The organism is Blautia sp. HCN-20427 (genome assembly GCF_037890365.1).
Classification (GTDB): Bacteria; Bacillota; Clostridia; order Lachnospirales; family Lachnospiraceae; genus Blautia.
Genome location: NZ_JBBKBX010000002.1, coordinates 115,344 through 196,764 on the forward strand (window position 1 = coordinate 115,344; position 81,421 = coordinate 196,764).

Sequence of the window (81,421 nt, forward strand, 5' to 3'; positions counted from 1 at the left end):
CGGGCGTATGCATTTGGTAAAGGTGCTGGATTTGCCCTATGGAAAGCTGCGGGATAAGGGGACTCCGGTAGATAATGTGAGCAATTATGACAGCAGTACGGAGCAGATTGTATTTGTAGGAGCCCAGTCAGCGCTAAAAGAGGCAAAGATTTGTTTTATGACAGCGCAGGGGATGATAAAACTGGTAGACGGAACTGAGTTTGATGTAACCAAGAGAACCATTGCCGCTACGAAGCTGGGGGAAGGGGATAAAGTAATTCTGGTGCAGAATGCCGGACCTATGGAGTATGTGGTACTGCAGACAAAGAATGGATATTTCCTGAAATTTTTAAAAGAGGAAATTCCGGAGAAAAAGAGAAATGCTCTGGGGGTCAGAGCCATCCGTATGGATGAGAAAGATGAAGTGGAACATGCCTATATGCTGGAAAGCAGAACAGACTATGAGGTTGTGTACAAAGAAAAAACCATGGTACTGAACAAATTGAAGCTGGCAAAAAGAGACACAAAGGGAACCAAGGTGCGTGTCTGATTCTGCATCCGGGAAAAGAAGAGGTGCGATTTGAAAAGAAAAGGGAACAGATGGGGAATACTGTTTGCGGCGGTTCTGCTGGCACAAAGCATGGCAGGCTGCAGTGCCGGAGCGTGGAAGGAAGCTTTTTCAAAGGAAAAGGAAACAGAGATTACCATAGGACAGCTTTTGAATGAAGACCTTCCGGAAAAGGAACTGGAGGAGTCCCAGACTGCCTTATACTATGGATATCAGTCGCTGCTGGAGGAAGAGCAGAAGATTTACCGTCAGTTTATCAAAGGGCTGGAGGAATTTCAGGAGGAAATTTCCCTGTCGCCGGTTTCTGAGGAACGGCTGTCTGTGATTGTTAATATGGCGATGATTGACCACCCGGAATATTTCTGGACAGACGGAGCTTTTCAGTACTGGGAAGAAGAATGGAGCGACGGTTCTTCCGCGGGCATGAAAATTGCGCCCACTTATCTGGTAAGTAAAAAAGAAGCCCAGGATTTGAAGCGGCAGATAGAGGAAAAGGCGGAAGAATGGCTGGAAACCATTCCCCGGGAAACAGATACTTACGGGAAAATCAAGGCGGTCTATGAGCTTTTGATTCGAAATGTCAGTTATGATGAAAACAGTCCGGACAATCAGAATATCCGCAGTGTGTTTCTGGGCGGAAAAACAGTCTGTATGGGTTATTCCAAAGCGACGCAGTATCTCCTGAATAAAATGGGCATTTTCTGCACGCTGGTTGTGGGAGAGATAGCCGATGAAGAAAATTCCAGTCATGCATGGAATCTGGTGAAAATAGGAGAAAAGTATTACTATGTGGATACGACCTGGGGAAATCCTAACTATGAGGATGAAAGCCAGGCAGAAGTGGAGATTTATTACAGCTATCTGTGCTGCACAGGGGAATTTCTGGGAGAAACTCATATTCCTAACGATGATATTCCGCTTCCTGTATGCGAGGGTGACAGCTATAATTATTACAAAAATGCGGGCTGCTGGTATGACAGCTATGATTACAACCAGATTTATAATGTCCTGTTAAGGGATATGAATGCAGGAGCCCGGAAGACGGAGCTGTATTTCGGCAGTCAGGAAGCCTATGACCAGGCAGCGGAAGCTCTGGTAAATGGAAGTCTGGTTCAGGATGCGGCACAGAATGCCTCTGTACTCCGGCCGGGAGAGGGAATTTCCTGGGACATCTATTCCGGGGGCTCGGACAGGCTGTTGGTACTGGTCTGGAGTATGCCTGCCAAAAAAGAACTTGCAAGTTCCGGTAAATAGTGTTATCCTATTAGAGAACTAGATAATAACGATAGCATAAGAGTGGGCCAAAGGGTCCACTCTTATCATTTGTGCAAAGGATGTAAGTGTGAATGACAAGCCGAAGGAAGGTGAAAACGTGAGTAAGAAAGAAATATATGAACAGAAAGCAGAAGCGCTCATTGAGCCCATTGTGGCTGCTCATGGTTTTGAACTGGTAGACGTGGAATATGTAAAGGAAGGCAGCAGCTTTTATCTGCGGGCATACATTGATAAACCCCAGGGAATTACAGTGGAAGACTGTGAGGTGGTCAGCCGGGCCTTTTCCGAGAAACTGGATGAAGAAGACTTTATTGAGGATACTTATATTATGGAAGTCAGTTCTCCGGGGCTTGGAAGACCTTTGAAAAAAGAGAAGGATTACAAACGAAGCATGGGAAAGGAACTGGAAATCAGAACCTACCGCGCAGTGAACAGGGAAAAGGAATTTTATGGAATCTTGACGGCATATGATGAAAACAGTGTAACCATTGATTGTGAGGGAGAAGAAAAAACCTTCCAGAAATCAGACATTGCACTGATACGTCTTGCTTTTGATTTTTAAAACCATAGAACCATAGAGAGTTTAGGAGGAAATAAAAAAATGAACACAGAGTTATTAGAAGCGCTGAATATTCTGGAAAAAGAAAAATCCATCAGCAAAGACACATTATTGGAGGCGATTGAGCAGTCTTTGCTTCAGGCGTGCAAAAATCATTTTGGAAAGGCAGACAACATCAAGGTCAATATTAACCATGAGACCTGTGATTTCAGTGTGTTTGCTGAAAAAACCGTAGTAGAAGAAGTTATGGACCCTGTGACAGAAATCAGTCTGGCAGATGCAAAGATGATGAATTCCCAGTATGCTCTGGGAGATGTGGTGAATGTGGAAGTAAAATCAAAGGAATTCGGACGTATTGCCACACAGAATGCCAAGAACGTGATTCTGCAGAAAATCCGCGAAGAAGAAAGAAAAGTAATCTTTAACCAGTATTACGGAAAAGAACGTGATATTGTCACTGGTATTGTACAGAGAAGCATGGGAAGAAACTACAGCATTAATCTTGGCAAGGCCGATGCGGTTCTGACAGAAAACGAGCAGGTGAAGACAGAAGTATTCCAGCCTACAGAGAGAATCAAACTGTATATTCTGGAAGTCAAGGACACACCAAAGGGACCGAAGATTCTGGTTTCCAGAACCCATCCGGAACTGGTAAAACGTCTCTTTGAAGCAGAGGTTACGGAAGTGAAGGACGGAACGGTTGAAATTAAGAGCATTGCCAGAGAAGCCGGTTCCCGTACCAAAATCGCCGTATGGAGCAATGACCCGGATGTAGACCCGGTTGGTGCATGCGTTGGTATGAACGGCGCCAGAGTCAATTCTATTGTAGAGGAATTAAGAGGCGAAAAAATTGATATTATCAACTGGAGTGACAACCCCGCTCTGTTGATTGAAAATGCGTTGAGCCCGGCAAAGGTTATCTCTGTTATGGCAGACCCGGAAGAGAAAACAGCTATGGTTATCGTACCGGATTTTCAGCTATCCCTGGCTATTGGCAAAGAAGGACAGAATGCCAGACTGGCAGCCAGACTGACAGGCTTCAAGATTGATATTAAGAGTGAAACACAGGCCAGAGAAGCCGGCGACTTCCAGTATTACGAAAACGGGGAAGAATCTCAGGAGTATGCAGAGGAAGAACCGGCACAGAATTATACAGAAGAGGACTATGCAGAGGAGTCAGAGGACGCTGCAGAAGCATACGCAGATCTGGAAGAAGAAATGGAAGAGTAAGGTGGCGCTATGAGTACAGTACGGAAAATTCCTATGCGCAAATGCGTGGGCTGTGGGGAAATGAAGAGTAAAAAAGAAATGCTCCGTGTTTTAAAGACAACGGAGGATGAAATTATTCTGGACGCTACAGGACGTAAAAACGGAAGAGGAGCGTATTTGTGTTTTGACAAAGGATGTCTGGAGAAAGCCATAAAAAATAAAGGGCTGGAGCGGTCTTTAAAAACAGCCATACCAAAAGAAGTGTATGAAAGCCTGACAAAGGAGTTTGAAAAGCTTGAACAGTTATAGAGAGCTGTCCCTTCTGGGACTTGCGGCAAAGGCCGGAAAGATTGTCAGCGGAGAGTTTGCCACAGAAAATGCAGTAAAGTCAGGAAAGGCTTTTCTGGTGCTTGTGGCAGAGGACGCATCGGACAACACAAGAAAAAAGTTCAAAGATATGTGTACGTATTACGAAGTACCTTTTTATAGGATTGGAACAAAGGAGGAGTTGGGAAGCGCCATAGGAAAAGAATATCGGGCGTCATTAGCGCTGACAGATGAAAATTTTGCTGTGGCAATGGTGAAAAAGCTGGAAAAAACAGGACATTAACACGTAGAAGGAGGGCAATATATGTCAAGGGTTTACGAACTCGCAAAAGAGTTAAACAAAAGCAATAAGGAGATTTTAGATTTTCTGAAATCCAAAAATATAGAGTTAAAAAGCCATATGAGCAATGTGGATGAATCACAGGCCGATATGGTAAGAGCAAATTACAGAAAGGGAAATGTCTCTTCTGCAGGTGGAAATGCTGCTAAGCAGGAAGACGGTGAAAAACCAAAGAAAAAAATCATTCAGGTGTTCCGCCCTCAGAATGCCAGTCATATGCCAGAGCACAGACAGAAACCCCAGCGTCAGGCAAATGACAGTCAGGAACAGAAAAACAATGAAAAACGTCAGAATAACCGGCAGGGAGAAAACAGAGGTACACAGGAATCCATGAGACAGGAGAACAGAAACAACCGTCCAAATAATAATCGCTATAATAATAACAACGGAAACGGAGAAGGCCGTCCGAATAATAACCGTTATAACAGCAATAATAATGGAGAGAATCGTTCCAACAACCGGAATAACGGGGATAACCGCTCCAACAACCGCTACAATGGAAACAACAACGGAGAACGTTCCAACAACCGTTACAATGGAAATAACAATGGAGAGCGTTCTAATGGCCGCTATAACGGAAACAACAACGGAGAGCGTTCCAATGGCCGTTATAACGGAAATAACAACGGAGAGCGCTCCAATGGCCGCTATAACGGAAACAACAACGGAGAACGTTCCAATGGCCGTTATAACGGAAACAACAATGGAGAGCGTTCCAATGGCCGTTTTGGCGGAAATAACAATGGAGAACGTTCCAACAATCGTTTCGGAGGAAGAAACGAAGGCAGAAGAGAGCAGGGCAGCAAGTTTGATGCACCGAAGCTGGAGTTTGTAGAAAAAGACAGCCGCAAGGCCAACAGAGAAAATAAGAAAAAAGACAATAAGAGGGATGATTACCAGAATCAGAGCAAGCGCCCGAATCAGGGAGGCCGCCGTCAGACCCAGAGAATTCCAAAGGCTATGCAGCTGCAGAAACCGGTAACCCATCCGAAGGAAGAAAAGAGAGAGGAAGTAAAGGAAATCACACTTCCAGAAAAAATGACCATTCGTGAACTGGCTGAAAAGATGAAAATGCAGCCGTCTGTCATTGTGAAAAAACTGTTCCTGGAAGGCGTTATGGTTACCGTAAACCATGAAATCGACTTTGAAAAAGCACAGGAAATTGCACTGGATTATGACATTATTGCAGAGCAGGAAGAAAAGGTGGACGTTATCGAAGAACTTCTGAAAGAAGACGAAGAAGACGAAAGCACACTGGTTTCCAGACCGCCTGTTGTCTGTGTTATGGGTCACGTTGACCACGGGAAAACTTCTCTTCTTGACTGTATCCGAAAGACACATGTGACAGACCGGGAAGCCGGAGGTATTACCCAGCACATTGGCGCGTACATGGTAAATGTAGATGGGCAGAAGATTACCTTCCTGGATACACCGGGACATGAGGCGTTTACAGCGATGCGTATGCGCGGCGCCAATGCCACAGACATTGCCATTTTAGTAGTTGCTGCAGACGACGGTGTTATGCCGCAGACGGTAGAAGCTATCAACCATGCAAAAGCAGCAGGAGTAGAAATCATTGTTGCCATCAACAAGATTGATAAACCAAGCGCAAATATTGAAAGAGTAAAACAGGAATTATCCGAATACGAACTGATTCCGGAGGATTGGGGCGGAAGCACCATTTTTGCACCGGTATCCGCACACACAGGAGAAGGCATTGACAATCTTCTGGAAATGATTCTTCTGACTGCAGAGGTTGGGGAATTAAAGGCAAATCCAAACAGAAGAGCCAGAGGTCTGGTTATTGAAGCAGAGCTGGATAAAGGAAAAGGCCCTGTGGCAACCATTCTGGTACAGAAAGGTACCCTTCGTGTGGGAGACTTTATTGCAGCAGGCGCAAGTTCAGGTAAAGTCCGTGCCATGATTGACGATAAGGGAAGAAAGGTAAAAGAAGCAGGTCCTTCCACTCCAGTGGAAATTCTGGGACTCAGCGATGTGCCAAATGCAGGAGAAATCCTGGTGGTGACAGAAAACGACAAGGAAGCCAAAAACTTTGCGGCAACCTTTGTTTCTGAAAATAAAAACCGTCTGCTGGAAGAAACCAAGGCAAAAATGTCTCTGGACGATCTGTTCAGCCAGATTCAGGCAGGCAATTTAAAAGAACTGCCGATTATTGTAAAAGCAGACGTACAGGGTTCTGTAGAAGCCGTAAAACAGAGTCTGGTAAAACTTTCCAACGAAGAGGTTGTGGTAAAAGTTATCCACGGCGGTGTTGGTTCCATTACCGAATCCGACGTAACCCTGGCCAGCGCATCCAATGCCATTATCATTGGTTTTAACGTGCGTCCGGACGCTACGGCCAAATCTGTGGCAGAGCAGGAAGGTGTGGATTTGCGTCTGTACCGCGTTATCTACCAGGCTATTGAGGATGTAGAGGCAGCTATGAAGGGTATGTTAGACCCTGTATTTGAAGAAAAAGTCATCGGACACGCAGAAGTGCGTCAGATATTCAAGGCTTCCGGTGTGGGCAACATCGCAGGTTCTTATGTGCTGGACGGTATTTTCCAGAGAAACTGCAAGGTTCGTATCACCAGAGAGGGCGAGCAGATTTTTGAAGGTGCGCTGGCGTCTCTGAAGCGTTTTAAAGATGATGTGAAGGAAGTCAAAGCAGGCTATGAATGTGGTCTGGTATTTGAAGATTTCAACGATATTAAAGAAGAAGACAAAGTAGAAGCATATATTATGGTGGAAGTTCCGAGATAGGCTGCCAGACAGCAAAGGGCTGGAAACTTTCGCCGGAACAGGAAGTAGAATATGAGAAAAAACAGTATTAAAAATACCCGGGTAAATGCAGAAGTACAGCATGAGCTGGCGAATTTAATCCGGGAAGGAATCAAAGACCCGCGCATCCACCCCATGACCTCTGTGACAGCGGTAGAGGTGGCGCCGGATTTAAAAACCTGCAGAGCCTATATCAGTGTTCTGGGAGACGGAGAAGCGAAGAAAAATACCATTGCAGGCTTAAAGAGCGCAGAAGGTTATATCCGCAGACAGCTTGCAAAACGTATTAATCTTAGAAATACTCCGGAAATCCGTTTTATTCTGGACGAATCCATTGAATATGGAGTTACCATGTCGAAACTCATTGATGAGGTGACCGGACATGCGGGTGAACAGGAGGTTTTGGAAGATGGAGAAGATAACCAGTGAATTAACGGGAATCCGCACAGCAGCCATTGCCGGACATGTACGTCCGGATGGTGACTGCGTGGGGGCCTGCATGGGATTGTATTTATATCTGAAAGAGAATTACCCGGAAATCGAAACCGATATTTATCTGGAGTCCCCAAAGGAAAGTCTGCTGTTTCTGCAGGGAACAGAGGAGATCAAGACTGCTTATACAGAAGAAAAAATCTATGATGTGTTTTTCGTGCTGGATACCAGTGTGAAAAATCGTATGGGCGTGGCTCTGGAGGCATTTGAGGCAGCCAAAAAAACCATTTGCATTGACCATCATATCAGTAATAAAGGGTTTGCAGAAATCAATGTGATTCAGCCGGAGGCCAGTTCTGCTTCTGAGGTTTTGTATACACTTCTGGAAAAGGAAAAAGTGACAAAGCCAGTGGCAGAAGCCCTGTATACAGGCATTGCCAATGACACAGGGGTTTTTCAGTATTCCTGTACTTCGCCTCAAACGATGCGGATTGCCGCGGAATTAATGGAAAAGGGAATTGATTTTTCTAAAATCGTAGATAAATCTTTTTATGAAAAAACTTATATACAGAATCAGATTCTGGGAAGATGCCTGATGGAAAGCCTTCTGGTTTTAGATGGACAGTGTATCATTGGCGTTGTTCGCAGAAAGGATATGGATTTTTATCATGTAGAGCCAAAGGATTTGGACGGCATTGTACAGCAGCTTCGTGTAACCGCAGGTGTTGAAGTGGCCGTGTTCCTGTATGAACAGAAGGTACAGGAATTTAAAGTCAGCCTTCGTTCAAACGGAAAGGTGGACGTCAATGAAGTGGCTTCTTATTTTGGCGGAGGCGGTCATGTTATGGCAGCAGGCTGTACGCTTCAGGGGTCTGCTTATGATGTTATCAATAATCTGCTGCGCTGCATAGAAAAGCGGCTGCCGGAAAGATGTGAGAGCAAATGATAAACGGAATTATCAACGTGTATAAGGAAAAGGGATATACTTCCCATGATGTGGTTGCCAGACTTCGTGGAATTCTGCACCAGAAAAAAATCGGACATACAGGAACACTGGACCCAGACGCAGAGGGAGTGCTTCCCGTTTGTCTGGGAAAAGGAACTAAGCTGTGCGGGCTGCTGACGGATAAGCGTAAAACATATGAAGCGGTTCTGCATTTGGGTCTGGATACCGATACACAGGATATTTCGGGCGTTGTAAAGCGGGAGTGCGAGGTGCGTGTTTCGCAGGAGGAAGTACGGGCTTGCATGGAAAGCTTTGTGGGAGAACAGATGCAGATTCCTCCCATGTATTCCGCGCTGAAGGTCAAGGGAAAGAAGCTGTATGAACTGGCAAGAGAAGGCATTGAAGTGGAACGGCAGCCACGACCCGTCACTTTTTATGAAATTCGTATTCTGTCTATGGAACTGCCTTTTGTCCGATTCTCTGTTACCTGCTCCAAAGGAACTTACATACGGACATTATGTCATGATATAGGGGAAAAACTGGGCTGCATGGGCTGTATGGAAAGTCTGCTGCGTACCAGAGTAGACCGGTTTGACATTCAGGACAGTCTGAAACTGTCTGCGATTGAAGAAAAAAAAATCCAGGGAAAGCTGGAGGAAGCAATTGTTTCAGTGGAAGAAATGTTTGCAGACTATCCTGCTTTTTATGCGGCAGAAACTTTTACAAAAATGCTGAAAAACGGCAATGCCATTCCGGCAGAAAAGCCGGAACATACAGGCAGGGTGCGTATGTATACAGAAACAGGAATCTTTGTGGGACTTTATGAGTGGCAGGAAGTAAAAGGACAGTATAAGCCGGTGACGATTTTTTCTTCCCCTGAAGACTTTCATTCTGCCGGGGCTTTACAGAAAACGACGTGAAGGAGCAGTTATGATTTATACAACAGAAATTCCTCATTTGGAACAGGGAGTACGAAGCGCCGTGACGCTGGGAAAATTTGATGGACTGCACAGAGGGCACCAGAAGCTGATTCACTGCATTAGTGAAAAACGCAGAGAAGACTGCCGGGCTGTGGTCTTTACTTTTGATGTTTCTCCCCGCTCTTATATATTGAAAGTTCCTCCTAAATTTCTGCTTACCTATGAAGAGAGGCGGGAGCTTGCCGAAGAAAGAGGGGTAGATATTCTGGCGGAGTGTCCCTTCACAGAGGAACTGATGCACATGGAGCCGGAACAGTTTGTAAAAGAATATCTGGTAGAGCGGCTGCATGCAGAATATCTGGCTGTAGGTCCGGATTTTCGTTTTGGACACAAGCGGGAGGGAAATCCTCAAATGCTGCAGAAGCTTGGAAAAGAGTACGGATTTACTGTGGAAATTGTGGAAAAGGAAAAAGATGGTTCCAGAGATATCAGCAGTACGTATATCCGGGAAGAACTGGAAAAGGGAAATATGGAAAAAGTCAATGGGCTTTTGGGATATACCTATTTTACCAGAGGCGAGATTGTCCATGGAAGACAGCTTGGAAGAACTATCGGTGTTCCTACCGCCAATCTGATTCCGCCGGAAATCAAGAAGCTTCCACCCAATGGGGTCTATATTACCAAATCTCTGATAAACGGGAAAATTTATGAGGGTATCACCAACGTAGGGTATAAACCTACGGTGCGGGAAAATTTCCTGGGAGTGGAAACCTATCTTTTCTGCTGCAATGAAAATTTGTACGGGCAGGAAGCGGAAGTTCGCTTTTATCAGTATCTGCGCCCGGAAAAGAAATTTGATTCTCTGGAAGATTTGAAAAAGCAGCTCAACCAGGATGTAGAAACAGGTCGAGCGTTTTTTCAAAAATGATATGGACAAGTATGGAAATTTCGCTTATGATAGAAGAAGGATTTTTAAGAAATTTTTTACATAACAGTCCTAAACGAGTGCAGAATGTAGTACAGAGTACAAACCAAAATCATAAAAAGCGTATAATATACAAAAGATAAGCCTGAGGAACGCAAACCTTGGGCTTTTTTCATTTCATAAAAATAAAAAAGGAGTATGTTATGCGGAAAAAGGAAAATAGGGAAAGTATTCAAAAAGGGAAAGACGGTAAAGAAAGCAGAAAAACATATAAAAAAAGTATGCTGGCAGCAGGTTTCCTGGCTGTAGGAATGTTTATGGGAAGTACAGAGGTTTTGGCAATGCCCCAGGAGGGAGAAGAACGGGTGGCATATGCAAAGGTCAATACCTGTCTGAATATCCGTACCGGAGCGGGAACAGAGTATGGAGTGTCTGCACAGCTTCCCAAGGAAGGTTGCTGCAAGGTACTGGAAGATGCGGGAGATTGGTGCCGTATTATATCAGACGGAATTGAAGGATATGTGTTTAAAGACTATCTGATTACGGGAGTTACACAGAAAGAATATCTGGCGCTGACTCAGAAGAAGGAGCCTGTGTATGCATATAGGATTTCACGTCAAGCTACAGACGGTCAGCAGGCAGAGGCTCAGGCAGCAAAAACTTCCGCAGAAATCAGCGGAAAAGGTGAAATGGTTGCTGCATATGCCCTGCAGTTTGTGGGAAATCCCTATGTATGGGGAGGGACAAGTCTTACAAACGGAGCGGACTGTTCCGGGTTTGTCCAGAGCGTATATCAGAATTTTGGGGTTTCTCTTCCCCGAGTGGCGGCGGATCAGGCGCAGGCAGGGACAAAGATTGCGGTAGAGGAGGCCCAGCCGGGAGATTTGATTTTTTATGCAGATGGAGGCAGTATTTATCATGTGGTTTTGTACATTGGAAACGGCCAGGTGGTGCATGCCAGCAGCGCGGCTACGGGAATTAAGGTGTCAAATGTATATTGGGAAAATGCGGTATGGGCGGTAAGGGTACTTTCCGGTTCCTGAAAAAGCAGAAGGAAATATAAAAATGAGTTTGTGCAATATCACTTTTTGCAAACGTAAAATACAGATATATTTTTTGTCGAATTGTGAATGCTTGCGGATGGATTTTTTCAGAACTCCATGGTAGTATTATATACAGAAATATTTTACAAAAGAGAAATCCTTGCATAGGACGACAAGAAAAAATACAAGGAGGCTCTTATTATGACAGATAGTCAGAAATTGGATTTGCTCTTAGAGCAGATGAGTGAATTCAGAAAAGAACTGGGGGGACTGAGGGAAGACGTCAACGAATTGAAGACAGATGTGGCACAGCTTAAAACAGACGTGGCGCAGTTGAAGGAGGATGTCAGCGAATTGAAAGAGAGGGTATCCTCTCTGGAAGGCAGAATGAGCGTCGTAGAAGCAACTTTGAAGGAAACGAGAGTAGAACTGGAAAATTTTACGAACAGAGCCATTTCCATTCTGGCAGAAAATCACCTGTCTTTAATGGAAAAACTGAATCATTCTATAAAAGCGGCAGATACGAACAGCGTTTACGAAGTAAAGGTGGAATATCTTACCGAGAGGGTGAATAAACTGGAACGGGCTTTTGTGCAGGCCGGCTATAAGATTGCATAGAAAAAGCGAAAGTTTTGTCTTTACATTCCTCTGGGTATATGCTATACTCAAAACGTTGAAGACAGCCGTGGTTCAGAAGCAGGAATCTCCAACCGCTCCTTAATCACAGGCGATAAATGAAAAATATGGAGGACAACAAACATGATTTCTAAAGAAAAGAAACAGGCTATTATGGCAGAATACGCAAGAACACCAGGCGATACAGGTTCACCGGAAGTACAGGTAGCTGTACTGACAGCAAGAATTCAGGAACTTACAGAGCACCTGAAAGTGAACCATAAAGACCATCATTCCAGAAGAGGTCTTCTGAAAATGGTAGGTCAGAGACGTGGATTACTTGCATATCTGAAGAAAACTGATATTGAAAGATACCGTGCTTTAATCGAGCGTTTGGGTCTTAGAAAATAATCAGAACCAGAAGACGGGGCGGGAGGATTCCCGCCCTGTTTTTACCGTAAGAAGCGAAATGAAACAGCACAAGAAATTTTGATGCCGAGACCACTGAAAAGTGCATTTACAGACCGGGAAATGTGTTTTTTAGTTGTTTCGGACAGAAATTGCTGTGAGAAATGAAAAGGAGAAAAAATATGTATAAGAGTTTTTCAATGGAACTGGCAGGAAGAACCCTGACCGTAGACATCGGACGTGTTGCAAAACAGGCCAATGGCGCAGCATTTATGCGTTATGGGGATACCACGGTATTATCTACTGCAACCGCGTCTGACAAACCAAGAGAAGGAATTGACTTCTTCCCATTAAGTGTAGAGTATGAAGAAAAAATGTACGCGGTAGGCAAAATTCCGGGAGGATTTAACAAAAGAGAGGGAAAAGCAAGTGAACATGCGATTCTGACTTCCCGTGTTATTGACCGTCCTATGCGTCCTCTGTTTCCAAAGGATTACAGAAATGACGTAACCTTAAATAACATGGTTATGGCTGTGGACACAGAATGCAATCCGGAAGTCGTAGCTATGCTGGGGTCTTCTATTGCGACCTGTATTTCGGACATTCCTTTTGACGGACCATGTGCGGCTACACAGATGGGTATGGTAAACGGGGAACTGGTGGTAAATCCGTCTCTGGCTCAGAAAGAAATCTCTGATTTACAGCTTACGGTTGCGTCTACCAGAGAAAAAGTTATCATGATAGAAGCCGGTGCAAATGAAATTCCGGAAGCAAAAATGATTGAGGCAATTTTCAAAGCCCACGAAGTAAATCAGGAAATCATTGCATTTATTGATAAAATTGTTGCAGAATGCGGAAAAGAAAAACACACTTATGAAAGCTGTGCAGTTCCGGAAGAACTGTTTGCAGCTATAAAAGAGATTGTAACTCCGGAAGAAATGGAAAAAGCAGTCTTTACAGATGAAAAGCAGGTGAGAGAAGAAAACATCCGCGCGATTACAGAAAAACTGGAAGAGGCTTTTGCAGACAACGAAGAATGGCTGGCTGTACTGAGCGAAGCTGTTTACCAGTACCAGAAGAAAACCGTCCGCAAAATGATTTTAAAAGACCACAAACGTCCGGATGGAAGAGCTATTACACAGATTCGTCCTTTGGCAGCAGAAGTGGATTTGATTCCGAGAGTACATGGCTCCGCGATGTTTACCAGAGGCCAGACTCAGATTTGTACCGTTACCACGCTGGCTCCATTGTCAGAAGCACAGAGACTGGATGGCTTAGATGAATTTGAAGTAAGCAAACGCTATATGCACCACTATAATTTCCCGTCCTACTCTGTAGGTGAGACAAAGCCGTCCAGAGGACCGGGACGCCGTGAAATCGGACACGGAGCTTTGGCAGAAAGAGCATTGGTGCCGGTGATTCCAAGCGTAGAAGAATTCCCGTATGCAATCCGTACAGTATCTGAAACTTTTGAATCCAACGGTTCTACTTCTCAGGCAAGTATCTGTGCATCTACCATGTCCTTAATGGCAGCAGGTGTGCCGATTAAGAAACCGGTGGCAGGTATTTCCTGTGGTCTGGTAACAGGGGAAACCGATGACGACTATCTGGTACTGACAGATATTCAGGGACTGGAAGACTTTTTCGGAGATATGGACTTTAAGGTAGCCGGTACGCATGACGGTATCACAGCCATTCAGATGGATATTAAGATTCATGGTCTGACAAGGCAGATTATTGAAGAAGCCATTGCCAGAACAAAAGAGGCCAGAGAATACATTCTGACAGAAGTTATGGAAAAATGTATTGCAGAGCCGAGAAACGCCGTAAGCAAATATGCACCTAAGATTGTGCAGATTCAGATTGACCCGGAAAAAATCGGTGATGTGGTAGGTCAGAGAGGCAAGACTATCAATGCGATTATCGACGAGACAGGTGTGAAAATTGACATTGATGACAGCGGTGCAGTATCTGTATGTGGTACGGACCAGGCTATGATGGATAAAGCTGTAAAATATATCCAGACCATTACCACAGATTTTGAAGAAGGTCAGATTTTCACAGGAAAGGTTATCAGCATTAAAGAATTCGGTGCGTTCCTGGAATTTGCACCAGGCAAAGAGGGTATGGTTCACATTTCCAAAATTGCAAAAGAAAGAATCAACAAGGTAGAAGATGTGCTTTCTCTGGGTGATGTTGTGAAAGTAGTATGCCTTGGAAAAGATAAAATGGGACGTATCAGCTTCAGCATGAAAGATGTTCCGGAAGAGGCATAAAAACTGTGAAAACAGGTGGATACAGAAATGAACAGAAGGGGCGGCACGAAGAGAGTGCGCCCCTTTTTGGACTTCACGGGAAGTATTGCGGCATTCTGTATGGGAGGTGAAAATATGGGCAGAAAACGAATGGGGATTTTTATGCTGCTTCTGTTATTGGGAGCGTCAGGCTGCGGCCAGAAGGAAGAGGCACATCTTTCGGAAGCGGAAGAAGAGAAAACGGCTCAGGAACATCCGGCGGGATGGAAAAAACGTATTGACAGAGAGGGGACAGAAAGCGGAGTAAAAGCAGAGGATAAAGGGGTTTATCTGTGCAAAGACTCTGATAAACAAATGTTAGAAGACACAGAACTCACCTCTCCTTCTGTCTATAGGAAGGACTTCCTGGAGGACAAGGTAGACGGATATAATCCCAACTGGTATAATCTTGCTGTCAATGAAATATATGCCCGCCATGGATATGCTTTTCAGACGGAAAGTATCCGACAGTATTTTGAAGCGCAGCCCTGGTACGAGGCGAGCACAGAGCCGGAGGATTTTCAGGAAAGTAATCTCAATGACTTTGAGAAGGAAAATATACAAAAGCTTTTAAAAGGGAAAGAAACGCACAAAAGAGATGAGATTTCAGCGGAAGGGAATACTTATACGATTACCAGTAACACAACCTACGAGCCTGTTTTCCGAGATTATACTTTTACTTTCCAGGTGCCCCAGGAATGGCTGGCAGAGGGATACAGCATTACAGCCTGTGATACTTCCAGTGATTCCACTTATTGGGTGATTGCAAAGGATTGGAAAAAAGAAGCTGCAATCCTTAACATCATACCCATGGAGCATTTCGAGGGGAATCTTTCGGGACAGGAAATTCTGTGGAAAGACCATGTCTGCATGCTATCTGTAGATGCAGATAGTGCAGATGAGAAATTGACAGCCGGGATTGAGAAAATAAAAGAAACCATCAACAGAGTACAGAGGTGAAGATTCATGCGTTATCACAATATTACAAAAGATGATATGTTAAACGGGGACGGCCTTCGGGTGGTACTGTGGGTGGCAGGCTGCGACCACGGCTGTAAAGGCTGCCAGAACCCGGTGACCTGGGATCCCAACGGCGGCCTGGTTTTTGATGAGGCTGCAAAGCAGGAAATTTTTGAGCAAATGGAGAAGAGCTACATTGCGGGGATTACTTTTTCCGGCGGAGACCCTCTGCATTGGAGAAATGTGGAAGAAGTTACGGCTTTTGCAAAGGAATTGAAAGAAAAATATCCCCAAAAGACCATATGGCTGTATACCGGATTTTTGTGGGAAGAAATACAGGATTTAGAAGTTCTGAACAATCTGGATGTTTTGGTAGACGGAGAGTTTATTGAGGCTCAGAAAGATATTTCCCTGAAATGGAAGGGCAGTGCAAATCAGAGAGTGATTGATGTGCCCCGGACCTTAGAGGCGGGTAAGATTGTATTGCATGCATAGGAGGACAACATGAAGAGAATTGCAAAATTTCATAAAGTAAGCGAAAAACAGTTTGCAGAAGGATGGAGAGATTCTTTTGGCGCGGCGAGCGAAGAAGAGATTCAGAAGATTTATGAGAACATCCGGCTGCCCAAAAGAGCTACAGCGGGAAGCGCTGGCTATGACTTTTTCAGTCCCCTGGACTTTGAACTGAAGCCAGGAGAAACTATAAAAATTCCTACTGGAATCCGGGCTGAAATGGAGTGCGGCTGGGTGCTGAAGATTTATCCCAGAAGCGGTCTGGGCTTTAAGTACCGCCTGCAGTTAAACAACACTGTGGGAATTATTGACAGCGATTATTTCTATTCGGATAATGAAGGCCATATTTTTATTAAAATTACCAATGATTCCAATGAAGAAAAAACGGTGCAGGTAGCGGCAGGAACGGGATTTGCACAGGGGATTTTTCTGGAGTACGGCATTACGGAGGACGATGACACAGAAGCAGTGCGAAACGGCGGCTTTGGCAGCACTACAGGGAAACGCTGAGAAAGCAGAGATAATATGCAGGAGAGGAAAACTCTTGCATATTATTTTTTTTTGTGCTAAAATACTTTGAAATACAAAATAATTGAAAATCATAGCAGTTTTAAAGAAACAATACGCTGCTTGCAGGAGGATAAGATGAAGGTTGAACCGAAAATTCGAGAATTTATCTGTACCACAGCTCACCCAGAGGGCTGCAGGGAGTATGTGAGAAGACAGATTGCTTATGTAAGAAGCCAGGAAAGAAAGAAAGGCAGAAAACAGGAGCCAAAAAAGGTGCTGGTAATAGGCGCTTCCACAGGATACGGTCTGGCCAGCCGGATTACAGCCGGGTTTGGCTGTGGGGCGGCAACCATAGGTATTATGTTTGAAAAGCCGTCAAACGGCAAAAGAACAGCTACACCGGGCTGGTACAATACGGCTGCTTATGAAGAGGAAGCGCAAAAAGCGGGACTTTATGCGAAATCCATTAATGGCGATGCTTTTTCAAAAGCTGTAAAGGAGGAGACGATTGCCCTGATTAAAAGAGACTGGGGAAAAGCAGATATGGTGATTTACAGTCTGGCGGCGCCCAGAAGAACCGATACACAGGGGAAGACTTGGGTATCGGCTCTAAAGACAACAGGGAAGCCTTTTACAGAAAAAAGTATGGATTTGCGGAATCATACCATTGTCACAAAAACGGTAGAACCTGCTGCAGAGGAAGAAGTGGAAGGCACGAAAAAGGTTATGGGGGGAGAGGACTGGCTGGATTGGATAAAGGCTTTAAAAGTAGCAGATGTATTGGAAGACAATGCCCTGACTGTAGCTTATTCCTACATTGGACCAAGGCTCACATATCCCATTTATTATGACGGAACCATTGGACAGGCCAAGCGTCATCTGGAAAAAACGGCCCGTGTGATTCGGGAGGAATTTCCGGACGTAAGGGCGCTTATTTCCGTAAACAAAGCCTTGGTGACTCAGGCAAGCGCAGCGATTCCCATTGTACCGCTGTATTTTGCTGTTCTTTATGGTGTGATGAAGGAAGCACATACCCATGAGGGATGTATCGAACAGATGGTGAGGCTGTTTAGGGAAAAGTTACTGGAGGAAAATCCGCCCACAGATGAGGCGGGCAGAATTCGTATGGATGACTGGGAACTGGAAGAACATATCCAGAGCCGGGTGTGGGAAATATGGGAACAGGTTACCACGGAAAATGTAGAAAACCTTGCCGATATTCAAGGATACTGGGAGGATTTTTATCATATGTTTGGGTTTGGATTTGAGAATGTGGACTATGAAAAAGATGTGGAAATCGAGATTGGCATTCCCAGCATAAATTTTGCTGAATAAAGAGAGAAGAGGCTGTCAATATGCACGAAGTGCGACAGCCTCGGTTTTGTATGAAAAAGATTATTCTTCTGTTTCTGCGGCCAACTCTTCTTCACTTTTCAGGTTTGCAATGAAGTCATGGAAGGCTTCTGCTGCAGCCATATATTCATCTTCTCTTTCAATATTGCTTACAACAGGAGTATTGCCTTCTTCTGCATAACGGAAGAGGTAAGTTTCTCCGTCTGTATTTTTGCCGTCTTTGTTCAGAGGAACAAGGGCAATGTATTCGCCAAAGCCTTCTACCGGAAAGGTTGTCAGCACGGCACATTCCAGGACAGAATCGTCATCCAGGGTCAGTTTGATAGTAGGATTCGGAACCTTCGGAATGCTGCCCTGGCTGCTGCCGCCTGCGCTGGAGCAGTTGGCGGTACAGGATGCACAGTCGCTGGGATTGCAGGAATCCAGATTGGTTGTATAAGTTTCTTCGCTCATAATTAGCCTCCTCGTATGTGATATCTGCTCATATTTTAACAGATGGACCGAGGGAATGCAACCACAGAAAGGATTTGCAATTTTGCCATAGGACAAGTATAATGAAAATGTCTATGTTAAGAAAAGAGGGGAAAGAACGTTGAAAAAAGGTACATCACATCTGCTGAAACGGGCGGAACATTTTAAAACTATTCTCACGGCAGAAGGATTTCTGGTGGGTATCGTTGCCGGACTGGTTGTGCTTTTGTACCGGGTGCTTCTGGAGTACGCGGGCAGGGGAATGAATCTTGTTCTGGAATATGCCCGGAAATATCCCGCTCTTTTAGGAGGCTGGTTTCTGGCACTGTTTGTTCTGGCCTGTATTGTAGGCAAACTGGTGAAGTTTGAACCCATGATTTCCGGCAGCGGTATTCCTCAGGTAGAGGGAGAAATGATGGGAAAACTGGACCAGGTATGGTGGAAGGTACTTCCGGCCAAGTTTCTGGGCGGTTTTCTGTCCCTGTTTTCCGGTCTTTCTCTGGGAAGAGAAGGTCCGTCTATTCAGATTGGAGCCATGGCGGGAAAGGCAGTTTCCAAAGCGTTAAAAAGAGAAAAGACGGAGGAGCGGTACCTGCTGACCTGCGGCGCCAGCGCCGGACTTGCGGCAGCCTTTCACGCTCCGCTTGCAGGGGTTCTGTTTTCTCTGGAAGAAATACATAAAAATTTTTCTGTATCTGTACTGGTATCTGTTATGACAGCTTCCATTACTGCAGACTACATATCCGGCGAATTTCTGGGATTTACTTCTGTGTTTCAGTTTGATATCGGACAGGAAGTGGCACCCCGGTATTACTGGCATATTGTGATTCTGGGAGTCTTGCTGGGCGTTATGGGGGCTTTTTATAATAAGATGACCATATGGGTGCAGGGGCTGTATTTTAAGGCAAAAGGGCTGAATGAAACCACAAGACTTCTGATTCCTTTTTTGCTGGCAGGCGTTCTGGGGCTTTTGCTGCCGGAGGTATTGGGCAGCGGTCATGGACTTATTGATATGGCGGCACGGGGGAATATGGTATTGCAATCCCTTGCAGTGCTGTTTGCAGTAAAATTTTTGTTTTCCCTTATCTGCTTTGGTTCCGGGGCGCCGGGCGGTATTTTCTTTCCGCTTCTGGTACTGGGGGCTTTGCTCGGAGGCATGTACAGCACCTTTGCCGTGAAATATATGGGACTGGAGGCTTCTTATATCAGCAATTTTGTGCTTTTGGCTATGGCCGGGTATTTTACAGCCATTGTAAGAGCGCCGATTACAGGAATTATCCTGATTTTTGAGATGACGGGGCAGGTTAGCCAAATGTTATCCATGTCACTGGTATCTATTGTAGCTTATCTGGTAGCTTCCGGACTGAAATCGGAACCTATTTACGAAAGCCTTCTGGATTCTCTTTTAAGAAGAAGAGGCCAGCAGGTGCCGGAAAAGACAGGAGGCAAAATTCTCCAGGAATTTATTATCTGCCATGGAAGTCCGCTGCATAAGCAGCAGATACAGCAGATTAACTGGGCGGGCGACTGCCTGCTTGTGGCCGTAAAGCGAAACGGTACAGAATTGATTCCCAAAGGAAAAACCATGCTGCAGGCCGGCGATGTTTTGGTGACGTTGACAGATGAAGCCCATGCAGCGCCAGTTTATGATTATATGAAAAAAATGTGTGCAGAAAAGGAATCTTTGCATTCATGAGGCAGAGAAATGAGGTGACGGCATGAACAGCAAAAGGATAGAGACAGAAGAAAAAATACAGGCAGTACCGGGAATCCCATGCCGCCCGGGTATAGAAAGAAAAGGGAGAACTTACGTATTTACGGCAGAGGTATTCCCGGAAAGCAAGGCAGAACTGTTGCTGTATGAGCGAAAAGACGGAGAAAAAATCCTTACTGTATTTCCTTTTCCGGAGGAAAGCAGACAGGGTAATCTGCTTTCACTTCAAGTTACAGGACTGACGGGCACAGAAGTCTGGTATAATTTCCGTATAGACGGAGTTGTGCGGCAAGACCCTTACGCACAGAGCCTCTGTCATATGCCGGACTTTGGAAAAGCGGGAGAAGAAGAACCTTGCTGCAGATATAAAGAAGATAAATTTGTATGGACAGACAGGGAATTTCGGCCAAAAACTCTGTCAGATACTATTTTATATAAGGTACAGGTGCGCAGTTTTACCATGCACAGAAGTTCCAAAGTGAAGAAAAAAGGCACATTCGCAGGTCTGGAGGAAAAGATTCCCTATCTGCAGGAACTGGGAGTTACCAGTGTGCTTTTAATGCCTGCTTATGAGTATCGGGAGCGTATGGGATTACAGACCAGAAGCAAAAAATATTCCTGCGCGCCGAAGCAGGAGAAGGAGGATGTCTGGCGGGTAAACTGTTGGGGCTATACGGGGGAGGCCTGTTACTTTGCTCCAAAGGCGGCATTTTCCGCCACGGCCAGCCCGGTGAAAGAATTTAAACATCTGGTAAATGCCCTTCACAGCGCCAATCTGGAATGCCTCATGGAATTTTATTTTGAAAAGGAGACAGCGCCCTCCACGATACTGGATATTCTGCGCTACTGGAAAACCGAGTACCATGTGGATGGATTTCACCTTATGGGAGAAGACATTCCCCAGGCCTTGTTTATGAAAGACGCGCTTCTGGCGGGAAGCAAACTGTTTTTTCACGATGTGGATGGAGAGACCATTCTGAACCGGGAAAAGCCTTTTTATAAAGGGGCGGCAGAATACAATGAAGGATTTCTCTACTGTATGCGCCGTCTTCTGAAGGGAGAAGAGGGCATGATGGAGGAGTTCATGTTCCGCAGCAAAAGAAATCCCCTTTGCAGCGGCGTCATTAATTATGTGGCAGACCAGGACGGGTTCACCATGATGGATATGGTATCTTATGAGGAGCGGCACAATGAGGCAAACAAAGAAAACAATCAGGACGGTATCGAATACAACTGTACCTGGAACTGCGGAGCGGAAGGCCCTACCAGGAAACAAAGTATTCGGAAGCTGCGGCTGCAGCAGCTGAAAAATGCCTTTGCACTTCTTTTGTCTGCCCAGGGGACGCCGCTGATTTATCAGGGAGATGAATGGGGCAATACCCAGAAGGGAAACAACAATGTCTGGTGTCAGGACAATGAATTGGGCTGGATAGACTGGAGCGGCATACAGCGCAGCGAGCCGATTTTTACCTTTGTGAAAAAAGCCATTGCCATTAGGAAAGAAAACAGCGTTTTTCATATGGACGAAGAGCCAAGAGGTATAGATTACCAGGCGCTTGGGTATCCTGATATTTCTTATCACGGCAATCAGGCCTGGTATGTTCCTAAGGAAAAAAGCCTTCGCTGTCTGGGTGTGATGTACTGCGGAGATTACTGCGGGCAGGAACGGGAGTTTTTGTTTTTGGCGGTAAATTTCCACTGGGTGGCTCATGAAATTGCACTTCCGGGCATACCGGGAGAAATTATCTGGAACATGGTTATGCGGACAGACCAGGAAGAGAACGGAGGGGTCCATAAAGCAGAGGATAAGACCCTGCTGGTTCCTCCCAGGACAATTATGATTTTAAAAGGAAAGCAGGACGAAAAGACATGCGGAGCTGGGAACATTTTAAGACGATTACAAGGCACAAGCTTTTAGTGATGAAATATTGCTTTAAAATAGGACTTTACAAACAGGGGCTTCTTCACGATTTGTCCAAGTATTCCTGGACAGAGTTTTCCGTGGGTTGTAAATATTATCAGGGCAATCGGAGTCCCAACAATGCAGAGCGGGAAGCAACCGGGCTCTCCACCTCCTGGATACACCATTATGGGAGGAACAAGCATCATTTTGAACACTGGGTAGATTATGGCATTGACTGCAATACCGTTATCCGGGGCGTGCCCATGCCGCGGAAATACATTGCAGAAATGGTTATGGACCGCATTAGCGCCTCCCGGAATTATCATCCGGATACGTATACAGACGAGGCGCCTTTGCAGTATTTTCTGGCCAGCAAGGAAAAACTGTGGTTTGTCCATGAGGACACCAACCGGGATTTGGAACAGCTGCTTCGCATGCTGGCGGAAAAAGGCGAAAAGGAAACACTGAAATATATTAAGCATGTATATCTGAAAGGAATGTAAGGATTTATGAATATACAGATATCACAGGTACTGGAACGTATGAAGGAGTATTGGGATACAATTCCACAGCAGTATATGGTGGTGATTTATCTTGCGGGGGCAGTTTTTGCACTTTTGAACTGTTTCATGGGCTATCGGCTTCGCAAAGTCTGGGGCTGTATCCTGGGAATTCTGGCAGGAGCCGGAGGCGGCGGAGCTGCAGGATACTATTTCCTGCAGGACAAAGTGATGGCTCTGGTCTGCGGTGCGGCAGGAGCTTTGATTTTTGGGCTTCTGGCCTGGCTGCTTTATAAGTTCGGCGTTTTTTTCATGTGTACCGGGCTGGTTTACGCTCTGATACTCACCTTCTTTGAGGATGCATCTCTGACCCAGCATATCATTGCACTGGTGGCAGGCGTTTTTGCAGGAACGCTGGCTCTGGGATATGAAAAGCAGATGGTTATCGGAATTACGGCAGTCTGCGGCGGTATTGGAGGGATTCATCTGCTCTTTGCCATGATGGCAAAAAATACAGGCGGGGAGTTGGTGCTGGGCATCATACTGGCTGTTATCGGAGCTGCAGTACAGGCAGCGCCGCTGATGAAAGGAGAGGACTGGGAAGCAAAAGTATTTCACCTTCCTTCCGGCAGCAGGAAGAAGAGAGGCGGACTTCCCACAGGAAGGAAGAAGAAAGTTGTAAAGAAAACGAAAGTAGTTCAGAAAGGTTCCGCAAAGAAAACGGCAAAGGACAAGGCGCTTGAAAAACGGAGAAGTATTTTTACGGATGATGATTATGATGACGGAGATTATGACAGCGATTATCAGCCGCCGGAAGAAGAAGCTACAGACAGAGGTGACAGGGAAGACCTTGACAGAACTCAGGAGTACCAGGTGGGACAGCGGCAGTACGAGCCAAGGGAAAAGCAGCAGATACCTTATATGGGAAGCGGAATCGGTATTGATTTGGATGATTTGAACCGGGAGTTATCTCAGGAAATTAAAAAGATATACAAGGACGACAGCCAGTGAGGGGGTCGTCCTTTTTTTAACATTTTTCAGAGAAGATAAGAGAGGAACGTAAGAAGGGGAAAAGAATTGACAAAAGACAGAAAGAAAGGTATACTGAATACAATAGTTTGAAATACAAAATATTTGAAATAGAAATAAAATAACAGAAAGAAAGGAAAAAACATGGCAGAACAGAGAACAGGAAGAATTACAGGAACAGGAAGCTGTGTTCCGGATTTATGTATCACAAATGAAAGGCTTTCGGAACTGGTGGATACCAGCGATGCATGGATTTACAGCCGTACCGGGATACACAGGCGCAGGATTGCAGTAGATGAAACCGTAGCAGATTTGGCGGCAGAAGCAGCCCAAAAAGCCATGGAAAATGCGAAAATTTTGCCGGAGGAGATTGACCTTCTGCTGGTAGCTACCTGCTCTGGAGAAATGCTCTTTCCGGGAACTGCGTGTCAGGTGCAGGCACGTATCGGAGCTGTCCGTGCGGCAGCCTTTGATATGAATGCGGCATGCTCAGGGTTTCTCTTTGCCCTGGGCACAGCCTGGGCCTATTTAAAAAGCGGGCTTTATGAAAAGATTCTTGTGATTGGGGCAGAGAAGCTGTCCAGGCTGCTGGACTGGGAGGACCGCAGCACCTGTGTGCTCTTTGGAGATGGGGCAGGGGCTGTAGTGTTGGAAGCAGACGGGAAAGGTATTGTGGGAATGGTACAGCATGCAGACGGCAGCAGAGGACAAGTGCTGACCTGCCCGGAAGGCCATAAAGCAGCTGAGAACAGCAGCAGTCTGGAAATGGAAGGGCAGGAGGTCTTTAAATTTGCCGTGAAAAAGGTGCCCCAGTGTATCGAAGAAGTATTGGCACAGAACGGCACGGCAAAAGAAGACATCCGGTATTATATTCTCCATCAGGCGAACAGCCGGATTCTTTCTGGTGCGGCAAAGCGGCTGCAGGAGCCGGAGGAAAAGTTTCCCATGAACATGGAGGAGTATGGAAATACCTCTGCGGCCAGTATTCCTCTTTTGCTGGATGAACTGAACCGGGAGGGAAAACTGCAGAGAGGGGATAAGCTGGTGCTTTCCGGATTTGGAGCAGGGCTTACCTGGGGAGCCCTGTTACTGGAGTGGTAATAGTAAAAGGCCGCTGCACAAAACCGGATGGATTTCGTGCGGCAGCCTTTTTGCAGCTTGCATATGGTTTAGTTCAGGCAGTTTTTCATTTCTTCGTATGTTCCGTGTGCTTCAATGTTTTCTACAATGGCAGCAACTTCTGCTTCAAATCCCGGGATTTCGGTTAAATCCTTGCCCCAGAATTCTGTGTTGGTGCAGACTGCATGTACCAGGTCTTTTGCGCTGTCTTCTTTGTGTGCGTAGTAGAATTCCAGTACGGCCCGGTCATCGGAAATCGTGTAAGTATCCCCGTTTGGACGCTTTGCTACAAGTCCTGCGTCGGTCAGTTCGGTTCCGCGGTAGAAGGAGATGTAGAATGCAAAGGAAGCTGTAATGCATTTCGGCAGCTTGTTAAATTTGCTTACATAACCTTCTAAGGACGGCATAACGCGGGCTCTCCACTTGGAAGTAGAGTTCAGGGAAATGGACATCAGCGCGTGGTCAATGAACGGGTTTTTGAAACGCTCTGTGACAGCAGCAGCGAAGTCCTTGCAGTCTTCCTCAGAAAGAGACAGGGTTGGAATGATTTCATCGTAAATGGTCTTGTTCATGAAGTTTAAGATTGTTTCATCATGCATACAGTCTCTTACAATATCCTGTCCTGCCAGGTAAGCGCCTAAAACCATGGAAGTGTGAGCGCCGTTTAAGATACGGACTTTTCTCTGTTTGTATGGTTTGTGGTCGTCTGTAATCAGTACAGGAAGTCCTGCTTCGGCAAATGGAAGTTCTTTTTTCAGAGATTCCGGCCCTTCGATAACCCAGAAGCCGAAAACCTCTCCGGTGTCGATGATGTTGTCTTCGTAGCCGTTTGCTTCGTTGATGGCAGCAGCTTCATTTCTTGGGAATCCGGTTACAATACGGTCTACTAAAGTAGAGCAGAAGATGTTTTCGGTTTTAATCCAGCGAATGAAATCTTCGCCCAGGTTCCACTGCTGTGCATAGGTGAGCACACATTTTTCCAGCTCTTTTCCGTTGTTGTCAATGAGTTCGCAGGCCAGAATCACAAAGCCTTTTCCGGCTTCTTTTCCGAATTTTTCAAATCTGTGGTATAAGAACTGAGTCAGCTTTGCAGGATAGCTGGCCGGCGGTGTGTCTGTAAACTGGCAGGAGGGGTCATAGGAAATACCTGCTTCTGTGGTGTTGCAGGTGATGTAGCGCAGTTCCGGATTTTCTGCACAGGCCATAACTGCTTCGTAGTCACTGTAAACATTTAAGCAGCGGCTGACACAGGAAATGACGCGCTTGTCATTTACTTTCTGTCCGTTTTCAAAACCTCTTAAATACAAGGTATACAGACCTTCCTGTTCATTGATGACATCAGCCAGGTTAAAACCGCCATGGTTGGCGATTGGCTGTACCAGAACGACCTTGCTGTTAAAACCTGCTTTTTCGTTCATCATGTCAATAAAGTAGTCCACAAAAGCACGAAGAAAGTTGCCTTCTCCGAACTGCAGTACCCGTTCCGGTGCGTCTTTTAACAGGTATCCGTTGTAACCCTGTTCTTCCAGTGTCTGATAGTTTAATTTTTTCATGGTGTTTTCCTCCTGAATTAAAATTTTTATTAAAGAGTGACTCCCTGCTTAAAAATAGCCATATCGTGGAAGCCTGCTTTTTCTGATTTTACTTCTTCTCCGGAAGCAACGGCTGTGACATAATCGAAAAGCTGATTGCTCAGTTCGGCCAGAGAAGTTCCTTCTACCATGGTGCCGCAGTTGAAATCAATCCAGTTATTTTTATGACCGTAGAGGTTGGAATTGCTGGAGATTTTTACAGTAGGTACCGGAGATGCAAAAGGGGTTCCCCTTCCTGTGGTAAAGAGGACAATGTGTGCGCCGGAAGCAGCCAGTGCGGTAGAAGCTACCAAATCATTGCCCGGTGCGCTTAACAGGTTCAAGCCTTTTTCTTTTACCGGCTCCCCGTAGGAAAGGACGCCTCTTACAGGGGCAGAGCCGGATTTCTGGGTACAGCCCATGGACTTGTCCTCTAAAGTAGAGATACCGCCCTTTTTATTCCCCGGAGAGGGATTTTCGTAAATGGTCTGCTTGTGGCTGGTGAAATAGTTCTTAAAGTCATTAATCAGATGTACGGTTTTGTCAAAGAGTTCTTCGTTTTCACAGCGGTTCATGAGAAGCGTTTCTGCGCCGAACATTTCCGGAACCTCTGTGAGAATGGTGGTGCCTCCTTTGGATATCAGCAAGTCGGAGAAAGCGCCCACGACCGGGTTGGCCGTGATACCGGACAGTCCGTCTGAGCCGCCGCACTTCATGCCGATAATCAGTTCGCTGCAGCTAATAGGTTCTCTTTGCGCCTTTCCTGCGTAGGCAGCCAGTTCCTCCATCAACTTTAAGGCTTCGGCGATTTCGTCTTCACATTCCTGAGCCACCAGAAATTTTACCCGGTTTTCATCGTAAGGACCGATGAATTTTTTCAGTTCATCAATGTTGCTGTTTTCACAGCCAAGTCCCAGCACCAGCACACCGCCTGCATTGGGGTGGTTGATAAGGTCTGCCAGAATCTGGCGGGTGTTGTCCTGGTCATCCCCCATCTGGGAACAGCCGTAAGGATGAGGGAAGGCAGCAATGGCCTCAATGCTTCCCTGCACAAGGCTCTGGGCTTTTCTTTCAATGGCAGTAGCCACATTGTTGACACAGCCTACAGTAGGGATAATCCAGAGTTCGTTGCGTACGCCTGCCTTGCCGTCTGCACGGCGGTATCCCTGGAAGAACCGTTCTTCGGTAGGAGTAAGGACTGCGTCCTGTTTCTCATATTTATAAGTAAGCAAATCTCCCAGTCCCGTCTTCATATTGTGCACATGAATCCAGGAGCCGGCTTTTACCGCCTCTTTGGTAATCCCAATAGGATAGCCGTATTTGATAACCGGCTGATTTTCAGACAAATCTTCCAGAGCAAATTTGTGTCCCTGAGGAATATCCTCTGTGAGAATCAGTGTCTGATTTTCAATAGTAACTTCTGTTCCTGCCGCTAACGGACAAAGGGCAACTGCAACCTTGTCGGCAGGATGAATTTTGATATATTTCTGCATTTATATTCCTCCTAAAAATATACAAAGCCAGAAATGTAAGGGCTTACATTTAATGTACTGCCGAATCTCGAAAACGTCAATATGAATCTTATAAAAAAACAAAAAATATTAAAATTGCATAAAAAAACGCGTGTAAAATTGTAAAAAATTACAATGATAAAGGTTTTGCATTTTCTATAAAGGTTCGGTATAATAAAAAACAAGATGTAAGGGCTTACATCAAAATCCCGCAAAAAGCGGGAAAAAGAAAGTAGGAATTGTATGAACATCTATGATATTGCCAGGCTTGCAGATGTTTCTATCGCAACGGTTTCCAGGGTCGTCAATGACAGCCCAAAAGTCAGCGAAAAAACAAAGCAGAAAGTGCGGGCAGTCATGGAGGAACAGAATTACACACCTAATGTATTTGCCCGGGGACTTGGACTGAATTCCATGAAAACAGTGGGCATTGTCTGCCCCGATGTGTCAGATGCCTATATGGCAGAATCGGTGGCTTACTTGGAGAAAAGCTTCCGAAACTATGGGTATGACTGTATTCTTTATTGCAGCGGTTATGAATATGAAAGCAAAGTAAAGTCTGTGCAGATGATACTCCGGAAAAAAATTGACGCGCTGGTACTGGTGGGCTCCCACTATGCAGGAGACGGAGGCGAAGAAGACATACGTTATTTAAGCGAAGCTGCAGAGAAAGCTCCGGTTTTTTTAATTAATGGGTATATCCGCTGCCCGGGTGTGTACTGTGTACTGTCTGAAAATTATCAGATTATGTATGACACTGTCTGCGCACTGACAGAGGCGGGCAGACAGCGGATATTGTTTCTCTATGATTCCCATTCTTACAGTGCTACACAGAAACTTTCAGGATATGAAGACGCACTGAGGGACAATGGTCTTCCCGTTGTGGAGGAACTGAAAATTTTTACGGAAAATAAAATAGCCACGGTCAGGGAAAACTTATTATCAAAAGAGGGACTTTCTTTTGATGCAGTGGTAGCTACGGATGACGGGCTTGCGGTGGGTGCATTGAAATATGCAAACAAAAAGCAGCTTCGGGTGCCGGAAGATGTGAATATCGTTGGGTTCAACAATTCAGAACTTGCCGTGTGCTGCGAGCCGGAATTGACTTCTGTAGACAGCCGCAGCGATGCGCTGTGCAAAACAGCCGCAGATTCGCTCATGCAGCTTCTGGAAGGCAAATCCATACGGCATAAGCGTTCTATCAGATGTCATCTGATAAAACGGGGAACAACAAATTTCTAAAACAGAAACAAAAGGAAGGGACAAGGAAGAATGAAAGGTTTAAAAAGAATTTTAGCAGCAGCTCTTTGTGTTACCGTAATTGCGGGCATGTCCGGCTGTGCTTCTTCCGTGACAGGAGGAAAGAGAATTATCCGTATTTCTCATGCACAGTCTGAAACCCACCCGGAACATCTGGGTCTTTTGAAATTTAAAGAGTATGTAGAAGAAAATCTGGGTGATAAGTATGAAGTACAGATTTTCCCAAATGAACTTCTGGGTTCTGCGCAGAAAGCCATTGAACTGACACAGACAGGCGCCATTGACTTCGTAGTGGCAGGTACTGCAAACCTGGAAACCTTTGCAGATGTATATGAGGTTTTCAGTATGCCATATCTGTTTACTTCAGAGGATGCCTATCATGAAGTTATGAATGATACAGATTATATGAACCAGGTGTATGCTTCTACAGACGAAGCCGGATTCCGCGTACTGACCTGGTACAATGCAGGAACCCGTAACTTCTATGCAACAAAGCCAATCCATACACCGGATGACCTGAAAGGCCTGAAAATCCGTGTACAGCAGTCACCAGCCAGTGTAAATATGGCCAAAGCCTTTGGTGCTGCCGCTTCTCCAATGAGTTTTGGTGAAGTTTATACAGCCATTCAGCAGGGTGTTATTGACGGCGCGGAGAACAACGAACTGGCTCTGACTAACAACAAACACGGAGAAGTTGCCAAATACTTCTCTTACAATAAGCATCAGATGGTGCCGGATATGTTAATCGGAAACCTGAAATTCTTAAACAGCTTAAGCGACGAAGAAAGAGAAGTTTTTGAGGAAGCTGCCAGACTGTCTACAGAAGTAGAACTGGAGGAATGGGATGTACAGGTAGAAGAGGCAAAGAAAATTGCCCAGGACGACATGGGTGTGGAATTTATTGATGTGGACATTCAGCAGTTTAAAGACAAAGTAGCCGGTGTGCAGGACGAGATGCTTAAGGAAAATCCGGACATTCAGGATTTGTATGACCACATTCAGGAAATCAACGCGAAATACACAGATAAGGAGGCAGAGTAATGAACGTATTGCATAAAATCCGTAAAGGAATCGACCTGGTATTAAGCTGGGTCTGTGCAGCTCTGTTTGCACTGATGGTAATTGTGGGAACGTATCAGATTGTAGTTCGCTATTTTTTCAATAGCCCAAGTACTGTGTCAGAGGAACTTCTGACTTACAGCTTTACCTGGATGGCGCTTCTGGCTTCCGCTTACGTATTCGGGAAAAGAGACCATATGCGTATGGGATTTATTGCAGACAAATTAACAGGAACACCGAGAAAAGTGCTGGAAATCATAATTGAGATTCTGGTTATGTTTTTGGCAGGCAGTGTTATGGTGTACGGCGGCTGGAATATTATGGGGCTGACCATGACACAGGTGACTGCTTCTTTAGGGGTTCCTATGGGTGTTATCTATACGGTCGTTCCTCTTTCCGGTATTCTGATTGTCATCTACTCTATACTGAATATTGTAGATTTGGCTGCAGGATATGAAAGAGAACAGAGAGAAGTAAAGGAATAAGAGGGAGGAGAAGTATATGAATACAGCAATTATTTCAGGTCTGATTATTTTGGTCTTGCTGGTTATCATGCTGGTTGCCGGTGTGCCCATCGCCGTTGCGTTGGGAATTTCTTCCGTGTGTGCAATTCTTCCGGTTATGGATACCAGTGTTGCAGTTTTAACAGGAGCCCAGAGAATTTTTTCCGGTATCTCCGTATTCAGTTTGCTGGCCATTCCGTTTTTTATTCTGGCCGGAAACATTATGAACAAGGGCGGTATTGCAGTCCGTCTGATTAATCTTGCAAAACTGGTGACAGGACGTACACCAGGTGCTCTGGCACAGACAAACGTTCTGGCTAACATGTTGTTCGGTGCGATTTCCGGTTCCGGTACAGCGGCTGCTTCTGCTATGGGTTCTATTATCGGACCGATTGAAAAAGATGAGGGGTATGACCCGAACTTTTCCACAGCAGCCAACATTGCAACAGCGCCTACAGGACTTCTGATTCCTCCAAGTAACGTTATGATTACCTTTTCTTTGGTGAGTGGAGGAACTTCGGTGGCAGCCCTTTTCATGGCAGGCTATATTCCCGGTATTCTTTGGGGCCTGGCTTGTATGATTGTTATTTATTTTATTGCCAAGAAGAGAAATTACAGAAGCAAACAGAAGTTTACATTTAAAGAAGCCATGAACATTATTTTTCAGGCACTTCCATGTCTGCTGTTGATTATTATTGTAATCGGTGGTATTATTGCTGGTGTATTTACAGCGACAGAAGGTTCTGTGGTTGCGGTTGTATACAGCTTATTGTTATCCTTGTTTGGATACAAATCCATTAAATTAAAAGATATTCCGGCTCTGTTAAAAGACAGTGCGGAGATGACAGGTATCATTATTTTCCTGATTGGTGTGTCCAGCATTATGTCCTGGGTTATGGCCTTTACCAATATCCCGACTCTGGTTTCCAACGGACTTTTAGCTATCAGTGACAGCAAGATTGTGATTCTTCTGATGATTAATATTATCCTGCTGATTGTAGGTACTTTTATGGATATGACACCGGCGTGTCTGATTTTCACACCGATTTTCCTTCCGGTTTGTACCGCACTGGGCATGAATACCATTCACTTTGGTATTATGCTGATTTTCAACCTGTGTATCGGAACCATTACACCTCCGGTTGGAACAACTTTGTTTGTAGGTGTAAAGGTAGGTAACGTTAAGATTGAAACCGTATTCAAACAGCTTCTGGTATACTTTGCCGCAATCTTTGTGGTACTGATGCTGGTAACTTATATCCCTCAGCTGAGTCTGTGGCTGCCTGGCCTTATGGGATATGTCTAAAATAAATTTATAAGGAGGCTGTTCATATGAAAGCATTTATGGACAAAGATTTTTTACTCAGTACAGAGACAGCACAGGAATTGTATCATAATTTCGCAGCGCAGGTTCCTGTACTGGACTATCACTGCCATATCAATCCTCAGGAAATCGCTGAGGACAGAAAGTTTGAGAACATTACACAGGTATGGCTTGGAGGCGACCATTACAAATGGCGTCAGATGCGTTCCAATGGTGTGGACGAATACTATATCACCGGAGACGCACCGGACAGAGAAAAATTTCAGAAATGGGCGGAAACTTTGGAAAAAGCTATCGGAAATCCGCTGTTTCACTGGAGTCACCTGGAACTGCAGAGATACTTTGGCTACACCGGTGTATTAAACGGAGAAACCGCAGAAGAAGTGTGGAACCTGTGCAATGCCAAATTGCAGGACGATTCCATGAGTGTAAGAAACCTGATTAAACAGTCAAATGTAACATTGCTTTGCACTACAGATGACCCCATTGATGATTTGAAATGGCACAAGGTTATCAAAGAAGATGAAACTTTTGATGTACAGGTGCTGCCTGCATGGAGACCGGACAAGGCTACCAATGTGGAAAAACCGGATTTCGTAGAATACCTTGGCAAACTGTCCCAGGTTTCCGGTGTGGAAATCAAAACGTTTGCAGACTTAAAAGAAGCCATTGCAAAGAGAATGGAATACTTTGACAGCATGGGCTGTTCTATTTCTGACCATGGTCTGGACTATGTCATGTATGCACCGGCCAGTGACGAAGAAGTAGAAAGAATTTTTGCAGACCGTCTGGCAGGAAAAGAAATCACAAAAGAAGATGCAGCAAAATACAAAACTGCATTTATGCTGTTCCTGGCAGGAAAATATGAAGAAATGAACTGGGTAATGCAGTTACACTATGGCTGTAAGAGAGATAACAACAAAGCTATGTACGCAAAACTCGGCCCGGATACGGGATTCGACTGTATCAGCAACTTTGCACCGGGCGAACAGCTTGCAGACTTCTTAAACGCAGTCAATGAAGCAAAAAACCTGCCAAAAACGATTTTATACAGCTTAAATCCGGGAGATGACGAATTAATCGGAACGATTCTGGGCTGCTTCCAGAACAGCGATGCTATCGGAAAAATTCAGCAGGGTTCTGCATGGTGGTTCAACGACAACAAAACAGGTATGATGAAGCAGATGACTTCTTTAGCAAATCTGGGTCTTCTGGGCAACTTCATCGGTATGCTGACTGATTCCAGAAGTTTCCTGTCTTACCCAAGACATGAGTACTTCAGAAGAATTATGTGCGAGCTTATCGGCGGCTGGGTAGAAAACGGAGAATATCCAAAGGATATGAAGAATCTGGAGAAAATTGTCAAAGGAATTTCCTATAATAATGCAGTGCGTTACTTCGGATTTGATTTGGAAACAAAATAAAAGACCTCAAAAGGGAAACTGTTTTGCGGCAGTTTCCCTTTTTTGTCGAAAGGGAAAGCATTTTTTTCTGGTATTTTGGAACAATGTATGCTAATATAAGACGAATATTAAAAAGTAAGGGAGAAAAACTGTGGAAAATCGTAAAATTATCCAAGTGGAAGAGAAAGTACCGCCAAAACTTTTGATTCCATTGAGCATTCAGCATATGTTTGCCATGTTTGGTGCGTCTGTGCTGGTTCCGTTTATTTTTGGCATTAATCCAGCCATTGTATTGTTTATGAATGGTGTGGGAACTCTGCTTTTCATTTTGATTACAAAAGGAAAAGCACCGGCCTACCTGGGCTCCAGCTTTGCTTTTATCGCTCCGGCCAGCATTGTTATCAGCAAGTTTGGTTACGAATATGCCCTGGGCGGTTTCGTGGCTGTGGGATTCTGCGGCTGTATCCTGGCACTGGTTATTTACAAATTCGGTTCGGACTGGATTGATGTGGTATTGCCTCCTGCGGCTATGGGGCCGGTGGTTGCCCTGATTGGTCTGGAGTTGTCCTCTACGGCAGCCAGCAATGCAGGGATGTTGGACGAGAAACTGAAAAGCGGCAATGTCATTGTCTTTCTGGTAACGCTGGGTGTAGCCGTGTTTGGCTCTGTGGTATTTCGGAAATTCCTTTCTGTTATTCCTATCCTCATTGCTATTATTGCCGGTTATGTTGCAGCCATTGCCTGCGGTATCGTAGACTTTACTGCAGTGTCAGAGGCTTCTCTTTTTGCATTGCCGAATTTCAGCACACCGAAGTTTGACATGCAGGCCATTGTCATTATCCTTCCGGTGATTCTGGTTGTAACTTCCGAGCATATCGGACACCAGATTGTAACAGGAAAAATCGTGGGAAGAGATTTGCTGAAAAATCCAGGTCTGCACCGCTCGCTGTTTGCAGATAACTTTTCTACCATGATATCCGGTTTTATCGGCTCTGTGCCCACAACCACCTATGGGGAGAATATCGGTGTTATGGCCATGACCCGTGTGTACAGCGTGTATGTTATCGGCGGAGCAGCCGTGCTTTCCATTATCTGCTCCTTTATCGGAAAGCTGACAGCGCTCATCAATACCATTCCGGGTCCGGTTATCGGAGGAATTTCCTTCCTTCTGTATGGTATGATTGGTACTTCCGGTATTCGTATTCTGGTAGACGGAAGAGTGGATTACGGCCGTTCCAGAAACCTGGCGCTTACCTCTGTAATTTTTGTCACAGGACTTTCCGGAATTACGGTGAGCATCGGAGAAATCGAATTAAGAGGCATGGTACTGGCCTGTATCGTGGGTATGGCACTGAGCCTTATCTTCTATGTACTGGATAAGCTGAAGCTGACCAATGACAGGGAAGAAGCATAAAGGTTTACTATTTATATGGAGGAAACAGAAAAGACACTTCGCGATGAGGTGTCTTTTTTCTGTGATTTTTTTGCTATTTGTCTAATTCACCCAGTTCCTTTGCTGCTGTTTCCAGATTCTCGCGAATGGAGAGAGCCTGAGGACAGACCGTTTCGCATTTGCCGCATTTTTTACACTGGTCGGCTCTTGCGGATTCTTTCATGTCTGTAAAATAAGCATGCTTTGTTTTGGCATCGTTTCCGTACATGGACCATTCGTTCCAGATACGGAAGTTCCCCGGGATATCTACGCCAAAGGGGCAGGGCATGCAGTAGGCACAGCCGGTACAGCCGTTTTTCGTTCTCTGGCGGATGGCAGCCGCCACATCAGCAACCACTTCTTTTTCCTGAAGAGAGAGAGGTGTAAAGTCTGTAAAGGTGTCCAGATTGTCTTTTACCTGCTCCATGGTGGACATACCGCTCAAAACAACCTTTACGTTTGGTTTGCTGGCCACCCAGCGAAGAGCCCAGGATGCAAGGCTGCAAAGAGGATCAAAGTCTGTAAACCGGACAGAAATTTCCTGTGGAAGAGAAGCTAAAGCGCCGCCTTTTACCGGTTCCATAATGACCAGAGGAATTCCCAGCTCTTCTGTCAGTTCATAGCCCCGGTCACCAGCCTGGATTTCTGTGTCAATGTAATTGTACTGAATCTGACAGAAATCCCAGTCTCTGTAGGTGAGAATCTTTTTAAAGGTATCAAAATCGTCATGGAAGGAGAAACCAAGAAAGCGGATTTTCCCCTGCTGTTTCATGTCCTCCAGAAATGGAATCACACCTAAATCCAGCACCTGCTGCCATTTTTCCTTGTCCAGACAGTGAATCAGATAAAAATCCACATAGTCGGTCTGGAGACGTTCTAATTGTTTGTAAAAAATTTTTTTCACGTCTTCCGATGTTTTTATATCCCACATGGGAAGTTTGGTAGCCAGATAAAAGGATTCCCTGGGGTATTTTTTCAAGGTACGTCCCAGAAAGGGTTCGCTTTCCCCGTTGTGATAGGGGTAGGCTGTGTCTATGTAGTTCACTCCGGCTTTTATAGCGGTGTCCAGAAGTTTTTGGGCTTCTTTTTCGTTAATGGTGCCATCTGTATTCTGGGGAAAGCGCATACAGCCAAATCCCAGAAGAGAGGGAGAGACTCCCAGTTTTTCAAATTTGCGATATTCCATATGTTACCTCCTCATGTGTTGTAGGTTATCGTTCTCTTTATTTTATCATTGTATGAGAAAAAAGGACAGATAGAAAAGAAAAATTGTACAGGAAAAAATAAGAAACAGGCAGATATAGGAAAAGGATATACCCGCCTGTTTTTGAAATATTTTTTAATTATTTGCTGCAGTTACAGGTATTGTCTTTGCAGGATGCCTTACAGGGCATATCAAACGCCGGATTAAAGGCATAGAAGTTGTTGGAATCCAGGTCTTCCTGAACGCTTCTTAAAACTTCACCGAAACGCTGAAAATGAACGATTTCTCTGGCGCGGAGGAATTTGATGGGGGCAATGACATCAGGGTCATCAATCAGGCGCAGAATGTTGTCGTAAGTGGTTCGAGCCTTTTGTTCTGCTGCCATATCCTCAAATAAATCCGTGATAGGGTCGCCCTTGGACTGAAATTCACAGGCGTTGAAAGGAATTCCCCCTGCCGCCTGTGGCCAGATACCTACTGTATGGTCCACATAATAGGGGGCAAAACCGGATTTTTCAATTTCTTCCATAGAGAGGTTGCGGGTAAGCTGGTGAACAATGGTGGCTACCATTTCCAAATGCCCCAATTCTTCGGTTCCGATATCCGTCAATGTTCCCATAGCTATCCGGTTGGTCATGGCGAATCGCTGGGACAGATATCGCATGGAGGCGCCCATTTCTCCGTCAGGGCCGCCATATTGGCTGATAATCACCTGCGCTGCTCTGGCATCAGGTTTTTTGATATTGATAGGAAACTGCAGTCGTTTTTCATAATTCCACATCTTTTAACACACTCCTTCCCAAGGCCAGGGCTGCATGACCCAATCCCAGCACTGTCTGCAGTTTTCGCTGTCGCTGTCCAGTGTGAGAGGACCGAAGCGGGCTGCATATTCTTTCAGAAGCTCTTTCCGGAGCGCTGTATTTTCACAAAAATAAGCCATAGCATCGTCGTCGTCCGGGTGGGTATCCAGATAAAGAGTCATGTCGTTCACTGCGAAACTGACCTGGTTAATCATAGAGAAAAGTTCCGCCTGAGAACAGGAACGGGGATTTTTCATCGTCTGACACCTCGCTTTCCGCAAAATGGTTTGCAAAGTTCCGGAAAAATAGTACCCATGGGAAATGCTTTGCATAAATCAAAAACAGTAGAGAACTGCTGGCAGGGAACATAGGCCATAGTAAGAGGCAAATGGTCCGCATGTGTGTAAATTCCTGTATTGTCTACCCGGTCTGAGCAGCCGCAGCCTGAAGAAACCGGAGCGCTTTTCCGGACAGCCTCACGGGGCATAACCCGGCAGGAACGGCAGGCATTATAATGCATTCGATAATTATCCATGATTCAAACCTTTCTGTCTATGTTTTCACAGAACAAAGAGAGAGTTCTGTTACATTCTTATTTTATGGCAATCTGGTAAAAAAGTGAGAAAAAGTATTGACTTTTTGGATAACATCCATTATAGTACAAATATAGATTAAACAAATGTTTAATTGTTAAAGAAATATTGAATGAGAAAGGAGTACTTATCATGAAAAAAACTTATAAAATCGAAGTAGACTGCGCAAACTGTGCAAATCTGATGGAGGAAGCTGCAAAGAAAACAGCCGGTGTTGCAAATGCAACGGTAAACTTCATGGCACTGAAAATGATTGTGGAGTTTGAAGAAGGCCAGGAACCGAAAAAGGTTATGAAAGAAGTTTTAAAGGCATGTAGAAAAGTAGAGCCTGACTGTGAAATTGAGTTTTAAACAAAGATGATAAGGGTGTGGGGATGCTGCGGTAAGTGCATCCCCTTCAAAATTTAAAAAAGATAAGAAATTCCTATACAAAAAAAGTAGATATGGGATATAATAAAGCGAAAGGAGAAAATTATGAGTAAAAAGCAGAAAAAAATGCTGATACGAATTGTGATTACGGCTGTGATGGTTCTTATTCTGCAGTTTATATCTGTGTCGGGTCTGCTGCAGCTGGCTTTGTATCTGGCTGCTTACCTGATAATCGGATATGATATTTTAAGAAAAGCGGGGAAGGGAATTTTAAACCGCCGGGTATTTGATGAGAACTTTCTTATGGCCATTGCCACAGTAGGAGCTTTTGCTCTGGCAATTTATTCCGGAAGCGGAGATTATAACGAAGCCATTGCGGTTATGCTGTTTTACCAGATTGGTGAATTGTTCCAGAGTTATGCAGTAGGCAAAAGCCGGAGAAATATCAGTGCACTTATGGATATCCGGCCGGATTATGCCAACATAGAGCGGGACGGGAAATTGGAAAAAACAGACCCGGACGAGGTGGCTGTAGACAGTATTATTGTGGTGCAGCCGGGAGAAAAAGTACCTCTGGACGGCATTGTTTTAGAGGGAACTTCCAGCTTAAATACCAGCGCTCTGACGGGAGAAAGTCTTCCAAGGGATGTAAAAGCGGGCGACGAGATTATCAGCGGCTGCATTAATATGACGGGCGTGCTGCGAATCAGAACCACAAAGGAATTTGAGGAATCTACAGTTTCTAAAATTCTGGAACTGGTGGAAAACTCCAGTTCACGGAAATCCAAATCCGAGAACTTTATTACCAAATTTGCCAGAGTTTATACGCCGGCTGTCTGCTATGGAGCCCTGGCTCTTGCCGTGCTTCCGCCGCTGATTCAGCTGCTGTTTCTGGGGCAGGAGGCTGCTTGGAGCATGTGGATTTACCGTGCGCTGACTTTCCTGGTTATCAGCTGTCCCTGTGCACTGGTTATCAGTATTCCGCTCAGTTTTTTTGCCGGTATCGGCGGAGCCAGTAAAGCGGGTGTACTGATTAAAGGTTCGAATTACATGGAAACACTGTCTCAGGCGAAATATGTGGTTTTTGATAAAACAGGAACTCTGACCCAGGGAGTCTTTGAGGTCACGGGAATTCATCACAATAAGATGGAAGAGGCCAAGCTTTTAGAATATGCCGCTTTGGCAGAATGTGCGTCTTCTCATCCTATCAGTAAGAGTCTTCAGAAGGCTTATGGAAAAGAAATTGACAGAAGCCGGGTAGAGGACATTCAGGAAATCAGCGGAGAAGGAATCCTGGCAAAAGTAGACAAAAGAGAAGTGGCAGCCGGAAACAGTAAGTTAATGAAACGTCTGGGAATTGCATATCGTGACTGTCACAAAGTGGGAACCATTATTCATATGGCTGTGGACGGGGCTTATGCGGGACACATTGTAATTTCCGATGTTATAAAGCCAAATGCGGAAAAAGCAGTCAAAAGGCTGAAAAAATCAGGCGTGGAAAAAACCGTTATGCTCACCGGAGATGCGAAAGCAGTAGCCGAACAGGTTGCGGAAACACTTGGGATTGATGAAGTTTACAGCGAACTTCTGCCTGCAGGAAAAGTGGAAAAGGTAGAAGAACTGTTGGCGAAGAAAGGGACAAAAGCGAAGCTGGCCTTTGTGGGAGATGGTATCAATGACGCTCCGGTGCTGACACGGGCAGATATCGGAATTGCCATGGGCGCCATGGGCTCTGATGCAGCCATTGAAGCTGCAGACGTGGTATTGATGGATGATGACCCGATGAAGATTTCAAAGGCCATCCGGATTTCCAGAAAATGTCTGGGTATTGTATACCAGAATATTGTGTTTGCCCTGGTGATTAAATTTGCCTGTCTGGGACTGGGGGCCCTGGGAATTGCCAATATGTGGTTTGCCATATTTGCTGACGTAGGCGTTATGGTGATTGCGGTACTGAATGCCATCCGGGCTCTGCGCGTGCAGAATCTTTAGTACAAAAGAGGGAGATTGAAATGAAACTAAGTGAATTACAAATCGGAAGTACGGCCACCATACTTGCCGTAGGAGGAACCGGGGCTTTGCGCCAGCACTTCCTCGATATGGGGCTGATACAGGGAACCGAGGTCACGGTTGTAAAGTATGCGCCTATGGGAGACCCCATAGAACTGCGCATACACGGCTACGAACTGACCATACGTCTGGAAGATGCCGGGAATATTGAGATTAGCAAAGCTCATGAGCCCAAAGCGGCAACGGTGAAAAAGCCGGGACCGGAAAAACATCATCCCGGATACGGAGAAGGGGGAAAATATCACGACAGAAAGCAGGAAAATCCTTTGCCGGAGAGTGAAACCCTGACCTTTGCCCTGGTGGGAAACCAGAACTGCGGAAAAACTACGCTGTTTAATCAGTTGACTGGTGCCAAGCAGCATGTGGGAAATTTTCCGGGTGTGACTGTGGACCGCAAGGACGGCATTATCCGGGGGCATGCCAACACACTGATTACGGATTTGCCGGGAATTTATTCCATGTCACCTTACAGCAGTGAGGAAATAGTTACCCGTGAATTTGTTATCGGAGAAAAGCCAAAAGGCATTATCAATATTGTGGATGCTACCAATATTGAGCGAAATCTCTATCTGACCATGCAGCTTTTGGAATTGGGATTTCCCATGGTTGTGGCATTGAATATGATGGATGAGCTGAGAGAAAACGGCGGTTCTGTCATGGTGAACGAAATGGAGGCAGCCCTTGGCGTGCCGGTGATTCCCATTTCTGCGGCAAAGGGAGAAGGCATTGAAGAATTAATCCGCCATGCCATTCATGTGGCGAAATACCAGGAAAAGCCTTTGAAGATGGATTTTTGCAGCAAAGAAGAAGGGATTCACCGGGGAATTCATGCCGTCATGCACCTGATTGAGGACCATGCCGGACAGGCAGGTATTCCCGTCCGGTTTGCGGCCAGTAAGGTAATGGAGGGAGACGGTAAGCTGTTGGAACAGCTGCATCTTACCGAGCAGGAGAAAAATCTTCTGGAAGATATTGCCAGACAGACGGAAGTAGAAACAGGTATGGATCGCGCGGCTGCTGTGGCGCAAATGCGGTTTAGCTACATTGAGGATGTGTGCAGCGGAACCATCATCAAGCCCAAGGAAAGCAAGGAGCGTATCCGAAGCCGGAAAATGGACCATTTCCTCACCGGAAAATATACAGGAATCCCTGCTTTTATTGGCATTATGGGAATTGTGTTCTGGCTTACTTTTAATGTCATTGGTGCATTTTTGCAGGGCCTTTTGGAAAATGGAATCACAGCCCTGACTGAGCTGGCGGATAAGGCTATGACAGCAGCTCATGTGAACAGTGTGATACATTCCCTTATAATTGACGGTATTTTCAACGGTGTGGGCAGTGTGCTCAGCTTCCTGCCTATTATTGTGACCTTGTTTTTCTTTCTGTCTATTCTGGAGGACAGCGGTTATATGGCAAGGGTGGCCTTTATTATGGATAAACTGCTGCGTAAGCTGGGGCTTTCCGGCAGAAGTATTGTTCCCATGCTCATTGGATTCGGATGTACTGTACCGGGCGTTATGGCCAGCCGGACTCTTCCTTCCGAGAGGGACAGAAAGATGACCATTTTGCTGACACCGTTTATGAGTTGTACGGCAAAACTTCCCATTTATGCTTTTTTCACGGCTGCCTTCTTTCCAAAGTATGAAGCGCTGGTTATGATTTGCCTGTATGTGTTTGGGATTGTTATGGGAATTGTCATGGCGCTGGTATTCAAGAAAACAGCATTTAAGGGAGAAGCTGTGCCCTTTGTTATGGAGCTTCCCAATTACCGTATGCCGGGAGCGAAAAATGTGGGACATCTTCTGTGGGATAAGGCCAAGGATTTCCTGCAGAGGGCCTTTACCGTTATTTTTGTCGCTACCATTGTCATTTGGTTTTTGCAGAATTTCGATACCGGACTGAATATGGTATCAGATTCTCAGGACAGTATTCTGGCACTGGCAGCCGGCTGGCTGGCGCCTTTGTTTGCACCGGTGGGATTTGGAGACTGGAGAGTTGTGACTGCCTTAATTTCCGGTTTCCTGGCAAAAGAAAGCGTGGTTTCCTCGCTTACTGTATTGTTCGGAAGTACCGCCGTTTTACAGAGCAGCCTGAGCATTGCCGGAGCGGCAGCCCTTCTGGTGTTCTGCCTGTTGTACACTCCCTGCGTAGCAGCCATTGCTTCGGTGAAACGCGAGCTGGGCGGCAAATGGGCAACAGCCATGGTACTGGGCCAGTGTGTGATTGCCTGGATAGCAGCCTTTGTGATTTACCAAATTGCGCTGTTGTTTTAGGGATTTTTAGAAAAAGATACTTACATAGAGAAGTGAATACAGGAGAAGCTGCCGCGTGCAAGAACTGCTATGGGACAGCTTCTTCGCTTTTATCCGAACAAATGCTCAATCAGAATTTTAAGACCAATGAGAATCAGAATGACACCTCCGGCAATTTCAGCGTATTTTCCTAATTTTCCGCCTATCCGGTTCCCCAGAAATACAGCAGCGAAGCTGATGACAAAGGTAGTGGCGGCAATAAGACAGACGGCAGGCAGAATGCTTACCTGCAGGAAGGCAAAGCTGATACCTACAGCCAGGGCGTCAATGCTGGTAGCAATGGCAAGGAGCAGCACCTCTTTTCCGGAAATGCTGTCCACGCAGGCTTCGCATTCGGCCCCGGCTTCTTTGGATTCCCGAATCATGTTAAGACCGATAAATCCCAGTAAAAAAAAGGCAATCCAGTGATCCACAGAGGTAATCAGGGCCTCAAAATGGGTGCCCACCCACCAGCCCAATAAGGGCATAAGTCCCTGAAAGAGACCGAAAGCCAGAGCCAGTAAAAAGGCATATTTTTTTACGTTTTTTTTCAGGGAGATTCCCTTGGCAAAGGAGACGGCACAGGCATCCATGGCAAGTCCCACTCCTACAAAAAATACGGCTGTTAAACTCATAATGGTTCCTCCTTTTTTCATTTCAGGTATATGGATAAGGCAGTGCGCCTGCTTCGGGCAAATAAAAAGAGACTTGTCCACACAAAATCTGCGTGGATAAGTCTCGTTATTACCCATAATTGAAAATATGAGATGTATTTCCAACTATCTGCATATAAAAGACCGGGAATAAATCCTCTGGTTTTATATACAGACCGACAAAACACAGCCAGTAAATTTTGCCGGTTACACTGCACCAGATGAAAGGTTCATCAATATGTTGATACAGTGACTTCTGACGAAGCTAACTACTCCCTTATACAACTTTAGTATCATAACGGATAAAAACATAATTGTCAATAGAAACAGCAGGAAGTTTATAATTGTATGCAGGAAATCTCCATCATTTCTTCAATCATTTTATGAAGGGTTTGTGCCTTTCTGGAAAGACTGGCGCGATAGTAAGTTTCCTTGCCGTCTCTTCGGGATTCAATCAGTCCGCTGCTGCGCAGAAGGCGAAGGTGATGAGCTACAGCAGGACTGCTCATTTCCATCATGGCAGAAATATTAATTACACATTCTTCACAATGACATAAAATCCAAAAAATGCGGATACGCGTAGGATCGCTTAACTGTTTGAAAATGGAAGATACAAGTTCAAAATTTTCTGTGGCAGGCATGTGATTTAAAAGCTGCTCTTTTGACTGTCCATGCTGATGTGGTAGTGTCGTGTGTTCCATAGTAAAATCCTCCTTACATTCTGTTATATAGTGTAACATAGATTTCCCGTTTGGAAAACACCCTTGCATAAAGCAGCCTGTTTTTGTTAAAATAAAATCAGGCAATACAAAAAGGTGATGATTTGATATTTATGAAACGCATTTTAAAGAAGACATGGGCAGTACTCAGATATAATTTAGGAAGTCTGCTTTTATTTGAAACCGGGTACAGAATTGCTTCTTTTTTTCTGGTTATGCAGCTGACCCACAGAGCAGTGAATTTTTCTTTGAAAAAACAGGAATTCAGTTATCTGACGGCGGAAAATTTTGTGCGTTTTCTCTCTTCTCCGCTGTCGATTCTGCTTTTGCTGTTTTTACTGCTGCTTATTCTTCTGCTTTTTCTGATTGAAGTTTCCAGTCTGTTGTCCGGTTTCCTCTGTTCTTATCAGAAGCAGAAAATTTATGCCAGTGATATGCTGCTTTTAGGCATTAAGAGAACTTTTGCTTTTTTGAGACACAGCCGGATATCCTGGATTTTTGGGGCGGCTCTTAGCGCACCGTTTTTCAATGCTTATTTTGTGGCCAGAGAAATTTCTTATATTCGGGTGCTGGAATTTACGGCCATTCAGATTTACAAGGCGGTAAAGCCTTCGTTTCTCCTGTATCTGGCTGTGGGCATTTTGCTTTTGATTTCTTTTCTCTGTGTTTTCACTCTGCCCTATGCCGTTCTGGAAAAGGAAAAGAACAGGCGGGCCATGCAAAGAGGCCTGGAACTGCTGCAAACACAGTGGAAAAAGACACTGTCCGGCTTTCTTGTACTCCATGTGCTGATGGCAGTCTTTATTGCGGCAGTCTATCTTGCCGCTATGGCGGTTATGACAGTCTGGGTGTTTCTCGGCGTGACCGGAGGAGAGAAGGTGACCCGGGTACTGATTTACAGCGGAGACGTGAATATGGCGCTGGGGGTCTTTGCAGGGGCTGTGCAGCTTACCGTAAGCCTGGCTTTTGTGTATGTGCTTTACGCCAGGTTTCATGTGCAGTCTAAAGAAGAAGTGGCGCTTTACCGGCTGATGGAGCACTATGCCTGGTTTTCCAAAGTGGGAAGGAGAAAGGCGGCGGCCATACTGACCGCAGTATTTGTACTGTGTGAGGGAGGATATCTGGGACTCTTGGCAGCGGGGCATGATGTTTCTCTGGATACGCTCACTGCGGATATGGGGATTACGGCTCACAGAGGCGGGGCCAGAATGGCCCCGGAAAATACCATAAGCGCCCTGGCTTATGCCATAGATGCAGGCGCAGACTGGGCGGAAATTGATGTGCAGGAGACAAAAGACGGAAAGCTGATACTCCTGCATGACGATTCCCTGAAACGGACGGCAGGGGTCAATAAAAAGGTCTGGGAGATGACACTGGCCCAGATCGAAAAGCTGGACGCAGGCTCCAGTTTTCACCAGAAATTCCGGGGAGAAAAAATCCCGACTCTGGAGGAGGTCTTAAAATTTTGCAAAGGAAGACTGGACTTAAATATAGAGATTAAGTATAATGGTAAAAACAGAGGAATTGTTCATAAGGTTGTCCGCGCAATTCGGGAAAATGGTTTTGAGGATTATTGTGTGGTGACTTCTATGAATTATGGATTCCTGGAGCAGATAAAGGAGACGGCTCCGGAAATCCGTACGGGATACATTATGACAATGACATACGGCAGCACAGCCAACATTACGGCCGCTGATTTTTTCAGCGTGAAGCACACTTATGTGACAGAGTCGTTTGTAAAAGAAGCTCATGGAATGGGGAAAGAGATTCATGCGTGGACAGTGAATTACAGGGGAGATGTCCGGCGCATGATAGATATGGGAGTGGACAATATCATTACAGACGACCCGGTTATGGTGCGGAAGGTGCAGGGCCGGGAAAGCGGCAGTCAGACCGGGTACCGGGAACTGCTGGGCTATGCCCTTGGAATTTAGCGGGAGGAAGTAAATGCCAAAAAAAGAAAAAAAGGGGAAAGTGTTCAAGGCAGAGTATTATGATTTCAATCTGGTGGCAGTCGTTATTCTGCTGATTTGCTTTGGACTGGTTATGCTTTATAGTACCAGCGCTTATACGGCGTTGGTGAAAGATAATAATGACATGGCGTATTTTGCCAAGCAGGCTATTATCAGTGCCTGCAGTATCGTAGGCGCGCTGGCAGTCTCAAAGCTGGATTACCATTTGCTGTACTATGTCAGCGGAATGATTTACTGGGTTTCTATGGGACTGATGGCTTTGGTAAAATTCAGCCCTATGGGAGTCGAGGTAAACGGCGCCAAAAGATGGCTGAATTTCGGTATCGATGCGCTGCAGTTTCAGCCTGCAGAGGTGGCAAAGATTGCGGCCATTACGTTTATTCCCTGTCTGATTATGAAGATGGGAAAAGAGGTGGCTACAAGAAAAGGCTTCTGGAAGCTCATGGCTTACGGAGGCGGCCTGGCGGCGGCAGCGTTGATTTTTACCGATAACCTGAGTACCGCCATCATCATCGGCGCTATTACCGGATTTATGATTTTCATTGCCCACCCCAATCAGAAAATGTTTCTGCGTATCATTCTGGTTCTGGCAGTGCTGCTGCTAGTGGGAAGAATTGTTCTGCAGATGACACTGGGAGATATGCAGCTGGATATGACCAATGTGGACAGCTTCCGTCTGAAGCGTGTGCTGGTATGGCTGAATCCGGAGCAGTATTCTTCTGCCGGAGGTTATCAGATTATGCAGGCCTTGTATGCCATTGGAAGCGGGGGCTTTTTTGGCAAGGGACTGGGGAACAGTGTACAGAAGCTGGGGCCTGTACCAGAGGCGCAGAATGATATGATTTTCTCCATCGTGTGCGAGGAACTGGGTGTATTCGGCGGTCTGGTTATTATTGTGCTGTTTGGCTATCTGTTGTACCGCCTGTTCTTTATTGCCCAGAATGCCAGGGATTTTTACGGTTCTTTGATGGTCAGCGGAATTATGGTGCACATTGCTTTGCAGGTTATTTTAAATATCTGCGTTGTGTTAAACTGGATACCCACCACCGGAATCACCCTTCCTTTTGTCAGTTACGGCGGTACGTCCATTGTGTTTTTGATGGCAGAGATGGGCATTGCCCTCAGCGTTTCCAGACAGATTTATTTTGGAAAATAAAAGGGTTGACAAACAGGGGCAAAGAGGATATACTTTGAACATCAAAATAATAAAGCAAACAATTCCATGGCAATGGAAAAAAATAAGTAATTTAAAGGAGACAGAAAACGATGTTAGAAAAAATGAGAGAAATTATTGCAGAACAGTTAAATTGTGATGGAGACAGCATTACCCCGGAAACTTCCTTTAAAGAAGATTTGGGAGCAGATTCTCTGGATTTATTTGAACTGGTTATGGCGCTGGAAGATGAATATTCCATTGAAATTCCTTCTGAGGAGCTGCAGGAACTGACTACCGTAGGTTCTGTAATCGAATATCTGAAAACAAAAGGTGTAGAAGAATAAAAAAAGAGGCTGCTGCATGAAGTGCAGAAGAAAATCCGGCACTTCATGGAACAGCCCATATTTTTAGGTTAATATTTTGAATAACAAAATATTTTATATACAAAGGAGTGTGCAATGGGAAAGACAGCGTTTCTATTTCCGGGACAAGGCGCCCAGTATGTAGGCATGGGCAGAGATTTTTATGAAAATATGGCGGTGTGCAGACAGGTGATGGACCTGGCCGGACAAATGGCAGGACTGGATGTGAAGAAAATCTGCTTTGAAGAAAAGGAGAAAATTCATATTACCGAATACACCCAGATTGCTATGGTGGCCGTAGAGGCAGCCATTTTGAAAGCTTTGGAAGAAGAGGGGATATTTCCGGAGGCAGCCGGAGGATTGAGCCTGGGAGAATATGGAGCTGTGCTTGCAGCCGGGGTGATGTCTCTGGAGGATGTTTTTTCTCTGGTGCGCAAGCGGGGCATTTATATGCAGGAAGCCGTTCCTTTTGGCGGGGCTATGGCAGCGGTGCTGGGACTTTCCGGGAAGCAGGTGGAAGAAATCTGTGAGGCAGAGCCGGGTATGGTGTCTGTAGCCAATTACAACTGTCCGGGACAGGTGGTGATTACCGGAGCCTCTCAGGCTGTGGAAGAAGCTGCCGAAAAGCTGAAAAAAGCAGGAGCCAGAAGAGTGCTTCCCCTACAGGTATCCGGGCCTTTTCATTCTCCCATGCTTGCGGAAGCAGAAGAAAAGTTAAGAAGCGCTTTGCAGGAAATCAAGGTGCAGAAGCCGGGGATTCCTTATACCGCCAATGTGACGGCGCAGTATGTAAGAGAGGCCGGTGAGGTGAAAGAACTTCTGGCTCGTCAGGTCTCTGCTCCGGTACGGTGGCAGCAGTGTGTGGACACCCTTCTGTCTGATGGTGTAGAGACTTTTGTAGAAGTAGGACCGGGAAAAACCCTCACCGGATTTGTGCGGAAAATAGACAAAAATGCCAGGGTACTGCAAGTGCAGACCATAGAAGATTTTCAAAATCTGGTAAATATCTGGAAAGAAAGGTAGGAAATTGGAGTGATGTTAGAAGGAAAAGTGGCATTGGTAACCGGAGGCGGCAGAGGCATTGGACGCGCCATTGCCCTAAAGCTGGCTGCATACGGGGCGGCTGTGGCGGTAAATTACTGCGGCTCTAAGGAAAAAGCGGAAGAGGTGGCAGACTTGATTTTAAAAAACGGAGGAAAAGCCAAAGTCTATGCCTGTAATGTAGCAGATTTTCAGGCTAGTAAAGAGATGACAGAGCAGGTGATAAAGGATTTTGGGGGGCTGGATATTCTGGTCAACAATGCAGGCATTACCAGGGATAATCTGCTGATGAAGATGTCAGAAGAAGAGTTCGACATGGTTCTCAATACCAATTTAAAGGGAACCTTTCACACCATGCGCCATGTGTCCCGGTATATGTTAAAGCAGAGAAAAGGAAAGATTATCAATATTTCTTCTGTGTCCGGGATTCTGGGAAATGCAGGACAGGCCAATTATGCAGCCAGCAAAGCCGGGGTTCTGGGTCTTACAAAGACAGCGGCAAGGGAGCTGGCCTCCCGGGGTATTACAGTAAATGCCATTGCGCCGGGATTTGTGGAAACCGACATGACAAAGGTGCTGAAAAAGGAAGTTCAGGAGGCAGCCTGCAGCCAGATTCCCCTGGGACATTTTGGAAAAGCAGAGGACGTGGCGGAAATGGCTGCATTTCTGGCTTCGGATAAGGCAGCTTATATTACGGGACAGGTATTTTGTGTAGACGGCGGCATGAGCATGTAGGAGGAAAAAATGAGAAGAGTAGTTATAACCGGAATGGGAGCCATTACACCTCTTGGGTTAAATGTGGAGGAATACTGGCAGGGATTAAAAGAAGGGCACACAGCCTTTGGTGAAATCACAAAGTTTGACAGCAGTGCATATAAAGTACATTTGGCAGCCGAAGTGAAAGGCTTTCAAGGAAAAGAATATATGGATTTTAAGGCGGCAAAGCGTATGGAACTTTTCTGCCAATATGCGGTGGCAGCAGCAAAAGAAGCGTTGGAACAATCGGGGCTTGATATGGAACAGGAAGATGCTTACCGGGTGGGCTGTTCCATTGGGTCCGGCATTGGAAGTCTGCAGACAGTAGAACGGGAACACCAGAAGCTTTTGGAAAAAGGGCCCAATCGTGTGAATCCCCTTATGGTGCCCATGATGATTTCCAACATGGCGGCAGGTAATGTGTCCATTCAGTTCGGACTGAAAGGCAAAAGTCTGAATGTGGTGACAGCCTGTGCATCCGGCACCCACTGTATCGGCGAAGCGTATCGGAGTATACAGGCCGGAGACGCGGAAGTAATGGTAGCAGGCGGCGCAGAATCCTGCATTACCCCGGTGGGTGTGGCAGGTTTTTCCGCCCTGACCGCCTTGTCTGTATCTGCAGACCCCAAACGCTGTTCCATTCCTTTTGACAGGGAAAGAGACGGATTTGTCATGGGCGAAGGAGCCGGAGTTCTGGTACTGGAGGAGTTGGAGCATGCCAAAAAGAGAGGGGCAACGATTCTGGCAGAAGTGTTGGGGTACGGCGCTACCAGCGATGCTTATCACATTACCTCACCCAGAGAAGACGGCGAAGGGGCAGCTAAGTGCATGGAATACGCCTTGAAAGAGGCGGGTATTCCTTTGGAAAAGATTTCTTATATCAATGCCCACGGAACTGGAACACACCACAATGATTTGTTTGAGACAAGAGCCATTAAGAAACTCTTTGGTGAGCATGCTTATGAAATGAAAGTCAATTCCACAAAATCCATGATTGGGCATCTTCTGGGTGCAGCAGGAGCTGTGGAAGCCATTGCCTGTGTAAAGGAAATACAGGAAAATTATATACATGAGACCGCAGGATGGCAGGTGCCGGATGAGGACTGTGATTTGGATTATGTAACCGGACAGGGCGTGGAAACGGAAGTGAACTATGCACTGAGTAATTCTCTGGGATTTGGCGGACACAATGCCAGCCTGCTTCTGGGCGAATATGGAAAGGACTGAAAACATGGAATTGGAGAAAATAAAAGAGCTGATTCAGGCGGTGAGCCAGTCAGATTTAACCCGCTTTTACATGGAAGATGGGAACCTGAAAATTTCCATGAAGGCAGGAAAAAAGACCGTGGTAAAAGGGGTAAAAGACCCCATACAGGAGGAAAAAGAGACAGAAGAAATTCCCTCTTTTAAGGAACAGAGAACCGTTAAGGCCCCTCTGGTGGGAACCTTTTACAATGCCCCTTCTCCCGGTGCAAAGGTCTTTGTACAGGAGGGGGACAGCGTGAAGAAAGGCCAGGTATTGGGAATCATTGAAGCCATGAAGCTGATGAATGAGATTGAGGCAGAAGAAGACGGTGTGATTGAGAGAATTCTGGTCTCCAATGCGTCCATGGTGGAGTATGGACAGCCGTTATTTGTTATGAAATAGGAGGACGTGATGAAGCTGACAACAAAGGAATTAATGGAAATGATTCCCCACAGACATCCCTTTCTTCTGGTGGATACCATAGAAGAACTGGAACCCGGTGTGCGGGCTGTGGGACGCAAATGTGTGACTTATGACGAACCCTTTTTTGCCGGACATTTCCCACAGGAACCGGTCATGCCGGGGGTGCTGCAGATAGAAGCCCTGGCCCAGACCGGAGCGGCGGCTATTTTAAGCAAGCCGGAAAATAAGGGAAAAACCGCTTATTTCGGAGGTATCCGCCAGGCAAAGTTCCGGCAGAAGGTAGTGCCGGGGGATGTGCTGACTTTAGAGGTAGAGCTTGTGAAGGTAAAAGGCCCGGTAGGCGTGGGAAAAGCCGTAGCCAGAAACCAGGAGGGCAAAATCACAGCAGCCGGAGAATTGACATTTATGATTGGATAGAGGAGTGGCAGGTATGTTTCAGAAAATCTTAATTGCAAACCGGGGAGAAATTGCAGTGCGGATTATCCGCACCTGCAGAGAAATGGGCATTTGCACGGTGGCTGTTTATTCGGAGGCTGACCGGGACGCACTTCATGCCCAGCTGGCAGATGAGGCCGTGTGTATCGGTCCGGCATCTCCTATGGAAAGTTATCTGAATATGGGAAGGATATTAAGCGCAGCCATCGCCACAAAGGCGGAAGCTATTCACCCGGGCTTTGGTTTTCTTTCGGAGAACAGCCGCTTTGCCGCCATGTGCGAGGAGTGTCACCTTGCTTTTATCGGCCCTTCTGCCCAGGTGATAGAAAAAATGGGGAATAAAGCAGAGGCCAGAAAAACCATGGTGCAGGCAGGCGTTCCGGTGGTTCCGGGGAGCAAAGAGCCGGTTTATGAAGCTGAAGAGGCTCTTTTGCAGGCAGAAAAAATCGGTTTTCCCATTATGATAAAAGCGGCTCTTGGCGGCGGCGGCAAGGGCATGCGTGTGTCTGTCTGCCGGGAAGATTTTCTGGAAAATTTCCGCATGGCACAGACGGAAACCCTGCACGCTTTTGCAGATAATGCCATGTATCTGGAGCGTTATATTGAAAAGCCCCGACATATAGAAGTACAGATTCTGGCAGATAAACAGGGACAGGTCATACAGCTTGGGGAAAGGGATTGCTCCATTCAGAGGCGGCATCAGAAACTGATTGAAGAATCTCCTTCCTGCGCTGTATCACCCAAAGTCAGAGAACAGTTGGGGGAAACGGCCTGCCGGGCAGCTCTGGCTGTGGGATATGAAAGTGCCGGAACCATCGAGTTTCTTCTGGACAAATCCGGGGAATTTTTCTTCATGGAAATGAATACCAGAATCCAGGTGGAGCACCCGGTTACAGAGTTTGTTTCCGGAGTGGATTTGATAAAAGAACAGATTCGTATTGCAGCAGGACTTCCTTTATCTGTAAAGCAGGAAGAGGTTCTTTTGCAGGGGCATGCCATAGAATGCAGAATCAATGCGGAGAATCCTGAAAATAACTTTCTGCCCTGTCCGGGAACCATTCAAAATCTTCATATTCCCGGCGGGAAAGGGGTGCGGGTGGACACGGCGGTGTATTATGGATACCGGATTCCTCCCAATTATGATTCTATGATTATGAAGGTCATTGTCCATGATAAAGACCGGGCTTCTGCCATTGCCAAAATGCGCAGTGTACTGGGAGAAGTGATTATTGAAGGGGTGGAAACCAATCTGGATTTTCAGTACGATATTCTGAATCAGAGAGACTTTGAAGAGGGAAACGTGACAACCCATTTTATAGAAGAACATTACGGAGAGAGGGGTGAAAGAACATGTCTCGACTAAAAGAATTGTTTAAGAAAACAGCCGGAATACAGGCAGAAAAAGCACAGGAAAAGAGAGAAACAGAAAGCCCCTCTGTGCCGGAAGGCCTGTGGGTTAAGTGCCCCAAATGCGGGGAACTCTTATGCAAGGAAGAGGTAGTACGGCATGCATATACCTGTCCGAAATGCGGTGGATATTTCCGCATGAAAGCCAAAACCAGGATGAAACTGGCTGCAGATGAGGGGAGTTTTACGCCCTGGTTCACAGAGATAAACGGGAAAAATCCATTGGACTATCCAGGCTATGAGGAGAAACTGGAGGAATTGAGAAACAAGACAAATCTGGATGAAGCTGTGTACATCGGGAAGGGAAAAATTGACGGCAGTCCAGTGGTTTTAGGTGCCTGTGACACACGTTTTCTTATGGGGAGTATGGGATATGCTGTGGGAGAAAAAATCGCCCTGGCCTTTGAGCGGGCTGTGCAGGAAAAGCTGCCGGTGATTCTTTTCTGCTGTTCCGGCGGCGCCCGTATGCAGGAAGGCATTGTGTCTTTGATGCAGATGGCAAAGACGGCTGCGGCCATCAAAAAGCACAGCCAGGCGGGACTTCTGTATGTTTCTGTACTGACAGACCCTACCATGGGCGGAGTGACCGCCAGTTTTGCCATGCTGGGGGACGTGATTCTGGCAGAACCCCAGGCTTTAATCGGTTTTGCAGGACCCAGAGTCATAGCCCAGACCATTGGAGAGAAGCTGCCGGAAGGTTTTCAGAGGGCAGAATTTCTTTTAGAGCATGGTATGATTGACCGGATTGTAAAGAGAGAGGAACTGCGGCAGGCCTTGTCTGCTCTGGTGAAAATTCATGAGCGCAGACAGGGATATTGTCAGTTTTTCGGTATTTCTATTCCAAAAGAAGAGAAAAGTCAGCAGGAAAACTCCGGAAAACAGGTTCAGACAGAGAACGAAAAGAGAACAGCCTGGGACAGAGTGGAAACGGCCAGAAGCAAAAAGCGGCTGACGGCTTTGGACTATATGGAAACCGTATTTGACGGCTTCTGGGAACTTCACGGAGACCGTCTTTTCGGAGATGACCCTGCCATTATGGGCGGGCTGGCTCTTTTAGACGGGCAGCCGGTGACCGTTATCGGGATTCAGAAAGGACGGACAACCAAGGAAAATCTGGCGAGAAATTTCGGTATGCCTTCTCCGGAAGGATACCGCAAAGCTCTGCGCCTTATGAAACAGGCAGAAAAATTCCAAAGGCCGGTGATTACCTTTATTGACACCCCCGGCGCCTTCTGCGGTATGGAGGCAGAAGAACGTGGACAGGGAGAGGCCATTGCCAGAAATCTGCTGGAAATGGCAGATTTGCAGGTGCCGGTGCTGTCTGTGGTAACCGGAGAGGGAGGCAGCGGCGGCGCCCTGGCTTTAGGCGTAGGAAATGAGGTTTGGATGATGGAAAATGCCACGTATTCCATCTTGTCGCCGGAAGGCTTCGCCTCTATTCTCTGGAAAGACAGTAAGCGGGCGAAAGAGGCGGCAGAGGTCATGAAGGTAACTGCCAAAGACTTGCAGGAACTGGGGATAATTGAGCAGGTGATTTCCGAAGAAATTCCCGCCTGCCCGGAAAATCTCCGGGAAATAGCAGGAGAAATGAAGAAAAGAATGAAACAATTTCTGGAAAAATACAATGCCATGACACCAGAGGAACTGGCGCAGCAGCGATACGAAAGATTTCGCAGAATGTAAAGGAGAGGCTATGGAAAAAACACTGAAAATCGGATTGCTGGAAGCAAAAATTCCGGTGATACAGGGGGGGATGGGTGTGGGAATCAGCCTCTCCACCCTTGCAGGAACTGTGGCAAAAGAAGGCGGTATCGGCATGATTTCCACGGCTCAGATAGGCTGGAGAGAGCCGGATTTTAAGAAGAATCCCTTTGCTGCAAACTACCGGGCCATAAAAAAAGAAGTGCAAAAGGCGAGAGCCATAGCCCCCGGCGGGATTCTGGGTGTCAACATTATGACAGTTACCAGAAACTATGCCCAGTATGTAAGAACAGCAGTGGAGGCAGGCGTTGACCTGATAGTTTCCGGGGCCGGACTTCCTGTGGATTTGCCTGCTTATACAGAGGGAAGTCCGGTAAAAATTGCACCTGTGGTATCATCCCTGAAATCCTTTTTGGTGCTGTGCAGGCTGTGGGAGAGGAAGTATCAAAAAGTCCCGGATTTTGTAGTGGTAGAAGGACCAAAAGCGGGGGGACATCTGGGTTTTTCACAAGAAGAACTGGAAAGATTTCAGAGAGATTCCTATGATGAGGTGCTGCTTTCTATTATAGAAAAAGCCAGAGAATATGGGGAAAAAGTCGGAAGAAAAATCCCGGTTCTTGCAGCCGGAGGGATTTTTGACAAAGAAGATATGTGCCATGCGCTTGCCCTTGGGGCAGACGGAGTGCAGGTGGGAACCCGCTTTGTTGCCACAGAGGAATGTGATGCGCCCAAAGCTTATAAAGAGGCTTATATACAGGCCCAAAAAGAAGATATCTGTATCATAAAAAGTCCGGTGGGAATGCCGGCAAGAGCCATCAGAAATCCGTTTTTGGAACAGGTAGGGAAGAATACCATGAAAATTCAGCATTGCTACCAGTGTATTTCCACCTGTAAGCAGAAAGAAATTCCTTATTGTATTACAGAAGCGTTGGTACATGCTGCAGAAGGGGATATCGAGCATGCTCTTTTATTTTGTGGGGAGAATGCGTGGAAATGTGAAAAAATAGAAAAAGTGAAGGATATTATGAAGGAATTTGCAGAGGCGGCACGAATGTAAAGGTGCCGCCTCTTTTTAAATGATAGAAAATCTGATTTTGCAAACTGGTAGATACTAAATGTAGTCTTTTGGAAACTATTGGAAAATTTTGGTATTTCGTATACTAAGAGCAGAAAATAATAACTGCAAGTTTACAAAGGAGAAATGACTGTGCAAAAGAGTTTTGGCAGAAGAATTAACAAAATCAGAAAGGAACAGGGGATTACTTCAGAAGCCCTGGCGGTTATCTGCGGCGTGAATCCAGTTTTCATCCGACAGATTGAAGGCGGTACCCGGACACCCAGTCTTCCTGTTTTTGTCCGCATTTGCAACGCACTGGAAATGTCACCGGAATATTTTTTACAGGATGAATTGAAAGAGAACCCCCATTCCTGCGACAGAGAAGAAATCATAGAATACATTTCAAAATTTACCCCTGCAGAACTGAAAATGGCAAAAAATATTATTCAGGCCATGGAAATTTCTTTTTCAGATAAGGAAGATTAGAACTTGCTATTTTTCCCGATTTTTTGTATGCTTAGTACAGACGCAATATCACAGACATGAAGGAGGAAATGAATATGAGCAAATTGGAAGAACTGGGATTTGAACTGCGCCATGTAGGTATAAACTGTGAAAACGAAGGAGAAGCCTGCAGCGTAGCAGAGCGTTTTGAAACAATTTTCGGATTTACAAAGAAAGTGGGCAACAGCTCTGTATTCGCAGGAACCGCGGTAGAGGCTATGAAAACACCGTATCTTGGAAAGAACGGACACATTGCCATCGGCACTACAGACGTAGCAGAAGCAGTGAAGTATCTGGAGAGCCAGGGCGTGGAGTTTGATATGGAAACTGCCAAATATAAGAATGAAAAAATGATTGCCGTTTATATGAAAGAGGAAATCGGCGGTTTTGCCGTACATCTAGTACAGAAATAGGAAAGAAACGGGAATTACTACTTGAAAATAGAAAGAGGTTTGAGTATAATTTTCATGGTGACGGGGTATAGGGTGAAAGCCACATACCCCTTGCTTTTTGCTATAGAGAAAGAACATGTAAAAAAGTAAAGGAGATATAGAAGATGAGTACAGTAAGAACAAGATTTGCCCCCAGTCCTACAGGAAGAATGCATGTGGGAAATTTAAGAACGGCTCTTTACGCTTACCTGATTGCAAAACACGAAGGCGGAAGTTTCATGCTGCGTATTGAGGATACAGACCAGGAACGTTTCGTAGAGGGTGCGCTGGATATTATTTACCGCACACTGGCGAAAACCGGACTGGTGCATGACGAAGGTCCGGACAAGGACGGCGGTTACGGTCCTTATGTGCAGAGTGAGAGAAATGCCCAGGGCATTTATTTAAAATATGCAAAACAGCTGATTGAGCAGGGAGATGCGTACTACTGCTTCTGTACAAAGGAGCGTCTGGAATCCCTGAAATCCCAGGTGGGTGACAAGGAAATTGCCATGTATGATAAGCACTGTCTGCATTTGAGCAAAGAGGAGGTAGAGGCAAAGCTGGCGGCAGGGGAGCCTTACGTTATCCGCTTCAACATGCCTACAGAGGGAACCACTACGTTCAGTGATGACATTTACGGAGATATTACGGTGCCGAATAATGAACTGGACGATTTGATTCTTATTAAATCAGACGGTTATCCGACTTACAACTTTGCCAATGTGATTGACGACCATTTAATGGGCATTACCCATGTGGTAAGAGGAAATGAGTACCTGTCCTCCTCCCCGAAATACAACCGTATTTATGAGGCGTTTGGCTGGGAAATCCCTACTTATGTGCACTGCCCTCTGATTACCAATGAAGAGCACAAAAAACTCAGCAAGCGTTCCGGTCATTCTTCTTACGAAGATTTGCTGGAACAGGGATTTTTGACAGAAGCGATTGTGAACTATGTAGCGCTTCTGGGTTGGTGTCCGGAAGATAACCAGGAAATCTTCTCTTTAGAGGAACTGGTGAAAGTCTTTGACTATCATCACATGAGCAAATCTCCGGCTGTTTTTGACATTCAGAAACTGAAATGGATGAACGGCGAGTACATGAAAGCCATGGATGATGAAAAATTCTATGAAATGGCTCTGCCTTATCTGAAACAGGCCATTACCAGAGAAATCGATTTGAAAAAGGTAGCGTCCATGGTGAAGACCAGAATCGAAGTTTTCCCGGATATCCCGGAATTAGTAGATTTCTTTGAGGCAGTACCGGAGTATGATAATGCCATGTACACCCATAAAAAGATGAAGACCAATCCGGAAATTTCTCTGGAGGTGCTCGCGAAGGTTCTTCCGGTTCTGGAAGCACAGGAAGACTACAGCAACGATGCTCTTTACGAACTGCTCTGCGGTTTTGCAAAGGAAAACGGATACAAAAACGGACAGATTCTCTGGCCAATCCGTACGGCACTTTCCGGCAAACAGATGACTCCGGCAGGCGCTACGGAAATCCTGGAAGTGCTTGGAAAAGAAGAAAGTCTGAAACGGATTCAGGCAGCCATTGAAAAATTAAGCTGAGATGGAGAGAAACGCAGCACAGGAAAAAGCCATTCACCACAGCAGCGGCCCTATGATGCTTCTGGCCGGGCCGGGTTCCGGTAAAACGACTACGATGATAAGGAGAATCCGGGCCCTGTTAAGTGAACAGCATATCAATCCTGCAAACATTCTGGTAGTCACCTTTACCAAGGCGGCTGCCAGAGAAATGAAAGAGCGGTTTGAAAAACTCTGTGAAAAAGAAGGAGAGCAGCAGAATTACAGGCAGGTTACCTTCGGCACCTTTCACGGGATTTTCTACGGGATTTTAAGACATGCTTACGGCCTTTCCAGAAACAATATTATCAGTGAAGAGCGCAGGTACGATATGCTCAAAGAGATTGTCTATGCTCTGCGGATAGAGACAGAGGACGAGAAGGAACTGTTTGAGGGATTGGCAGGGGAAATCAGCGAGGTGAAAAACAGCCGGATTCCTTTGGAACATTATTATTCTAAAAACTGTCCTGACGAGGTGTTCCGCCGGATTTATACAGAATATGTATCCGGCTGCAGAAAGGCAAGACTTCTGGATTTTGACGATATGCTTTTGTACTGCTATGATTTGCTGACCCAGAGACCGGACATTTTGGCAGGATGGCAGAAAAAATTTCGCTACATTCTGGTGGATGAATTTCAGGATATCAATAAACTGCAGTATGACATTGTGAAAATGCTGGCTGCCCCGGACAATAATCTGTTTATTGTAGGGGATGATGACCAGTCTATTTATGCTTTCCGCGGGGCAAAGCCGGAAATTATGATGCATTTTCCAAAGGATTTTCCCACCGTGCAGACGGAACTTCTGGCCTGTAATTACCGTTCCACAAAGCGGATTGTGGAAGCCGCAGGAAAGGTTATCGGACACAATAAAAGACGGTTTAAGAAGAAAATCCATACGGAAAATGAGGAAGGCAGGAAACCGCTTATCAAAGGCTTCGGCACGGGAAGAGAAGAGGAGCTGTACGTAAAGGACTGCATTTTAAAAGCCAGGGAGGAGGGCTGCCCTCTGGAAGAGATAGCTGTGCTTTACCGCACCAATTCCGGCGCCGGCTCCCTGGTGGAACTTCTGATGGAATACCAGATTCCCTTTCAGATGAGAGATACACTGCCGAATCTGTATGAACACTGGATTTCCGGGAATTTTATCTCTTATATGAGACTGGCTATGGGAGAGCGGAGCCGTCAGGAATTCCTCCAGGTAATGAACCGCCCCAACCGTTATATCTCCCGCAATGCACTGGAAGATTCCCAGGTGTCCTTTGAAGCTCTCCGGTGGTTCTATGAGGACAAGGAGTGGATGTGCGACCGCATCGACAAGTTTGAGGAAGACTTGAAGAAACTGAAAAATATGACCCCTTACGGAGCTGTCAATTATATCCGCCATGGTGTCGGGTATGAGGAATACTTAAAAGGCTACGCCGCATACCGGAAGCTGAAGATGGAAGACCTGTATGAAGTGATGGATGAACTGGCAGAAAGCGCCAGAGGCTACAAAACTTACGAGGACTGGTTTGCGCATATGGCAGAATACACCAGAAAATTAAAAGAACAGGCTAAAACCCAGATTTCCGGCAAAAGCGGTGTGGTGATTTCCACGCTTCACAGCATTAAGGGACTGGAATTTGACCGTGTGTTTATCATGGATGTGAATGAGGGAATCATACCTTATCACAAAGCAGTTTCTGAAAATGATATTGAGGAAGAGCGGAGGCTGTTTTATGTGGGCATGACACGGGCCAGAAAAGAACTGAGCATGCTCTATGCAAAGGAACGTCATGAAAAGAGAACAGAACCTTCCCGGTTTCTGACGGAAAGCGGGATTACAGAGCAGGAGGAGAGTGCATGAGCAGACATACATCTTCGCCCAGGGAAAGAATAAACATTTACATAGGGAATATTCGGAAACTGACCGGGGACTGTGCAGATAAGAAGCATGCGCAGAGTATCTGCGGCAGGCGCCTTCTGGCCTATGGTCTGCTGGATACAGGCTGTAGGGGAATTTTTCGGGAAAGAGCGCCTTGGGAGGAAGTTTCTGAATATTTAGAACGTATTATGCAGAGAGGAGAGCAGGGAAAACCATATTTTCCCGCTTTCCCTTCTGTATTTTTTAATATCAGCCATACCGGAGCTTATGCGGCCTGCGCGGTGGCAAAGGTGGCCTGCGGACTGGATATCCAGGAGGTTCGGGCAGTAAAGAGTGAACGGCTTTTGCAGCGGACACTTTCAGAAGAAGAATATGCCCTCGTTAAGGCTTCCGGAGAGCGCAATAGTGAATTTTGCAGACTTTGGGCCAAAAAAGAGAGCTTTTTGAAGCTGAGCGGGGAGGGGATTACCAGGGATTTGAAACATATTCCTGTGCCTGCATGGTATGAGCAGTTTGCGCCTTATGAAAATGTGGAGGGATGTATCAGCGCACAGAAAGTTTGCGGCTGTATGTACAGGGAAGTGACGGTGGAAGAATATTTAGAAAAAATTTCGTTTTTTTAATTCTGTTTCTTAGGAAAAATCTTTTATTCTTTGAAGTATGAAAAAAGATATCGAAAGGAACAGGAGAAAAAATGAAAGAAAAAACATGGAAGCATATCTGGTATGCCAGTATATTGCTGTATGCAGTTACCTTATTCTATAGTTTTGTACATAATATTCGGGCCGGGGACTGGGAGCATGTGGGCATGGCTTTTGTGGCAGTGTTGACGCCTTGTATTGTTCCGGCGGTGTTTCGGGTGTTTCGCTGGAAACCAGTGTACGAAATTTATATTCTTTCCAATGCATTTACCTACTTTGCCAGCATTTGGGGCGGTTCTTTAGACGCATACCGCTTTTGGGGATACGACAAGCTGCTTCATTTTTCCAGCGGCTGGCTGCTTTCTGCTGCTGTGGCTATGCTTTATTTTGCCATAAAGCAGACCAATGAATTTGCGGATAAGAAAGACTGCCTGATTTTTCTGATTTTTCTGAATACGGGAAATATGGCAGTAGCAGAACTGTGGGAATTTTTTGAATATGCCATGCTGGTGTTCTTTCAGAATGACTGTATTAATCACTATACCCAGGGAGTGCGGGACAGTATGAATGATATGCTCTGCGCTGCGGTAGCAGGGATTTTGCTGACTTTGTGTTTTGTGCGGTATTATAAGACCGGGAAGAAAACTTTTCTCATCTGTACTTGTGAAAAGTTTTATGAAAGGAATGTCAAAAAGCAGGAATACAAAATCTAATCCGCTCAAACCAGTCATAAATAAAGATTGTCCTCATATATTATCTTAAAGAGGTGAGGAAAGATGAATCAGACAGAGATTACACGGCTGTTTCCCCTGCGTATCCGGCAGGCGCTTCATAAGGCCTGCCCGGATATGCACCAGGTCTATGAAATCCGTCTTCGTGTTCATGGGCCGCTGATTTTGATTTATCAGGGAAAGGAATTTTTTCTGACAGAGGACGGCAGGCTTTCCCACAGGGAGGCAGAGGCTTGTATGGTCAGTCCGGGAGATATAAAGGAGACCATGGAATATATCAGCAATTATTCCATGTATGCCTTTGAAGAAGAAATCCGCCAGGGCTTTCTGACCATTCAGGGAGGACACCGGGTGGGAATTGCAGGAAAAACCATTCTGGAAGGGAACAAAATCAAAAGTGTAAAATACATATCTTATATCAATCTTCGATTATCACATCAGATAAAGGGGTGTGCAGCGCCCATACTTCCCTATGTTATAAAAAACAAAAGAATATGCCACACATTGATTATTTCACCGCCCAGATGTGGGAAAACCACTCTTTTGCGGGATTTGATCCGTCAGGTCAGCAATGGCAGCAGCTATCTGGACGGCGTCTGTGTGGGCGTGGTGGACGAACGCTCGGAAATCGGGGGCTCTTATCAGGGAATTCCACAGAATGACCTGGGAATCCGCACCGATATTCTGGACTGCTGTCCCAAGGCAGAGGGCATGATGATGCTCATACGTTCCATGTCGCCGGAGGTGGTGGCCGTAGACGAGCTGGGAGATTACGAGGATATTCATGCCATTGAATCCGTGATTCACTGCGGCTGCAGACTGTTTGCCACAGTACACGGCAGTTCTATTGAAGACATTAAGAGAAAACCATTGCTGCAGCGCCTGATGCAGGAGAAAATCTTTGAACGCTATATTATTCTGCATTATGAGAAACGGGCAGGTGAAGTGAAAGCTATTTTTGATGAAAGGGGAACCAGTCTGTACGACTGCAAGAGAAGGCAGGGTATTCTATGCTGAAAATCGCAGGGGCTGTTCTGGTAATTTTTTCCTGTTCGGCTCTGGGGTACAGCAAAAGTATCCACATGACGAGAAGGCTGCAGCAGTTAAGAGAAATCGAAAAGATGGTGTTTCTGATTCTGGGAGAAATTACTTACAGAAGGGAAGCGCTACCGGAGGCATTAGGTACGGTGGCTTACAGGCTGCCAGAGCCTTTGGCCGGCTTTTTAAAGGAGGTGTCTGAGGCTGCGGGGCAGTATCAGGGGGCGTGCTTTCAGGAAATTTTCAGAGAAAAGGCAAAAACATATCTGAGCGGCACAGCGCTGTGTCCAAAGGACCTGGAAGAATTTTTGCAGTTGGGAGCATATCTGGGATATCTGGATATTACCATGCAGAAAAATACCATTACTTTGTACCTGGAACAGTTAAAAAGGGAGATGGAAAACCTGCAGCGGGAAATGCCTGCAAAGCAGAAGCTGTACCGGAGCATGGGAACATTGGGAGGAATTTTTCTGGCAATTATGCTGCTTTGAAAATTATGCAGGGGGAGAGATGCCATGGAAGTGAGTTTATTATTCAAAATCGGTGCAGTAGGCATTCTGGTGTCTGTCCTGTGTCAGATACTGAAGCACAGCCAGAGGGAGGAGCTGGCCTTTCTCACCAGTCTGACCGGTCTTTTGCTGGTGTTGTTCTGGGTGCTGCCCTATATTTATGACCTTTTTCGCACCATAGAAGACTTATTTGCGCTGTAGGGAGGGAAATGCATGGAAGTTTTGAAGGTTGTTATGCTGGGGATGACAGGCATGCTTCTGGGAATTCTTTTAAAAGGCACAAGACCGGAGTATTCCGTGTATTTAAGCCTGGCTGCGGGAATCTGCATTTTTTCTTATATGACAGGGAAGCTGTCCTATCTGTTTTCTTCTGTACTGAAAATTCAGGAATATCTGCCGGTGGACGCACAATATCTGGAAACACTGCTGAAAATGATAGGAATTACCTATGTCAGTGAATTTGCAGCCGGAATCTGCAAAGATGCGGGGTATGGAGCCATTGCCTCTCAGATAGATATTTTTGCAAGGCTGTATATTATGGTATTGTCCATGCCGGTGCTGCTGGCGCTGATGGAAACCATTCACAGCTTTCTGGCATGAACCGGGCCGGGAAAAAACCAAGGATAAAGAGAGGGACATGCTCCGTGTGGAGAAAAAAACTGCTTCTGGCGGGAATCTGCCTGTGCGTAGGTTGGAACCTTTCCGGAAAAGAAGTTTTTGCAGCAGCGGAACAGGAGGAGCAGAAAGGGGAAGAAGAACTTTCTGAGAAACAGCAGGAAGCCCAGGAAAAACTTTTGGAAGGGCTGGAATTGGGACAAATGCAGGAGGCGGTCAATGAACTTCTGGGAGAGGAAACCTTCAACATTAGGGAAAGTCTGGCTTCCGTTCTGAAAGAAGGGCGGCTGTTTAGCAAAGAGGGAGTGAAAGAAATCGGGAAAGCTTTTTTGAAAAGTCATTTGTCTGTACAGAAGCAGACAGTAGTGCAGATTTTACTTCTGGTGCTTGCGGCCTCTCTGTTTTCTAATTTTGCCAATGCCTTTGGGAAGGGGCAGACCGGGGAAGTCAGCTTTTATGTGGTGTATCTGCTGCTTTTGGTGCTTCTTATTCATACCTTTGGCAGTATGGGAGAGGAACTTTCAAAAAGCCTGCAAGGGTTTGTCCTTTTTATGAAAGCACTGATTCCATCCTATTTTCTGGCAGTCACTGCCGCTGCAGGTTCTGCCAGCGCCATGGTGTTTTACGAAACCGTGCTGCTGGTCATTTATCTGGTACAGGCCGTGCTGCTGAAGCTGATTCTTCCGGGAATCCATGCCTATGTACTCATATCCATGATTAATTTCATCCACAAAGAGGAACTGCTTTCCCGCATGGCAGAACTCTTCAAAACTTTGCTGGAATGGGGGCTGAATGGCTGTACGGCTTTTGTTATCGGCATGCAGGTGATACAAAATATGATAAGCCCGGCAGTGGATTCCCTGAAAAGGGATATGCTGGGGAAAGCGGCAGCAGCTATTCCCGGTGTGGGAAATGCCATAGATGGTGTGACAGAGGTGGCCCTTGGCACAGCCGTGTTAATCCGAAATTCTCTGGGGGTTCTGGGCATGGCCGTGCTGCTGCTGTTGGGGCTGGTTCCTCTGGTGAGACTTGGCATTTCCACCCTGTTATATAAACTTTTGGCAGCCTTGGTGCAGCCGGTGTCCGATAAGAGGATGACCGGCTGCCTGCAGGCTATGGGGGATGGCTGCAGACTGCTTTTGCGGATGCTGTTTACAGCGGAACTGATGCTGTTGATTACCATAGCTGTTTTGACGGTTTCTTTTGCAAATCATTAGCAGGGCAAAAGCCCGGAGAGAGGGTGAAACATGGAAGCGCTGTATGCCTGGCTGGAAAGTCTGATTTGTTATTTTATTCTGCTTTTTGCAGTGATGAATTGTCTGCCTGACAACAGCTATAGAAAATACATTCAGTACTACATGGGGCTGCTGCTCATTCTGGTGGTGTTATCGCCCCTTTTGCATTTATCTGGTATGGAAGGGCAGATAGCTGCTTATACAAAAGAATTCCAGGAGGAAGCACAGGAATGGGAAGAAAAAGCAGAAACCTGGGAAAGGGAGTGGCAGGAGGAGGCAGGGATTATCGAGGGGCAGGAGGTAGTGCCATGAAAGCATGGAAAGATATGATGAAGAAAGAAAATCTGGTGGTGCTTCTTATCCTGGGACTGCTTTTGCTGGTACTGGCCCTTCCCACGGAAAAGACAGACCGGCAAAATGCCAAAAAGGAGGTGGAAACCGCACAGACAGGTACGGCAGAAAACTGGCAGCAGGAAATGGAAAGACAGCTGCAGGAGATACTGGAACAAGTGGAAGGTGTGGGAGAAACCAGGGTCTTTCTCACTTGCCAAAGCAGCAGCAGGAAAATCGTAGAAAAGGACGAAACGGAAACGGTGTATGAAAAGGATGCAAAGGGCACGCAACAGCCTTATGTGGCTTCTGAGGAATACCCCCGGGTAACCGGTGTCCTCATTGTGGCAAAGGGTGGGGGAAATCCTGTGGTTGTGGGGAATATTCAGGCGGCAGTCGAGGCATTATTTCAGGTAGAACCCCATAAAATTAAAGTAATGAAAATGAATTAGAGGAGAATGTGCATGAAAAAAATCTTCAGGAAAAATCAGGTTATCATTACAGCCCTGGCAATCATGATTGCTGTGGCAGGGTACATCAATTATTCAGATAATCATCTGGGTATTGATAAGACGCTGAAGAAGAGTGACGCAGACACTGCCGAGACCTCCGCTGCGGATACAGACGGAATCGTAGAGGAAATCGAAAGTCTGGATTATGATATCACAGACGAGAGCGCCCTTTTAGAGGAAAACAGCAAAGCAGCAGAAGGGGAAGAGGTGCAGCCAAAGGAAGGGGAAGAAAAAGAAACGGCCAGTGCGGAAGGAGAGACAGACGTGCAGACAGAAACTCCGGGAGAAGCTGTGCTGACAGGGGCTTCCGGCTTTGTGGCAGAGGCCAAGGTCAGCAGAGAGCAGGTGCGCTCGGCCAATAAGGAAACCCTTCTGGAAATCATTAATAATGAGAACCTGGGAGAAGAACAGAAGCAGGAGGCTGTAAATTCTATGGTGAACATGACCAATCTGGCAGAGCAGGAATCCGCAGCAGAACTTCTTTTAGATGCCCAGGGCTTTGCAGATGTGGTGGTAAATCTGACGGGAGACAGTGCGGATGTCATTGTGCCTCAGGAATATATGGAGGATGCCAAAAGAGCCCAGATAGAGGATATTGTGAAGCGCAAAACCAGCGTGGCGGCAGAAAATATTGTTATCACACCATTGGATGGGGGAACACAGGAAAATGAATAGTTGTGCATAAAGCCCCTTGACACACATTTCAACGTATACTAAAATAGCGTCAGTGTGCTATATGAGAGAAGGAGGGCCAAACGTGGCTGACTATACCAAAGAAATTACAAAAAGACGTACATTTGCAATTATTTCCCATCCGGATGCCGGTAAAACAACCCTTACCGAGAAGTTTCTTCTTTACGGAGGGGCTATTAATCTTGCGGGAAGTGTAAAGGGCAAGGCAACGGCCCGCCATGCGGTTTCTGACTGGATGGAAATAGAAAAGGAAAGAGGTATTTCCGTAACCTCTTCTGTATTGCAGTTTAATTATGATGGCTATTGCATCAACATATTGGATACTCCCGGACACCAGGACTTCTCAGAGGATACCTATCGTACTCTGATGGCGGCGGATTCAGCGGTTATGGTAATTGATGCTTCCAAAGGTGTGGAGGCCCAGACCAGAAAGCTGTTTAAAGTCTGCGCAATGCGCCATATTCCTATTTTTACGTTTATCAACAAACTGGACAGAGATGCAAACGACACCTTTGACCTTTTAGATGACATTGAGAAGGAACTTGGAATCCCTACCTGTCCGGTGAACTGGCCTATTGGTTCCGGCAAGAAGTTCCGCGGCGTATACGACAGGGAGACCGGGAAAGTCCTTACTTTTTCCGATACCATGAAGGGAACAAAAGAGGGCATTGAGGAGGAAATCGGCATTGACGAGGCCCGCCTTGACGAGGTCTTAGACCCGGAGCAGAAAGAGCAGCTTTTAGAGGAAATCGAACTTTTAGACGGTGCCAGTGCGGAGTTTGACCAGAAACTGGTGGATGAAGGAAAACTTTCTCCGGTATGCTTTGGTTCTGCGCTTACCAATTTTGGTGTGGAAACCTTTTTGAAGCATTTCCTGAAAATGACTTCCAGTCCCCTGCCGAGAAAAGCAGACATCGGAGAAATCGACCCCATGAAGGAGGATTTTTCTGCGTTTGTCTTTAAAATTCAGGCCAACATGAATAAAAACCACAGGGACAGAATTGCGTTTATGCGCATCTGCTCCGGTAAGTTTGAGGCTTCCAAAGAAGTGTTCCATGTCCAGGGCAATAAGAAAATGCGCCTTTCCCAGCCGCAGCAGATGATGGCGCAGGACCGTCATGTGGTGGAAGAGGCTTATGCAGGAGATATTATCGGTGTCTTTGATCCTGGTATTTTCTCTATTGGAGATACGGTATGCTCACCGGGGAAAAAATTCCAGTACGAGGGTATTCCTACCTTTGCGCCTGAGCATTTTGCCAGAGTCCGTTTGCTGGACAGCATGAAGAGAAAGCAGTTTGTAAAGGGAATCAACCAGATTGCCCAGGAAGGTGCCATTCAGATTTTCCAGGAAATCATGGGCGGTATGGAAGAAATCATTGTAGGCGTAGTAGGCGTCCTGCAGTTTGACGTTTTGAAATACCGTCTGGAAAACGAGTACAATGTAGACATTCGTCTGGAAAACCTGCCTTACGAGCATATCCGCTGGATTGAGAACAAGGAAGAGGTGGACGTAAAAGCCCTCACCGGAACTTCGGACATGAAGAAGGTGATGGATATGAAGGGAAATCCGCTTCTGCTGTTTATCAACAGCTGGAGTATCGGCATGACCCTGGACAGAAACGAAGGCCTTGTGCTGGCGGAATTTTCCAGAAATTAAGAAAAGAAGTGAGAAAAAGCGGTTTTTTACGGGAAAAGTAAAAAACCGCTTTTCATTTTTGCAGGGATTTGGTATAATAAGAAGCAGGATATTTCCTATAGGAGGTTTGAAAAATGGCGGAAGACAGAAACAGATATAAAATACATGACAATGGTTCTCTTGGGGAAGTACAGATTGCAGATGAGGTAGTAGCGATTATTGCAGGACTGGCAGCGACAGAAGTGGAAGGTGTCGGTTCCATGGCTGGAAATATTACAAACGAACTGGTTGGAAAACTGGGTATGAAAAACCTTTCCAGAGGTGTGAAGGTAGATGTTCTGGAAGATGTAGTCTGTGTGGATTTGGCCCTGAATATTGAGTATGGATACAATATTTTAGAGACCAGCAAGAAGGTACAGGAGAGAGTAAAAACTGCCATTGAAAACATGACAGGACTGACTGTTTCCGATGTCAACGTGCGGATTGCAAGCGTTGAAATTGACAAGACTAAATAGTTCATTGACAAGTGAAAAAGCAAAAAGCGGGAGATAAGGTGTCTTTTTCAGAGGCACCTTATTTTAAACTACAGCAGAAAAAGACAATACGGAGGAATATATGGGAAGACGAGAAATGCGGGAGCATATTTTTAAGCTGCTTTTTTTAAACGAATTTAACGGAACAGAGGAAATGCCGCAGCAGATACAGCTGTATTTTGACGGCTTAGAGGACTTAAATCCGGTAGAGCAGGCTTATATGGAAAATAAGTATGCCAAAATTACAGAGCGCCTGGAAGAACTGGACAGTATTCTCAATGAAAAGAGTGCAGGCTGGAAGACCAAACGAATGAGCAAGGTGGATTTGAATATTCTGCGTCTGGCAGTATATGAGATGAAATATGACGAGGATGTTCCTGTAAAGGTTGCGATTAATGAAGCAATAGAAATCAGCAAAAGCTTCGGCGGGGAGGATTCTGCTTCTTTTGTAAACGGAGTTTTAGGAAAAATTGCAAGGGAAAGTTTATGAACAGTATTTATTCCGTAGGACAGGTAAATAATTATATCAGAACCATGTTTGACCAGGATTTTATGCTGAATAAAATCTACATCAAAGGCGAGGTTTCCAACTGTAAGTACCATACCTCCGGACATATTTATTTTTCCCTGAAAGATGAAAGCGGCACAATTTCCTGCGTCATGTTTGCGGGCCAGCGGAAAGGTCTGGGCTTTGCCATGAAAAACGGGGATAAGGTGGTGGCCGGCGGCAGCGTCAGCGTTTACGAAAGAGACGGTAAGTACCAGCTCTATGCCAGAGAAATCACCCTGGAGGGCGCCGGACTTTTGTACGAGCGGTTTCTGGCAATGAAAAAGGAACTGGAAGAAATGGGAATGTTTGCGCCGGAATACAAACAGCCCATTCCTGTCTGGGCAAAAAAAGTAGGCATAGTGACTGCGCCCACAGGGGCGGCAGTGCAGGATATCCGCACCGTGGCAGGCAGGAGAAATCCCTATGTGCAGCTGATTCTCTACCCGGCTCTGGTGCAGGGCGAGGGCGCAAAGGAAAGCATTGTAAGAGGTATCGAAGTCCTGGATGATTACGGTGTAGACGTGATTATTGTGGGAAGAGGCGGCGGTTCTATTGAAGATTTGTGGGCTTTTAATGAGGAAGAAGTGGCAAGGGCCATTTTCAACTGCCGAACCCCTATTATCTCTGCGGTAGGACATGAAACGGATACCACCATTGCGGACTTCGCAGCAGATTTGCGGGCTCCTACGCCTTCCGCGGCGGCGGAGCTGGCTGTGGCAGATGTGCGCGTGCTTTTCAACCAGCTTTTAAGTGCAAAACAGAAACTGATGCAGACCATGGACAACCAGATGTTTTGGATGCGCCAGAGAGTGGAGAAGTACGGGACAAAGCTGGAATATTTAAGTCCGGCAAGACAGATACAGGAAAAACGCACCCGGCTTTTGCAGGCAGAAGACCGGATGTACAGCGCTATGGAAAATCAGATTTTCCGCGCCCGTCAGAATCTGGGAATTTATATTGAACGCATGAAGGGCTTATCGCCCCTGGATAAACTGAAGCAGGGATTTTCTTATGTGGAAAATGGAAAAGGTCATGCAGTTACCCACGTTTCACAGGTAACAGGAGGCGAAGTGCTGCAGATTCAGGTGACAGACGGAAGAATTCAGGCCAAAGTGCTTGGTACGAAACAGGAGGAGAGAGGAGTTTGAAATGGCAGAGACAGAGAACAGAAACCAGGAAATGACCATGGAAGAAGCTCTGAAGGAATTAGACGGGATTGTAGAACGTCTGGAGAGCAGAGAGATTTCCCTGGAGGACTCCTTTGCTTTATATCAGAAAGGGATGGAACTGCTGCGGCAGTGCGGCAGCAAAATTGACACTGTTGAGAAAAAAATGCTCAAACTGAATGAAGATGGTGAGTTAAGTGAATTTTAAAGAAGAACTGAAACAGAAAACAGCCCGGGCAGAACAGGTGATTGCTTCTTTTCTGCCAAAAGAAGAGGGCTTTGCAAAGCATATGGCAGAAGCAATGAACTACAGCATGCGGGCAGGCGGAAAGCGGCTGCGGCCTGTGTTTATGGCAGAAATGTATGAGCTTCTGGGGGGAACGGGAGAAGTTATCCGTCCCTTTATGGCGGCTATGGAGATGATTCACACCCATTCTCTGATTCATGATGACCTTCCGGCTCTTGACAATGATGAATACAGGAGAGGGAAGAAAACCACCCATGTGGTGTTCGGTGAGTCGGCGGCTATTCTGGCAGGAGACGCTCTTTTAAACTATGCTTATGAGACCGCTTTTCGCGCCTTTGACCTGGCAAAAGGAGAGAAGGAACTTCGCCGGACAGCCAGGGCTTTGGAGATTCTGGGAGAAAAAACGGGAATCAAGGGCATGTTGGGAGGACAGGGAGCAGACGTGGAAAATGACGGTAAGCCGCTCTCAAAGGATATGCTGGATTTTATTTATGAAAATAAGACTTCTGCGCTGATTGAGGCTTCGCTTATGATTGGAGCGGTGCTGGCCGGAACAGAGGATATGGTAAAAATAGAGAAAATCGGCAGCTGCATTGGTCTGGCTTTTCAGATTCAGGACGATATTCTGGATGTGACAAGCAGCCGGGAAGAACTGGGAAAACCAGTGGGCAGTGACGCCAAAAACAACAAGACCACATATGTGACCTTAGAAGGAATTGAAAAAGCGGGAGAGGAAGTAAAGCGTCGGACAGAAATGGCTATAGAGCTTCTCGATGACCTTCCGGGAGAAAAGGAATTTTTGAAGGAGCTGTTTCTTTCTCTTTGCACCCGCAGAAAATAGAGGTGCACGATACATGTTATTAGAAACCATAAAAAAGGCAAATGATATTAAGAAAATACCGCCGGATAAATTTCCGCAGTTAGCGGAGGAAATCCGGGCTTTTCTGTTGGATCATGTCAGCCGTACAGGGGGACATTTAGCTTCCAATCTGGGGGCTGTGGAGCTTACCATGGCGCTGCATTATGTGTTTTGTCTGCCGGCGGATAAGATTATATGGGATGTGGGACACCAGTCCTATACCCATAAAATTCTTACGGGCAGACAGGAAGGGTTTGACAGTCTTCGGACTTTGGGCGGTATGAGCGGCTTTCCAAAACGCAGCGAAAGCCCCTGTGATGCTTATGACACGGGGCATAGTTCCACGTCCATTTCTGCAGGCGTGGGATATGTCTGTGCCAGAGATTTAAAGGGAGAGGACTACCATGTGATTTCCGTCATCGGAGACGGCGCGCTCACGGGAGGTATGGCCTATGAAGCAATCAATAATGCTTCTGCGCTGAAGAAGAACTTCATTATTGTTTTAAATGACAACGAAATGTCTATTTCCGAAAATGTAGGGGGCATTTCCAGTTATTTGAGCAATATGAGAACCACAGAGGGATATTTTGAATTGAAAGCAGGCGTAAAGAACAGCCTGAATAAAATTCCGGGACTTGGCCCTGCGGCTATTAAACAGATTCATAAGACGAAGGACAGCCTTAAGAGACTGATGATTCCGGGTATGTTTTTCGAAGACATGGGGCTGACCTATCTGGGTCCCATCAATGGTCATGACTGTAACCGGATGATTCAGGTGTTCCAGGAGGCAAAAAGAGTCTCCGGGCCGGTGCTGGTACATGTGAAAACAGAAAAAGGAAGAGGCTATGAGCCTGCTATGCGCCACCCTGCCAGATTCCACGGCACGGCGGCTTTTGACCTGGAGCATGGAATTCCCTTAAACAATAATGGGAAAGCCAATTATACAGATATTTTTTCCACGGTTATGCGGAAATTCGGCGACAGAGAAGAAAAGGTGGTGGCCGTAACGGCCGCCATGCCCGACGGAACAGGATTGAAACGGTTTCGTAATATGTTTCCGGATAGATTCTTTGACGTGGGAATTGCAGAGGAGCACGCCGTGACCTTTGCTGCCGGCCTGGCTCTTGGGGGAATGATTCCTGTGGTGGCGGTGTATTCTTCCTTTTTGCAGAGGGCGGTAGACCAGATTATTGAGGACGTATGCCTGCAGAATCTCCATGTGATTTTTGCAGTGGACCGGGCCGGACTTGTGGGCAGCGACGGGGAGACGCATCAGGGCTGTTTTGATTTAAGTTATCTGTCCATGATTCCCAATATGACAGTTATGGCGCCGAAAAATAAATGGGAGCTTTCCGATATGATGAAATTTGCGGTAAGCTATGACGGCCCTATTGCTGTGCGCTATCCCAGAGGAGAGGCCTATGACGGGCTGGAGGAGTTTCGGGAACCCATTGTAAGAGGGCGCAGTGAAATGATTTACCGGGGAAAAGGGATTGCCCTGCTGGCAGTGGGCAGTATGGTAAAAACAGCGGAGGCGGTAAGGAAAAAGCTGTTAGAGGACGGAGATAATCCCACCCTTGTCAACGCCAGATTTGTAAAACCGCTGGATAAAAAAATGCTGGACAGCCTGGCAAAAGACCATGAAGTTATCGTTACTATGGAAGAAAATGTAAAAAGCGGCGGCTTTGGAAGCGCAGTTGTGGAATATCTGCACACCGCGTACCCGGAAGTACAGGTGCTGTCTGCAGCACTTCCGGATGTTTTTATGGAGCATGGAAGTCCGGAGAAACTGAAGGAAAAAGCGGGAATCGATGCCGGTTCCATTTATAATCGGATAAAGGAGGCCAGATAGATGAAAGAGCGTCTGGATGTCCTGCTGGTGAAACGGGGACTGGCCGTTTCCCGTGAGAAAGCGAAAGCTGTCATTATGGCAGGAATTGTATATGTGGAAAATCAGAAAGAAGATAAAGCTGGAAGCATGTTTCCGGATACTGTAAAGATAGAAGTCCGGGGAAATACCTTAAAATACGTAAGCCGCGGCGGATTGAAACTGGAAAAAGCCATGACACATTTCGGTGTGACCCTGGATAAAAAGGTGTGCATGGATGTGGGTGCTTCCACGGGAGGATTTACAGACTGCATGCTGCAGAACGGAGCCGTGAAAGTCTATGCCATTGATGTAGGACATGGACAGCTGGACTGGAAACTGCGAAACGATGAGCGGGTGGTCTGCATGGAGAAAACCAACATCCGTTATGTGGTACCGGAGGATTTGCAGGAACCAGCAGATTTTTCTTCCATTGATGTGTCTTTTATTTCTCTTACCAAGGTACTGCTTCCTGTATATCATCTTTTGAAAGATGACGGAGAGGTTGTCTGCCTCATTAAGCCCCAGTTTGAGGCAGGAAGGGAAAAGGTAGGAAAAAAAGGAGTTGTCCGTGATCCGGCCGTGCACGAAGAAGTCATTGACAAAGTCATTGCTTATGCAAAGAGCATTGGATACGCAGTTCGTCATCTGGAGTTTTCTCCCATTAAAGGACCGGAGGGAAACATTGAATATCTGCTGCATATACAGAAACAGAAAGACGGATTACCGGAAAACCAAGAGGCAGATGTAAAGGGCGTTGTGGCAGCAGCCCATAAAGAGTTGGATAAATAAGTATGGATAAGTTTTATATTATTGCCAATAGTGAAAAAGACGAAGGATTAAAGGTGTCCAAAAGAGTGGCGGAATATCTGGAAAATAACGGAAAACACTGTGTGATTCAGCCTTCCAGCTTTTCTGTACGGGAGCCTTTTACCCATTATACGGATATCAGCACCATTCCCGAAGATGTGGAATGTGTCATTGTATTAGGAGGAGACGGAACCCTTCTCCAGGCGGCCAGAGACGTGGTCAGCCGCCAGATTCCCCTTTTGGGTGTGAATCTGGGAACCTTGGGATATCTGGCAGAGATTGACCGGGAATCCATAGAACCGGCTCTGAATCATCTCATGGCAGACGAATACACCATAGAACGACGCATGATGCTGTGGGGACAGGTATATCACCGGGGAAAGGCTGTGGCAGAAGATGTGGCGTTAAATGATATTGTGATTGGAAGAGAAGGGCCCCTGCGGGTTATCCGCTTTAATAATTACGTCAACGGAGAATTTCTCAATTCCTACACGGCAGACGGAATTATTGTCTCCACAGCCACGGGTTCTACAGGGTATAGCTTGTCTGCGGGAGGGCCCATTGTTTCTCCGGAGACGAATATTATGATTATGACACCTGTGGCGCCCCATACCCTGAACACCCGAAGCATTATTTTTCCGGCAGAGGATGAAATTGCCGTGGAAATCACCCAGGGCGCCAAGGAGGGGCAGGGAAAGGCCGTGGCTTCTTTTGACGGAGATACCAACATTTCCATGACTACAGGAGACCGGATTGTGATTCGCCGCTCTGCCAGTGACACCAGAATTATAAAAATCAGCAACATCAGCTTTTTAGAGGTGCTGCGTACTAAAATGAGAAATTAGGAGGAAGGACATGAAGATTGCCAGACATTCAAAGATTCTGGAACTGATTAATCAGTACGATATAGAAACACAGGAAGAACTGGCTGCACGGCTGCAGGCTGCAGGCTTTCGTGTGACGCAGGCCACAGTTTCCAGAGACATTCGGGAACTGAAGCTGATGAAAATTGCAAAGCCGGGCGGCGGCTCCAGATATAAGGTAATGACCTCCAAGGAAAACTCAGACAGCGAAAAATACATAAGGGTCTTAAGAGACGCCTTTTTGTCCATGGACATTGCCCAGAATATTCTGGTGATTAAGACTACCTCCGGTATGGCCAATGCCGCTGCGGCTGCTCTGGACCATATGGAATTTCAGGAAATTGTGGGGAGTCTGGCAGGAGACGATACCATTGCCTGCTTCTGCAAAAGCGCAGAAGAAACCATGGCACTTATGAGCAAAATCAGAAAGCTGATTCATGTGTACGAATAAGAAAACGGAGTAGGAAAAGATGTTAGTGCATTTACATGTTAAAAACCTGGCTTTAATTGAAGAGGCAGAGGTGGATTTTGAGGAAGGGCTGAACATTCTCACCGGAGAGACAGGCGCCGGAAAATCCATTCTCATGGGAGCGGTCAATCTGGCTCTGGGACAGAAAATGTCCAGAGAAATCATAAGAGAAGGCGCTTCTTACGCCCTGGTAGAGCTGGTATTTCAGGTGAGCCCTGACACAGAAGAGAAACTGCGGGAACTGGAGGTGTTCCCGGAAGACGGACAGGTCATTATAACCAGAAGAATTACAGAGAGCAGAAGCATGATTAAGGTCAACGGGGAAACCTGTACGGCTGCAGCCATAAAAAAGGCGGCATCTCTGCTTTTGGATGTTCACGGACAGCATGAACACCAGTCCCTTTTATACCCGGATAAACAGATGGAGATTCTGGATGAATATTCAGAGGCAGAGTCCGGGGAGAAAAAAGAGGCAGTGAAAATGCTTTACGGCGCCTACCGTCAGATCCGAAAAGAACTAGAGGGTTATCAGTTAGATCAAGAGCAGAGACGCAGAGAAATCAGCTTTCTGGAGTATGAAATTCAGGAAATCCAGAATGCGGAATTGAAAGACGGAGAAGACGAGGAACTGGAACATCTCTATCGGAAACTGGTAAACAGCAGGAAAATTACGGAAAATCTGGGAGGCGTATATCAGCTCACCGGATATGAGGAGGAGGGCAGCGGCACCCAGACCGGGCGGGCTCTTCAAAAACTGTCACAGATTTCGGATTTTGATGAAAGTCTGGAAAACTTATACCGCTCTTTGGAAGATATTGACAGCCTGCTCAATGACTTTAACCGGGAAGTGTCTGCCTATCTTTCGGAATTCCGGTTTTCTGAGGAAGAATTCCAGGAAACGGAAAACCGTCTGGATGGTATCAATCATTTAAAGGCGAAATATGGCCATACCATTCCCGAAATCCGTGCTTATCAGGAAGAAAAGGAAAGGGAACTGGAACGTCTCAGAAACTTTGAGGAAAGAAAAGGGCAGTTGGAAGGCGAACTGGAGCAAAAGAGGGAAGAACTGGAAAAAGCCAGCCGGGAACTGACCCAGGTGCGGAAAAGCTGGGCGAAAAAGCTGGAAAATCAGATTACAAAGGGACTGGAGGATTTGAATTTCCTGAATGTGGAGTTTGAAATCCGCTTTTCTCAAAAAGAGAAGTTTTCTCCTCAGGGAAAAGACAGCATTTGCTTTATGATTTCCACAAATCCGGGAGAACCTGTGCGGGAACTTTCCAAAGTGGTATCCGGCGGTGAGCTTTCCAGAATTATGCTGGCCATTAAGACGCTGCTGGCGGATAAAGATGACACGGAAACCTTGATTTTCGATGAAATAGATACCGGAATCAGCGGCAGGACAGCCCAGAAAGTGGCGGAAAAGATGGCGGTTATCAGCAGAAACCATCAGATTATCTGTATTACCCATCTGCCGCAGATTGCGTCCCAGGCCAATGCCCATTATCTCATTGAAAAAAATGTGGAAGAAAAGGGAACTACTACCAGAATCCGCGGCCTTTCTTATGAAGAGTCCGTGGAAGAACTGGCGCGTATGCTGGGCGGAGCAAAAATCACAGAGGCGGTTTTGCAAAATGCAGCAGAGATGAAAGATTTGGCACAGCAACAAAAAAATACAAGATTGAAATAGACGAAAGGTCACATACTAAAAAGGTACACTGCGGTGTATCTTTTTTTGTTTCTATACAGAAAGGTTGTGATTTTTTGTCAAAGAAACGTAATTATCGTCGGTTTCTTATCGTATTATTAGTAGCGGATATTTTCGCCGCAGGTGTGCTGGGATTTCGCCATCTGCAAAACAGTATTCCGAATACCGTGTATATTCATGCGGGACAGGAGGAAGAACTTTCCCGTGCGCTGGATTCTCCTTTGCTTACTTATCCGGATACGATTGACGTATCGGATCGGGGAAGCTACCGGATTTCCTGTTCCCTTCTTGGAATCCTTCCAATCAAAGAGGTTCAGGTGCAGACCATGGAAGAAAAAAGCGTTGCCGTGTGCGGTGTACCTGTGGGGCTTTACATGGAGACAGAGGGCGTTCTGGTGGTAGACACCGGGGAAATTCTGCAAAAAGACGGTATTTCCTGCAGACCTGCCGCAAATATTGCCAAAGCAGGGGATTATATTCTGGAGGTCAACGGCACGCCTATATCCGGAAAAAAAGAACTGATTCAGCAGATTCATGACAGTAAAGGAGAAGCCATGGAGCTGCTGGTAAACAGGGGAGGAGAAAAAATCCCCTTATCGCTGACGCCTGTACTGGCAGAGGATGACAGTTATAAGCTGGGTATCTGGGTGCGGGATAATACACAGGGAATCGGAACCATGACGTATGTAGACACAGAAGGAAAATTCGGCGCCCTGGGGCATGGTATCAGTGATACGGACACAGGAGAACTTCTGGACATAGAAGACGGAGAACTCTACCAGGCACAGATTATGTCGATTGTCAAAGGTGTAAAAGGCACACCGGGGGAACTCTCCGGCTACATTGAATACCAGAAGGACAGGAAAATCGGCACTATAGAAAAGAATACGGAAATCGGAATATTCGGCAGAGTGGAGCAGCCGGAAAAGCTGTGCTTAAAAGAGACGGAAATCGGCTATAAACAGGAAGTACAGGAGGGACGTGCAGAGCTTCTTACCTGTGTGGAAGGAGAGGTGAAATCTTATGAAATCCAGATAACCGACATTTACAGAGAGCGGGCAGATACCAACAAGGCCTTTGTTCTGCGCGTCACAGACCCGGAGCTTTTAGCTGCAACCGGCGGAATTGTTCAGGGAATGAGCGGCAGCCCCATTCTGCAGAACGGAAAACTGGTAGGCGCAGTAACCCATGTTTTTGTACAGGATTCTACCAAAGGATACGGAATTTTTATCGAGAATATGCTGTGGTAAGCTGGCGAAAGTAATGGAAAAAAACGAAAAAATGTCGAATAAATAGGAAAACTATCAGAATACAACATAAGTTGTAAGATGATTTAGCTTGATTCTGAAAAGAAGTGATAATATAATACTAATAGTCTTCAGATATGGCGATTCAAAAGGGCGCCCGTCATATGCTGGAGAATAGAGTTGTAACAAAACAGATGGAGGATGAGTAATGGAGAAGTTAAATGTCGCTATAGCAGATGACAATGAAAAAATGTTGGACTTATTGGGGAATCTTATTAACGAAGACAAAGAGCTGGAATTAGTAGGGCATGCTAATAACGGCGCCGAAATTTACGATATTATCAAAGAAAAAGAACCGGATGTTGTACTTTTAGATATTATCATGCCGAAAGTAGACGGGCTGACCGTTATGGAAAAAGTCAGCAAAGATACCAATTTGAAAAAACACCCGGCTTTTATTATTGTATCTGCTGTAGGACAAGAACAGATTACGGAGGACGCGTTTCAGCTGGGAGCAAATTACTATATCCTGAAGCCTTTTGATAATGACATGCTTTTATCCAGAATTAAGCATGTAAGACAGGCCAGGGACAACAGAAGACGGGATTTAAGAAAAGTGAATGCATATGAGAGTGACAGCAGTTATTATGAGAGAAACCTGGAGGCGGACGTTACCAATATTATTCATGAAATTGGTGTACCGGCCCATATTAAAGGTTACCAGTATTTGAGAGATGCCATTATTCTGTCTGTAAACGATATGGAAATGCTGAATTCAATTACGAAAATTCTCTATCCTACCATTGCAAAAAAACACCAGACCACACCCAGCAGAGTGGAGAGAGCCATACGCCATGCCATTGAGGTGGCCTGGAGCAGAGGGAAGATGGACACTATCGATGAACTGTTCGGCTATACTGTAAGTACGGGAAAAGGCAAGCCCACAAACTCCGAATTTATCGCCCTGATTGCCGACAAAATACGTCTGGAATACAGGAAATAAGTTGAAACAGAGGGGAAAAATAACTTTTCTTTGCATAAAAAATGGGGTATAATATGAATAAAGCTTTGATTTGCAAGGAGGGTGTTTCAGTGAAAAAAATATTATTTGTGGCATCAGAGGCAGTTCCGTTTATAAAAACAGGGGGATTAGCGGACGTAGTGGGAGCTTTGCCGAAATGCTTTGATAAAAATGAGTATGATGTGCGTGTGATTATTCCCAAATATTTATGCATGAAAGAAGAATACAAAAACCAGTTGCAGTATGTGACCCATTTTTACATGGATATTGGCTACAGACGGGAATATGTAGGGATTATGCAGCTGGTTCACGAAGGTATCCAGTATTATTTTATTGACAATGAATATTATTTCTCAGGCTATCAGCCATACGGAGACATTCGTTTTGATATTGAAAAATTTGCCTTTTTCTCAAAGGCAGCCCTGTCTATACTTCCGGTCATTGATTTCCGTCCGGACCTTATTCACTGCCACGACTGGCAGACAGGCCTCATTCCGGTATATTTAAAAGACAGTTTCCAGGGCGGTCCTTTCTATCAGGGCATTAAGACTGTTATGACCATACATAACCTGAAATTCCAGGGAACCTGGGATATTAAGACCATTCGGGAACTGACCGGTCTGCCGGCTTACTACTTTACACCGGATAAACTGGAAGCTTATAAAGACGCTAATTTGTTAAAAGGCGGACTGGTTTATGCCGATGCCATTACCACCGTCAGCAATACTTATGCAGAAGAGATTAAGACGGAGTTTTACGGAGAACATCTGGACGGCCTTTTAAGAGCCCGCGCCCATGATTTGCGGGGAATTGTAAACGGTATTGATTATGAAGAATACAATCCGGAAACAGATACATTTCTGGCGAAAAATTACAATGCCAAGAATTTCCGGAAAGAAAAAGTGAAAAATAAACTGGCCCTGCAAAAAGAACTGGGACTGCAGGAAGACCCCAAGGTAATGATGATTGGTGTGGTTTCCCGTCTCACAGACCAGAAGGGCTTTGATTTGGTAAATTATGTAATGGACGAGTTGTGCCAGGACAGTATCCAGCTGGTGGTTCTGGGAACCGGTGAAGAACGGTATGAAAACATGTTCCGTCATTTTGCATGGAAATATCAGGGAAAAGTATCTGCCAATATTTTCTATGACAACGGACTGTCACACAGAATTTATGCGTCCTGTGATGCGTTTTTGATGCCGTCCTTATTTGAACCCTGCGGCTTGAGCCAGCTTATGAGCCTTCGTTACGGTACGCTTCCCATTGTAAGAGAAACAGGAGGCTTAAAAGACACAGTGCAGCCGTACAATGAGTACGAAAGTACAGGTACAGGCTTCAGCTTTACAAATTACAATGCCCATGAAATGCTGGGCACGATTCGTTATGCGGAATCTGTTTACTATGATAAGAAGAGAGAATGGAACAAACTGGTAGACAGAGCCATGGCCAAGGATTTCTCCTGGGCAAGTTCTGCAAAACAATATGAAGAAATGTACAGCTGGTTAATCGGCGGCTGAGAATAGCAAAAGAATCCTGTTATAGAAAATGAGAATTCTGCCATACTAAGAATGTGAACAAAAAACATTCAGGAGGAAAATGCCATGACAGAAATCTCGGTACTTGATTTACAGAATCTGCGTCATTTAATCGGCGGCTTTGAAACTACCCACTGCAAAATGCAGGACTATGCCCATGAGGCACAGGACCCGCAGGTAAAACAGTTTTTCCAGAAATCCGCACAGTGTGCAATGGAAAGCAAGCAGCAGTTAATGCAGTTTTTACAGTAGCAGGAGGGAAAGAAAATGACAGATAAGACAATGGTAGCAGATACCCTGGCAGGAATTAACGGAGAACTGGTGCGCTATGGAGAAATGATTAGCCAGACAGAGAACCAGCAGTTGAAACAGGCGTTAAAACAAATGCGGAATCAGTGTGAAATGTCTCAGGAGGAAATCTATCAGATTGCCAGAGCCAAAAGTTATTACGTTCCGGCTGCGTGTGCAAAGCCGGAGGAAGTAGCCCATGTGCGTTCCGTACTGAGTCAGCCGGGAATGTAAAAGAGAAGAAAAACAAATTCGGGAAATAGACCGAAAAGGGAAAAGAGTCTGCTGCAGGACAGAGAAAAAGAGATGCTCTGTTTTGCAGGGACTCTTTTTCTGTTGTCATGAGAAAAGGGGAATGATACAATAGGAATATCAGAAATGGGGAGAAGGAATGTGCGATGGAGAAAAAAGCAGAAAGTTGTGTTTGCGGCAGAGAAGACAAATTCTATTATGTGATTTCGGAGTCTTGTGTTAGGTGTGGAGCCTGTGAAGAAGTCTGTCCTGCGGGGGCCATTCGGAAGGATGATGAAAAATACGAGATACTTCCGGAAAAATGCATAGACTGCGGTACTTGCTCAGCCGTCTGTCCCACAGATGTAGGACGGATTTTGCGGACATTCAAAATAAAAAAGAATGTGGAGGTAACAGACAATGGCAAAATCATTATTTGAGGAACTGGGCGGCAAATACGAAAGGCAAGGGGATTATTTGATACCGTGCTTAACTGTACCCGCCGAAGAAGAACAGGCAATAGGCATCTGGGGGCAACGGCATTTAGATTATCTAAAACAGTACCGTAAAGTTACATACACCAATCTTCTTACAAGCGGCAGGCTAAACGCCTACCTTGCCGACATCAACAGACAGGCACAGGAACGCTTTGAAAGGCTCATAGAGGGTATGAAACAGGCACAGGGC

The 81,421-nt window shown here is 45.8% G+C and carries 85 protein-coding genes (1 of these 85 running past the window's edge); 76 read left to right on the forward strand and 9 right to left on the reverse strand.

The features are described from left to right. The 19 genes from WKT17_RS01630 to fabV form a co-directional block, all read left to right on the forward strand. Nucleotides 1–529: the end of a DNA gyrase/topoisomerase IV subunit A gene (locus WKT17_RS01630; protein ID WP_173747311.1), read on the forward strand. The gene continues 1,718 nt to the left of window position 1, outside the view; only the last 529 of its 2,247 coding nucleotides appear in the window; the start codon falls outside the window, past its left edge; it ends in the stop codon at nt 527–529. A 30-nt stretch (nt 530–559) separates the two neighbouring features. Further along, nucleotides 560–1,801 carry a transglutaminase domain-containing protein gene (locus tag WKT17_RS01635; protein WP_340271800.1) on the forward strand — a complete coding sequence of 414 codons (1,242 nt, stop codon included), beginning with the start codon at nt 560–562 and terminating at the stop codon, nt 1,799–1,801. A gap of 118 nt (nt 1,802–1,919) precedes the next feature. Then, nucleotides 1,920–2,384: a ribosome maturation factor RimP gene (gene rimP / locus WKT17_RS01640; protein ID WP_173747312.1), complete on the forward strand. Its 465-nt coding sequence runs from the start codon at nt 1,920–1,922 to the stop codon at nt 2,382–2,384. A gap of 39 nt (nt 2,385–2,423) precedes the next feature. Continuing rightward, nucleotides 2,424–3,611, forward strand: a complete 1,188-nt coding sequence (nusA, locus tag WKT17_RS01645) for a transcription termination factor NusA (protein ID WP_173747313.1) — start codon at nt 2,424–2,426, stop codon at nt 3,609–3,611. Between the two features lie 9 nt (nt 3,612–3,620). Further along, nucleotides 3,621–3,899, forward strand: coding sequence for an RNase P modulator RnpM (gene rnpM, locus WKT17_RS01650; protein WP_173747314.1), 279 nt, complete (start codon nt 3,621–3,623; stop codon nt 3,897–3,899). After that, nucleotides 3,886–4,200, forward strand: a complete 315-nt coding sequence (locus tag WKT17_RS01655) for a L7Ae/L30e/S12e/Gadd45 family ribosomal protein (protein ID WP_173747315.1) — start codon at nt 3,886–3,888, stop codon at nt 4,198–4,200. Before rnpM ends, WKT17_RS01655 begins: the two co-directional genes overlap by 14 nt. A 21-nt stretch (nt 4,201–4,221) precedes the next feature. Further along, nucleotides 4,222–7,020: a translation initiation factor IF-2 gene (gene infB / locus WKT17_RS01660; protein ID WP_173747316.1), complete on the forward strand. Its 2,799-nt coding sequence runs from the start codon at nt 4,222–4,224 to the stop codon at nt 7,018–7,020. 51 nt (nt 7,021–7,071) lie between these two features. Beyond that, nucleotides 7,072–7,467 (forward strand): 30S ribosome-binding factor RbfA, encoded by a 396-nt coding sequence (gene rbfA / locus WKT17_RS01665; protein WP_173747317.1) that lies wholly within the window; start codon nt 7,072–7,074, stop codon nt 7,465–7,467. Beyond that, on the forward strand, nt 7,448–8,416 hold the full coding sequence (locus WKT17_RS01670) for a DHH family phosphoesterase (RefSeq protein WP_173747318.1): 969 nt from the start codon (nt 7,448–7,450) through the stop codon (nt 8,414–8,416). Before rbfA ends, WKT17_RS01670 begins: the two co-directional genes overlap by 20 nt. Next, the gene (truB, locus tag WKT17_RS01675) at nt 8,413–9,336 is read left to right on the forward strand and encodes a tRNA pseudouridine(55) synthase TruB (RefSeq protein ID WP_173747319.1); all 924 of its coding nucleotides are present in this window, start codon (nt 8,413–8,415) and stop codon (nt 9,334–9,336) included. The genes WKT17_RS01670 and truB overlap by 4 nt, the downstream gene beginning before the upstream one ends. A 10-nt stretch (nt 9,337–9,346) precedes the next feature. Next, nucleotides 9,347–10,264 (forward strand): bifunctional riboflavin kinase/FAD synthetase, encoded by a 918-nt coding sequence (locus tag WKT17_RS01680; protein ID WP_173747320.1) that lies wholly within the window; start codon nt 9,347–9,349, stop codon nt 10,262–10,264. Between the two features lie 200 nt (nt 10,265–10,464). Next, on the forward strand, nt 10,465–11,304 hold the full coding sequence (locus tag WKT17_RS01685; RefSeq protein WP_173747321.1) for a C40 family peptidase: 840 nt from the start codon (nt 10,465–10,467) through the stop codon (nt 11,302–11,304). A gap of 201 nt (nt 11,305–11,505) precedes the next feature. After that, nucleotides 11,506–11,922 carry a hypothetical protein gene (locus tag WKT17_RS01690; RefSeq protein WP_340271802.1) on the forward strand — a complete coding sequence of 139 codons (417 nt, stop codon included), beginning with the start codon at nt 11,506–11,508 and terminating at the stop codon, nt 11,920–11,922. A 141-nt stretch (nt 11,923–12,063) separates the two neighbouring features. After that, nucleotides 12,064–12,330: a 30S ribosomal protein S15 gene (rpsO, locus tag WKT17_RS01695; protein ID WP_111920841.1), complete on the forward strand. Its 267-nt coding sequence runs from the start codon at nt 12,064–12,066 to the stop codon at nt 12,328–12,330. 179 nt (nt 12,331–12,509) lie between these two features. Next, nucleotides 12,510–14,603 (forward strand): polyribonucleotide nucleotidyltransferase, encoded by a 2,094-nt coding sequence (locus WKT17_RS01700; RefSeq protein WP_173747323.1) that lies wholly within the window; start codon nt 12,510–12,512, stop codon nt 14,601–14,603. A 27-nt stretch (nt 14,604–14,630) separates the two neighbouring features. Continuing rightward, nucleotides 14,631–15,581: a YARHG domain-containing protein gene (locus WKT17_RS01705; protein ID WP_173747324.1), complete on the forward strand. Its 951-nt coding sequence runs from the start codon at nt 14,631–14,633 to the stop codon at nt 15,579–15,581. A gap of 6 nt (nt 15,582–15,587) precedes the next feature. Continuing rightward, nucleotides 15,588–16,076 carry an anaerobic ribonucleoside-triphosphate reductase activating protein gene (gene nrdG / locus WKT17_RS01710; protein WP_173747325.1) on the forward strand — a complete coding sequence of 163 codons (489 nt, stop codon included), beginning with the start codon at nt 15,588–15,590 and terminating at the stop codon, nt 16,074–16,076. Nucleotides 16,077–16,085: 9 nt separating this feature from the next. Beyond that, complete coding sequence (locus tag WKT17_RS01715) at nt 16,086–16,604, forward strand: dUTP diphosphatase (RefSeq protein ID WP_294542855.1); 519 nt, start codon at nt 16,086–16,088, stop codon at nt 16,602–16,604. Between the two features lie 135 nt (nt 16,605–16,739). Further along, nucleotides 16,740–17,939, forward strand: a complete 1,200-nt coding sequence (gene fabV / locus WKT17_RS01720) for an enoyl-ACP reductase FabV (RefSeq protein WP_173747327.1) — start codon at nt 16,740–16,742, stop codon at nt 17,937–17,939. Nucleotides 17,940–17,999: 60 nt separating this feature from the next. Here fabV and WKT17_RS01725 read toward each other — a convergent pair whose 3' ends face one another. Continuing rightward, nucleotides 18,000–18,410 carry a DUF1292 domain-containing protein gene (locus WKT17_RS01725; RefSeq protein WP_173747328.1) on the reverse strand — a complete coding sequence of 137 codons (411 nt, stop codon included), beginning with the start codon at nt 18,408–18,410 and terminating at the stop codon, nt 18,000–18,002. 139 nt (nt 18,411–18,549) lie between these two features. Here WKT17_RS01725 and WKT17_RS01730 point away from each other — a divergent pair, with 139 nt between their 5' ends. From WKT17_RS01730 to WKT17_RS01750, 5 genes are all read left to right on the forward strand, one after another. Beyond that, the gene (locus WKT17_RS01730) at nt 18,550–20,124 is read left to right on the forward strand and encodes a ClC family H(+)/Cl(-) exchange transporter (RefSeq protein WP_173747329.1); all 1,575 of its coding nucleotides are present in this window, start codon (nt 18,550–18,552) and stop codon (nt 20,122–20,124) included. A gap of 22 nt (nt 20,125–20,146) precedes the next feature. Continuing rightward, nucleotides 20,147–22,060, forward strand: a complete 1,914-nt coding sequence (locus WKT17_RS01735; RefSeq protein ID WP_180211070.1) for a glycogen operon protein GlgX — start codon at nt 20,147–20,149, stop codon at nt 22,058–22,060. After that, nucleotides 22,012–22,548 carry a DUF5662 family protein gene (locus WKT17_RS01740; protein WP_173747330.1) on the forward strand — a complete coding sequence of 179 codons (537 nt, stop codon included), beginning with the start codon at nt 22,012–22,014 and terminating at the stop codon, nt 22,546–22,548. The genes WKT17_RS01735 and WKT17_RS01740 overlap by 49 nt, the downstream gene beginning before the upstream one ends. 6 nt (nt 22,549–22,554) lie before the next feature. Then, entirely contained in the window at nt 22,555–23,556 is a 1,002-nt protein-coding gene (locus WKT17_RS01745) for a hypothetical protein (protein WP_173747331.1), read from the forward strand. A gap of 162 nt (nt 23,557–23,718) precedes the next feature. After that, on the forward strand, nt 23,719–24,675 hold the full coding sequence (locus WKT17_RS01750; protein WP_291681733.1) for a beta-ketoacyl-ACP synthase III: 957 nt from the start codon (nt 23,719–23,721) through the stop codon (nt 24,673–24,675). 68 nt (nt 24,676–24,743) lie between these two features. On the opposite strand, the gene WKT17_RS01755 is transcribed toward WKT17_RS01750, so the two are convergent. Both WKT17_RS01755 and WKT17_RS01760 read right to left on the reverse strand, forming a co-directional pair. Then, nucleotides 24,744–26,246, reverse strand: coding sequence for a tagaturonate reductase (locus WKT17_RS01755; protein ID WP_173747333.1), 1,503 nt, complete (start codon nt 26,244–26,246; stop codon nt 24,744–24,746). Nucleotides 26,247–26,275: 29 nt separating this feature from the next. Further along, nucleotides 26,276–27,757 (reverse strand): UxaA family hydrolase, encoded by a 1,482-nt coding sequence (locus WKT17_RS01760; RefSeq protein WP_173747334.1) that lies wholly within the window; start codon nt 27,755–27,757, stop codon nt 26,276–26,278. 261 nt (nt 27,758–28,018) lie between these two features. On the opposite strand from WKT17_RS01760, the gene WKT17_RS01765 reads away from it, so the two are divergent. From WKT17_RS01765 to uraA, 6 genes are all read left to right on the forward strand, one after another. Further along, nucleotides 28,019–29,017 carry a LacI family DNA-binding transcriptional regulator gene (locus WKT17_RS01765; RefSeq protein WP_291681734.1) on the forward strand — a complete coding sequence of 333 codons (999 nt, stop codon included), beginning with the start codon at nt 28,019–28,021 and terminating at the stop codon, nt 29,015–29,017. Nucleotides 29,018–29,047: 30 nt separating this feature from the next. Continuing rightward, nucleotides 29,048–30,076, forward strand: coding sequence for a TRAP transporter substrate-binding protein (locus tag WKT17_RS01770; RefSeq protein ID WP_291681735.1), 1,029 nt, complete (start codon nt 29,048–29,050; stop codon nt 30,074–30,076). After that, entirely contained in the window at nt 30,076–30,579 is a 504-nt protein-coding gene (locus WKT17_RS01775) for a TRAP transporter small permease (RefSeq protein ID WP_291681736.1), read from the forward strand. The genes WKT17_RS01770 and WKT17_RS01775 overlap by 1 nt, the downstream gene beginning before the upstream one ends. 16 nt (nt 30,580–30,595) lie before the next feature. Further along, nucleotides 30,596–31,903 carry a TRAP transporter large permease gene (locus tag WKT17_RS01780; RefSeq protein ID WP_291681737.1) on the forward strand — a complete coding sequence of 436 codons (1,308 nt, stop codon included), beginning with the start codon at nt 30,596–30,598 and terminating at the stop codon, nt 31,901–31,903. A 26-nt stretch (nt 31,904–31,929) separates the two neighbouring features. After that, on the forward strand, nt 31,930–33,345 hold the full coding sequence (gene uxaC / locus WKT17_RS01785) for a glucuronate isomerase (protein WP_291681738.1): 1,416 nt from the start codon (nt 31,930–31,932) through the stop codon (nt 33,343–33,345). A 130-nt stretch (nt 33,346–33,475) separates the two neighbouring features. Then, complete coding sequence (gene uraA / locus WKT17_RS01790) at nt 33,476–34,738, forward strand: uracil permease (protein ID WP_173747340.1); 1,263 nt, start codon at nt 33,476–33,478, stop codon at nt 34,736–34,738. Nucleotides 34,739–34,811: 73 nt separating this feature from the next. On the opposite strand, the gene WKT17_RS01795 is transcribed toward uraA, so the two are convergent. From WKT17_RS01795 to WKT17_RS01810, 4 genes are all read right to left on the reverse strand, one after another. Beyond that, nucleotides 34,812–35,942 (reverse strand): aldo/keto reductase, encoded by a 1,131-nt coding sequence (locus WKT17_RS01795; RefSeq protein ID WP_173747341.1) that lies wholly within the window; start codon nt 35,940–35,942, stop codon nt 34,812–34,814. Between the two features lie 157 nt (nt 35,943–36,099). Next, entirely contained in the window at nt 36,100–36,741 is a 642-nt protein-coding gene (locus WKT17_RS01800) for a manganese catalase family protein (RefSeq protein ID WP_294459503.1), read from the reverse strand. Between the two features lie 3 nt (nt 36,742–36,744). Continuing rightward, on the reverse strand, nt 36,745–37,017 hold the full coding sequence (locus WKT17_RS01805; protein WP_173747343.1) for a spore coat protein CotJB: 273 nt from the start codon (nt 37,015–37,017) through the stop codon (nt 36,745–36,747). Then, a complete protein-coding gene (locus WKT17_RS01810) occupies nt 37,014–37,295 on the reverse strand; it encodes a spore coat associated protein CotJA (protein ID WP_226853432.1) in 282 nt (93 codons plus the stop codon). The genes WKT17_RS01805 and WKT17_RS01810 overlap by 4 nt, the downstream gene beginning before the upstream one ends. A 190-nt stretch (nt 37,296–37,485) precedes the next feature. Between WKT17_RS01810 and WKT17_RS01815 the strand changes: the two genes are divergently transcribed. The 3 genes from WKT17_RS01815 (at nt 37,486) to feoB (ending at nt 42,065) form a co-directional block, all read left to right on the forward strand. Further along, complete coding sequence (locus WKT17_RS01815; protein WP_173747344.1) at nt 37,486–37,704, forward strand: cation transporter; 219 nt, start codon at nt 37,486–37,488, stop codon at nt 37,702–37,704. Nucleotides 37,705–37,827: 123 nt separating this feature from the next. After that, the gene (locus tag WKT17_RS01820) at nt 37,828–39,714 is read left to right on the forward strand and encodes a heavy metal translocating P-type ATPase (protein WP_291683359.1); all 1,887 of its coding nucleotides are present in this window, start codon (nt 37,828–37,830) and stop codon (nt 39,712–39,714) included. Nucleotides 39,715–39,734: 20 nt separating this feature from the next. Beyond that, complete coding sequence (gene feoB, locus WKT17_RS01825; protein WP_173747346.1) at nt 39,735–42,065, forward strand: ferrous iron transport protein B; 2,331 nt, start codon at nt 39,735–39,737, stop codon at nt 42,063–42,065. An 89-nt stretch (nt 42,066–42,154) separates the two neighbouring features. On the opposite strand, the gene WKT17_RS01830 is transcribed toward feoB, so the two are convergent. Both WKT17_RS01830 and WKT17_RS01835 read right to left on the reverse strand, forming a co-directional pair. Next, entirely contained in the window at nt 42,155–42,718 is a 564-nt protein-coding gene (locus WKT17_RS01830; protein WP_173747347.1) for a manganese efflux pump MntP, read from the reverse strand. Between the two features lie 356 nt (nt 42,719–43,074). After that, nucleotides 43,075–43,437, reverse strand: a complete 363-nt coding sequence (locus WKT17_RS01835; RefSeq protein ID WP_173747348.1) for an ArsR/SmtB family transcription factor — start codon at nt 43,435–43,437, stop codon at nt 43,075–43,077. Between the two features lie 131 nt (nt 43,438–43,568). Here WKT17_RS01835 and WKT17_RS01840 point away from each other — a divergent pair, with 131 nt between their 5' ends. From WKT17_RS01840 to WKT17_RS02050, 43 genes are all read left to right on the forward strand, one after another. Then, entirely contained in the window at nt 43,569–45,389 is a 1,821-nt protein-coding gene (locus WKT17_RS01840; RefSeq protein WP_291683358.1) for a glycerophosphodiester phosphodiesterase, read from the forward strand. A gap of 13 nt (nt 45,390–45,402) precedes the next feature. Further along, on the forward strand, nt 45,403–46,584 hold the full coding sequence (locus tag WKT17_RS01845; protein WP_173747350.1) for an FtsW/RodA/SpoVE family cell cycle protein: 1,182 nt from the start codon (nt 45,403–45,405) through the stop codon (nt 46,582–46,584). Nucleotides 46,585–46,694: 110 nt separating this feature from the next. Further along, nucleotides 46,695–46,928, forward strand: coding sequence for an acyl carrier protein (gene acpP, locus WKT17_RS01850; protein WP_173747351.1), 234 nt, complete (start codon nt 46,695–46,697; stop codon nt 46,926–46,928). A 114-nt stretch (nt 46,929–47,042) separates the two neighbouring features. Continuing rightward, on the forward strand, nt 47,043–47,969 hold the full coding sequence (gene fabD / locus WKT17_RS01855; protein WP_291683357.1) for an ACP S-malonyltransferase: 927 nt from the start codon (nt 47,043–47,045) through the stop codon (nt 47,967–47,969). A gap of 12 nt (nt 47,970–47,981) precedes the next feature. Continuing rightward, on the forward strand, nt 47,982–48,722 hold the full coding sequence (gene fabG / locus WKT17_RS01860) for a 3-oxoacyl-[acyl-carrier-protein] reductase (protein ID WP_173747353.1): 741 nt from the start codon (nt 47,982–47,984) through the stop codon (nt 48,720–48,722). Nucleotides 48,723–48,731: 9 nt separating this feature from the next. After that, on the forward strand, nt 48,732–49,970 hold the full coding sequence (gene fabF / locus WKT17_RS01865; protein WP_173747354.1) for a beta-ketoacyl-ACP synthase II: 1,239 nt from the start codon (nt 48,732–48,734) through the stop codon (nt 49,968–49,970). A gap of 4 nt (nt 49,971–49,974) precedes the next feature. Then, a complete protein-coding gene (gene accB, locus WKT17_RS01870) occupies nt 49,975–50,391 on the forward strand; it encodes an acetyl-CoA carboxylase biotin carboxyl carrier protein (protein WP_173747355.1) in 417 nt (138 codons plus the stop codon). Nucleotides 50,392–50,400: 9 nt separating this feature from the next. Further along, the gene (fabZ, locus tag WKT17_RS01875; RefSeq protein WP_173747356.1) at nt 50,401–50,829 is read left to right on the forward strand and encodes a 3-hydroxyacyl-ACP dehydratase FabZ; all 429 of its coding nucleotides are present in this window, start codon (nt 50,401–50,403) and stop codon (nt 50,827–50,829) included. A gap of 13 nt (nt 50,830–50,842) precedes the next feature. Then, the gene (locus WKT17_RS01880) at nt 50,843–52,210 is read left to right on the forward strand and encodes an acetyl-CoA carboxylase biotin carboxylase subunit (protein ID WP_291683356.1); all 1,368 of its coding nucleotides are present in this window, start codon (nt 50,843–50,845) and stop codon (nt 52,208–52,210) included. Continuing rightward, nucleotides 52,198–53,937: an acetyl-CoA carboxylase carboxyltransferase subunit alpha gene (locus tag WKT17_RS01885; RefSeq protein WP_291683355.1), complete on the forward strand. Its 1,740-nt coding sequence runs from the start codon at nt 52,198–52,200 to the stop codon at nt 53,935–53,937. Before WKT17_RS01880 ends, WKT17_RS01885 begins: the two co-directional genes overlap by 13 nt. 10 nt (nt 53,938–53,947) lie before the next feature. Further along, the gene (locus WKT17_RS01890) at nt 53,948–55,012 is read left to right on the forward strand and encodes an NAD(P)H-dependent flavin oxidoreductase (protein ID WP_291683354.1); all 1,065 of its coding nucleotides are present in this window, start codon (nt 53,948–53,950) and stop codon (nt 55,010–55,012) included. Between the two features lie 150 nt (nt 55,013–55,162). After that, on the forward strand, nt 55,163–55,498 hold the full coding sequence (locus tag WKT17_RS01895) for a helix-turn-helix domain-containing protein (RefSeq protein WP_173747360.1): 336 nt from the start codon (nt 55,163–55,165) through the stop codon (nt 55,496–55,498). A 74-nt stretch (nt 55,499–55,572) separates the two neighbouring features. Beyond that, nucleotides 55,573–55,929 carry a VOC family protein gene (locus WKT17_RS01900; protein WP_226853434.1) on the forward strand — a complete coding sequence of 119 codons (357 nt, stop codon included), beginning with the start codon at nt 55,573–55,575 and terminating at the stop codon, nt 55,927–55,929. Between the two features lie 143 nt (nt 55,930–56,072). After that, entirely contained in the window at nt 56,073–57,521 is a 1,449-nt protein-coding gene (gene gltX / locus WKT17_RS01905) for a glutamate--tRNA ligase (protein ID WP_173747362.1), read from the forward strand. Nucleotide 57,522: 1 nt separating this feature from the next. Then, nucleotides 57,523–59,385, forward strand: a complete 1,863-nt coding sequence (locus WKT17_RS01910) for an ATP-dependent helicase (protein ID WP_173747363.1) — start codon at nt 57,523–57,525, stop codon at nt 59,383–59,385. Next, nucleotides 59,382–60,026 (forward strand): 4'-phosphopantetheinyl transferase family protein, encoded by a 645-nt coding sequence (locus WKT17_RS01915; RefSeq protein WP_173747364.1) that lies wholly within the window; start codon nt 59,382–59,384, stop codon nt 60,024–60,026. Before WKT17_RS01910 ends, WKT17_RS01915 begins: the two co-directional genes overlap by 4 nt. A 71-nt stretch (nt 60,027–60,097) precedes the next feature. After that, the gene (locus WKT17_RS01920; protein ID WP_173747365.1) at nt 60,098–60,757 is read left to right on the forward strand and encodes a hypothetical protein; all 660 of its coding nucleotides are present in this window, start codon (nt 60,098–60,100) and stop codon (nt 60,755–60,757) included. Between the two features lie 63 nt (nt 60,758–60,820). After that, nucleotides 60,821–61,792, forward strand: coding sequence for a stage III sporulation protein AA (gene spoIIIAA, locus WKT17_RS01925; protein ID WP_173747366.1), 972 nt, complete (start codon nt 60,821–60,823; stop codon nt 61,790–61,792). After that, a complete protein-coding gene (locus WKT17_RS01930) occupies nt 61,786–62,304 on the forward strand; it encodes a stage III sporulation protein AB (RefSeq protein WP_173747367.1) in 519 nt (172 codons plus the stop codon). Before spoIIIAA ends, WKT17_RS01930 begins: the two co-directional genes overlap by 7 nt. A gap of 24 nt (nt 62,305–62,328) precedes the next feature. Then, on the forward strand, nt 62,329–62,523 hold the full coding sequence (gene spoIIIAC / locus WKT17_RS01935; RefSeq protein WP_173747368.1) for a stage III sporulation protein AC: 195 nt from the start codon (nt 62,329–62,331) through the stop codon (nt 62,521–62,523). Nucleotides 62,524–62,535: 12 nt separating this feature from the next. Then, nucleotides 62,536–62,922 (forward strand): SpoIIIAC/SpoIIIAD family protein, encoded by a 387-nt coding sequence (locus WKT17_RS01940; protein WP_173747369.1) that lies wholly within the window; start codon nt 62,536–62,538, stop codon nt 62,920–62,922. Nucleotides 62,923–62,966: 44 nt separating this feature from the next. Continuing rightward, nucleotides 62,967–64,154 carry a stage III sporulation protein AE gene (locus tag WKT17_RS01945; protein ID WP_226853436.1) on the forward strand — a complete coding sequence of 396 codons (1,188 nt, stop codon included), beginning with the start codon at nt 62,967–62,969 and terminating at the stop codon, nt 64,152–64,154. A gap of 30 nt (nt 64,155–64,184) precedes the next feature. Then, the gene (locus WKT17_RS01950; RefSeq protein WP_173747371.1) at nt 64,185–64,484 is read left to right on the forward strand and encodes a stage III sporulation protein AF; all 300 of its coding nucleotides are present in this window, start codon (nt 64,185–64,187) and stop codon (nt 64,482–64,484) included. Then, nucleotides 64,481–64,954, forward strand: coding sequence for a stage III sporulation protein AG (locus tag WKT17_RS01955; protein ID WP_291682003.1), 474 nt, complete (start codon nt 64,481–64,483; stop codon nt 64,952–64,954). The genes WKT17_RS01950 and WKT17_RS01955 overlap by 4 nt, the downstream gene beginning before the upstream one ends. 12 nt (nt 64,955–64,966) lie before the next feature. Next, entirely contained in the window at nt 64,967–65,689 is a 723-nt protein-coding gene (locus WKT17_RS01960) for a SpoIIIAH-like family protein (protein WP_291682001.1), read from the forward strand. A gap of 82 nt (nt 65,690–65,771) precedes the next feature. Beyond that, on the forward strand, nt 65,772–67,364 hold the full coding sequence (locus WKT17_RS01965; protein ID WP_173747374.1) for a peptide chain release factor 3: 1,593 nt from the start codon (nt 65,772–65,774) through the stop codon (nt 67,362–67,364). A gap of 113 nt (nt 67,365–67,477) precedes the next feature. After that, a complete protein-coding gene (locus WKT17_RS01970) occupies nt 67,478–67,858 on the forward strand; it encodes an Asp23/Gls24 family envelope stress response protein (RefSeq protein WP_173747375.1) in 381 nt (126 codons plus the stop codon). Nucleotides 67,859–67,958: 100 nt separating this feature from the next. Then, entirely contained in the window at nt 67,959–68,366 is a 408-nt protein-coding gene (gene nusB / locus WKT17_RS01975) for a transcription antitermination factor NusB (protein WP_173747376.1), read from the forward strand. Next, a complete protein-coding gene (xseA, locus tag WKT17_RS01980; RefSeq protein ID WP_291681999.1) occupies nt 68,363–69,574 on the forward strand; it encodes an exodeoxyribonuclease VII large subunit in 1,212 nt (403 codons plus the stop codon). The genes nusB and xseA overlap by 4 nt, the downstream gene beginning before the upstream one ends. A 1-nt stretch (nt 69,575) precedes the next feature. Further along, nucleotides 69,576–69,800, forward strand: coding sequence for an exodeoxyribonuclease VII small subunit (gene xseB, locus WKT17_RS01985; protein ID WP_173747378.1), 225 nt, complete (start codon nt 69,576–69,578; stop codon nt 69,798–69,800). Beyond that, nucleotides 69,790–70,680 (forward strand): polyprenyl synthetase family protein, encoded by an 891-nt coding sequence (locus WKT17_RS01990; RefSeq protein ID WP_173747379.1) that lies wholly within the window; start codon nt 69,790–69,792, stop codon nt 70,678–70,680. The genes xseB and WKT17_RS01990 overlap by 11 nt, the downstream gene beginning before the upstream one ends. 13 nt (nt 70,681–70,693) lie before the next feature. Beyond that, nucleotides 70,694–72,550, forward strand: coding sequence for a 1-deoxy-D-xylulose-5-phosphate synthase (gene dxs, locus WKT17_RS01995; RefSeq protein ID WP_173747380.1), 1,857 nt, complete (start codon nt 70,694–70,696; stop codon nt 72,548–72,550). After that, complete coding sequence (locus tag WKT17_RS02000; RefSeq protein ID WP_291681995.1) at nt 72,551–73,357, forward strand: TlyA family RNA methyltransferase; 807 nt, start codon at nt 72,551–72,553, stop codon at nt 73,355–73,357. It abuts the gene before it with no gap. 2 nt (nt 73,358–73,359) lie between these two features. Continuing rightward, a complete protein-coding gene (locus WKT17_RS02005; protein WP_173747382.1) occupies nt 73,360–74,220 on the forward strand; it encodes an NAD(+)/NADH kinase in 861 nt (286 codons plus the stop codon). Between the two features lie 10 nt (nt 74,221–74,230). Continuing rightward, nucleotides 74,231–74,689 carry an arginine repressor gene (gene argR, locus WKT17_RS02010; protein ID WP_173747383.1) on the forward strand — a complete coding sequence of 153 codons (459 nt, stop codon included), beginning with the start codon at nt 74,231–74,233 and terminating at the stop codon, nt 74,687–74,689. Nucleotides 74,690–74,708: 19 nt separating this feature from the next. Next, complete coding sequence (gene recN, locus WKT17_RS02015; RefSeq protein ID WP_173747384.1) at nt 74,709–76,394, forward strand: DNA repair protein RecN; 1,686 nt, start codon at nt 74,709–74,711, stop codon at nt 76,392–76,394. Nucleotides 76,395–76,468: 74 nt separating this feature from the next. Further along, on the forward strand, nt 76,469–77,662 hold the full coding sequence (spoIVB, locus tag WKT17_RS02020) for a SpoIVB peptidase (protein ID WP_173747385.1): 1,194 nt from the start codon (nt 76,469–76,471) through the stop codon (nt 77,660–77,662). A 205-nt stretch (nt 77,663–77,867) separates the two neighbouring features. Next, entirely contained in the window at nt 77,868–78,662 is a 795-nt protein-coding gene (gene spo0A / locus WKT17_RS02025; RefSeq protein WP_173747386.1) for a sporulation transcription factor Spo0A, read from the forward strand. Between the two features lie 89 nt (nt 78,663–78,751). Next, nucleotides 78,752–80,197: a glycogen synthase GlgA gene (gene glgA, locus WKT17_RS02030; RefSeq protein ID WP_173747387.1), complete on the forward strand. Its 1,446-nt coding sequence runs from the start codon at nt 78,752–78,754 to the stop codon at nt 80,195–80,197. An 84-nt stretch (nt 80,198–80,281) separates the two neighbouring features. After that, entirely contained in the window at nt 80,282–80,467 is a 186-nt protein-coding gene (locus tag WKT17_RS02035) for a hypothetical protein (RefSeq protein ID WP_173747388.1), read from the forward strand. 15 nt (nt 80,468–80,482) lie between these two features. Then, nucleotides 80,483–80,737 (forward strand): spore coat protein, encoded by a 255-nt coding sequence (locus WKT17_RS02040; protein ID WP_173747389.1) that lies wholly within the window; start codon nt 80,483–80,485, stop codon nt 80,735–80,737. Nucleotides 80,738–80,901: 164 nt separating this feature from the next. Next, nucleotides 80,902–81,174, forward strand: coding sequence for a 4Fe-4S binding protein (locus WKT17_RS16280; protein WP_330593843.1), 273 nt, complete (start codon nt 80,902–80,904; stop codon nt 81,172–81,174). Next, the coding region (locus tag WKT17_RS02050; RefSeq protein ID WP_117500219.1) for a TnpV protein at nt 81,155–81,421 on the forward strand (267 nt) is incomplete at its 3' end. The genes WKT17_RS16280 and WKT17_RS02050, both read left to right, overlap by 20 nt.

Excerpts from the sequence above, each read along its gene's own strand:
- nusA (WP_173747313.1), top strand. The coding sequence starts at position 2,424 with ATGAACACAGAGTTATTAGAAGCGCTGAATATTCTGGAAAAAGAAAAA.
- rnpM (WP_173747314.1), top strand. The coding sequence starts at position 3,621 with ATGAGTACAGTACGGAAAATTCCTATGCGCAAATGCGTGGGCTGTGGG.
- infB (WP_173747316.1), top strand. The coding sequence starts at position 4,222 with ATGTCAAGGGTTTACGAACTCGCAAAAGAGTTAAACAAAAGCAATAAG.
- rbfA (WP_173747317.1), top strand. The coding sequence starts at position 7,072 with ATGAGAAAAAACAGTATTAAAAATACCCGGGTAAATGCAGAAGTACAG.
- WKT17_RS01670 (WP_173747318.1), top strand. The coding sequence starts at position 7,448 with ATGGAGAAGATAACCAGTGAATTAACGGGAATCCGCACAGCAGCCATT.
- truB (WP_173747319.1), top strand. The coding sequence starts at position 8,413 with ATGATAAACGGAATTATCAACGTGTATAAGGAAAAGGGATATACTTCC.
- WKT17_RS01680 (WP_173747320.1), top strand. The coding sequence starts at position 9,347 with ATGATTTATACAACAGAAATTCCTCATTTGGAACAGGGAGTACGAAGC.
- WKT17_RS01685 (WP_173747321.1), top strand. The coding sequence starts at position 10,465 with ATGCGGAAAAAGGAAAATAGGGAAAGTATTCAAAAAGGGAAAGACGGT.
- WKT17_RS01690 (WP_340271802.1), top strand. The coding sequence starts at position 11,506 with ATGACAGATAGTCAGAAATTGGATTTGCTCTTAGAGCAGATGAGTGAA.
- rpsO (WP_111920841.1), top strand. The coding sequence starts at position 12,064 with ATGATTTCTAAAGAAAAGAAACAGGCTATTATGGCAGAATACGCAAGA.
- WKT17_RS01700 (WP_173747323.1), top strand. The coding sequence starts at position 12,510 with ATGTATAAGAGTTTTTCAATGGAACTGGCAGGAAGAACCCTGACCGTA.
- WKT17_RS01705 (WP_173747324.1), top strand. The coding sequence starts at position 14,631 with ATGAACAGAAGGGGCGGCACGAAGAGAGTGCGCCCCTTTTTGGACTTC.
- nrdG (WP_173747325.1), top strand. The coding sequence starts at position 15,588 with ATGCGTTATCACAATATTACAAAAGATGATATGTTAAACGGGGACGGC.
- WKT17_RS01715 (WP_294542855.1), top strand. The coding sequence starts at position 16,086 with ATGAAGAGAATTGCAAAATTTCATAAAGTAAGCGAAAAACAGTTTGCA.
- fabV (WP_173747327.1), top strand. The coding sequence starts at position 16,740 with ATGAAGGTTGAACCGAAAATTCGAGAATTTATCTGTACCACAGCTCAC.
- WKT17_RS01725 (WP_173747328.1), bottom strand. The coding sequence starts at position 18,410 with ATGAGCGAAGAAACTTATACAACCAATCTGGATTCCTGCAATCCCAGC.
- WKT17_RS01735 (WP_180211070.1), top strand. The coding sequence starts at position 20,147 with ATGAACAGCAAAAGGATAGAGACAGAAGAAAAAATACAGGCAGTACCG.
- WKT17_RS01740 (WP_173747330.1), top strand. The coding sequence starts at position 22,012 with ATGCGGAGCTGGGAACATTTTAAGACGATTACAAGGCACAAGCTTTTA.
- WKT17_RS01745 (WP_173747331.1), top strand. The coding sequence starts at position 22,555 with ATGAATATACAGATATCACAGGTACTGGAACGTATGAAGGAGTATTGG.
- WKT17_RS01750 (WP_291681733.1), top strand. The coding sequence starts at position 23,719 with ATGGCAGAACAGAGAACAGGAAGAATTACAGGAACAGGAAGCTGTGTT.
- WKT17_RS01755 (WP_173747333.1), bottom strand. The coding sequence starts at position 26,246 with ATGAAAAAATTAAACTATCAGACACTGGAAGAACAGGGTTACAACGGA.
- WKT17_RS01760 (WP_173747334.1), bottom strand. The coding sequence starts at position 27,757 with ATGCAGAAATATATCAAAATTCATCCTGCCGACAAGGTTGCAGTTGCC.
- WKT17_RS01765 (WP_291681734.1), top strand. The coding sequence starts at position 28,019 with ATGAACATCTATGATATTGCCAGGCTTGCAGATGTTTCTATCGCAACG.
- WKT17_RS01770 (WP_291681735.1), top strand. The coding sequence starts at position 29,048 with ATGAAAGGTTTAAAAAGAATTTTAGCAGCAGCTCTTTGTGTTACCGTA.
- WKT17_RS01775 (WP_291681736.1), top strand. The coding sequence starts at position 30,076 with ATGAACGTATTGCATAAAATCCGTAAAGGAATCGACCTGGTATTAAGC.
- WKT17_RS01780 (WP_291681737.1), top strand. The coding sequence starts at position 30,596 with ATGAATACAGCAATTATTTCAGGTCTGATTATTTTGGTCTTGCTGGTT.
- uxaC (WP_291681738.1), top strand. The coding sequence starts at position 31,930 with ATGAAAGCATTTATGGACAAAGATTTTTTACTCAGTACAGAGACAGCA.
- WKT17_RS01795 (WP_173747341.1), bottom strand. The coding sequence starts at position 35,942 with ATGGAATATCGCAAATTTGAAAAACTGGGAGTCTCTCCCTCTCTTCTG.
- WKT17_RS01800 (WP_294459503.1), bottom strand. The coding sequence starts at position 36,741 with ATGTGGAATTATGAAAAACGACTGCAGTTTCCTATCAATATCAAAAAA.
- WKT17_RS01805 (WP_173747343.1), bottom strand. The coding sequence starts at position 37,017 with ATGAAAAATCCCCGTTCCTGTTCTCAGGCGGAACTTTTCTCTATGATT.
- WKT17_RS01810 (WP_226853432.1), bottom strand. The coding sequence starts at position 37,295 with ATGGATAATTATCGAATGCATTATAATGCCTGCCGTTCCTGCCGGGTT.
- WKT17_RS01815 (WP_173747344.1), top strand. The coding sequence starts at position 37,486 with ATGAAAAAAACTTATAAAATCGAAGTAGACTGCGCAAACTGTGCAAAT.
- WKT17_RS01820 (WP_291683359.1), top strand. The coding sequence starts at position 37,828 with ATGAGTAAAAAGCAGAAAAAAATGCTGATACGAATTGTGATTACGGCT.
- feoB (WP_173747346.1), top strand. The coding sequence starts at position 39,735 with ATGAAACTAAGTGAATTACAAATCGGAAGTACGGCCACCATACTTGCC.
- WKT17_RS01830 (WP_173747347.1), bottom strand. The coding sequence starts at position 42,718 with ATGAGTTTAACAGCCGTATTTTTTGTAGGAGTGGGACTTGCCATGGAT.
- WKT17_RS01835 (WP_173747348.1), bottom strand. The coding sequence starts at position 43,437 with ATGGAACACACGACACTACCACATCAGCATGGACAGTCAAAAGAGCAG.
- WKT17_RS01840 (WP_291683358.1), top strand. The coding sequence starts at position 43,569 with ATGAAACGCATTTTAAAGAAGACATGGGCAGTACTCAGATATAATTTA.
- WKT17_RS01845 (WP_173747350.1), top strand. The coding sequence starts at position 45,403 with ATGCCAAAAAAAGAAAAAAAGGGGAAAGTGTTCAAGGCAGAGTATTAT.
- acpP (WP_173747351.1), top strand. The coding sequence starts at position 46,695 with ATGTTAGAAAAAATGAGAGAAATTATTGCAGAACAGTTAAATTGTGAT.
- fabD (WP_291683357.1), top strand. The coding sequence starts at position 47,043 with ATGGGAAAGACAGCGTTTCTATTTCCGGGACAAGGCGCCCAGTATGTA.
- fabG (WP_173747353.1), top strand. The coding sequence starts at position 47,982 with ATGTTAGAAGGAAAAGTGGCATTGGTAACCGGAGGCGGCAGAGGCATT.
- fabF (WP_173747354.1), top strand. The coding sequence starts at position 48,732 with ATGAGAAGAGTAGTTATAACCGGAATGGGAGCCATTACACCTCTTGGG.
- accB (WP_173747355.1), top strand. The coding sequence starts at position 49,975 with ATGGAATTGGAGAAAATAAAAGAGCTGATTCAGGCGGTGAGCCAGTCA.
- fabZ (WP_173747356.1), top strand. The coding sequence starts at position 50,401 with ATGAAGCTGACAACAAAGGAATTAATGGAAATGATTCCCCACAGACAT.
- WKT17_RS01880 (WP_291683356.1), top strand. The coding sequence starts at position 50,843 with ATGTTTCAGAAAATCTTAATTGCAAACCGGGGAGAAATTGCAGTGCGG.
- WKT17_RS01885 (WP_291683355.1), top strand. The coding sequence starts at position 52,198 with ATGTCTCGACTAAAAGAATTGTTTAAGAAAACAGCCGGAATACAGGCA.
- WKT17_RS01890 (WP_291683354.1), top strand. The coding sequence starts at position 53,948 with ATGGAAAAAACACTGAAAATCGGATTGCTGGAAGCAAAAATTCCGGTG.
- WKT17_RS01900 (WP_226853434.1), top strand. The coding sequence starts at position 55,573 with ATGAGCAAATTGGAAGAACTGGGATTTGAACTGCGCCATGTAGGTATA.
- gltX (WP_173747362.1), top strand. The coding sequence starts at position 56,073 with ATGAGTACAGTAAGAACAAGATTTGCCCCCAGTCCTACAGGAAGAATG.
- WKT17_RS01910 (WP_173747363.1), top strand. The coding sequence starts at position 57,523 with ATGGAGAGAAACGCAGCACAGGAAAAAGCCATTCACCACAGCAGCGGC.
- WKT17_RS01915 (WP_173747364.1), top strand. The coding sequence starts at position 59,382 with ATGAGCAGACATACATCTTCGCCCAGGGAAAGAATAAACATTTACATA.
- WKT17_RS01920 (WP_173747365.1), top strand. The coding sequence starts at position 60,098 with ATGAAAGAAAAAACATGGAAGCATATCTGGTATGCCAGTATATTGCTG.
- spoIIIAA (WP_173747366.1), top strand. The coding sequence starts at position 60,821 with ATGAATCAGACAGAGATTACACGGCTGTTTCCCCTGCGTATCCGGCAG.
- WKT17_RS01930 (WP_173747367.1), top strand. The coding sequence starts at position 61,786 with ATGCTGAAAATCGCAGGGGCTGTTCTGGTAATTTTTTCCTGTTCGGCT.
- spoIIIAC (WP_173747368.1), top strand. The coding sequence starts at position 62,329 with ATGGAAGTGAGTTTATTATTCAAAATCGGTGCAGTAGGCATTCTGGTG.
- WKT17_RS01940 (WP_173747369.1), top strand. The coding sequence starts at position 62,536 with ATGGAAGTTTTGAAGGTTGTTATGCTGGGGATGACAGGCATGCTTCTG.
- WKT17_RS01950 (WP_173747371.1), top strand. The coding sequence starts at position 64,185 with ATGGAAGCGCTGTATGCCTGGCTGGAAAGTCTGATTTGTTATTTTATT.
- WKT17_RS01955 (WP_291682003.1), top strand. The coding sequence starts at position 64,481 with ATGAAAGCATGGAAAGATATGATGAAGAAAGAAAATCTGGTGGTGCTT.
- WKT17_RS01960 (WP_291682001.1), top strand. The coding sequence starts at position 64,967 with ATGAAAAAAATCTTCAGGAAAAATCAGGTTATCATTACAGCCCTGGCA.
- WKT17_RS01970 (WP_173747375.1), top strand. The coding sequence starts at position 67,478 with ATGGCGGAAGACAGAAACAGATATAAAATACATGACAATGGTTCTCTT.
- nusB (WP_173747376.1), top strand. The coding sequence starts at position 67,959 with ATGGGAAGACGAGAAATGCGGGAGCATATTTTTAAGCTGCTTTTTTTA.
- xseA (WP_291681999.1), top strand. The coding sequence starts at position 68,363 with ATGAACAGTATTTATTCCGTAGGACAGGTAAATAATTATATCAGAACC.
- xseB (WP_173747378.1), top strand. The coding sequence starts at position 69,576 with ATGGCAGAGACAGAGAACAGAAACCAGGAAATGACCATGGAAGAAGCT.
- dxs (WP_173747380.1), top strand. The coding sequence starts at position 70,694 with ATGTTATTAGAAACCATAAAAAAGGCAAATGATATTAAGAAAATACCG.
- WKT17_RS02000 (WP_291681995.1), top strand. The coding sequence starts at position 72,551 with ATGAAAGAGCGTCTGGATGTCCTGCTGGTGAAACGGGGACTGGCCGTT.
- WKT17_RS02005 (WP_173747382.1), top strand. The coding sequence starts at position 73,360 with ATGGATAAGTTTTATATTATTGCCAATAGTGAAAAAGACGAAGGATTA.
- argR (WP_173747383.1), top strand. The coding sequence starts at position 74,231 with ATGAAGATTGCCAGACATTCAAAGATTCTGGAACTGATTAATCAGTAC.
- recN (WP_173747384.1), top strand. The coding sequence starts at position 74,709 with ATGTTAGTGCATTTACATGTTAAAAACCTGGCTTTAATTGAAGAGGCA.
- spo0A (WP_173747386.1), top strand. The coding sequence starts at position 77,868 with ATGGAGAAGTTAAATGTCGCTATAGCAGATGACAATGAAAAAATGTTG.
- WKT17_RS02035 (WP_173747388.1), top strand. The coding sequence starts at position 80,282 with ATGACAGAAATCTCGGTACTTGATTTACAGAATCTGCGTCATTTAATC.
- WKT17_RS02040 (WP_173747389.1), top strand. The coding sequence starts at position 80,483 with ATGACAGATAAGACAATGGTAGCAGATACCCTGGCAGGAATTAACGGA.
- WKT17_RS16280 (WP_330593843.1), top strand. The coding sequence starts at position 80,902 with ATGGAGAAAAAAGCAGAAAGTTGTGTTTGCGGCAGAGAAGACAAATTC.